The following is a 115343-nucleotide window of genomic DNA, read 5'->3' as shown; positions in this document are numbered from 1 at the left end:
GAGAATCTCGATGCGGCCACGATCGGCGATGGCGGTGCGGCGCTGGGCGCCTTCGTTGCCCCGCGCCCGGATTGCTTCGGCCTCGGCGAGACGCTCGGCCTTCATGCGGTCGAAGGTCTGCTGCGAAACTTCCTTGGTCAGGTCCGTGCGGCGGATGCGCACGTCGGTGAGCGTCAGGCCCAGCGACTCCGCATCCTTAGTCAGGTCGCTGCGCACTTCCTTCATCATCGAGCCGCGCTCCTTGGAGAGTGCTGCTTCGAAGCCACGCAGACCATAGACCCGGCGGAGTGCCGAATCGAGGCGGGTGCGAAGGCGCGATTCCGCCTGCGCCACATCGCCGGCCGCGACTTCGCGGAACAGGCGCGCATTGGAAATGCGATAAACCACGAAAGCATCGACCTCATAGAATTTGCCGCCGGAAACCTGGACACGCATATTGTCGAGATCGAGCCTGAGTTCCTGGTTCGAGATATATTGAACCCGGTCGGCGTCGAGGAAGGCGAAGGGCAGCTTGAAATAGATGCCCGGATCCTTCTTGACGTCGGTGATCTGGCCGAAGCGGATCACGATCGCCTGCTGCCGCTGGTTGACCACGAAGAAGGACGAGTAGATCAGAAGCAGGATGGCGAGCACCACTGCGCCTGTTATGGCGATACGGTTGCTGGTCATTTCTGCGCTCCCTTCGTGTCGACGGGCTTTGTAAGCTCATTCAGCGGCAGGAACGGAAGCACGCCGTTGGTCGACTTGTCCGAATCCAGGATGATCTTCCTCGACGAGGACAGCACCTTCTCCATCGTTTCGATATAGACGCGCTTGCGGGTGATCTCGGGCGCCTTCTTGTATTCCTGATAGACGCTCAGGAACCGCTGCGATTCACCGAGCGCTTCCTGCACGATCTGGTTCTTGTAGGCAGCCGCTTCTTCACGCAGCTTCGCTGCCTCACCATTGGCCTGGCCGCGCACCTTGTTGGCGTACTGGTTGGCCTGTTCGATCATCTTGTCCTCGTCCTGCTCGGCACGCTGGACTTCATCGAAGGCGCTCGACACTTCACGCGGCGGCGACACGTCCTCGATCGAGACGGTGTTGACCGAGATGCCGGCATTGTAGCGGTCGATCGTGATCTGCATCGCATCCTTGACCTCCGCCGCAATCGCCTGGCGGTTGTCGCGGAAAATGTCCTGCGCAGGACGCCGCCCGACAACTTCGCGCATCACGGAATCGGCGACCTGCGACAGCGTCTTGCCGGGTTCGGCGACGTTGTAGAGATAGGCGCGCGGATTGGTGACGGAGAACAGCACCGAGAATTCGACATTGACGATGTTCTGGTCGCCGGTCAGCATCAGGCCCTCGGCCTGCTGGCCGCCGGTCGATGTGCCGATCTTCTGCTGCTGTTCGTTGACGTTGACGATTTCGACGGTCTCGACCGGCCAAAGCATGAAATGCAGGCCCGGGCCGGAAATATCGTCCTTCGGCTTGCCGAAGACAGATTCCACGCCGCGTTCATCCGGCTGGACAGTGTACACGGCCTGCGTCGCCCAGAAAGCGGCGACAAGCAGAAGCACGATGACGACAACGCCGCCATTGAACCCGCCGGGCAGGATTGTCTTCAGTCGGTCCTGGCTGCGCCGGATGATTTCATCGAGGTCGGGCGGGCCGCCATTGTTTCGCGGACGGTTCGGTCCCTGGCCCCACGGACCCTGGTTTTTTCCACCGCCGCCGCCACCCCAAGGGCCGCCGCCGCCATTCTGATTACTCCAGGGCATCCATACCTCTTATTTGATAAACTTCGAGCGGAAGGGAACCTCCCGCAGTTTCCCGAGACCGTTATAAGTATCCCGTTAGACGGTTTCAACGTAAGCCGCCAGAGATCAGCGCTTTTTGATCAAAATATGTTGAAGCAATTCAAACCCCGGCGGTTTTACGCCTGTAAGTAACGAAACGGGTCGGAAAGTCGTCCTTTTCGCCGGCCGGCACATCCTCCGCCTCACCGGCCTGCCAGACCGCCGGATCGATCTCGGGAAAGAACGTATCGCCTTCGATCCATGCCTTGATATGCGTGACATGCAGGATCGTCGCACGATCCAGTGCCTCGCGATAAACCACTCCGCCGCCAATGACGCAGATTTCATCGACGCCGAGCCTTTCGGCCTCGATCACCGCCCTCGCCAGCCCATCCTCGAGCGAATGGACGACGATCACGCCCTCGGGCTTGAAATCGGGATTGCGGGTGATGACGATATTCGGGCGGCCCGGCAGCGGCTTGCCGATCGAATCGTAGCAAACCCGGCCCATGACCACGGGCTTGCCGAAGGTCAGCGCCTTGAACCGCTTGAGATCGGTCGACAGCCGCCATGGCAGGCCGCCATCCCGGCCGATCACATTGTTTTCGGTGATCGCGACAACGAAGGAGATTTCGATGGTCATACCGCCACGGGCGCCTTGATATTCTGGTCGGCCTCGTATCCCACGAGTTCGAAATCCTCGAACCTGAAGGCGAAGATGTCCTTCACATCGGGATTGATCCGCATGACAGGCAACTTCTTCGGCGTGCGGGACAATTGCAGCTTCGCCTGCTCGAAATGATTGGAATAGAGATGCGCGTCGCCGAGCGTATGGACGAAGTCGCCGGGCTTGAGGCCCACGACCTGCGCCACCATCATCGTAAGTAGCGCGTAGGCCGGAATGTTGAAGGGCACGCCCAAAAATATGTCGCCCGAGCGCTGGTAAAGCTGGCACGAAAGCCGGCCATCGGCGACATAGAACTGGAACAGGCAATGGCAGGGCGGCAGCGCCATCTCGTCGACCAGTGCGGGGTTCCAGGCTGAGACGATATGCCGGCGCGACATTGGATTGGTCTTCAAGCCCTCGATCAGGTTCTTGATCTGGTCGACCGGCGCGCCATCACCCGGCGCGGGCCATGACCGCCATTGCGCACCGTAGACCGGCCCGAGATCACCGTTCTCGTCGGCCCATTCGTCCCAGATCGAGACCCCGTGCTCCTTGAGATAACGGATATTGGTCTCGCCTTTCAGGAACCAGAGCAACTCATAGATGATCGACCGAAGATGCAGCTTCTTCGTCGTGGTGACGGGAAACCCTTCCCCGAGGTTGAAGCGCATCTGGTAGCCGAAGACCGAGCGCGTGCCCGTGCCCGTACGGTCGCCCCGGTCCGAACCGGTCTCCATCACATGCCTGAGTAGGTCGAGATACTGTTTCATGGTCTGCCGCCGCCGGATTCGCTTTGCCGCATTATGCACCGCATGCAAACGCAATTGAACGGGGTCGAAGAAATTTCCCGTGTTTTATCCGCAGCACCGGCCAACGCGTTCCGCTCAGCCATGTGCCGACTTGTCGTCTTTGCCGAATTCCTTCCGCAACGCTTTCTTGGCACGCTCGAGCGTGGCCTGCCGGCGCTTCGAGAGGTTTTTGCCAGCTCTGTTGATGTAGAAAGTGAGCATCGACATGGCGGATTGGAAGGGGCTCGACTTGCGCCGATGCGACTCCTCCGCCGAGTGCTTCAGGGATTTCGCGATTTCATCCGCATTTCCCGATTTGAAGACGCCGTTTTCGAGGTCGAGCGCGTCGCTTTTCTCGGTCACTTCATGAGACCATTTCCGTTTCGATGCCATCTGACTGTCTCCTTGTTCGGCCCGCCATTCCCTAGTGTCTCTTAACGATCGCCAATGCCTTCCGATCCATTTCAGCCGCGATTGAAAATGAAGGCGGACCAGGGGAACCTGAGGCTCTCCCGCCGGTTTAGTTGGATTGAACCTCGGACATAGGAGACGACAATGAAAGTGAGCGAAATCATGACGCGGGATGTTCGCCTTGCCAGCCCCCATCAGTCAATTCGGGAAGCGGCTGCGATCATGGCGGATATCGATGCCGGCGCAATTCCCGTCGGCGACCACGACCGGCTTGTCGGCATGATAACCGATCGTGACATTGCGGTCCGCGCGGTCGCAAAAGGCAAGGGTACCGAAACGCCCGTCGGCGATATCATGACGGCTGATGTCAGATACTGCTTCGATGATGAAGACACCGACTATGTGCTCGACAATCTCGGCGACCAGCAAATCCGCCGGCTGCCGGTGGTCAACCGCGACAAGCGCCTCGTCGGCATCCTGTCGCTCGGCGACCTCGCCAACCATGGCGGCAACAGCCACGCGGGTGCGGCCCTTGCCGAAATCTCGCGCCCCGGCGGCCAGCACAGCCAGACCCGCATGTAGGCCGCGAGCCCGTCAGAGCGAATGGAAACGTTCTGTCGGTTCCAGCAAACCGCCGCCAATGAGAAATGCATCTCGTTCGGCGGCGGAGCAGGAAGTCCGCTCGATCACTGCAGATCGAAACTCGCCGCCGTCAGTTCCGGTGGCGTGCCGATGAACGTCGCGATCAACCGCGAGCCGCCATTTGCAGATCCGTTTACATCGAGGAAGAGCTTTCCCGTCTCGGTATTGTAGATCAGCCGGTCTTCCGCGCTCTCGGCCAGGCCGGTCGTGTTGGCAACAAAGAGTGCCGCATCCAACTCTCCTCCCCATACAGCCGCTTTGTCATCGGCCCCGAAGCCGGGGCCGAAGAGGCGCGCTTCGATAACCAGGATATCGTCGGAAAAATCGCTTATGACGTCCCGGTCTGCCTTGTCAGGAGATAGGTAAAAACGATCCAGGTCGGCGCCGCCTGTCAGTTTGTCGATGCCCTTGCCGCCGATAAGACGATTGAAGCCATCTCCGCCGATCAGGATATCATTGCCTGCGCCACCATCCAGGTCGTTGTCGCCATCGTCGCCAGTGATGACATCGTCGAACCTGCTTCCAATGACGTTCTCGAAATCTGTGAACTGATCGCCCTTGGCGTCTCCACCGCCGGCAACACCGCTTTTGAGGTTGATGGTCACGCCCTTCAAGGAACTCGCATAGGAAAGCGTGTCGCTGCCAAGGCCACCCGCCAACGTGTCACCACCAATACCGCCCTCGAAGGTGTTCGAAACGTCGTCGCCCGTCAGGATGTCGGCAAAGCGCGAGCCGATCGCATTCTCGAACGACAGGATGACGTCGCCGGTTGCGTGACCGCCCTGGACCGCGCTGGCCGACAGGTCGATTACGACGGCGGCGTTCGACGCCGCATAGGAAAGCGTATCGCGTCCCTCGCCTCCGGCGAGCACATCGGCGCCCGCTCCACCGGCGACCGTATCATTGCCGGTGCCGCCATCGAGATCGTCCACACCGTTCCCACCGTCGATCACGTCATTTGCCTCAGCACCGGTGATCGTATCGCTACCGGCGCCGCCGCTCAGCGTGTCGCTGCCGGTTTCCCCCAAGAGAGTATCGTTGCCATCACCCCCTGCGATCCTGTCGTTGCCGTTTCCGCCCGAAAGCGTGTCGTTTCCGCTCGCTCCCGAAATCGTGTCGAAACCCAATCCGCCTTCGAACGTGTCCTTCTTCGAAGTCCCCTCGAACTTCTTGCGGGCGAGCGCGCCGTAATAATCGTCCGAAACGTCGAGCAAAGCCTCGGTGAAGCCTTGCTCCCCGGGTTGACCAAAAAACCGGCTTACAATCTCACCCGTCTTCTGGTCGATGATCAGGTAGGTGGGATAGCCTTTGAGATCGACACCACGGATCAGGTCCACGGCCGTTTGCGCATCCCCGTTTGGAGTAACGACCGGGTCGGTAAGATCATATTTCACGCGCCACTGGTTTGCGTTGGCCGTCGTCGTAATTCCACTGTTGGCGTTCTCGAGAATGATCTCGACGAAGGTAAACCCGTCCCCGACATTTGTCATGACCTCCGGGAGTTCCGTGGCGGCAAACTGGCACGGTCCACACCATTGGGCGCAGAAGGTTAGGACCATCAGGCCCTTGCCCTCGCCCCGCAATGAGAAGGCTTCGCCATCCGCGTCCGTAAACGTCAGTTCAGGAACCACTTCACCGACCTCGTTGAACGCGCCGACGGCGGTAAAATCACCGGCGACCGGAGTCACGAACTCAGTGAGGTCTATTGCCGCGCCCGTCCCGGCCAGCGCCGCTTCCAGCGGTGTCGCGAGCACCTTCTGCTGGTAGAAGCCGGCGCCGATATGTACCGTCTGTTCCGTCGAAGCAACGATGTCGATGTCGGTCGTACCGGGCAGCCGATGCAGAGCCTTGAACGGCATGGTGGAGGCGTCGAGGCCGGACACGAGGGCATACGCGACTCTCAGGTCGTACGCCGCCGCTTGAGCCTCCTCGGAATCATGATCCACCAGATGAAACAGACTCACGCCCTCTGACAGCCCCTCCAGCGGACCATCATATCCATCGAGGCAGACGATGCGTATGTCGAGGTCGTGCCCGCTCGTCTCCGCCGCGGCCAGCAGGGCATTGGCCTGGGCGATCGTCGCCTGGGTCTGCGGCGGCACGTTGTCGCCATAGCCGGCATGTTCGAGCACGAAGACGATGGTTTCATTATTGCCGTCGAAGAGATCGTTCGCGGCAACCGCATTCCCGTTCTGGTCCGCAAGCGACAGTGCCAGAAGCCCGGCATGGAGATCGTAGTCGATACCCTGCCGGAATTCGGCTGCCCCGATATCGACCGTGCCATTGTTGATCCTGTCATGGCCGCGCGCATCGTAAGGCAAGGGATCGATCGACGAAAGGTCGCCGTCGAGATCAAGAAAATCCTGGGGAATCGCCGCGTTGCTTCCGGCATCGATCAGCACGCTACCCGGGAGGATGCCAAGGGTCTGAACCGTTCCGCCATTGTCCGCGAGATTGGGGTCGAGCCCCGGATCCCCGATATTGAGCAGGTTCGATTGGCTGGTGGTGATGTTGGGACTCGTCGAGAATGCGCTGTTGATCGCCGAAAAGAGCGTGCCCTCCACGTCATCCGGGGTTGAGAAATCGGGTCCGCTAATATTAAGGGCAATTACCGAATTCGCGACCGTGATGGTCGAGCCCAGATCGCGAATACCGCCACCACCGCCGTCCAGGGCAGACCAGTTGTTGTAAATGGTGCTGTTGTAGATATCCAGGTTGGAGGTCCAGGTGCTTATTCCTCCGCCCCCGTTCGTCGCATCGTTGTAATAGAATGTCGAATTGACGATCGTCGTGTCGCTGTCCGACATGAACAGGCCGCCGCCCTCCTCGCCGGAGAAATTGTGATGGAGGAGCGAGTTGACGATCTCCACCTCCGCGCCATAGGCCCTGATCGCGCCGCCGTATGAATCGGATTTGCTATTCTGGATCGTGGTGTCGAGAATAGTCAGCTTGCCGATATCCCAGGCGCGCACCGCGCCACCATGATCGGCCGAATATCCGTTGGTCAGGGTCAGGCTCTTCAGCGCCACATCCGTCGTGGCACCGGTTATGTTGACGATGCGGCTGGCGTCGTTTCCCGAGATCGTGATGTCGGCCTCGTTGTCGCCATCGATATCACCGTCGATCGTCAGGTCGTCGGTGATCGCCAGTTCGGAAGACAGCACGATGGTCCCGCCGCTCACTCCCGCAGCAAACGTGATATTATCTGGAAGACTATCGGCATTGGCGAGCGCGACAGCCTCGCGCAGCGACAGTACGCCGTCATTCTCGTCGACCACGTCATCTGTCGTGGTTACAGTATGTGTCGCCATGATATTCTCCCGCTCAGGAATACCGGCGCTCAGTCCCCCAGCGCGGGTGCGTTAAATTTCATTGAATCCTTCTGCCGGCGAAAATCTGCCGGAAGATTATTTGTGTTAATGAAGTAATCGAGATTTTTTTGTTTGAGCGCACAATATACGAACCCGTTGTGGTTGCAAGCCGGCAAGATTGAGCGATCGGCATCGAAAAGCCCTGCGTCCCACTTTGCAAACCACTCGATAATCCCTATATAGGGAATGCCGGCTTGCCGGATATGGTGATAAACAAGCGGTGAAATAAACCCATTGGACCCGGGGGCGGTACCCGGCGCCTCCACCAGAAACCGTTGCAACGGAACGGCTTCTGATGGGGGCGAAATAGGATCGACAAGGGCGTAAAGATCGTCTTTTTACTCGGCATTGTACCACCGTTATCGGGCTAACATTATAGTTGCAAACGACAACTATGCTGAAGCACGTCTCGCTGCTTAATCGCAGTGTGACACTTCAAATCAAGTCCTTGCGGGTAGCACTGTAAGGCGGGGTTCGAAGGCACCTGGCAACAGAAGCCTTCACTTTCTCTCGCTCTTGTTTACGGTTTTTGACGCCTTCTGGCCCTGTGGCGGCGCATGAAAGGCTTTGCCAAGTCATCATAAAATGGCATAGTTAGCCCCAACTCACAGACGAAAATACGGGAATCATCATGGGGCAGGACCATATCCGCTACGACATCTTGGCACAGGACGCGCTGCGTGGCGTGATCCGCAAGGTCCTGTCGGAAGTGGCCGCCACCGGTTCCTTGCCTGCCGATCATCACTTCTTCATCACCTTCCTCACCGAGGCACCGGGCGTGCGCATCTCGCAGCACCTGAAGTCGAAATATCCCGAGCAGATGACGATCGTCGTCCAGCACCAGTTCTGGGATCTGAAGGTCTATGACGGTTATTTCGAGATCGGCCTGTCCTTCTCCGACAAGCCCGAAAAGCTCACTGTCCCGTTCAGCGCGGTGCGCGGCTTCTATGACCCGTCGGTGAATTTCGAACTCGAATTCGACGTCTCCCTCGCCGAAGAGACCGAAGGCGGCGCCGAGATCACCGCCTATCCTGAACAGCAGGCGACGGAAATCCAGATCGTCTCCGTCGAAAAGACCGAGGGCGAGGCCGAGGCAAAACCAGCCGGCGGTTCCGTCGTATCGCTCGATTCCTTCCGCAAGAAGAACTGAGGCACCTCAGTGGCGGCCGATGTCATCAACCTGAGACAGGCCCGCAAGCAGAAAGCCCGCGCGGAAAAAGAACAGTCCGCCGCGGAAAACCGCGCCCAGTTCGGCCGCGCCAAGCATGAAAAAGCCGTGACCCGCGCGCTCAAGGCCAAGGTCGAGAAAGCGCTCGACCAAGGCAAGCTGGAAAAGCCGGAATAGGCGTTGCACACGTCCGCGCGGCACATTCGCGTTAAATACAGAGGCCCCCGGAAGCTGCAGAAATTGACGAATGTCAATTACTTGGCACGATTACCTGAATCTGATTCAATACATGAAGCCGCCTGAATCTGTTTTGCAGCAGGGGCCGCAAACCCACCGACCCTCACCGCCGCTGAATGCCGATCACTCGGCCAATATGCTTGGTCCGCGGCAGCGTGCGGTGGTAGCGCAGCATGGTCTGGATGTCGCCGGTGACTTGCTCGGAAAAGCGCACCACCCTTGGCGTATCGCGCGCGGCCGTGAGGTCGACATGCAGCAGCAGGCTTTCCGATGTCGCCGAAAGCCAGCCGTCGGAATGAAAGAGTTCCTGGTAGATATGCAGGCTCTTCGCATCGGCATCGAGCAGCCGGAAGCTGGCCCGCACCTCTGCCCCTGCTTTCAGTTCCCTGAGATAGGTCACATGCGCCTCGGCTGTCACCAGCGTCCTGTCCTCGGCCCGCCTATAGGCCTCGCCGAGCTTCAGGATCTCGATCGCCGCTTCGGACGCGCGGTCGAACAGCACGTTGTAATAAGCCATGTTGAGATGGTCGTTATAGTCGATCCAGGCATCCTCCACCGTCATGAGTTGGCTGATGATGGGGGTATCGAAATGCACGGGTTCGGACATTGCGGGATCAATTCTCCGGCTGGACAAGGTAGCCTATCTGGCACATTACTTCGCACGAATCCAAATACAAAGCGTTGAAAATTCAAGGACAGGCACATGGGCATTTCGGGCATCCGTCTGGGCGAGCGCAATGAGGAAGGGCTGAAATCGGCCACCTCCGTCCTCAAGCAGATGTATGGCGAGCGTTTCCAGACCGGCGAGGCGATCCGCGCCCAGCACGCCCATACCACGACCTGGGTACCGCCCCAGCTTCCCGATGGCGTGCTTTTCATTGAATCGAAAGATGATGTCCTGAGCGCCGTCCGCATCGCCAGCGAGTATCGCGTGCCGCTTATTCCATTCGGCACCGGCTCCTCGCTCGAAGGCCAGGTCAACGCGCCCTCCGGCGGCTTCTCGCTGGATTTCTCCCGCATGAACCGGCTTTTGGAGGTCAATGTCGAGGATCTCGACTGCACCGTCGAGCCGGGCATCACACGCGAGGAACTCAATATCCAGCTTCGCGATACCGGCTTGTTCTTCCCAATCGACCCCGGCGCCAATGCCTCCATCGGCGGCATGACGGCGACCCGCGCCTCCGGCACCAATGCCGTCCGCTACGGCACGATGAAGGACAATGTGCTGGCCGTCACAGCCGTCACATCGGATGGCGAGGAAATCCGCACCGCGCGGCGCGCCCGTAAATCGTCGGCCGGCTACGATCTCACCCGGCTCTTCGTCGGTTCCGAAGGCTCGCTCGGCATCCTCACATCCATCACACTGAGGCTCCAGGGCATTCCCGAACAGATCGCCGGTGGCTACTGCAATTTCCCGACCGTCCGTGAAGCCTGCGAAGCGGTGATCATGACCATCCAGCTCGGCATTCCCGTGGCCCGTATCGAACTGATGAACGCGCTGCAGGTCCGCGCCTGCAATACCTATTCGGGCCTGTCCCTGCCCGAGGCGCCGTCCCTCTTCCTCGAATTCCACGGCTCGCCCGCCTCGGTGAAGCTTCAGTCCGAAGCCTTCGGCGAGGTCGCCCACGAAAATGGCGCGAGCGGCTTCGTCTGGTCAACCAATCCCGAAGAGCGGGCGAGGATCTGGAAAGCCCGCCACAATGTCTACTGGTCTGCAAAGGCGCTGAAGCCCGGTGCCAATGCCATCGCCACCGATGTCTGCGTGCCGATTTCGCGGCTCGCCGAATGCGTCTCCGCCACCGAGGCCGATATCGACGCACACGGCCTGATCGCCCCCATAGTGGGACACGCCGGCGACGGCAATTTCCACGTCTCGCTGGTCATCAACGACCAAGACCCTACGGAGGTCGCGGGCGCCGAAGCCTTCATCGCCCGCCTCAATGCCCGCGCGCTCGAAATGGACGGCACCTGCACCGGCGAACACGGTATCGGCCAGGGCAAGCAGGAATTCCTCGAGGGTGAACTCGGCGGCTCGGTCGAGATCATGCGCCGCATCAAGAAGAGCCTCGACCCGCTCAACATCTTCAACCCGGGAAAAATCTTCGCCCTCGACTGAGGCGCATTGGTGCTTGCACGACGGGGGAAATTCCCTAAACCTAGCGCGGACCAGTATGGGAGTTGAATCGTGCTCGGGCGCATTTTCGTAGTCATCGGCGGGCTCATCGCGATCGTTCTGTTCGCGGCCCTCCTTGCGCCCTTGTTCATCGACTGGACCGATTTCCGTCGCGATTTCGAACAGCAGGCGAGCCGCATCATCGGCAAGAAGGTCGTGGTCCACGGCACAGTCGATGCCCGCCTCCTGCCCTTCCCTTCGGTCACCATGAACGATGTCCGCGTCGGTGAGGATTCGAGCGGCGAGGCGCTCGTCACCGCCGAGCGCTTCTCGATGGAATCCGAGCTGGCGCCGTATCTCTCTGGCGAAGCGCTGATCTACAACATGCGCATCGAGAACCCCAAGATCCGCCTCAAGCTCACGGACGACGGTACCTTCGATTGGGTCAAGACCGGCACGCCGGAGATCCCCGCCTCTAATGTCGTGCTCGAACATGTCACGGTGGTGGACGGCGACGTCCTGTTCATCGACGAGCAGACCGGCCGCAACCGTCACCTGACCGGCCTCGACATGGAACTCTCGGCCAAGACCCTGGCCGGCCCCTGGAAGGTCGCCGGCAAAGGCGCGATCGACGGCCAGACCGGCAGTTTCGTGATCAACACGTCGACCCCCGACAAGGGCAGGATCCCGCTCAAAGTCCGGCTGTTGCCGGACAATCCCTCGCTGGTGGCCGAGATGGAAGGCGTGATCGGGCTCAGGGATTTCAGGCCGGAATACAAGGGCGTCTTCAACATCCGCGAGAAGTTCCGCACCGAGACCAATGCCGAGAACGCCAACAATCCGGATTTGAAATCGGCGGCACCCCGCATCGCGGGCGAATTCGAGCTGCTCAACGACCGCCTGCGCATACCCAAATACGAATTCAAGATGGGCGACCCCGTCGATCCCTATATCGTCAACGGCGAGGCGACGATCGATGCCGGCCGCAACCCCGAATTCCTGGTCAAGGCCGAGGGCCACCAGATCGACATGAGCCGCTTCGGCGGCAATAGTGAAGGCACGACCGATGCCACCGCGATCCCCCTCTCCGACCGCATCCGCGCCTTCCTGACGCTCGCCGCCGACATCCCGGTCCCCAACCTGCCCGGCAAGGCCAGCATCCGGCTGCCGGGCCTGGTGGCGGGCGACACGACCATCCGCGACATCAGGCTGGAAATGCAGCCGGCCGAAGATGGCTGGCAGATCGATGAGGCGGAGGCGCAGCTGCCCGGCCGCACCACGCTCTCGGCCAAGGGCAAGCTGACGCTGATCGGCGGCCAATCCTTCGAAGGCGACCTGCTGCTGGCCTCCAACCAGCCCTCCGGCTTTGCTGAATGGGTCACCGGCTCGGTGCCGGATGCCATCCGCAAGCTCAAATCGGCCGGGTTTTCGGCCGATGTCAGCCTGACGCCTGAACTCCAGCGTTTCGAAAAGCTTGAGATCGGCTTCGGTGCCGCCAGGCTCAAAGGCCGGCTCGAGCATGAATCGAAGGGTGACGAGACGCCGTCGCTGTCGCTCGACTTGGCGGGCAACGCCTTCGACCTCGACACGATGCTGGCGCTCGGCGGCCTGCTGACGGGCGAAGCCAATACCGGGTCGCTCTTCGATCACCGCATCGCGGCGCGGCTGAAGGTCGATGAGTTCCGCGCCTTCGCACTCGATGCGACGGGGCTCGACGCAACCTTCACCATCGCCAATGGCGCGCTCGGCGATGTCCGCGCCTCGGTCAAGGATTTCTACGGCACGGCGCTCGATATCCAGGGCGGCGTCGCCGACCTCACCGGCTCACCGAAGGGTGGGGCCAAAATATCGCTGAAGGCGACCGATCCCTCCACCTTCTTCCGCCTGCTCGCCGACCGGCTGCCCAGGCATCCCGCACTCGACCGCCTCGCGGCCAATGCACAATATTACGAAGGCAGCGATTTCCTGCTCGACCTCAAGCTCGGCCTCGGTGACTGGCCGGTCGAGGCTAAGCTCACCGGCATCGCGCATGGCAGCCGCCTCACTGCCAATCTCGCCAGCCAGACACTCAATCTCGCTGACCCCCAGGGCCTGACCTTCGACGCGTCGATCGAGAACCCCGACGCCTGGGTCATGCTCGGCCAGGCGGGATTTTCGACCATGCAGTTCGATGCCGACCAGGATGGCCTGCTCAGCCTGAAGGTCGAGCAATCCGCGGATGCCGATCCCCAGATCGGACTGAAATATTCCTCGGCCACCACCACGATCGAGGTCGATGGCTCCGCCCGCCTCGACGCTGCCAATTTCCTCGACGGCTCCTACGCACTGACCATCGACAGTGGCGACATCGCCCCCTACTTCATCATGACGGGCATATCGCTGCCGCAACTGGCCGACGGCCTCTCGCTCAATGCCAGCGCCAGCCTCTACTCCACGCCGGACGGCATCAGCATCGACGGCCTCAAGGGCAGCGCCGACAACAACACCTTCGCCGGCGTGCTCAGCCTCGACCGCAAGGCCGCCGAGACCCGCTTCGGCGGCGAGCTGACGCTGTCGATGATCGATTTCGGCTGGCTTGCCGAGGCGGTCTATGGGCCGATCACCGAACCGCTCACCAGCCAGCTTTCCCGCATCGACGTGCCCAGGGTTGCGGGCCTTCCGGTCAATGTCGATCTCTCGCTCGCCACAGGTGAATTCCATCTCGGCGCACTCGGCGACATCAAGAATTTCAACGGCAAGCTCAAGTCCGACCGCGGCAAGATCGAACTGAGCGACGCCACCGGCAAGCTCGCCGACGGCAATTTCTCCGGCCATGCCGAGCTCGGCAATCTCGACGGCAATGCCTATCTCCGCACCCAGATGAAATTGACCGGCGCGACGCTCGCAACCGCCTTCTGGCAATACGGCAACAAGCCTGCCGCCTCCGCGCGCTCGAACCTCACCTTCGCGCTCGACACGACAGGCACCAGCGCGGTCAAGATGCTGGAAAGCGCCACCGGCTCGGGCACGCTCGGCCTTACCGATCTCGCCATTCGTGGCCTCGACGGCAAGGTCTTCCCAGCATTCCTCAAGGCAGCGGACGCCGTGGATGGTGAACTCACCGAGGCGGCGGTGAAGCCCGCCATCGAGGCAAGCCTTCTCAATGGCAGCACCAGCATCGGCAAGCTGGACATCCCCTTCAACATCGCCGGCGGCAGGCTGCGCGCCGCCAATATCGCCGGCAGCAATGCCGAGCTTGGTTTCGAGGGCGAGGCCGATATCGGCCTTCTCGATGGCAATATCGCAGCCAGCATCGGGCTCGTCTTCAAGCCGGGCGAAGACGCGCTCGCCGGCGCCGATCCCTCGGTCCGGCTTGGCTGGGAAGGTCCGCTCGCGGCCCCGCACCGCGCGGTGGATATCACCGCGCTGACAAGCTTTCTGTCACTGCGCAAGTTCGAGCAGGAACGACGCCGGGTGGAGATCCTTCAGGCCAACATCGCCGAAAAGCAGCGCCTGCGCCGGGAAGCCTCGCTCTATCGCTATCTCGACGCCGAGCGCGAACGAATCGAGCAGAGGCGCATCGACGACGCGCGCCTTCTCGATCAGGCGCAGGAGGCGCTGAAGGCCAAGGCGCAAGCCGATGAAGAGGCCCGGCAGAAGGCCGAACTGGAGAAGCAGGAGAAGCTGGAAAAGCAGGAGAAACCTGCCGACGACAACACGAGCGACACCACGCCGAGGCTCGATCTGTCTCCTGATATCCTCAACCAGTGAAGCATAGTCCGCGTCTGCCGGCGCTGTCCCTGTTTTCCTCTTGCGCCGAATTGGTTATCATCACTGCTCTCACGGGGAGCGTCCCATGTCAGGTTACTTCGGCACCGAGTTGCAGCAACGACTACAGGCACAGGCGGAATCGAGCGCCGATTTCATCCGTGCGACACCCGGCGCGTGCCAGAATGGCCGGATGATGGGTTGCGATGATCTCGACAAAATCGGCTGGGAAAGGATCACGGCCTTCCTCGATCGCGATGGCGTGTGTGGCTTTCGCCTGTTCTCTCCGTCCAAAGCAGACGAAGCGAGAGCCCTTCTCGCGGAACGGGACTTTCGCCTCGATACCTGGGATGTCTTCGTCGCCGACCGCGCGACGGGGCTTGCCGCCTCGGAGGCGATCGTGGCGCGCGGCCTGCCGGACGGTCTGGTCGACCTCGAGGCGCCGACCGATCCCACCGGCGAACACACGGCCCGCATCCAGTCGCTGATCGGTGGAGCCGGCGTTGTGCCCTTTTCGGGCTCACTGCTCGTCGGTGAGTTCGACCCGGCGACGACCGTGGCGGTCGGTGATCAACAGGGAAACGTCGTAGCGGCGGCGCACGGCTACATGCCCCACAATGCCGACAGCGTCTTTCACAAGTATGCCTGGGGCGGATTGGTTGCCGTGGCGGAATCGGCTCGGGGCAAGGGTCTGGGCAACTACATCAATGCCCGCATGGTCACAAGCGTGTTTCGGGACCTCGGCGCGGCTTATGTCTACGAGCTGGTGTCTGCGTCCAATGCAACGTCGCGGCGCATGGTCGAGGCATGCGGTCTCCGTCATCGACCGGATCTCATTAGCGGCGCTGCCGCGAGGAACGACGCGGCGCGCCACACACGTTAGGACACCTCGGCCGTCATCGTCTTCAACACATACACCCTCAGCGCCGAGGACAGATTGTAACTGTCCGGCCGGCCGTCATCCACTTCGGCGATCAGCGCTGCCAGCGATCGCCCGCGTCGGGCGGCAATTTCCTTGAGGGCGGTGAAGAACTCCTCCTCCAGCGAGAAGCTCGTGCGGTGGCCGTGGAGAGAGACGGAGTATTTGCGTACCATCACTGCGCGGCGGTCGGGATGAGCTCTTCCTCGAGGCTCATCCGGTTGCTGTTGGCGGCTTCCATCTCGCGTGTCAGCCGCTCCTCCTCGTGGGCATGCGGCTTGGCGAGCCCGGCGAACATCTGATAGGCGACGGGCGTGATATAGAGCGTCACCAGCGTCGCGAGGCCAAGACCGCCGACGATAACCCAGCCGAGCGCCACGCGCGCTTCGGCGCCGGCGCCGGCGGCAAGCGTCAACGGCAGGCCGCCGAGGATGGTCGCAATCATCGTCATCATGACCGGCCTGAGGCGGATACGGCAGGCATTGCGGATCGCCTCGCGCACGCTCTGGCCGTCATCGCGCAACTGGTTGGCGAATTCGACGATCAGGATGCCGTTCTTGGCCATGATGCCGACCAGCATAACGAGTCCGATCTGGCTGTAGATATTGATCGTCTGCCCTGTCAGCATCAGCGCGAAGACCGCGCAAGCGAGCCCAAGCGGCACCGTCGTCATGATGATGACTGCCGAGACGAAGCTCTCGAACTGCGCCGCCAGCACCAGGAAGATGATGACGATGGCAAAGCCGAAGACGATCATCATGCCAGAGGAGTTCTGGTTGAGCGTGGCAGCCTCCGAAAGCGGCAGGACATTGACACCATCGGGCAGGATTTCGCGCGCCGTCTGCTGCGTGAAGGCCAGCGCGTCGCCCAATCCCGTCCCCTCCTTCAGCGACGCCGTGATACCGACGGACCGCTGCTGGTTCTCGCGCGACAGTTGCGGCGGGATCGACCGCTCCTTCAGCGTCGCCACCGCCGACATCGGCACGAACCGGCCGTCCCGCGTCTTGAGGAATATGCTCTCGAGATCTTTCGGATCGTTGATCGGATTGTCCGACGAGACGAGCGTGATATCGATGCGGCGGCCATCGACGAAGACATCGCCGATGCTGGTGCCGGCAAGCAGCGCCTGCATCGCCTGCGCGAGCCCCGTGATATCGACCCCGATATCAGCCGCCTTCTCGCGGTCGATATCGACGGAGATCTGGGCCTGCGTCGGGTCGTTGTCGAGGCGCACGAGATCGAAACGTCCACTCGCGTTCAGCGCATCGATCATCTTGTCCGCCTGCGCGTAGAGCTGGTCGTAGTCGTTGCCCGTCAGCGCGAAATTGAGGCCGGAGCCCGCACCGCGAATGCCGAGGCTGTTAGGCTGAATGATGTTGGCCTGCAGCGCAGGTGCTACGCGCAGTGCCTTGCGCACATCCTCGGTGATCGCGATCTGGTTGCGCTCGCGCCTTTCCCAGGGCGCCAGCGTCAGCACCATGAAGCCGGAATTGGACGAGCCACCCTGGCCGCTGATGGTGAAGACGTTGAGCACCTCGCCGGAATTCACCAGCGGCTGCAGCGCGTCCTCGACCTTGCGCAGTTGCGATTCGGTATAGGCGAGGCTCACGCCCTGCTGCGCACGGGCGCGCACGAGAATGGTCGAGCGGTCCTCCTTCGGCGTCAGCTCCTGGCCGAGCGAGAAATAGGCCGCCACCGAGGCAAACAGCATCAATACCGAAACGGCCACCACGATGCCGGGCACGGCAAGCACCGCGGCCAGCGTCTTCTCGTAAACCTTGGCGAAGATGTTGCCGAGGAAGCTCATGATGCCGTGATGTTCCTCGACATCGTGGGCGCCCAGCATACGCGACGCGAGCATCGGGCAGAGCGTCAGCGCCACCACGCCCGACAGCATAACCGCGATCGCCAGCGTGAAGCCGAATTCGCGGAACAGCCCACCGGCCTCGCCGGGCAGGAAGGCGAGCGGCACGAACACCGCGGCGAGCGTAATGGTCGTGGCGACGACGGCGAAGAACACCTGCGTCGTGCCGACCACGGCGGCCGCGCGCGCGCCCATGCCCTGGGCGCGATAGCGCACGATATTCTCGAGCACAACAATGGCGTCATCGACAACGAGGCCGGTCGCCAGAACGATGGCGAGCAGCGTCAGGATATTGACCGAGAAGCCGGCGAGATAGATCGCGGCCAGCGTGCCGACCAGCGCCACCGGCATGGTGACGGTCGGGATCAGCGTGGCGCGCAGATTGCGCAGGAAGAGATAGATGACGCCGACGACGATGACGACGGACAGCACCAGCGACAGCACCACTTCGTGGATCGCGCCGCGAATGAAGCTCGCATCGTCGCTGGTCACACGCATCTCCATGCCCTTGGGCAGGGTCTTGGAGAGCTCGTCCACGACCTTCCTTATGCCATCGGAAATGTCGAGCGTGTTCGACTGCGCCTGGCGGATGATGCCGAGGCCGACGCCTGATATGCCGTTCGAGCGCATGGTCGAGGTGCCGTCTTCGGCGCCGAGCGTCACGTTGGCCACGTCACCGAGGCGAACCTTGCCGTTGATGATGAGGGATTCGAACTCCTGCGGCGTCGTGATGTCGGAACTCGCACGCACCACGATATTGGTCGAACTGCTTTCGATCGTGCCCGCCGGCACATCGAAGGCGGCGGTCGATAGCGCGGTGCGGATGTCGGCTACCGTCATCCCGCGGCTGGCGAGCTTGGCCTGGTCGAGATCGATGCGGAAGCTCTTCTGCTTGTCGCCGAAATACTGCACGTCGGCGACGCCCTCGACGGAGGCGAGCCGGTTCTCGATCACGTCCTCGATATAGACGGTCAGGTCCTCCGCCTTCATGGTCGAGGAAGTCACCGCAATGCGCAGCACCGGCTGGGAATCGGCATCCGCCTTGATCACGCGCGGCGCGATCGTGCCGTCAGGCAGGTCGTCGGTCACGCGGGCCAGCGCGTCGCGCACGTCGGCGGCGGCCACTGCGAGATCGGTCGTGTCGGAGAATTCCAGCGTCACCCGGCTGTTGCCGAAGGCCGAGACCGAGGACACCGATTTCAGGCCGGTCACGCGCGCCACCGCACCCTCGATCGTATCGGTCACCTCGCGGTCCATCGTTTCGGGCGAGGCGCCGTCGAGGTCGGTCCGCACGGTGATCACTGGCCGGTCGACCGAGGGCAGTTCGCGCACTTCGATGCCGTTGAAGGCCGCCAGCCCCGCCACCACGATCAGCGTATTGAGAACCAGCGCCAGGATCGGCCGCCGCACGAAAAGCGAGGCCGAGAAGGCTTCCTTGATACGGCCGCCCGGGCTCAAGGTTTCACCGTCCCGGCGGCATCCGCCACCTTGTCGTTCTTCTTGTCCTCACCGAAAATCTTCACCGTCGCGCCGGCCTTCAATTGCTGCAGGCCCTCGATGATAATCTTATCGCCCGGCTTGACGTCGCCATCCACGAGCACGTCGTCCTGATTGCGCTGGATGATCGCCGCCGAAACGCGCTCGACCTTCTTGTCCGCATTCACCCGCCAGACATAGGAGCCGGTGCTGTCCCACTGGATGGCGAGCGGGCTCACCGACGGCCACATATCACCGGGAAGGTTGACGACCACCTCGAAGGATTGGCCTGCACGCAGTTCGTCGCCCTGGTTCTCGATCACGGCACGCACATGCAATGTGCGGCTCGCGGGGTCGATGCGGTTGTCGATCGCCTCGATCTTGCCCGGAAAGCTCTTGCCCGGCCGCGCGATCGGTCGCGCCGCGACCTCCTGGCCTTCCTTGATCAGGCCCGTGAAGCGCTCCGGCACCCAGAAATCGACCAGCAGCTTCGAGCGGTCGTCCAGCGTCACCAGCGGCGTGCTCACGGTCACATAGTCGCCGACTTCGACATTGACGATGCCGGCGATACCGTCGATCGGCGCGCGCACGATGCGCCGTTGCAGCGCAAGCTCGGCCGCCGAGGCGACCAGCCGTGCGGTCTCCACCGCCGTCTGCGTGTCCTGGTAATCGGCCTGCGAGATGATCTTCTTGAGGTCTTCGTTGCGTGTCATCTTGTTGGTGGCGGCCTGCAGTGCGACTTTCGCAGTTTGCGTCGCGATCTTCTCGACATCGTCGTCGAGCGTGGCGATGACATCGCCGGCTTTCACCCGCTGTCCGGATTTCACCATCAGTTCGGCGATCTGGCCGGATACGAGCGGCGTCACCGCAACAGAACGCACCGCATCACCATCGCCGATGGCGCGCAGGCTGTCGTTGATCTTGCCTTTTTCGGCCGCCTTCACCACCACGGTCTGGTCGCGGTTGCCTCCGCGGCGATTGCCTTCTTCAGGCGCCTTGGCCGTCGGCGTCTCGCGGGCCACGAGACGGATCATCGTTTCCGGCACGCCGACCTGGCGCGCAAGCGTCGCCGATCCCGGCATGAAATGCATCAGGATCAATGCACCCACGACGAGAAAAACAAGTCCTGTCAGCAGTTGGGTTACGATTCTCATACAATTCTCCGGCCCAAACCAGTGTATCTCGCTCCCCCATTTCTTATCTTTCATTACGTATCGGCGGGCAAGATTGATTTGCCAGATGGACGAAATGTAATGTAATCGTGAACCTGAAAAGCGAACAAATCGTGACCAGGCTTTGCCAAGACCAGCCGAATCATGCATGGGAAACCCGATGATATCTGGCTTTGACGACATTCCCTTCTTCGATGAAGAGCCGACACCCCGGCAGCAGAAGCAGGACCCGAAGCCGGCGGCCGAGCGCCCCGCCGGCCCGAGCGGTCTTGCCGCGCGCGCCATGGCCGCCCGCAACGGCGCCCGCCCTCGCCCGTCCTATCTCGAAGGATTGAACCCCGAACAGCTGCGCGCCGTCGAAACGTTGGATGGTCCTGTTCTCGTTCTCGCCGGCGCCGGCACCGGCAAGACGCGCGTTCTGACCACCCGCATCGCCCATATCCTGGAGATGGGCCGCGCCTTCCCAAGCCAGATCCTGGCCGTCACCTTCACCAACAAGGCGGCGCGCGAAATGCGCGAGCGCATCTCGCATCTTGCTGGCGAAGCCGTCGAAGGCATGCCCTGGCTTGGCACGTTCCATTCGATCGGCGTGAAATTCCTGCGCCGCCATGCCGAACTCGTGTCACTGAAATCCGATTTCACCATCCTCGACACCGACGACGTCATCCGCCTGCTCAAGCAGTTGATCGTGGCCGAGGGGCTGGACGACAAGCGCTGGCCGGCCAAGCAGTTCGCGCTGATGATCGACGGCTGGAAGAACAAGGGCCTCGATCCCGACCAGATCCCGGAAGGCGATTCCCGCGCCTTCGCCAACGGCAAGGGCCGCGCCCTCTACACCGCCTACCAGAACCGGCTGAGGACGCTCAACGCCTGCGATTTCGGCGACCTGCTGATGCACCCGATCCGCATCCTCAAGACCAACCCCGATATCCTTGCCGACTACCAGAACCGCTTCCGGTATATTCTGGTCGACGAGTACCAGGACACGAATACGGCGCAGTATATGTGGCTGAGGCTCTTGGCGCAGAAGCCAAGAAAGAAAGACCCCGCCCCAACCCCTCCCCACAAGGGGGAGGGGCTCGGAGCCCGTGGCGCCGGCTTCGCTGAGAATGCTGGCCCCGCATACGCGGACGCCGATGATTTCCCGGGTAGCGATCCGCAGGCTAGCCCCTCCCCCTTGTGGGGAGGGGTTGGGGCGGGGTCTTCGTCTTCTTCTTCCGTCAACATCTGCTGCGTCGGCGACGACGACCAGGCGATCTATGGCTGGCGCGGTGCCGATGTCGATAACATCCTCCGCTTCGAGAAGGATTTCCCCGGCGCCACCGTCATCCGCCTTGAGCGCAACTACCGCTCCACCGCCCATATCCTCGGCGCATCCGGACACCTGATCGCGCACAACGAAGGCCGGCTCGGCAAGACGCTGTTCACCGAACAGGACGATCCCGACCATGAGAAGGTCCAGGTCCACGCCTCCTGGGATTCGGAGGAGGAAGCCCGCGCCATCGGCGAGACGATCGAGCAGTTGCAGCGCCAGAAGCACAATCTCAACGACATGGCGATCCTCGTCCGCGCCTCGTTCCAGATGCGCGAATTCGAAGACCGCTTCGTGACACTCGGCCTCAACTACCGCGTCATCGGCGGCCCGCGCTTCTACGAGCGGCTCGAAATCCGCGATGCCATGGCCTATTTCCGCCTCGTCTGCCAGCCCGCCGACGACCTCGCCTTCGAGCGCATCGTCAATACGCCGAAGCGCGGCCTCGGCGACACGACGCTCCGCTTCCTGCACGATTACGCCCGTTCGCGCGACATCCCGATCCTCCAGGCATCCGCCGACATCGTCGAGACAGAGGAACTGAAGCCCAAGCCGCGCAAGGCGCTCTTTGACGTGGTGCAGAATTTCCAGCGCTGGCAGAAGGCACTGGAGACCATTCCGCACACCGAACTCGCCGAGCAGATCCTTGAGGAAAGCGGCTATACCGACATGTGGAAGGCCGACAAGACGGCCGAAGCGCCGGGCCGGCTGGAAAACCTCAAGGAACTCGTCCGCTCAATGGAAAGCTTCGAATCCATGCGCGGCTTCCTCGAACACGTCTCGCTGGTCATGGATGTCGAGCAGAACGCATCGCTCGATGCCGTCTCGATCATGACGCTGCATTCCGCCAAGGGCCTGGAATTCGACACCGTCTTCCTGCCCGGCTGGGAGGAAGGCCTGTTCCCGCACCAGCGCGCGCTCGACGAAGGCGGCCGCTCGGGCTTGGAGGAAGAACGCCGCCTCGCCTATGTCGGTATCACGCGTGCCAAGAAGCGGCTGCACATCTGGTTCGTCTCCAACCGCCGCATCCACGGCCTCTGGCAATCGACGATCCCGTCGCGCTTCCTCGATGAACTCCCGGCCGATCACGTCGAAGTCGCCGAGGTCGAGCAGAGCTACGGCGGCTACGGCCGGGCCAACCCCTACGGCCAATCCCGCTTCGACCGCCAGGAACCCTTCTCCTCCGGCTACACCTCACCCGGCTGGCAGCGCGCGCAAGCCAACAAGACCGACGCCACCCGCAACAACTGGGGCAACCGCTCCGGCCACCAGGTCGAGCGCATCGGCTACGGCGAAGCCGGCCCCACCGGCAAGGTCATCACGGGCGAACTGGTGGCCAAATCCAAGATCGACACCCCGAGCGATTTCTCGGTCGGCGACCGCGTGTTCCACATCAAGTTCGGCAACGGCAATGTGGCGGGGATCGAGGGCAACAAGCTGACGATCGATTTTGACCGCGCCGGGCAGAAAAGGGTACTGGACGGGTTTGTGGAGCGGGTGTGATTAAGATGTTTGACCCTTCAGGCTCAGCGACACGTTTCCCAGGCCACATTGTAGCCTTCAGAGGGTTCTTCGACTTCTAACAACAGCTATTTTGCTATAAAAGCAGCGTAACCATCTCGTGATTGTTTCTGCAATCAAGGACAAATCGTGAACTCTTCAATTAAGGGCGATAGGCTCGAAGATGCGTTCCACCAATATCTTCTCGACCAGCAAAATCGAGGAGACCTCGTCTTTGGAACTTATCCACCCAGCAACTGTAAAATCTTCAAAAAGAAGAAATATTATTGCAAAGAGCGCGAAGCTGACGTCGAATTTGATGTTGTCCTAGAGGTGTATCGCCAAGGTGGTCTTTCACCTCACCTCTATGTGATTTTCGAGTGTAAAAACCACAATGGAAGTATTCAAGAGATATATGTAAACGATTTTTCACAGAAAATTGGCCGGATATTCGAGCACAGCTCCAAAGGCGTCATTGTCGTATCTTCACGACTACAATCTGGAGCCGAGAAAGTCGCCAGAAATAGCGGAATGGGGATCGTAAAGTACGACAAACACGGGCTTGACATTGTTGCTGATCGTAGAGGTCGTTCTTACGCAGAAAATAGCTTTGTCGAGTCACAAATATTCCGAAGTGAATCGTCAGCTAAGTCCCTGAAATTCTCTGCTTATTACGACGGAAGCTTCTTCGGAACGATGGATGAATTTTTGAGAAGCCTTGATCCACACCTCCATGCCGAAATCAAAAATGAAAAAGCCCCGACGTCTATTCCTTACGTTCCGGCCGAAACGATTAAGAACTCGGTTCGAGAGATTCTAAATCAAATCGATTACGTGGGTGGCCCCGTCAATCTCGAAAAAATTTGCTCGACCTTGTCGATAGATTTGCAATTTTCTGCCCAGAAAATACGAGACGTAGACGGCACCCCTATATTGGGATCCGCAAACTTTAATCACAATTTAATTCGCATAAATGCCAACGAAAACAGGAATCGAGAACGGTTTACTATCGGCCATGAGATCGGCCATTTCTGCTTGAAGCATCAATTGTATCTAAGCTCGGAGACCATTATTGAAAGAGACCTCCTGATAAACAATGAGACGGAAAAGAGCTTCAATTATGAGCGCCTTGAAATTCAAGCGAATGCATTTTCCTCTAATCTAATTCTTCCCGATGACTTCTTTAAGGATAAAACCGCCGAATGCCGGCGGCTTCTCGATATTAGAGACAGGGGGCATGGCTACATATTTGTTGACGACCAACCATGCAATTATACTGTATATGACCAGCTATTATTGAATTTATCATCGCACTTTGAGGTATCGAAACAAGCAATTCAAATAAAACTCAAGAGTTTGAGAATGCTTACCGATCAAAGAAAGCGTCACGAAGTTTCGCCTATTTCGCAAATGTTAGAAAATCTAACTTCATCGCGAAGATGATCAAATTCGTTGACACGCATGCCGAATATGCCCGCGTGGATGCGAGGACCGTCTGATGCAGAACATTCGAGTTTCTGAAAACCGAAGCCGATTACGGCTGGTCGAGACATGCAGAAACACTGGTAAAGCCATACATCACGCACAAGCCGGCTACGGAATAATAGCCCCGCCCCCTCGCCCGTCTAGACGATCAGGAAGTCCGCTTCAGTGAGCGACAGGCCGCGATCCAGTTTCGCAAAACGCACTGCATCATTGCCGCCGACGCCGTCGCTGTCGAAGAACAACCCGCCACTCGACTCATTGTAGATGATCCGGTGCGCGGCATCGGTGGCGGCACTGCCAATGTGGAAAGCGCCGGCGGCAAGCGCGCCCGGTGCGCCGATGCCAACGAAAACGCTGTCTTCCAGAAGGATCAGATCGTGTGCTGCGGAAAAGCGGCGGATGATATCGACATTTGCATTTGCATCGAGCGTTGTGGAGAAAAGGAACTGATCGTCCGCTGATCCGGCCTTCAGCACATCATTGCCGAGCCCGCCGTCGATGCGGATTCCAGGGCCGGCGCCCAGGCCCTCGAGGTCGATGGTGTCATCGCCGGCTCCCGCTGAAAACAGCACAGCGTCACCCGTCTCCCTGGCTGCGATTTTCACCTCCCAGGGCATGCCCTTGATCGCGACGGTCGAACCGCTGCCCGACACCGAAACCTTGTCGTCGATAGCGCGACCCAGGATCGAGATCGTGTCGGCCTGTCCATCGCCTGTCCCCGTCCCGGCCACGCCGGCAAGATCGAGACTGATAAGCTGCGCGCTGCTTGCCGAGAGATCGCCGATGGCAATGGTGTCGCTGCCGCCGCCCGCATGGAATTGAAACCGCTCCACCATGTTCGTGGTGATCTGCACGGCGGCGACATTGCGCAACAGGTTGAGTTGCTGTCCATTCGAAAATATGTCCACGCTCTCGCTCACGGCGCTTCCGGAGAAGTCCAGAAGGTCCTTGCCGGCGCGGCCATTGATCGTATCGTTGTCGTCTCCCGGGTTCCAGACAAAGCGATCACGGCCGCCCGAGCCGAGCAGAAGATCGTTGCCGTCACTGCCGCGAAACTCGAGCTGCATCTTCACTGCCGGCAAGCTGCTGGCATCGATCAAGTCTGCTCCGATGTTGCCATTGACCACCAGCCGATCTCGGGCATCGGCGTTACGGATGGCCGTGGTGGCTGGCAGTCCCCCCACCGAAATGACGCCATTGGCGACCGACAGCACAACGACGTCGGCGGCGGCCGTGCCCGCTACGGTGACGGTATCGGCCGATCCTGCACCGCGCTTCTCGACCAGATCGACGTCTACGCTCTCGACGTCCGTGCCCGTCAGGTCGCCAATGCTCAAATTGTCGATGCCGGCGCCAGCGCGAAGGGACAGGCTTTCGACATCGTCTATGTCGAGCACGGTCGCGTCGATGCTGCCGGAGATGATGACCCGCCCGCCATTGGCGGCAACGCCGAAGCTTTCGCCCGCGCTCGCGCCGCTGAGTTCCAGCCTGTCCGCACCGTCCTGACCTTCAATGACATCGTTGCCGTCGCCGCTCTTCCAGGCATAAAGGTCGGCATCGCTGCCGAGTAGCGCGACATCGTTCCCCCTGCCGCCCCGGACGCGATCTCGCCCGTCGCCGCCAAGGAGCACATCCCCGTTGACGCTGCCGGTTATCCTGTCATTGCCATCTCCTCCGTCGAGCAGGAGCTGATGGGCGCCGGCTATTACGCCACTGGCATTAATCAGGTCCCCGCCACCGTCGCCGAAGATCCGAAGCGTATCCGTTGCCTCCAGGACGTTGACCCTGACGAACCACGGCAAGCCGGTGACTCTAGCCATGGTGCCCACGCCGTTGATGGATATGCGATCGGCCGACCCGGTGCCGTGTACCTCGACGGCGTCGGCCTGGGCGTCGCCAACCCCGCTGCCGAGGACACCTTCAAGATTGATGAAGATGCTCTCGGCGTCCGTGCCGGCCAGCGTATTCACGACGACGTTATCAGCGCCACCCAGAGCATGGTAGAGCAGGGTCTCCATCCCGTGCAGGTCCATGGTGACATTGGCAATATTCCGGAAGAAGCTGATCCGGGAGCCGTTCGCGGATATGGTGATGTTTTCCGCGACGTTGGCGCCCGAGAAGTCGAGCGTGTCGATGCCGCCTTGCCCTTCAACAATATCGTTGTCATCGCCCGGAGACCAGGCGAAGAGGTCGTTTCCGCTTCCCAGCCGCGCAAGATCATTGCCATCACCGCCGCGGATGACGTCGTTCCCGCCGCCGCCTGCGAGCGTATCGTCGCCGAGCCCGCCTGTGATCGTGTCGCGGCCGCCGCCGGGAAAACTTGCACCGTCGGTCACGACAGAGGGAGAGACTTCACCAGGTGTGATGATGTCGGGTGAAGATGAACCAGTGAATGTCGCCATGAGCGGAATTCCATGTGCAGACTGATCTGGCAAGGACGCTAACCTGAAAGCTTAGGGGTGTCACTTCAAATGTCGCGATGACATAACCACTCGATCGCCGCTCCCCGCCCGTGCGCCTATGGCGAAAGGTCCCCGGAACCAACCCGACCCACAGCGCATTTAAACCGCTCTACGTCACTGTGGTCACCACCCGCGGGGAGAAGGCTATGGCATCCGTCCGATATATCGTCACCGACATCGACAAATCCGTTGCATTCTATCGAGACAATCTCGATTTCAAGGTGGACATGCACAATCCCGGCAAGTTCGCAGCACTTCTTCGCGACGACCTGACGCTCTATCTCAGTGCCCCGGGTGCGGGAAGTGGCGGCCAGGCGGGCGGCGACCCGGAGCCCGGAGGGTGGAACCGGTTCATGGTTGTCACCAAGGAGCTCGATGCGCTGATCGACCGGTTGCGCCGAGCCGATGCCAGCTTCCGCGGCGGCATCAGCGATGGCGGCGCCGGCCGGGCCATCCTGCTTGTAGACCCATCAGGCAACGTCATCGAACTGTTCGAGTTCAAGAAGGACTGAGCTTTCGGCTCGTCCGTACGCATCTACCTTTCGTCGTGACCAGATTACCCTCGTATTCATTAGTCCCCACCCAAAGCCCGTGCTATACTCCTCCCACTAGCCGGGCTGCGAGAATTGTCGAAAGCGCACAATAGGACTGTGGATTCTGGCGCACCGCACAGCTTTGTAGCATAAGCTCTTCATTACCTTCGATCCTTGTCGGCCTCGGGTATGAGATCGGGCTCCTTCCCCGGAGGGAGCATACCGTGCCCGAATCCGTCACCAGAAACCGATTGCTCAGCGCGCTGCCCGAATCCGTGCTGGCGCGCTTTCAGCCGCATCTTGAGCGTGTAGAGCTCCCCATTCGCCACCCACTGGTCGAGGCCAACAAGCGGCCGGAGCATGTCCATTTCATCACCAGCGGCCTTGCCTCGGTCGTGACGTCGAACCATGACCACGAGAGCATTGAGGTGGGCCATATCGGGTTTGAAGGCATGACCGGCGCGCATCTGCTGCTACATACGGACACGACGCCGGCCAGCACCTTCATCCAGATCGAAGGCACGGCGCTGAGGATGCCGTCGGATGTCTTCCTCGACCTCGCCGAAAGCGACGGCCCGACCCGCGAGCTCTTTTTGCGATACGTGCACTGCAACGAGTTGCAGCTGGCCTATTCCGCCCTCGCAAATGCCCGTTACAGCGTCAACGAGCGCCTGGCGCGCTGGCTGCTGATGTGCCACGACCGGATGCGAGGCAACGATGTCGTGCTGACCCATGAATTTCTTGCCCTGATGCTGGGCGTCCGGCGATCCGGGGTCACGGTCGCCATACACATCCTGGAAGGCGTCAAGGCGATCCGGGCACGGCGCGGCATTATCAAGATCACCGACCGGCCGCTGCTGGTCAATCTCGCCGGCGGCAGCTATGGCGTGCCGGAAGCAGAGTATGACCGCCTGATCGGACCGCTTAGTCCCGTTGCCTGACCGCCTCGCGGAACGCAAGGTTGAGAACGAGGGCGCCCTCCTCCGTGCGAATGGCGATCGAGCGTCCCGAGATATCCCAGCCGTCGAGCATGGCCGCGCTCATCAGCGCCCGCGCGTCCTTCAACGCCTCCTCCTTTGCAGCTTCGATATCGGGGAGATTCGTCCCTTCCAGATCCGCTATGACTTTGCTGCCCGCGATGACATTGAAGAAGTATCTCGGCATCAAAGTGCGTCCCGGAGGCTCAAGCGTTTTCGACGAGCATCGAGACAGCGCTCAGCATGTCCTCGACGGCAAAGGGCTTTGCCAGCATCTGGCTGTTGGGAACCGCGCGATCCGGCCAATCCGCAGCACTATCCGCACTCATGTAGAGAACCGGCAGCCGGGGCTGCAATTCCCTGGCCCATTCACTGACCTGCCAACCGCTCGGGCCATCGCCCAGCCTGATGTCGGTGATGACCCCGGCCAGTTGCGGTGCCTTCGCGTCCAGCGCCGCAATCGCATCGATGCCGTCGATCGCAACAATCACGTCGAACCCTTCTTCCCTCAGCGCGTCTTCAAGCACCATGGAGATGAGGGGTTCGTCTTCAACCAGGAGAATGGTCTTTGTCACGGGACGCTCCTTCGGCGGGAGCGGTTAGTCAAACGCGACTATTCTCTCGGACGCTGGAAGCCAACAAATGCCAGCGTTCCTAGGAAAATATCAGCAAATTCAGTGTGAAGGAAGAGTTTTGTGCGTTTTAGACATTTGATCCTTCCAGAGGCCGCCTCAGTCTAGGCATTCGCCCCCAGCGCCTGGTCCAGATCCGCAATCAAATCCGCCGGCGTCTCCAGCCCCACCGACAGCCTGAGCAGATCACTCGGGCACGGCGTCCCCGGTCCCTCGATCGACGCCCGGTGCTCGATCAGCGACTCCACCCCGCCGAGCGATGTCGCCCGCTTCCAGAGCTTCACATTCGCAGCCGTCCGGATCGCCGCCTCCTCGCCGGCCCGCACCCGCACCGACAGCATGCCGCCAAAACCGCCCTGCATCTGCCGCGCTGCCACCGCGTGCCCGGCATGCGTGGGCAATCCGGGGTAAAGCACCTCCAGCACGCGCGGATCGGCTTCGAAATGCTGGGCAACCGTAAGCGCCGAGGCACTCATCGCCCGCACCCGCAGATCCAGCGTCCGCATGCCGCGCATCAGCAGGAAGGCCTCGAACGGCCCGAGGATCTGGCCGAGCATCGACCGCACCCGCCTGATCCGCGCCCAGAATTCATCCTCGCGTGCGGTGCACAACGCACCGGCGATCGCATCTGAATGGCCGTTGAGATATTTGGTCGCCGAATGCATGACGATGTCGGCGCCGAGCGCTAAGGGCTGGGTCAGGATCGGCGTTGCGACAGTCGAATCCACGGCCAGCCGCGCGCCCGCCGCATGCGCGATCCCGGCCACAGCGGCGATATCCGTCACCGTCCACATCGGGTTGGCCGGCGTCTCGATCCACACGAGCTTCGTCTCGCCTGATTTCACCGCCCCACGCACCGCGTCGAGGTCGCTTGTATCGACAAAATCGACCTTCAGCCCCCAGGCCGTGGCATCGTTCTTCAGCCAGTTGCGCAGCGCCCAGTACATCACCGTGGGCGCCACGACATGGTCGCCGGGTTGAAGCGCCAGGAACACCGCCGTCGCCGCCGACATGCCGGAACCCAGCACCATCGAGGCCGCGGCACCTTCCAGCATGGTCAGCACGCTCTCGACCTCGCGCACGGTCTCATTGTCGGCCCGGCCATAGATATTGCCGGACCGGTATTGATTGTCGGGATCGCGGATGAAGGTCGAGGTGATGTGGATCGGCGGCGTCACCGCGCGCGTCGCCTCGTCGATCTTGCCCAGTGCCTGCGCCAGCAGGCTCGCCTTCGACCATTCCATCCCGTCGCTCCTTGTTTGACGGGATGTCCTTAGCCAACCGGCAAGCCATAGTCAAAACGGGTCAAGCGGCCTTCCGGTCTGCCATCCGGGCGGCCAGCACACCCCCGTGCCTATCGACGAATGCCAGCAGCCGCTCGGCATAATCAGGCACCACGGCCTCCTTCACGCTTCTGTGCGCCGCGAGCGCCTTGCGCCACGCTCCCAGCTTCGGCTTGCCGGCGAACACGCCGAGATCGATCCGCCGCTCGAACCCGTCGAAATAGCGGAGCACCGGCGCGAACACCGCATCGACGACGCTGAACGTCTCGCCCGAGAAGAACGGCCCCGCGCCGAGCACGCCTTCCAGCCGCGCGAATTTCTCGCTCACCTGGGCCACACCCTGCTCGAACGCCGCCTCGTCGCCTGATGTCTCGATCGTCCAGATATGGCCAAGGATCGACGAGCCGAACTCCATCCAAGCCCGATGCTGCGCCTTGGTCAGCGGATCGGCGGGATGCAGCCTCGGCTCCACCGTCTCATCGAGATATTCGACGATCACCGAACTCTCGAACAGCACCTCGTCGCCGACCATCAACAGCGGCACCTTGCCGAGCGGCGAGATTTTCCTGAACCAGTCCGGCTTGTTGGCGAGATCGATATTGATCCGCTCAAACGGCACGTTCTTTTCAGCCAGCGCGATCGCGGCGCGCTGCACATAGGGGCAGAGATCGAAGGATACGAGTTTCAATGTCATGGCGTTTTTCCATATGAATGCAGATGCATCTTTTGTCAAGCTTGATGCATCTGCATGAATCTGGATAAATGAAAGGATGACAGCGAAAATGCCCTCCGACCCCACGACCGACGCCTGGATCGCCCTCGTCCGTGCGCAGCAGAAAGTGCTCGGCGCCGTCGAGACCGACCTCAAGGCATCGGGCTTCCCGCCGCTGTCGTGGTACGACATCCTGCTCGAACTCCGCCGCGCCCGGCCCGATGGCCTGCGGCCGATGGATTTCGAACCGCGCCTGCTGCTCGCCCAGCACAATGTCTCCCGCCTGCTCGACCGCCTGGAAAAAGCCGGCCTGATCCGCCGCGAGGCCCACGAACGCGATGGCCGCGGCCAGCAGATCCACATCACCGATGCAGGGCTCGACCTGCAGCAACGCATGTGGCCGGTCTATGGCGCGGCGATCGAGCGGCATGTCGGTTCGAAGCTCGCCGGGGATGGGGAAGCGGGAGATTTGGCGGGATTGCTGGGGAAGTTATTGGTTTGAAGATGAACCCCTCACCAACTACGGCCAAGCATTCGACCTTTGGTCTCATGCGGCCTTCGTATCCTCTCCCGCAGGGGGAGAGGTAGGGTTAGTGCCTCACGCTCGGCCCCGAGTTTGGGTAAGGCGGTGCCGCGGGTTTTACCTCTCCCCTTGCGGGAGAGGATAGTAAGTCCGCGTGAGCTTCAGCGAACGCATGGACGCACTTGGTGAGGGGTGTTTTCAACAGAAAACGCATTTTCTTCCCAACCAAATCAATCTCTTATCAAAAACATAAGAAAAAATTCCTCACCCCTCATCCCCGCTCTCCAAACCTGTGAGAGAATCATCTCCGTTCTGCCCTCGGCTACCCCGCATGGCGATGCGGGCGAGACAGGACCGGTGCCTGTTGCGGGAAGACGACGTAAAGTCCCGCATCAGGCGTCCGCGAGAAGGGGTCTCCCCCGGGTACCGCCTGCAAAGGCCAAGTACGCGTGGCGTGCGTTGTACCGCACACAAGCCCGTCCCCCTGGAAATTTCAGGTCCGGGATCAGGATTGGTGCAGACGACCGAGTTCGCGGATGAAAAGACACCGAACGGGGCACGGATACGTGTCTTACCGGCTGTCGCAAGGCAGCCACTAAACCTCGGCACGGAAACGTGCCCCGGCCGATCTCTCATGCGAAGTGCAAGGGGATCGGGAGCCAGAATGCCTCAAACCACGGACGGAACCCGCCGCGTGAACAAGAACCCGCGCCTACTCCACCACGGCCGTCGACCGCCGAATCCTTCGATCAACCGCCGCTCGGCACGCGGCCCCTTGGCGCGCGCACCGAACCGCATTACATCTCCCGTCGTGATTTGATCCGGAGTAGACCACTTGCCATTTTCCAAATTCCTGCCGACCCCTCCCCTCGCCCCCAAGAAGCCCGTCACCGATACCCGCCACGGCATGACCCGCACGGACGATTACGCCTGGCTGAGGGCCGATAACTGGCAGGCGATGTTCAAGGATCCTTCGATCCTCGATCCCGAGATCCGCAAGCATCTGGAGGCCGAGAACGCCTATCAGGAAGCGGCGATGGCTGACACCGAGGACCTGCGCAAGACGCTGTTTACGGAGATGAAGGGCCGCATCAAGGAAGACGATTCCTCGGTGCCGATGAAGGACGGCCCCTACGCCTATGGCACGCTCTACGTCACCGGCGGCGAGCAGGCACATTATTTCCGCACCCGCCGCGAGGGCGATGGCCTCAAGGAAGTGCTGCTCAATGGCGACCGCGAAGCCGAAGGCAAGGATTACTGCCGCATCTCGGGCATCGATCACGCGCCCCGGCATGACAAGGGCCTCTGGGGCTATGACGACAAGGGCTCGGAATATTTCACCCTGAAGATCCGCGACTTTACATCAGGCAAGGACCTCGACGATGTGGTCGAGAATACCGGTGGCGGCGGCGTCTGGACGCCCGGCGGCCAGAGCTTCTTCTATTCGATGCTCGACGAGAACCACCGCCCCTCGAAGATCTACCATCACATACTCGGCACGCCGCAATCGGCGGATCGGCTGGTTTTCGAGGAAGAGGACCCCGGCTTCTTCATGGGCGTCGGCGGTTCGCTGCTCGACGACTATATCTTCATCGATATCCACGACCACGAGACATCGGAGAACTGGATCATCCCGGCCAGGACGCCTGATGCCGAGCCGAAGCTTGTCGCGGAGCGCGAGACCGGCATCGAATACGAACTGGTGTCCGGCGGCAACGTTTTCTACATCCTGACCAATGACGGCGGCGCCAAGGATTTCAAGATCATGCAAGCGCCGGTTGAATCGCCTGGTAAAGAGAACTGGACCGAAGTCGTGCCGCACCGGCCGGGCACGCTTATCCTGTCGCACGGCGCCTTTGCCAGCCATCTCGTCTGGATGGAGCGCCATGAGGGCCTGCCGCGCATCCAGATCCGCGACCGCGAGACGGGCGAGGATCACGCCATCGATTTCGACGAGGAAGCCTATTCGCTCGGCCTCGGCGGCGCGCTGGAATATGACACGGACTGGATCCGCTTTTCCTATTCCTCGATGACCACGCCGACCCAGCTCTACGACTACAATATGCGGACCCGCGAACGCGTGCTGCTCAAGACGCAGGAAGTCCCCTCGGGCCATACGATTTCGGACTATGAGACGCGCCGCGTCTTCGCGACCGCTCCCGATGGCGAGAAAGTGCCGGTGTCGCTGCTCTACCGTAAGAATACGCGGCTCGACGGCTCCGCACCCTGCCTGCTCTACGGCTATGGCGCCTACGGCATTTCTATCCCCGCATCCTTCTCGACCAACGCGCTGTCGCTGGTCGATCGCGGCTTCGTCTATGCAATCGCCCATGTCAGGGGCGGCAAGGACAAGGGCTTTGCCTGGTATGAGAACGGCAAGATGGTCCACAAGACCAACACGTTCACCGACTTCATCGCTGCCGCCGATCATCTGGTGGCGGAGAAGTTCACCGCGTATGACCGCATCGTCGCCGAAGGCGGCTCGGCGGGCGGCATGCTGATGGGCGCGATCGCCAACATGGCGCCCGAAAAATTCGGCGGCATCATCGCCGCGGTGCCCTTCGTCGATGTGCTCAACACCATGCTCGACGACACCCTGCCGCTGACACCGCCGGAATGGCCGGAATGGGGCAATCCGATCGAATCCGAAGCCGACTATCGCAACATCGTGTCCTATTCGCCTTACGACAACGTCGGCGCCAAGGCCTATCCGCCGATCCTCGTTTTGTCAGGCCTGACCGATCCGCGCGTCACCTATTGGGAACCGACCAAGTGGGTGGCAAGGCTGCGCGAACATTCCACAAGCACCAGCCCGATCCTCCTCAAGACCAATATGGGTGCCGGCCATGGCGGCGCATCGGGCCGCTTCCAGCGGCTCGAGGAAATCGCTTACGAATATGCCTTCGCGCTGAAGGTTGCCGAAAACTAACATAGCGAAGTCCCGTGCCAAAATGGCACGGGACTTCGGCGGGCCATGTAATTTTTCGGCAAAAGCTTGATATGCATTAGTAATATAAATGCCCTGTTAACGGTGTTCTATTGTCATACCAACGTAAATGCCCAATTTTTGGTCAAGTCGTTGGCATGAATGCTGTTGTTTTACAGATCGTTAGCCTTTTTGGCTCCTAATCGCCGCCATCGGGATTCAAGGAGCCAGCAATGTTCGCTCGTGCTGCAGACGCATTCAAAAATGGAATAAAAACCATCGGCCGCCGGTTCGTCACGGATCGCGCCGGAAATCTCGCCATGTCCTTCGCCATCGTCAGCATCCCGCTGCTCGGTGCGATGGGGGCCAGCTTCGATTATGTGCGGGCGCTCAACCTGCATCGTGAGATCGAGTCCAACCTTGATGCCGCGCTGGTCGCGGCAGTCACGGATATCGATGCCAAGGACGACACGGCAATCAAGGCACAGCTCGCCAATTGGCTTGCTGCTGAAGCCCAGATTACGGACTCCTACGAACTGGATACGGCCAGCATCGTGATCGACAGGACCAGCCAGGGCATCACCGCCAAGGTGAATGGCAACGTTGCAACCACCTTCCTTCGTGTGCTCGGCTGGGACAACGTCCCGGTCTCGGTGCAGGCATCGGTTATCGGCGGCGGCGTCAGCTCAGAAGAGGAGAACAAGGCGCAGAGCTCATTCTCTATGTACTTCGTTCTAGACCGGTCAGGCTCGATGGATGAATATACCACCACGAGTTACACAACCACGTGCTACAGGACCAATAAGGCTAAGACACCTTATACCTGCACGAAACTGTACAAGAAGATGGAGGCACTTAAACTCGCCAGCGCCTCGCTTCTCTCTCAGATCCTTTTGGCTGATCCCGAGTCGCAATATTCACGCACCGGCGGTGTATCCTACAACAACGTGATGCAGTCGCCGACCCCGCTCGCCTGGGGCACAAGCGCCGTTTCAAGCTACATCACCAATCTCACTTCCACAGGCACGACCAACTCGGGTGAAGCGTTCCAGAAGGCTTATGAGAGCCTGATGGTGGAGGGTACAGACAGCGAAGAGAAGGCCCACGAGATGAAAAACGGCAACAAAACGCCGACCAAATTCATCTTGTTCATGACCGATGGCGAAAACAATGTGAGCGGCGCCGATGCCAAGACGAAGAAATACTGCGACAACGCCCGAACTGACGGCATCAGGGTCTTTTCAATCGCTTTCATGGCTCCCGTCGCCGGGCAAAATCTGTTGAGATACTGCGCCACTAACCCTGCTGACTACTTCAACGCAGATAGCACGGCGGAACTGGTTGCCGCGTTCACATCCATCGGCAAGTCGGCATCGAAGACGTTGATCCGGCTCACCAACTGATCATTTCGGATTGGAATGCCCGGGGATCGCCTTGAGATAGACCGCGATCGCTTCGCGGTCTGTGTCCGGCAGCTTGGCGATGTTCTTCTGCACCTCGGCCATCGCGCCGCCGACGAAATCGAAATCCGGCGTATTGCCGTCCTTAAGATAGGTCACGATATCGGCCTCGCTCCATGAGGCGATCGAACCCTCCGGCGTGATATTGGGAATGCGCCCCTTGCCCTCGGGATTGGGCGCGCCCGCCAGCCACATATCAGCCTGAAACCCACCCAGTCGGTCGCGCGGCGAATGACATTCGCCGCAATGGCCGGGACCTTCGACGATATATTGCCCGCGCTTGACCTTGCCGTCGGCGTTGGCAAGCGCCACGCGCGGCGCCTCATCGAGATAGAGGAATTTCCAGCCACCGAGCGCCAGCCTTATGTTGAAGGGAAAGCCGAGTTCGTGCGGCGGCGTGGCATTATCGCTCTTCGGCAGCGTCTTGATATAGGCGAAGAGATCGCCCACATCCTTCGCCGTCATCCTCGAATAGGAGCCATAGGGCAGCGACGGATAGAGATGCTCGCCATCGGGGCCGACGCCGCGTGTCAGCGCATTGCCGAACTGGGCCAGCGTCCAGGCGCCGATACCGGCCTTCTCATCCGGCGAGATGTTGGGAACGTGGAATATGCCGAAGGGGCTGTTGAGCGCAAGTCCACCCGCCAGCACCAGTTGCTGAGCGCCTTCGGCCTTCGGCGCCTTGTGACAGCTGACACAGCCGCCCATGGAGAAGACCAGTTCGCCGTTCTTGACATCCGGCGTGCCCGCAGAGGCCCAGAAATCGTCGGGATGCGGCTGCGGCCGGGTGATCCAGAGAAAGGCACCGGCACCGACTGCACCGAGAACCACCAAAGCCGCGAGAGTCTTGACGATCTTTCCAGCCATGCAGCGCCCTCCGGTTCTATCAATAAGCATTCTGGCAGGACTTGGCCGGCCCGAATAGCCCGTCCATGGAACGGCCGCCATATTCCTTTCCAAGGGAACTACAGCGGCCGGATATGTGGATGGATCAGAACGCGTCGTCAGCTCTTCTTGATGCGGTAAGCTTCATGGCAGCCACCGCAATTCTTGCCGAGCGTGCCCATCGCGGCACCGACGGCAGCCTTGTCGGCCGGAAGCTGGGCGAGAAGCGCATCCGCATCAGCCGCAAGCTTGGCTGCCTTGGCCTCGAAGTCGGCCTTGTTCTCCCAGATCTTCGGGCTGGCTTCGTCGCTGTCCTTCTCGGAGCCATCAGGGAAATAGGTCGGGAAGACCGTGATCACTTCCTTGATCGACGTCAGCGAAGTCTTGACCACCTCGGCGTCGTAGTCCTTTTCGCCCTTGGCGATGGCGGCCAGCGCGCCCATGGCGCCGCCATTCTTCTTCATGGCGGCTTCCCGGTTATCAGCTTGGTTTTCGGCGGAGACGACCGCGGTCGCCCCGATAAGACAGAGTGCGGCCACCGCCAGAATGCGTTTGATCATCGTACTTGTTCTCCCATTCGCAAGACGCCGCCACAAGCCGGCGTCTGGTTTTCCTGAACGTCGGCACCATCCCACAGAGAACGGCAAATCAAAATAACAATTCGGTGATCGGCACTTAGACGGAAAACCGGAATCATTCTCGGAATTTCAGCAGAAGCCGCAAATGCCGCCAGCATCCGCAGCCTCTCGCCATCGTTCACAATTCTCGAACGGATCGTTCACTGTTCAGGCATAGGAGGACTGCACCCAGCCCTGCCAGCCGGTGAAGAGTGCCGCCAGAATAATCAGAAGCCCCGCGACCCTGCCGGTCCAGATCGTCGCACTCGCATTGCCGGTGAGAAAGGCACGGGCGCGGCCGGCGCCGAGTGCGGCGGCGCCATAGATCAGGAACTGCATGATGATGGTCAGCAGCCCCATGATCATCGCCTGCTGCGTGATGGAACCATATTGCGGCTTCATGAACTGCGGATAGACGGCGAGGATGAACAGCCAGGCCTTGGGGTTGAGCATGCAGGTGAGAAACCCCCGCCAGAAAGTGGTGAACAGCGACGGCGCAGTCGCGCCCTCCACCCTATCGACGGTGATCGAACTGCGGATCAGCCCGATGCCGACCCAGACCATATAGGCCGCACCCAGCAGAAGCATCGGCAGGAAAAGCTGCGGGATCAGCACCGCCAGAACCGTGACGCCCAGCGTGCCGGTGATCGTGTGGACGATCCCTCCACCCATGATGCCCAGAATGGCGGCCAGTCCGGCGCGTGTTCCGCCGGCCAGCGCATTGGCGAGCACGAAGACCATATCCATGCCGGGCACGATGATGATGCCGAACAGAAGGGTTGCGAAGATCCAGAGATTGTCGGAATATTCCATGTCAATTGCTCGTTCCAATCAGGGATGAAAAATTGCTTGCATCCCTTGTTTTCAATGTGTTGGAGAGACTTATAGAGAAACGCAATTGACACCATTGTGTCAGTAGTGATGGAAACCCTGCCAGAAAACGGCAGCATGGGAGACGTTTTTGCGCAAGGCCTCACGCCTGTTCGAGATCATCCAGATACTGCGCCTGGCGACGCGGCCGGTCACCGCCGCGCAGATCGCCGGGCGGCTGGAGGTCACGCCGCGTTCGATCTACCGCGATATCGTGGCGCTGCAGGCGATGCGGGTGCCGATCGAGGGCGGGCGCGGCATCGGCTATATCCTGAGGCCGGGTTTCGACCTGCCGCCGCTGATGTTCTCGATCGAGGAGACCGAGGCGATCGTGCTGGCACTGGCGCTCCTGCAGCGAACCGGCGACAGCGCGCTGAGGAAGGCGGCCGAGACCGTCAGCGACAAGATCGCCGGCGCCATGCCCGCGCCACTGCGGCAGGTACTTTCCACCGACGCGATCTATGCCTGGGGCTCGGTGATGCCGGAACCCGACGGCATCGACCTCGCCATGGTCCGCGCCGCAATCCGTGACGAGCAGAAACTCCACATCACCTATACCGACGAGCAGAACCGCGCGACCGAGAGAACGGTGCGCCCGATCGCGCTGATCTACTATTCCGCCCATTCGGTGATGGTAGCGTGGTGCGAACTGCGCCATGGCCTGCGCAATTTCCGCGCCGACCGTGTCACGCGCGGAACGGCGACGGGCGAGCACTTCACCGGCGAAGGCGACGGCTTGCGAAAGCTCTGGGTGGATGGCTGGGAGATCAATAAGAATAAATTCATGCAATAAAATCAATAAAGATTTTCAAGTTAATGAAACCATGCGCTGAGGTGCAGGTAGTTTTGAGCCCGGTCGCAAAAACCATTCGACTGCTATTGGCCCAAACCGGTCATGGACAATCCAGATGTGGAGCATCCCTTTGGGGCATTCCGCCGAGGCCAGTGTGTCGCGAGATTTTGTTCCCGCGACACACAACTCCAGGTCTGTCTCACGGCATTCCCTGAATGCCGTGTTCCTTTTAGTTCAATGACCTACCCGGTATACGCGACCGCTTTGCACGCCTTCGATGCTGCGTCGATAGGCCATGGCTACACGGGTTCCCGGCACGCTCTCATAGCCTGGAAAGAACGGACCGAAGCGGTCTATCGATTCCGTCAATACCGTCGGGCTTACTGCGTTGATGCGGATGCCCCGCGAGAAGTCGCAGGCAGCAGCACGCACAAACCCTTCAATCCCGGCATTGGACGTTGCGGCGTTGGAGCCCTGCGCAATCGGATCATCAACAGCGATGCCGGATGTCAGCGTTATCGACCCTCGGTCATTCAGGTAATGCTGTCCAATCAATGCAACGCGCACCTGACTTAGCAACTTGTCCTGCAAGCCTTTGTGAAAGTCGGCCGTTGTCATCTTTTCGATTGGAGCCAGGATGACATTGCCTGCAGCAACAATGATGGCGTCAATCAGTCCAGTTTTCTTGAACAGCGCATCGACACTTTCATCACTGGCGATGTCAGCCTGATAATCACCCTGGGTGCGAGCGACGTGAATTACCTCGTGCCGGCTATCACGCGCAAGTTCTTCCGCCACTGGGCGGCCTACGTCCCCACTGGCGCCAATTAGAACGATCTTCATAGACTACTCCTAGCAAAACTGGTTCTGAACGGCGCTACTGTTAAACGAACTTTTGAGGTGATAAATATGATATCAATTCGTAGTTTACGAACTCAGGGTTAGTAATATGGATAAGTTGCGTGCCATGGAAACCTTCGTTGCCGTTGTGGAAGGGGGCAACTTCACCGAGGCCGCACAGCGGCTTGAAATGTCGGCGGTCATGGTTGGAAAGTACGTGCGCCAGCTCGAAGATCGCCTGGGCGCGCGCTTACTTGAGCGCACGACGCGGCGCCAAGGGCTGACCGATGCTGGCCGCGTTTATTACGAAGACGCAAAACGTGCACTTGAATATGTGCGGTTGGCCGAGACGTCGCTTGAACGGTTGCGCGCATCTCCATCCGGCACGTTGCGGATCAGTGCTCCAATGACGTTTGGCTCGTGTGTCATCGCTCCTCTGGTCGCGACGTTCCAGCAGGAGTATCCGCTCGTGCATATTGAACTGGAATTGAGCAATCGAAATGTCGATCTAATCGACGAGGGATTTGATATGGCTATTCGCATTGGCGAACTGGGCGATGTCGATCTGATAGCAAAACCTCTGACAATGTATCGGATGGTGATCTGCGCGTCGCCGGACTACCTAGTCAGGAACGGTCGTCCAGAGACGCCGCATGATTTGAACGCGCATCATTGCCTTTCTCACACAGTCTGGAGCAGTCGTGACGCCTGGAAAATGAAAGGTGCGGATGAGGCACAGATAGCAATCAAACCATCTTTTACATGCAACGACGGTAACGGACTGCGCAGGGCCGCAATTGCAGGCGCGGGGTTGTTGCTGCAGCCCGAAGTCCTGGTGGCCAACGATCTGGCGACCGGCACGCTGGTGCCAGTCCTTCAAAATTACGTGCCCGACCCGCGTACAGTCTATATAGTACGTCGACAGGATCGACGACCGCTGCCAAAGCTCACTCGTTTCATTGGGCATCTGCTCGCGCATGTGAAGACGCAGGAAGCTTCCTGATTATTTACGTCGAGTGGATATGAAGTCCGCTTCTGATGCTGTGGACGGCTCCTCCGCCGGCGTCGCGATGTGCGATATTTGCGGTGTTGTTAGGAACCGCATGGGAGGAGCCATCCATGGAAGAGATTACCACGATTGGACTCGACATTGCTAAGTCGGTGTTCCAGGTGCACGCCGTTTCCGCAACCGGTGCGATCGTCGTTCGCCGACAACTGAAGCGCCGGTACGTTGTTCAGTTCTTTGCAGGACTTAAACCGTGTCTGATTGGCATCGAAGCCTGTGCGACTGCCCATCATTGGGGGCGGGAGCTGGTAAAACTCGGACACGAAGTCCGGCTGATGCCGCCACGTTATGTGAAGCCTTACGTGAAGCGCAACAAGAACGATGCGGCTGATGCCGAAGCCATATGCGAAGCCGTGACGCGACCCAACATGCGCTTTGTCCCGATCAAGACAGTGGATCAGCAGTCGATCCTGATGCTTCATCGTACTCGTATGTTGTTCATTCGCCAGCGCACAATGACGATCAATGCTGTCCGCGCCCATCTTGCCGAATTTGGCATTGTCGCGGGCATCGGGCGCAACGGGTTGCAGGCGCTTCTCAATCTCATCCGGAAGGGTGAAAGAGATGATATTCCGGCAGAGGCATGCCTATGTCTCGCAGCATTGGCTGATCAAATCGATTTGTTGAAGCAACGCATTCTGGAAATGGATCGTCGAATTTTGAAATGGCACCGTGTCAATGATCTCAGCCGCAGGCTTGAAGGAATTCCAGGCGTTGGTCCGCTGGTGGCAACAGCGTTGGCAGCCAGCATACCCGATCCGACGGCCTTTCGCTCGGGCCGCGATCTCAGTGCCTGGATCGGGTTGGTACCCAAGCAAAACTCGAGCGGTGGCAAAGAAAAGCTCGGAGGCATCAGCAAGGCCGGAAACCGATATCTTCGGCAATTATTGGTCGTCGGCGCGTTGGCGGTTATCAAGCAGGCCAAGCTATCAGGTCAAACCCGCCATCCCTGGCTTGTCGGCCTCATGGAGCGTCGCTCGGTGAAAGTCGCAGCGGTCGCGCTCGCCAACAAGATGGCGCGGGTTGCATGGGCGATGATGAGCCGTAACGAACCCTACCGAGTAATGCCGGTCGCAGCCGGAACCTGATACACGACGCATGTGTCGTGAACGTCGTTGGTAAAGAGCAGGAGACTTATAACGCACCTACGCCAGTCGGCCCAAGGAGACGGACAACCCACTATGCGCCAGGCGCTTCGAGCGCGGGCTTTTGACCGGGACCCGATCCGCGGAGAGCATTATGGCCAGCGGCCTCTCTGTGCCGCGTCGAAAGGCCGGACACATGGCAGCTCCGACCAGCAGTGTGCAAAAAGTCAAAAAACCTCTTGCCAACCCGGAGCCGTCCACACATGGCGCAAAGCACACCACCCCAGACGCAAAAGCCCGCAAGCCAAAGCTCTGCGAGGGTCAATGGAGATCAATTCATCCAAAAAATGAGGAACAAACAAAAACTCCGCAAGACCAGGGCCTTGCGGAGTTGACAGGAATCAATTTCTGAAGCGCTTACTTGGTCGCGGCTTCGTACATTTCGAGCACGTAATCCCAGTTGATGAGATTGTCGACGAAGGCTTCGAGGTATTTCGGGCGCAGGTTGCGGTAGTCGATATAGTAGGAGTGTTCCCACACATCGACGCCGAGAATCGGTTTGGCGCCATGGACCAGGGGGTTCTCGCCGTTCGGGGTCTTGGAGATGGCGAGCTTGCCATCCTTGACCGAAAGCCAGGCCCAGCCGGAGCCGAACTGCGTGGTGCCGGCAGCGACGAAATCGGCCTTGAACTTGTCATAGCCGCCGAGATCGGAATCGATTGCCTTGGAAAGCGCGCCCGGCAGGCTGGTGCCGCCGCCGCCCTTCTTCATCCACTTCCAGAAATGGATGTGGTTGTAATGCTGGCCGGCATTGTTGAAGAGACCCGCATTCTTGCCGAACGACTGAACGACGACCTCTTCGAGCGAGAGGCCACCCATGCCGGCTTCCTCGGCCAGCTTGTTGCCGTTGGTCACATAGGCCTGATGATGCTTGTCGTGGTGATATTCGAGCGTTTCGCGCGACATGTAGGGCGCAAGAGCATCATAGTCATAGGGAAGTGGTGGCAGTTCGAAAGCCATGGCGGTGTCTCCTTCTAGTGATTATCATCAGATTTGGATTGACTGGAACATAGGTTTGCGCGGGCTTCAAGGCAACGGGTTTAGGTGAATAAATTCCGCCACATCGCGTCTATAGACAGGATCAAGGCCATATGCGATTGGCCATACCGACCGAATTCCGATGAACTGGAGGATCGACCATGAGATCAGGCCTTGTTTTGTTTGCGGCAACGCTCGCCGGCATTTCCGTTCCCACTTTCGCCCAGGCATCCAGCCCCGACGCCTGGAAGGAATTCAACGCCCAGGTCGAGCAGAAATGCGCGGAGGCAGCAGCCGACATGTTCCGCAAGCCGCAGGTCGCCGTCGATCCGGTCGGCAGCGAGAATTTCGGCCTGGCGATCGTCTTCGGCCGCTCGAAGGACGTGAAGGGCCGCGCGGCCGTGATCTGCGTTGTCAACAAGAAGACCGGTGTGCTCGAGCTCGGCACCGAGATGAGCAACGACATCGTCCGCGTCCGCAAGCCGAAGGACGACGACAAGGATGACAAGGACGACGGCGGCCAGAGCGGGGCCGACTGAGCCAGCCTTCGGCCACGAGAACTTGCAGATCACTGTCAACCATTGAAGACCGCAGCGGACACAAAGTGAAGGGTGTTCGCGCGGTCGCAACCGTGTCATGACGCCTTATATAAGGCCCATGAAACATCGCATTGGATGACTATGAAAAAGATCGGTTTCCTCTCGTTCGGGCACTGGACGCCCTCGCCGCAATCCGGAACGCGCTCGGCGGGCGATGCACTGCTGCAATCCATCGACCTCGCGGTTGCCGCCGAGGAACTGGGCGCCGATGGCGCCTATGTCCGGGTCCACCATTTCGCGCGCCAGCTGTCTTCTCCATTCCCGCTTCTGGCGGCGATCGGCGCTAGGACAAGCAAGATCGAGATCGGCACCGCCGTCATCGACATGCGCTACGAGAACCCGCTCTACATGGCCGAGGACGCCGGTGCCGCCGATCTCATCGCCGGCGGTCGCCTGCAGCTCGGCATCAGCCGTGGCTCGCCCGAGCAGGTGATCGACGGCTGGAGCTATTTCGGCTACCAGCCGCCGGAAGGCCAGACCGATGCCGACATGGGCCGGCGTCATGCCGAAGTCCTGCTCGACGTGCTGCGCGGCGAAGGTTTCGGCCAGCCCAATCCGCGACCGATGTTCCCCAACCCTCCCGGCCTGCTGCGCCTCGAGCCCTATTCCGAGGGCCTGCGCGAGCGCATCTGGTGGGGCGCCAGTTCCAATGCAACGGCCGTCTGGGCCGCTAAACTCGGCATGAATCTGCAAAGCTCGACGCTGAAGAACGACGAGACCGGCGAGCCCTTCCACATCCAGCAGGCCGCCCAGATCCGCGCCTATCGTGAAGCCTGGAAGGAAGCGGGACACACCCGCGAGCCGCGTGTCTCCGTAAGCCGCAGCATCTTCGCACTGGTCGACCAGCGCGACCGCGCCTATTTCGGCCATGGCAACAAGGAAGAAGACCAGATCGGCTTCATCGACCCGCAAACCCGCGCCATCTTCGGCCGCAGCTACGCCGCCGAGCCCGACGCCCTGATCGAGGAGCTGAAGAAGGACGAGGCGATTGCGGAGGCCGACACGTTGCTCCTCACTGTGCCGAACCAGTTGGGCGTGGATTACAATGCCCATGTGATCGAGGCGATATTGAAGCATGTGGCGCCGGGGATGGGGTGGCGGTGACGGCTGGCTTGCGGCCAAGGCAACAATCGGCCAATCTGCGAACGATCCCCCGCTTGCGATAGCGCGCGGGGCGTCGTGTTTTCGCCACCGTCCGATTAACTCAATCGTTGGACCCGAGCCTTTGTCCAGGATTCAGACCAGTCGCAGGCTTGCCGCAATTCTGGCCGCGGATGTCGTCGGCTATTCGCGCATGATGGCCAGCGACGAGGTCGGCACGTTGACGGCATTGAAACGTCACCGGGAATTGGTTTTCAATCCGGCGGTGGCGCAACACAATGGCCGGGTGATCAAGCTGATCGGCGATGGCACGCTGGTCGAATTCGGCAGCGTGGTAGATGCTGTCAATTGCGCGATTGCGGTGCAAACAGCAGTGCCATCGGACGCTACCTCTGTTGGAAAGATCGTGCTTCGCGTCGGTGTTAATCTCGGCGACGTCATCATTGACGGCGATGACATCTATGGTGTTGGCGTCAATGTCGCCGCACGTCTGGAAGCGCTGGCTGCGCCGGGCGGAATCTGCATTTCCGGCATCGTCAACGAGAATGTCGAGAACCGGATCGACGTCGTCTTCGAGGATGGCGGCGACGTCACGGTCAAGAACATCGATCGTCCGATCCGTGTCTGGAAATGGCCCTCGACCGCACTGGTCAAACCTTTGTCTGCCACTCCGGACAATGCACCGAGAACGGTTTTACGCGACATGCTACCCTCGCTCGCCGTGCTGCCGTTTCAGAACATGAGTGGCGACCCCGAGCAGAACTATTTCGCCGATGGCATTGTCCAGGACCTGATTACCGCATTGAGCCGTTTTCGCTCCTTTGCCGTGACCGCGCGGAATTCCTCCTTCGTTTACAAGGGCCGTGCCACGGATATACGCCAGGTCGCCCGCGAACTGGGCGTCCGCTATGTGCTCGAAGGAAGTGTACGTTTTTCCGGCAGCCGGCTTCGTGTCACCGTGGAACTCGTCGAAGGCACGACCGGAACGCACCTTTGGGCAACGAAGTTCGACGCCGACATCGTTGGTATATTTGACATACAGGACCGTATTACCGAAAGCGTCGTGGCAATCGTTCAGCCTCGGATTCAGCGCGCCGAACTCGATTATTCCAGGAGTACGCGGCCCGAAAGTGTCGACGCCTACGATCTCTACCTTCAAGCCCTGCAAAAATTGAACACGGAGTCCGGCGACGAAAACGAGGTCGGCATTGCACTGCTCGAACGCGCAATTGAACTGGAACCGGACTATGCCACGGCGCTTGCATTGGCTGCGGCGAGCTATCAGCATCCGGTCGCCATGGGATTGCCCACGTTGAGCGCCGACGATGCGGAGAGGAGCCTGGAACTGGCGAGGCGGGCCCTGGCCAGCGCGCCCGACGATCCGATAGTGCTCGCCGAATGCGGAATGGTCAGACATTCGACTGGTCGCGATTACGATCAGGGGCTATTGATGCTGCTGCGCGCCCTGGAGACCAATCCCCACGACGCAACAATCGTGTGGCGTGCGGGCATAGCGCATCTGAAGGGTGGCAGTCTTGATGAGGCGCAGGCACTTTTCGAGCGCGCCGTTCGGCTGAGTCCTGGTGACGCTTTCATAGGGCTGACGGGTATCGCGCATATTCACATGGCGCGCGGTAACTTCGAGGAGGCGCTGGATTTCGCCCGGCGCTCACTTGCACACAATTCGCGCTTCCCTGCGACCCACTGGATGCTGATCGCAGGCAACGCACATCTCGGTCGGCTCGATGATGCCAGGCGCGCGCTGGAAGCGCTGCAGAAGCTATCGCCTGACGTAAGCCTCGCAGGGATACGCCGCGGCCAGCACTCCAAGGACCCTCACCGGACCCAGGTGCTGATCGACGGCATGCGGCTGGCCGGCATGCCGGAAGTATGATTCGTGATGTTTGGGACGTAGCGTGGGCCTGACTGCCCCGGACGGCGCTTCGGCGTGGGATGTCAAATTAACTGCCCGAGCCCGGAATGCTCGCCACGACCTGATCGACCGTCTCCTCCCCGGCACATTGGGAGGCGTTGTCAGCGACCCCACACGGCAGATGTTTCCCGCACTACGATTTCATCTCGACGCGGATACCGTGCAGGGTCTTGCCGGAGGCGTTCAGGACGCGACCTGCCGGCTGCGGCGCCATGTGGACGACTAGGCAGCCCTTGCCATCCCAGGCTTGGATCGCTTGAATGACATCTCGATTGGGCGGCGCAATTGACCCGTCGGGTGCCATATCGTGAATGGGTCCCTCGACCTGGTCGAACACGAACACGGACGGCCAGCGATGGTGGTGCGTCGGCTCTTCTTCGTCTGGTTCGAGGATCACTTCGAGAACGCGTAGCCGCTCGTTCTCGAAGACGATCTTGTGGTTGGCGGGAGCCGCAAGCACCGCGTCAAGATTGGGATCCCACTGTGCAGGGTCATTGTGATCCATAATGTTGGCTGCCATGATGATCTGCCTCCTCCATTGGGTTGCCGCCGACCGCGCAAGTCGATGCCCCGGTCGCGTTACTTCAAAGTAATGACGTCTAAATCAATGCCACCGGTTCAATCACACCCTGTGCGCAGAACAATTGTCCATCGGCCAGCCGCGCATAGTTATGAACGAGACCGTTTTGGTGGTCCTGAACCTGGACGATGAAATTGCCGCTTTGCTCGGTCCAACTCATTATGACGACGCCCGGACGAACGTCCTTGACGTCACCCCTAACGATTTCATCGACATCGGTGACACCGATTGTTGCCTGTACGCGCAGTTCCGTCGGCGAGAGAACCGTGAGCCGGGGTACAAAATTGCCGAATGCGCAGTCGAAGCTCTTCCCGACGAGCGAAGTCGAGGTTTCAATGATCGTGGTCATTCTATCCTCCTTGGTGATCTATGAAATTGCCCTGCGCTCTAACACACAACAGCCCAGAAACTGCAATTATTACCAACTTGGAGCGCTCCAAGTGTAAAATTCACTTTTCCCGATAAAGAGTCAAGAAAAAACTTGGAGCGCTCCAAAAAATGGCTTAACTGGAAGAATGAATCGTCCCAAGATGCCAACCCTCGCCGACGTTGGACGAGTCGCCGGTGTCTCCCGCGGCACGGTCTCCAACGTTTTCAATCATCCCGACCTCGTGCGGTCCGATTTGCGGGAGCGCGTCCAAGCTGCCGCGCGGCAGCTTGGATATGATGGACCCGACCCGCGAGGAAGGGTATTGCGTGATGGCAAATTCAACGCCATCGGCTTCATGCCGCCGGGTGCCTTCGCGATTGCAGAGGTCATCAGGAGCCCATACGGGCGAGAATTGGTGCTTGGCGCGTCGCTTGCATGCGACGAAGCCGGAGCCACATTGAGCTTGGTCAACGGAACCGACGAAACTCGCGCCTCCACCATCAGGGAAGCGCTGGTCGATGGCTTCATCTTGGGCCACAGCATAGACATCGACCTGATCAGATCAGCCCAGCGTCGACGCCTGCCTTTTGTAATTCTCGAAAGCGACGCCGGGCCGGACATCAATTCGATCCGGATCGACGGCAGACACGGCGCCCTGATGGCGGTCCGGCATCTTGCTGCGCTTGGGCATCGGCAATTTGCGATCCTCTCCATCCGTCGCACCCCGGGGCCACCGATCGTCCACCTGCCCGGTAAGGGCGCGCGCGGGATCACTGCGGGCTTCCAGCTCGACCATGAAAGACTTGAAGGCTTTGCCCACGGTCTTCAGGAAATCGGGCAGTCGGTCGACAATGTCCCGATCATCGAGACCACCCCTGGTGATCCTTCCGCGGGGGCCATAGTTTTCGATCGGGTTCCGGAAGCGACGGCGATCATGACGATGTCGGACTGGCAGGCCATTACCGTGCTGGACGAAGCGATCCGGCGCGGGATAAACATCCCCGAGCACGTGTCGGTTGTGGGCTTCGACGGCACTCAGGAATCGGCACGCACCATCCCCCCTCTCACGACCGTGGCACATGACATCGTCGGAAAAGCGCGACTTGCCGCAGCGCTGATATTCGCCAACGATCCCCCAAAGCAAATCGTAATGCCGGTCGAATTGGTGGTTCGGGGCTCGACCGCCCGGCCGCACAACTGAACATTCAGCGACAGCTGGCGCTCTTGCGAATGATGAACTGGCTCAGCATCTCGAGATGGAGGGCGGCGAAGCGCTCGCTCAAATAAACTGCCCGAGCCCCGGAATGCTCGCCACAACCTGATCGACGGTCTCCTCGCCCGCATATTGCTTGGCGACCGCGATCGTCTGCCTTGCGAGCGCGGTGATTTCGCCCATGCCGAGGCCGGCGCCCATCAGTTGCTGGCCGAGGCCCATGATGCCGCCGCCGGCGAGGGCCCCGAGGAAACCGCCGCCGCCATCGCCGGCATGTTCGGAGATCAGTTCGGCGGCACCCGGGATCGCGGCGATCATCTTCTGGACGGCCGCGTCATCGCCTTCCTTTTCGAGAAAGCCGAGCATCATGCCGAGCGCCTTTTCGGCGAGTTCCGGGTCGATGCCGGTGGCGTCAGCGATCTGATTGACGATTTCACTCATATGGGTCTCCATCCGTTGTTCTCTTTTGGGTAGAGAATGCGCGTGACGTTGGCAACCCGAAGCTTCCAAGCCCCGGAAAAAATTGCGGCACACGCGGAGGTAACCACGGTTGTCGGGCGGATATCCTCGCCCTATAAGTCAAGGGTCGCATTCAATGAGGCCTGAGCCGACGAGGCTGAGGTACGGGAGACATGAGCATGCTGGAACAGGGCAAGATCTATATCGGCACCAGCCGCAAGCCGGACGACTCGATCAACAAGCCGGAATATCTGGAGCTGAAATACGGCAACCGCCATGGCCTGATCACCGGCGCCACCGGCACCGGCAAGACGGTGACGCTGCAGATCCTGGCCGAAAGCTTCTCAAATGCCGGCGTGCCCGTCTTCGCCGCCGACGTGAAGGGGGACCTCTCCGGCATCGGCGCCATGGGCGAATTCAAGGACTTTCTCGACAAACGCGCCAAGGAGATCGGGTTCAGCGATTATGAGTTCCAGGAATTCCCGGTGATCTTCTGGGACCTGTTCGGCGAGAAGGGCCATCGGGTCCGTACCACGCTGACCGAAATGGGTCCCCTGCTGCTGTCGCGGCTGATCAATGCCTCGGACGCGCAGGAGGGCGTGATCAACATCGCCTTCAAGATCGCCGACGAAGGTGGGCTGCCGCTGCTCGACCTCAAGGATTTCCAGGCGCTGCTCAACTATATGGGCGAAAATGCCACCGAATTCTCCAACAAGTTCGGCTTCATCTCCAAGGCCTCGGTCGGCTCGATCCAGCGCGAATTGCTGATCCTCGAGCAGCAGGGCGCGACGAAGTTCTTCTCCGAGCCGGCGCTGAAAATCACCGACATCATGCGCACCACCAATGACGGCCGCGGCGCGATCTCGGTGCTTGCCGCCGACAAACTGATGATGAATCCCAGGCTCTATGCGACCTTCCTGCTGTGGCTGCTGTCGGAACTCTTCGAGGAGCTTCCCGAGGTGGGTGATCCGGAAAAGCCGAAGCTGGTCTTCTTCTTCGACGAAGCGCATCTCCTGTTCAACGATGCGCCGCGCGTGCTGGTCGAGCGCGTTGAGCAGGTCGTGAGGCTCATCCGTTCCAAGGGCGTCGGCGTCTATTTCGTCACCCAGAACCCGATGGACGTGCCGCCCACCGTGCTTGCCCAGCTCGGCAACCGCGTGCAGCATGCACTGCGCGCCTATACGCCGAACGAACAGAAGGCGGTGAAGACCGCCGCCGATACGTTCCGGCCCAATCCGGATTTCGATTGCGCTGACGTCATCACCAATCTTGGCACCGGCGAGGCACTGGTCTCGACCATCGAGGCCAAGGGCGCACCGTCGATCGTCCAGCGCACGCTCGTCCGCCCGCCCTCCTCGCGGCTCGGGCCGATCACCGATGCCGAGCGCCAGCAGGTGATGTCGGTGAGCCCGGTCAAGGGCCTCTACGACGAGGATTTCGACCGCGAATCCGCCTTCGAGATTCTGACCAGGAAGGCAGAACAGGCCGCCCAGCAAAGCCAGGCGCCGGCACCGGAGGAGCAGAAGACCACCGGCACGATCGGCGGCTGGACACTGCCGGGCTTCGGCACCGAGGATGCGCCGCAGCCCGAGGTCAAGCAGCAGAAACGCTCGGGCTACCAGCGCGAGACAGTGGTGGAAGCGGCGATGAAATCGGCCGCCCGCTCCGTGGCGACGGCCGTGGGGGCCGCGATCGTGCGCGGCATTCTCGGCAGCCTGACCGGCCGCCGACGCTGAACGGCGGGCGTTGCGCCAAGGCGCGCGCAATGATAGAAACCACGCAGGAAAGGAGCGCTGCGCATGTTGACATTCTCAAGGCACCATCGCCAGCGTGGCCCCGTCCAGGCCCTGCAAATGCGTTTGCAGGGCTGATCAGACATCTCTGGTCTGCCCCTTGTGGCTGCGGCTCGATGTGAGCCGTGATCTTTTCTCCGAGCTTTGCCTTGTGTGCCAGATACGCGGCGGCAGGCTCGACAGTCCAGAGACCTCACATGACACTGATCAACATCCGCAATCTCGGCATCACGCTTGGCATGCCGCTCTTTTCCAGCCTCAATCTCACAATCAATGCCGGCGACCGGATCGGCGTCGTCGCAGCCAATGGCCGTGGCAAGTCCACATTGCTGCGCGCCATCGCCGGCCTGACCGAGTCGACATCCGGCGACATCACCCGCGCTCGTGGCCTGACGCTCGGTTTCGTCGAGCAGAACATGCCTGAGAAACTGGTCAGCGAGCCGTTCTACCGGGCCGTCCAGCTCGCTCTGCCGCATGACCAGGCCGAGCATGAAAGCTGGCGCGTCGATATCGTGCTCGATCAGCTCGGCGTGGCCGAGGAACTGCGCCAAAGGCCGTTGTCTCAACTGAGCGGCGGCTGGCAACGCCTGGCATTGCTGGCGCGGGTCGTCGTCACCGAGCCGGATGTGCTGCTGCTTGACGAGCCCACCAACCATCTCGACCTCGCCAAGATCGCCCAGGTCGAGAATTGGCTCGCCTCGCTGCCGCGCGACATGCCCGTGATGATCGCGAGCCACGACCGCGCCTTTCTTGACGCGGTCACCAACCGAACGCTGTTCCTCCGCGCGGACAGGTCGCCGGTCTTCGCCCTGCCCTACAGCCGCGCGCGCGCCGCGCTCGACGAGGCCGATGCCGCCGACGAGAAGCGCTTCGAGAAGGAAATGAAAACGGCCCAGCAATTGCGCCAGCAGGCCGCCAAGCTCAACAATATCGGCATCAATTCCGGCAGTGATCTGCTGGTGGTTAAAACCAAGCAGCTCAAGGAACGCGCCGAGAAGCTGGAGGCGCAGGCAAAACCTGCCCACAAGGAGCGGTCGGCCGGCGCGATCCGGCTCGCCAATCGCGGCACCCATGCCAAGGTGCTGGTGTCGTTCGAAGATACTGAAGTCACCACGCCGGACGGTACCATGCTTTTCCGCACCGGCAAGCAGGCGATCTGCCAGGGCGACCGCATCGTGCTTCTTGCGCCGAACGGTGCCGGCAAGACGCGGCTCGTCGCCATGCTGAAGGCAGCGATCGAAGCGCCGGACCGGGCCGCGCAGGCGATCAAGGTGACGCCGTCGGTCGTGCTCGGCTACGGCGACCAGGCGCTGGCGGATCTCGATGACGGGGCGACACCCTTTGCGGTGCTGGGCCACCGTTTCGAGCTTGGCGACCAGCGGGCACGCACGCTGCTTGCCGGGGCCGGCATCAATCTCGACATGCAAAGCAAGGCGATCCGCAGCCTCTCAGGCGGTCAGAAGGCGCGGCTCGGCATGCTGGTGCTGAGGCTGACCAACCCGAATTTCTACCTGCTCGACGAGCCGACCAACCATCTCGACATCGAGGGCCAAGAGGCGTTGGAGGACGAGTTGCTGGAGAACGAGGCGAGCTGCGTGCTCGTCTCGCACGACCGCAGCTTCATCCGCACCGTCGGCAACCGCTTCTGGCAGATCGAGCGGAAGAAGCTGGTCGAGGTCGACGACGCGGAGGCCTTCTTCGCGGCGCAGGCAGCGGAAGGCTAGGCTGAAACGATCCGGCGGCGCGTTGCAAACGGCCGCCGGCGTAGGGTTTCACACCGGTATGATACCCATGGTGCCGGCGATCTGGTAGGTATCCGCGAATTGCAGATATTCGACAATCAGGCCATTTTTGAAGGTAATTTTATCCATCATTTCGGCCGGCATCGTCTCACCGGTCTCTTTGTAGGTGACGGTGCCTACCCTGTGCACAAAGGCCGTATCGCCATCGACGTGAATGCTGACATTGCGCAAACCGCTGAGGTCCCAAGCATCGATGAGTATCTTTGCCGCTGCCTTCACCTTTTCCGGCGTATCATTGACCTTCGTCAAATCGCCGAGCCTGTCCGTTCCAACAACACGAAACGTGCACGACTGATCTGTACAAGCCAAGGTCTGATCGACACTCTGCGTGTCGCGGGCTGCAAAAAGTCTCGATACCAGGCCTTCGATTTCTTCTCTGCTGCTCATAGTCGCTCCCCCTCTGACTGGGCAAATCTGCGCGCAAAGCTTGGGTGTTGCAACCGGAATCTTGCGATGGCCGTCTCGCCTGTCGCGGGCTGGAAACTAATCCGGCGGCACGTCTTGGACGGCCGCCGGAGGTCCCCGCTCGCATTCAACGAATCAGATCATAGAGTCGGCAATCGAATTCCGCTTCCCCCAAATGGGTTAGGCCGCTTCTGCCGTTGTCTGGGCGAGCGTCACCTGCACCTCGGTCGAGGTGCGCATGGCGTGGCTGTAGGGGCAGACGATGTGGGCCTTGGCGACCAGGTCTTCAGCCACGGCACGCTCTACACCGGGGATATCAGCGGTCAGCGAGACTTCGATGCCGAAGCCGCCACCGTCTTCGCGCGGCCCGAGACCGACATTGGCGGTGACCGTGGTCTCAGGGGAAAGCTTCACCTTGGCCTGGCCGGCGACGAATTTCAGTGCGCCGAGGAAGCAGGCCGAATAGCCGGCTGCGAAAAGCTGTTCGGGATTGGTGCCGGGGGCGCCATCACCGCCGAGTTCCTTCGGCGAGGTCAGCGTGACACTGAGATTTCCGTCATTCGATTTGGACGAGCCGACGCGGCCGCCGGTGGAGGTTGCGTTGGTGCGATAGAGGATAGGCATGGGAGGGTCTCCTTTCGTGTTGACAGCATTTGTATTTCACACAATTATATTTGACACAATATTATTTTACAAATTTTTTCTCCGAGCTATAATGCGCTTCAGGATTTCAGGGACAAGACGATGACCACGAACGCCCTTGCGCTCGACAACCAGCTTTGCTTCGCGATCTATTCGGCCTCGCATGCCTTCACCAAGGTCTACAAGCCGCTGCTCGCGGAGATGGACGTGACCTATCCGCAATATCTCGTGCTGCTCTTCCTGTGGGAGAAGCGGGAGGCGCGGGTGACCGACATCTGCGCGGCACTCGGGCTGGATACCGGCACGCTCTCGCCGCTGCTCAAGCGGCTGGAAAAGACCGGTTACATCAAGCGGGAACGCAGCATGGAAGACGAACGGCAGGTGGTCGTGGTGCTGACGCCGCTTGGGCAATCCAGGCGAAAGGTCGCCGAAGGCATTCTGCAGGAGATCGGCAAGGCGATCGGCTGTTCGTTCGAGGAAGCCGCGGTCCTGACCAACAGCATCAAGGATCTGAAGCGGAAGCTGTCGGCCGCGTGATCAACGCACGATGATCTCGGCGCCGTTTTCGACCCTGTTATAGAGATCGATCACATCCTGATTGAACATCCGGATGCAGCCGGATGACACCTGCTTGCCGACCGACTTCCAGTCCGGCGTGCCATGGACGCGATAGAGCGTGTCCTGGCCGTCCTGGAAGATATAGAGAGCGCGGGCGCCCAGCGGATTGTTGGTGCCGCCGACCAGCCCGCCATAGGAGGCCGAGAACATCTTCATGTCGGGGCGATCGGCGACGTAGTTCTCGGATGGTGTCCAGCGCGGCCAGGTCTTCTTGAACTTGATCGTGCCCCTGCCCTTCCAGGCATAACCCATCCGGCCGATACCGACGCCGTAGCGGATGGCGCGGTGGCCTTCCAGCACGAGATAGAGATGACGCGACTTCGTATCGACCACGACAGTGCCGGGAACTTCGATGCCGTTATAGGACACTTCACGCCTGAGATATTGCCCCGGCACGTCGCTGACCGGGATGGCCGGTAGCCAGTGCCCGGCATCGTCGAGCTTGCCATAGACATTTGCCGGCCGCGGCACGGTATTGGTGGTGAACGGATCGGGCTTCATCCGGGTGTCGGTGGGCACCTCGGCCAGCGGAAATTCGGCTTGCACATCCCCGGTCAACGCCGTCGTGGATGTCTCCTCGACATCGCCTTCGTACCATACGATACGGCGTTTTTTGCTCGGCGGCGGACGGTCCCAGACCGGTCGTGTCTGTTGCACGAAGCGGTCTGGATTGACGGTGCTCGAGTCGTAGATATCGAGGTCGTTGACGCTGTTGATCACGCATCCCGAGAGCAGCATGGGCGCTGCGAGCAAGGATATCAGGCTGAGGGCAGTGCGCGTCTTCATGGCGGAAGTCCCGTTTTCCTAGTCTTCGTCATGGCATAAAGGTCTGGCGCGGGGCTTGCGGACGTTAACGAATGGCAAACGACAATCTGTGCCAATCTGATACAAAATTCGTGGCACGGCGCTTGCAACGCGCGTTTCATGACAAGCACCGCACTCACCAGACGCTCCCTGCTCGCAGGCCTCTTGGCCGCTCCTTCGCTCGGCTACGCGGCACCGAAGGCGTTGCTTTCCAACGCTGATTTCCGTGGCGGGCTTGACGCGTCGCAATTCGGCGTCCGGCCGGGCGATCTCGACCGGGGCGCCAAGGCGTTCAACCGGATGCTCAAGGAGGCCGCGAGCCGCAACCTTCCCGTCTTCCTGCCGCCCGGCCGCTATCAGGTCAGCAACATCGAACTGCCTGAAAATATTCAGATAATGGGCGTTCCCGGCGCGACCCGGCTGATCTATTCCGGCGACGGTTCATTCATCCGTTCAATTGGTGCCAAGCGGGTCACGCTCTCCAATCTGGTGATCGACGGCGCCAATCGCTGGCTGGCGGATGACCAGCCGGGCCTGATGACATTCCAGCAGACCGGCAAGCTTTCGATCGAAAACTGCGAGATCCTCGGCGCCCAGAAGTTCGCCATATGGGCAGAGCGCTGCAAGGGCCACATCAATGACAACGCGATTTCCGGCGCCGCTGAAAGCGCTGTCTTCGCCGTCGAGTGCAATGATTTTTCGATTCGGGACAACGAGGTCAGTGATTGCGGCAATGGCGGCATCCTTGTCCATCGCTGGGCGAAGGGTTTTGACGGCACAATTGTCACCGGCAATCGCGTCTCGCGCATCCGCGCCAATGCCGGCGGCACCGGCGAATGCGGCAATGGCATCAACGTTTACCGCGCCGATGGCGTGCAGATCGCCAACAACTATGTGACCGACTGCGCCTTCACCGCGATCCGCTCGAATGCGGGTTCGAACGTGCAGATCACATCCAACCAGTGCCTGAGGTCGGGCGAGACGGCGATCTATTCGGAATTCGGCTTCGATGGCGCAATGATATCCAGCAATCTCATCGATGGCGCGGCGAACGGCATTCTTTCGGTCAACTTCAACGAAGGCGGCAGGCTGGCGGTCATCAACGGCAACATCATCCGTAACCTCAAGCTCGCCGCGCCCTATGAACAGGACGGCGCCTTCTTCGGCATCGGCATCGAGGCGGAATCGGATGCGGTCGTCTCGGCGAACCTGATCGAGGACGCACCGCGCTGGGGCATGCTGATCGGCTGGGGTCCCTATCTCCGCGACGTCAGCGTGACAGGCAACGTCATCCGCAAGGCGCCGGTCGGCATTGCCGCGACGGTTGTCGAAGGCGCGGGACACGCCGTGATCCGCCAGAACCTGTTCTCTGATATCTCGGAAGCGGCCGTCGCCGGCTATCGCTGGAGCGACAAGGTGACGGACGACCTTACCAAGGCGGGCGCCGAAAGCTTCAGCCACCTCGACGTTGGCGAAAACCGGATTTCTTGACGCGACCGATTGAAACTAGGGGCCGAACTCTCCAATTTCCTCACATCGAAATAGGAGACCGTTTCATGAAGAAGGTCGCTCTTTCCGCGCTTGCGGGCATCGTCTTGTCGCTTGGAGCCGTGTCCGGTCTTGCCGCCGACCGGGTCGGCGAGGTCGGCGTCGACTGGACCGGCAACGATATCGTCATCGACGCCGTGCCCGACCCGAAGGTGCAGGGCGTGACCTGCCATGTCACCTATTTCGACCGCGGCGTCATCGACCGGCTGCGGAAGGGCAACTGGTTCGAGGATCCATCGAATTCCTCCATCGCCTGCCGCCAGACCGGGCCGATCACCATCGGCGACATCGATCTCGACCAGAGCGGCGAGGAAGTGTTCAAGGCCGGCCTGTCGCTGATCTGGAAGAGCCTTCTGGTCCAGCGCATTTACGACAAGAAGAACGATACGCTGATCTACCTCATCCATTCCAGAGAAGTGGTGGATGGCTCGGCCAAGATGGCGATTTCCACCGTGCCGCTCTACAATCAGCAGGTCACCTGGACCGAAGGCAAGCCGGCCGCCGAATAGACGCGCAAAACCCGGCCGCGAGATTGTCGCAGCCAGGCGCTCCGGGAAGAGGATTTACTTGGCTTAAGCGGCCTGCTTGAGCTCGTCGGCGATGACAGTGTCGAGGTTGAGGAAACAGACCATCGAACGCTCGAGCGCCACGATACCGCGGCAGAAGGCGCGCTGGGTTTCCGGAATGATTTCCGGTGCCGGCTGCAGGTCCTCGTTCTTGATCGTCATCATGTCGGACACCTGCTCGACTAGCAGGCCGACCAGCTTGCCGCCGATATCGGTGACGATGATCGCCGAACGCTCCGACGGTTCGGTCATCTTCATGCCGAGACGGCAGGCCATGTCGATGACCGGGATCACCGCGCCGCGCAGGTTGATCAGACCCAGCACGTAGGGCGGCGTGTGCGGCATCGGAGTCACCGGCGCCCAGCCGCGGATTTCGCGGATCGCCATGATGTCGATACAGAACTCCTGGTCACCGAGGTGGAAGGAGACGATTTCGAGCTGCGATGCAGACTGCTTGATATTCATGCTCATTGGAATTCTTCCCAGATGCTGTCGTTGGTGCCGCGATCGCCCGCAGGTGTCCTGATCCTGAAGATTGTCAAATACGCGTTAAGGATTCGCTAAACTTAAGTGCAAACTCTTGGAACACAGGTCGTGTAATCCGCAAATTGTCCGGTCCGAGTTCCCGGGCAACGAGGCCAAAACCAAAGCGCTTTGAAAACCTCGCGGGGATGGAGTATTATCAGCACTATGCAAACGTTATCGCAATCCAGGCTTCCCCTTCTTGCTGCACTTGCCTTTCTGGTGGTGCTGGCCGCAGCTCTCGCGGGCTGGAGCATGTTCGGGACGTCAATCCTCTTCACCTATGCCGAAAACGGTCTCGCCTGGTGCTTCTGACGCGCGCTTCTTTCGGCGGATTGTCGCAGCCGGCCCAGCACAGGCCATTTTGATCTCGCCGGCATTTGCCTGATATGCGGGCCGCATGTAAGAGGTCGGTCCGACCGGTGAACCGAGACCCTTGAAATGAGAACTTTCCGCATCGTCATATCGATACTGGCCGTCATCATGGCGGCTTTGTTTTTCTGGCTCTGGAATACCGTCGGCAATCAATCGACGCTGATCGCCGAAAAGCCGTGGGGCGTGCCCTTCACGCTGACCAGCCAGGACGGCCAGCCGATCACGGAAAAGGCCTTCCGGAACGGCAAGCCGACGGCGCTGTTCTTCGGTTTCACCAACTGCCCCGAGATTTGCCCGACCACGGTCTATGAACTCACCGGCTGGATGAAGGAAGTGGATCCCGACAAATCGAAGATGCAGGCTTACTTCATCTCGATCGATCCCCGGCGCGACACGCCTGAAGTGCTCAACAAATACCTTTCCAACGCGACCGACCGGATCACTGGAATTTCCGGCGATCCCGCGAAGGTCGAGGCCATGGCCCGCGGCTTCAAGGTCTCGTTCCAGAAAGTGCCCACCGATGCCAAGAATCCGGATGGACCGGAATACACGATGAACCATTCCGCGTCCGTGTTTCTGCTTGACGGAGAGGGCCGCTTCATCGGCACGATCGATTACAAGGAGAGCCCCGATGTCGCCGTCCAGAAGCTCAAGAACCTGATAGCGAGATCCTCGTGAGTGAAATCCGCCTCTTTGTCTCGACCACCGAAGCCATGGCCGAACAAGTGATGCACGCGTTGTCGGACCTCTTCGGCGAAGAGGACTACGCGATCGCCACGCAGGAGATGGACGAATCCAAGGGTATCTGGGAGGCCTCGATCTACGGCCCGGCGGAACAGGAACCGGAAATCGCCGGCCGCTTCGGCGGCCTGGTCGAGAAAAGCTTCCCCGCGCTCAAGGTCGAGCGGGAGGTCCTGCCCGATATCGACTGGATCGCCAAATCGCTGGAAGGGCTGAAGCCCGTCCGCGCCGGCCGGTTCCTCGTCCATGGCAGCCATGACCGCGACAAAGTCCGCGCCAACGATATCGGCATATTGATCGAGGCCGGCCAGGCCTTCGGCACCGGCCATCACGGTACGACAGCCGGCTGCCTCAACATGATCGGCGATGTGCTGAAGTCACGCAGAGTCAGCAACGCGCTTGACCTTGGGACAGGTTCCGGCGTGCTGGCGATCGCCACCCGGCTGATGTCGAGAATCCCTGTCGTCGCCACCGATATCGATCCGGTCGCCACGCGGGTCGCCACTCAGAATGCCCGCCTCAACGGCGTGAACGATGGCATCCATCTCGCCACCGCGCCGGGCTTTCATCACGCGATCTTCCGCGAGCATGGTCCTTTCGATCTCATTATCGCCAACATCCTGGCGCGCCCGCTGATGAAACTCGCGCCCGATCTGGTGCGCCACCTCTCGGATGACGGCACGGTGATCCTCTCCGGCATTCTCGCCGGGCAGCGCTGGAAGGTCATATCGGCCTACAACGGCGCCGGCCTCAAGCACCGCCGCACGACCTGGATGAATGGCTGGGTGACGATCGAACTGGTGCGGTAGTCAACCCTGCTTCGACCTGTAAAGAGATCTGAGAAGCCGTTCATAGTCACGACCGCCGTAGAATATGTGGCCGATGCGCACGATGTCACCGCTAACCTCAAAGACAATCAAAACCCTGCGTTCGAAGCCGACTACTCGAAGCCCGTGCCGAATATCATCGCGTTGCGTACCCCGCTCCGGAAATTGCGAAAAGCCCTCGCAATAGACCTTGATGCGTGTGACGTAGTTCAGCGCCAGCAACGGGCTCTTCTCGCGGTCACGAATATATTCGTAGAGACCTTCGAGATCGGCGATCGCCTTCTTGCGGAAGACAACCTTGTAAATCATCCGGGCTTCTTGCCGGTGTCGCGCGCATAGAGTTCGTGCACGCCGCGAAGTGCGGCCTCGATGGGAATATCGTCCGAACCGTCGTCAAAAGACTCGTTGATGTTGGTCTTCAAGGCCCCGAATTCGTCGGTTCCGATCTCTTCGAACCCGGCAAGCAGCGTCAATCCCGCCTCGATCACATCGGCAGCGCTCTCATAACGGCCGGAATCCATCTGCTGCTTGATGATCGCTTCGAAATGCTCGCTTAGCTTTATCTCGCCCATGATCGGATCTCCATCGACTTAGAAATAACAACGGATGGAAAAATCGCAAATAAAAAAGGCGGCGCCGGGAGGAGGATGGCGCCGCCTTTGATCAGCAAGGCTGACCGGTCCTCGAAGAGCTGGGAGGAGGAGTGCTCTTCAAGGACGATATCATGTTTCAAATCCCGACGGCTGGGAGGAGGAGTGCCGATCGCGACCTATGCGAAACATGAAACTTTCATTCTCTGGCGATCCGATCTCTCGTTCGCCGTTGGTATTCTAAATAGGTCAACCGACCTGACTTAACCAGTGGAATGTCAGCATGGGAGCTATGCGCCAGATGCATGATTTTACCAGTTGGTCAATTTCTCGCCATTTGAGATAATAATTGGGCAGAGATCATTCAAGGCGGCCTGCCTCGGGGCGCCCGGATATTGTTATTTTGCATTGCAATATGTAAGAGTCGTGTCGATTGCTGTCCGGGAGGAGCGAGGAGGACGAATGCAAATCATTTCAACGGTTTCGGGCCTGCGCGCAGCGCTCGCTCCGGCGAAGCGCGCCGGCCGGAAAGTCGGGCTCGTGCCGACGATGGGCTATCTGCATGAGGGCCATATGACGCTGGTGGCCCGCGCACGCGCCGAGAACGATATCGTCGTCACCTCCATCTTCGTCAATCCACTGCAATTCGGTGCCAACGAGGATCTCGCCAAGTATCCTCGCGATCTCGCCCGCGACAGCGCGATGCTGGAACAAGGCGGCGTAGATTTCATCTTCGCCCCCTCGGTCGAGGACATGTATCCGCACAAGATCGAAACCGTTGTCGATGTTCCCTCGCTCGGGCGGCAACTCGAGGGGGAGGTCCGGCCCGGCCATTTCGCGGGCGTCTGCACCGTGGTGACCAAGCTGTTCAACATCGTCGGCGCCGAGCGCGCCTATTTCGGCGAGAAAGACTACCAGCAGCTCCAGATTATCCGCCAGATGGCGGAAGACCTCAACCAGCCGGTCGAGGTGGTCGGCGTGCCGACGGTACGCGATCACGACGGTCTCGCCCTCTCCTCCCGCAATGTTTACCTGACGCCCGACGAACGCCGAGCCGCGGCTATCGTGCCCAAAGCGCTGGACGAAGCTCAACGCCTGATCGACGCCGGCCTGCGTGATCCCACGCAACTGGAGGCGCAGATTACTGATTTCATCGCGGCAGAGCCCCTCGCCCAGCCCGAGGTCGTGGCGTTGCGAGATCCGCAAACGCTGGAAAAGCTCGAGACGATCGAGACCGGCGCATTGCTGCTGCTTTTTGTGCGTTTCGGAACAACCAAGCTTCTTGATAACCGCATACTGACTGTCCACATGCGCCAGACGGCTTGAAAGCGCGTCAGACGTCGAGAATCGGAGAATGCCATGAGTGCCCAAACCAATATCAAGCGCCGGACTGCGGCCTCGATCCAGGCGCTGAAGGGCGAACGCCCGGTCGTCTGTCTCACAGCCTATACCGCGCCGATCGCCAAACTGCTCGACCCGCATTGCGACCTGCTTCTCGTCGGCGACAGCATGGGCGTGGTCATCTACGGCTTCGAATCGAGCGTCTATGTGACGATGGAAATGATGATCGCTCATGGCCAGGCGGTGATGCGCGGCACCAGGGAAGCCTGCGTCGTTGTCGACATGCCCTTCGGCTCGTATCAGGAATCCAAGGAGCAGGCGTTCCGCGGTGCCGCGCGCATCATGAAGGAATCCGGCTGCTCCGCGATCAAGCTCGAGGGCGGCGAGGAAATGGCTGAAACCGTGCATTTCCTCAGCCAGCGCGGCATCCCGGTCATGGGTCATGTCGGGCTGATGCCGCAGCAGGTCAATGCGACCGGCGGCTACCGCTCGCTCGGCCGCTCGGACGAGGAAGCTGCAAAAATCCGCCGCGACGCCAAGGCGATCGACGATGCCGGCGCCTTCTCGATCGTCATCGAAGGCACGATCGAGCCTCTGGCACGTGAAATCTCCGCCGGCATCAGGGCCGTCACCATCGGCATCGGCGCATCCGCCGCCTGCGATGGGCAGGTGCTGGTGACCGACGACATGCTCGGCATCTTCACCGATTTCAAGCCGCGCTTCGTCAAGCACTTCGCCAATCTGGCACCGCAGATTTCCAGGGCGGCCGAGGATTATGCTGCCGAGGTCAATGCCCGGACCTTCCCGGCGGACGAGCACACCTACCAGATGAAACGGCAGAAGCTCTGAGCGACCGCCGCATCGTTTCTGAAATCAGACGAACAGGAAGTCCTTCGCATCGAGCTCGGCAAGCGCGCTGCCTTGGATGACCAACCGGTCGTGATGACCGGTTTCGATGATGACATTTCCACCGGTTTCGCGCATCAGAGGCTTGAGGTCGTCGAAATCATCGATGCCATTGATGTCGATCTGGATCAGATCCTCGCCGTCGGTGAAATCCGTGATCCGATCGACACCGGAACCGGTGAAGCCGAAGGTATCGATGCCGGCGCCGCCGGTCAGCCAATCGTTGCCGCCGAGACCTAGCAGCAGATCATTGCCGCCGAGGCCTGAAAGGCGGTTGCGCCCGGAATTGCCGTAGATCGCATTGTCGCCGTCGTTGCCCGTCCCGTTGATCCATGCGCCGCCATCGAGGATGAGCTGTTCGAAATTCGTGTCCAGCACAAAGCTGACGGTGGCATGCACGTAGTCGGTGCCTTCGCCGACATTCTCATGCAGATCGAGGCTGCTTCTATCGACGATATAGGTGTCATCGCCGCGCCCGCCATTGATGGCGCCCTTGACCCAGCCGCCGTCATTGACGAACACATCCGTACCATCGCCAAGCCGGACCTCGCCGATGATATCGCCCTTGTTGGTCACGACATCGTCGCCGAAATTGGCGAATATGGCGATGTCGCCCTGGATGACGCCCTTGTTGGTCAGCCACTGGACGTCGCCGGCGGATGAATTGAGGAAGACCGCGGCCCAGTTGCCATCGGCCTGGAAAACTTCGCCCTTGTTGAGCATGCCGCTATCATCGCCCTTGAGCTCGACACTCCAGCCGTGCTCTCCCTGGATGAAGCCGTCGCGCCCATTGATCACGGTCGCGTCTTCCCCGGTCACGAAGATGCCGGAATGCGCGCCTGCAATGATCCCAGTATTCTCGATGAACGCGTTATCGCCCGTGCCCGCTACGCCGAATTCGCCGGCGATCTTGCCGTGATTGACCAGAGTGAACCGATCCGCGTTGAACGCGACGCCGGCCTCCAAGCCGAAAATGTTGCCGGTGCGGCCCACGACCATCACATTGTCCAGCGAGAGCGCTTCCTGCCCTGCCCGGCCGATCAGCACGCCATCCCCATGGAGGCCGTTGACAAGTCCGTCGATGATGAATGTCCGGTCGAGCGCCGGGGTGGAAGCGTCAATCGCCGTTACATCGACAGTGATGTCGGCGCGCTTCTTGACGATCCAGGTATCTCCGGCGGTCGAGGCGACGATCACCTGATCCCGGTATCCACTGAAAGAAAATGTATCGTTCATATCAGGTTCTCCCGTACGAGATTTTGCGCATCGCATTATGCAATCTGCGGATGATTTATCATCGATCGGAGGTGCCTGCTTCTTAATCAAAAATTTACCTTAATATCTCCAAGTTGAACTATCAGCGTAATTGATCACTCATTCAAAAAAACGCGGTTGTGTGATGAGCGGTTTTTGCTAGATTCCCGGAAAATCCAGGAACTCCCGATGAACCGCGAAGAAATCTGGGCCGGCATGCGCGCGGCCGTACCGACACTATTGTCTTCCCTGCCCTTCGGCGTTCTGCTTGGCGCTGTCTCGGCCAATATGGGCCTGTCGCTGGCCGAGATCGTGATGATGAACATGACGATCTATGCCGGCGCAAGCCAGCTTGTCGGGCTCGAACTGTTCAAGCACAATGTCGCGCCGTGGCTGGTCGTGGCCTCGATCTTTGCCGTCAATTTCCGCCATATCCTTTATTCGGCGGCTATTACCAAACACATCGATCATTTCTCCTTTGGACAGAAGGCCCTTGCATTCTTCCTGCTCGTCGATCCGCAATTTGCCGAAAGCGTCAAGCGCTCGGAGAGCTGCAAGAAGCTGACCATGACCTGGTACCTGGCCTTCGGCCTGACCTTCTACGCCGTCTGGCAGATAACCTGTGTTCTGGGCGCGGTCTTCGGCAAGCTGGTCGGCGACCCGCGCGCCCTTGGCCTCGACGTGCTGCTCACCGTCTATTTCCTCGGCCTGGTGCTCGGCTTCCGCGCCAAGGACAAGTGGCTGCCGACGGTGATCGCAAGTGCCGTCGCATCGACCACAGCCTGGCATTTCGTCGGCTCGCCCTGGCATGTCTCGATCGGCGCGCTCGCCGGCATCGTGGTCGCCGCCGGCCTGCCGCTTGGCCCGGCGCCCGAACGACTGCCCAGCCCGGAAGCCGCATGATGGATATCACCTTCACGCTCACCATTCTCGCGGCAGCGCTCGCCACCTATGCTACGCGCACGGCGGGCTATGTGCTGATCAAATCGATGGACACGATACCGCCACGCATGGAGGCCGCGCTTAACGCCGTACCCGCAGCAGTGCTGGCGGCACTCGTAGCACCGTCATTCGTCTATGGCGGCATCGACGTCACGATCACCATGATCGTGGCACTGCTGATCGGCCTCCGCGCGCCCTCGCTCGTCATGCTCGGCTGCGCCTGGGCCTTCCTGGTGGCATTCCGGCATTTCGTGATGTGATCATGCCAGCGGCGCTGTCGCCCGCTTGAGCCAGGTCCTAACCTCGGCATCGTCGATCAGCGGCAGCAATTTGTCGCGCGTTTCGGCGTGGTAGTCGTTGAGCCAGCGGAGTTCCTCATCATTGAGCAAGGCGGTGAGGATCAGTCGCCGGTCGATCGGGCAATATGTCAGCGTCTCGAAACCGAGCATCGGCCGGTCGCCGCCTTCGATCATCTCGGCTTCCTCGACATAGACGAGGTTCTCGATGCGGATGCCGAAGCTGCCGGGGCGGTAGTAGCCCGGTTCGTTGGAGAGGATCATGCCCGGCAGCAATTCCTGCATGGCGGCGCGGGATATGCGCTGCGGCCCCTCATGCACCGAGAGATAGGAGCCAACGCCATGCCCGGTTCCGTGGCCGTAATCGGCGCCGGATTTCCACAGCGCGATACGGGCGAGCGGATCGAGATCGACGCCGCGCGTCCCCTTGGGAAAGCGCGCGAGCGAAATCGCGATCATGCCCTTGAGCACCAGGGTGAAGAAGCGCTTCTGCTCGTCGGGCACCTCGCCGATCGCCACCGTCCGGGTGATGTCTGTCGTGCCGTTGATATATTGGCCGCCTGAATCGACCAGGAACATCTCGCCCGGCCTGAAACGGCGGTTGGTCGCGGTTGTCACGCGGTAATGGATAATGGCGGCATTCTCGCCTGCGCCCGAGATCGTGTCGAATGACACATCCTTGAGCGGGTTCTGCATGCGCTCGCCGACGCGGATGCGGGCGGCCTCCAGAGCCTTGACCGCCTCGACCTCGGCGATTGTCGCGGGGTCCTGACTGTCGAGCCAATGGAGATATTCGACCATCGCCGCGCCATCCTGCAGATGCGCCTTGGCGGAACCTTCCAGTTCGGTCCGGTTCTTGGTGGCGCGCGGGATCTTGACCGGATCGTCGCCGGAGATCACCTTGCCGCCAGCTTCCTCGATCAGCCCGGAGAGCACGTAAGGCGCCAGATCCGGATCGAGCAGGATCGCGCCGTCATCCGATGCCGCGATCTTCAGCCGGCCGATAAAGTCCGACGGCGGCACCTGTTCGGCCATCTGCCCGAGATAGGCGCGTTGCTCGATGCCGGTCTTCTTCTCGTCGAGGAAAATCTCGGCGCGCCCATCGGCATGGATGATCGCGCGGGCCAGCGGATGCGGCGTATGCGGCACGTCGGCGCCGCGGATATTGAACGCCCAGGCGACCGACGAGGGGTCGGTGAGCACCACGGACGTGGCACCGGCAGCGGGCAGGCCCTCGGCAATGGTCTTGATCTTGTCGGTCGCTAAGACACCCGCCTGGGCATCATACTGGATTGTAACCTTGCCCATTGGTTCAGCCGGCCGATCGGCCCAGATCTCATCGAGCGGATTGGATGCGAGGAAGACGACGCTGCCGTTCTTCGGGGCCAGCGCCTTCTGCAGCTTCGCAACCTCCGCGCTGGTATGCAGCCACGGATCGATGCCGAGCCGGAAACCATCGGGCGCATGTGCCGCAAGCCACTTGGGCGGTGGCTCGCCGATCAGATCGCCACCAATAAAGACATTACCATCGACCTGCTCCTTGAGCTGGGTCGTGTAGCGCCCATCGACGAAAACCACCGCCTGGTCGGCCATGACAAGCACGACGCCAGCCGATCCCGTGAAGCCGGTGAGCCAGGACATGCGTTCGGCCGATGCCGGCACATATTCGCCCTGATATTCATCGGCGCGCGGCACGAGGAAGCCGTCGATCCCGAGATCAGTCATTTTCTCGCGCAGTTTCGCGACACGTTCGCCGCCGAATTGCGGCTCGGCGGTGGTTTCGAAGGACTGGAACATGAGGCACTCCGGGGAATGGAAACTGATTCCTATGTCTACCCCTCGTCTTCGGGAAATAGAAGCCGGAGGCCGACATCATATTGGGCAGCGCAAACGCTATTGATCGTCGTCCTCATCAAACTCTGGAACACCGTCTGCAAACCACATCTCTTCATATATGTGGGCTTTCAGAACATCCTCATTCCACCGATAGAGGTAGCCGTCTCGCTCCATGAAGCCTGCATCATGAAACAGTTCGGCAATATTGACCTGATCCCCTCTAGGTCTGAAATACAGAGGCGCTAGCATGTTCCGATTATAAATAAATTTCGAAATACGCGCCGACTAGATCTTCGAGCGACAGCTCTGACCATGCCTGCTTGCTGACAACAAAATCGGCTATGTCTTCATAACTAATCAGAAACTTCGACACATGCGAAGGACGCCCCTTAAAGGGACCGCTGCCGTTAGTGGGACGCTCGGTCAACCCAATCCGCGGAAGAAGATTGCTTATGTGTTCGCTAGGAGACGAATAGCAATGGCTAAAGAGATCGCCCACAGCCGGTAAAATCGTTTGCCTCAGCTCTTTCAATTCTATGATGATTGTTCCCTCTTCTATAAAATCCGGCAAGGGTGTTTTGGGCAACATTAGCTCAAAGCCAACGCGATATGCATGAAGAACGATGGCCTTGACCAGCCCGACATAGAGGCGCTGAAACTCGGGGGCAGTGTCCATACCTATCCTATCCCCCAATCAACGCCAGCCACTCGTCCTCGGTCATCACCGTGACCCCCAACTCCGTGGCCTTGTCGAGCTTCGACCCCGCCCCCGGTCCCGCGACCACATAGTCCGTTTTCTTCGACACCGATCCGGCCACCTTGGCGCCGAGGCTTTCGGCGCGCGCCTTGGCTTCGTCGCGGGTGAATTTTTCGAGCGAGCCGGTGAAGACGACGGTTTTGCCGGCGACCGGGCTGCCTGACGTGGAGGGCCCCTCGACTGCCTGGGGCGTTACCTGTCTGAGTAATTGGGCGATCACGCCGAGGTTGCGCGGCTCCTTGAAGAACTCGACCAGCGCGCGGGCGACGATCTCGCCGATGCCTTCGATGGCGTTCAGTTCGTTCCACGCTTCGCTGCCGGGTTCGGCGGCGTCCTTCACGCCGGTCTCGAAGGCTTCATACGTGCCATAGGCCCGCGCCAGCAGCTTTGCATTGGTCTCGCCGATATGGCGGATACCGAGAGCATAGATGAAGCGGTTGAGCGAGACTTCGCGGCGATCGTTGATCGCTGCGAAGAGCTTGCCGACGCTCGTCTTGCCGAAGCCATCGATATTCTCGAGCTTGTTGAGGGACTCACGCTGCCGCTCCTCGAGCGTGAATATCTCCGGCGCGGTGCGGGCCATCAGCGCAGGGTCTTCACTGGCAAAGAAGAACTCGATCTGCTTCGAGCCAAGTCCCTCGATATCGAAGGCGTCGCGGCTGACGAAATGCTTGAGATGCTCGATCGCCTGCGCCTGGCAGACAAAGCCGCCCGTGCAGCGCGTGACCGAATCGAGCTTGCCAGTCTTTTCGTTGCGCTCCCGCACCGCATGGCTGCCGCAGACCGGACAAATCCTGGGGAACTCGTAAGGCACTGCGTCCGCCGGCCGCTGGTCGAGCACGACATCGACGATCTGCGGAATGACGTCGCCCGCCCGCTGGACGATAACCGTGTCGCCGATTCGGATGTCGCGGCCTTCGCGCAGCGGCTCACCGGAATTGCCGATGCCCTTGATGTAGTCCTCGTTGTGCAGCGTGGCATTGGTCACCACCACGCCGCCGACGGTGAGCGGCACGAGGCGCGCGACGGGCGTCAGCGCGCCGGTGCGGCCGACCTGGATGTCGATTGCAGTCAGCGTCGTCGTCGCCTGTTCGGCCGGGAATTTGTGCGCGGTTGCCCAGCGCGGGGACCGCGAGCGGAAGCCGAGACGGCCCTGAAGATCGAGCCGGTCGACCTTGTAGACCACGCCGTCGATATCATAATCAAGCGAGGCACGCTTCAGCCCGATCTCGTTGTAATGCGCGATGATCTCCTCGACCGACGACAGCCGCTTCGTCAGCGGGTTGACCGGAAAGCCCCATTCGCGAAACTTTTCCACCATGCCCGACTGGGTATCGGCCGGCATTTCGGAAATCTCGCCCCAGGCATAAGCGAAGAAGCGCAGCTTACGCGCCGCCGTCTGTTTTGGATCGAGCTGACGGAGCGAACCCGCCGCCGTGTTGCGCGGGTTCACATAGGTCTGCTTGCCCTCGGCCTCCATCTGGGCATTCAGCGCCTGGAAGTCACTTTTGGCCATGTAGACCTCGCCGCGCACCTCGACCACCTCAGGTACACCAGCCGGAAGCTCCTGCGGGATTTCCTTGATCGTGCGGATATTGGGCGTGACATTCTCACCGACAGTGCCGTCGCCGCGCGTGGCGGCCGTCACCAGCTTGCCTCCCTCGTAGCGCAGCGACATGGACAGGCCGTCGATCTTCGGTTCGGCGGTGAAGGCGATGGAATTGTCGGGAAGCACACCGAGGAAACGGTAGACCGAGCTGACGAAATCGCGGACGTCGGCATCCGAAAAAGCGTTGTCGAGCGATAGCATCGGCCGGGCATGGGTGACCAGCTTGAAGCCCGCAGCCGGCGCAGCACCCACCCGTTTCGAGATGCTGTCAGCGCGCACAAGATCGGGGAACGCCTGTTCCAGCGCTTCGTTGCGGCGCTTCAACGCATCGTAATCGGCGTCGGAAATCTCGGGCGCGTCCTTGCCGTGATAGAGCACATCATGCCGGGCAAGTTCCTTGGCAAGGGAATCGAGTTCGACCCCCGCTTCCTCGACGCTGAGTTCGGTGACTGGCTTTTCGGACGTCGTCATGGCTCTCCCCGGAATGCTTGGCCCGGCTTTTCTAGACCGCCAAAACACGGATGGAAAGAGGAACCTATCCCTCACCCTTGAGCAGTTTTCCGGCAGCAGCGCGTGCTTCGGCGGTGATCGAGGCGCCAGCCAGCATGCGGGCGATTTCTTCCTGGCGGGCGTCGTCGTCCATGGTGGCGACGCGGGTCGAGACACGACCGCTTTCCTCGCCGGTGACGCCCTTGGAGATCAGGAGATGGGTATCGGCGCGGGCCGCGACTTGGGGCGCATGGGTGACCGACAGGACCTGGACCCGCGAGGACAGCCGCTTCAGCCGCTGGCCGATCGCATCCGCCACGGCGCCGCCGACACCGGTATCGATTTCATCGAAAACAAGCGTCGGCGCCGAACCCCGATCGGCGAGCGCGACCTTGAGCGCCAGCAGGAAGCGGGACAGTTCACCGCCCGAGGCGACTTTGGTGATCGGGCCGGGACGCGTGCCCGGATTGGTCTGGACGTGGAATTCGACGCGGTCGATGCCGGATGCACTGGCGGCTTCCTCGTCGGTTTCGATCTCCGCCATGAAGCGCGCGCGATCGAGCTTCAACGCGGGAAGTTCCGCCATCACAGCCTCGGAAAGCGCCTTGCCGGCATTTTGGCGTTTGGCAGAGAGATTACGAGCGGCGGCGAAATAGATCGCTTCTGCTTCCTTCTCGCGTGCATCGAGCTGCTTGAGCCGCTCCTCGCCATGGTCGAGATCGGCGAGATCGGCGACCATTTTTGCCGCGAGCGCCGGCAGGCCCGTGACGGGCACGGCATATTTGCGGGAGGCGGCGCGGAGCGCAAACAGCCGCTCCTCGACGCGTTCCAGTTCCCTAGGATCGAACTCGGTGCGGCGGAGTGCGGCCTCGACCTGATTCTGTGCCTCGGAGAGATGATTGAGCGCTTCGTCCAGCGCCTGCACCGTCTCCTCGAGCAGGCCGGGCGCTTCGGCCGCCTTGCGCTCGAGCCGGCGCACCAGCGAGGCGAGATGCGGCACCGGCGACGCATTGCCGTTGAGATATTCGGATGCTTCGGAGATGTCTCCGGCGATCCGTTCGGATTTCATCATCCGCGAGCGCTGTTCGGCGAGTTCTTCCTCCTCGCCATCGACGGGCGAGAGCTTTTCCAGTTCATCGACCGACGAGCGGATGTAATCGGCCTCGCGCTGCGCCGCCTCGACCTTGGCGCGATGTGTCCGCGCCTCGCGGCCGGCATCCTTCCAGGTGCGGAAGTGGGCGCCAACTGCGTTGGCCTCATCGGTCAGGCCGGCGAATGCATCGAGCAGCGTCCGATGCGCTTCGGTATCGACCAGGGCCCGATCGTCATGCTGGCCATGGATCTCGACCAACAGCGAGCCTGCCTGACGCAGAAGCTGGGCGCTGACGGGCTGGTCGTTGACATAGGCACGCGTGCGACCGTCGGCCGATTGCACGCGGCGGAAGATGATGTTCTCGCCATCCTCGTCGATGGCGTTTTCCTGGAGAAGTCCACGCAACGGGTGCGCAAGCGCGACATCGAAGACCGCAGTCACCTGGCCCTTGTCCTCGCCGTGGCGCACGAGTCCGCCATCGCCTCTGCCCCCGAGGGCGAGCGACAGCGAATCTAGCAGGATCGATTTACCGGCACCGGTCTCGCCGGTCAGGACGGACAGGCCCGGCTCGAAGGCAAGATCAAGCCGATCGATCAGGACGATATCGCGGATCGATAGCTGTATCAGCATTGAGAGTGAGCGCCCCGATCAGGACTCGCCGAGAATGAGCTTCTTGCCGGCGCGGGAAATCCACGAGCCCTGGTTTTCCTGCGGCGCAAGCCCCTTGGATTGCAGAAGCGCGAAGCTGTCCTTGTACCAGACGCTGTCCGGATAGTTGTGACCCAGCACGGCAGCTGCCGTCTGTGCCTCGTCCACCAGGCCAAGCGAATAATAGGTCTCGACGAGACGGGCCAGCGCTTCTTCCACCTGGTTGGTGTTGCCGAACTGCTCGACAACGGTCCGGTAGCGCGAGATCGCGGCAAGGTATTCCTTGCGCTCCTGATAGTACCGGCCGATCTGCATTTCCTTGCCGGCGAGATTATCGCGCGCCATGCGGATCTTGGTCTGCGCGTCATCGACATATTCCGATGTCGGATACTCGTTGACCACCTTCATCATGGCTTCGATCGTGCGGGCCGATGCGCGCTGGTCCTGCGTCACGACGGGGATCTGCTTGGCGTAGCTGAGACCGATGAGATACTGCACGTAGGCCGCATCCTTGGTCTGCGGATAGAGCTTCATGTAGCGGTCGCCGGACTGGATCGCGCCTTCATTGTCGCCCTGGCGGTACTTGATGAAAGTGCTCATCACCAACGCGCGGCGCGAATATTCCGAGAAGGGATGCTGGCGGTCGACGGCGTCGAACTTCCGCTGCGCTTCGGAAATCTTGCCCGCATTGAGGTTGGCAAGACCCTCGTCATAGAGCTTGTCGGCCGGCTCGGCCTGGGCGGACAGCTTGGTGATGTCGAGGTCCGGATCGTTCGAGCAGCCCGCGACCATCACGGCGCTCGTGCCAAGCACGAGCGACAGAAGCACGGTGCGTGCGGAAAGTTTCATCATCGATATGTCCTGCATTTCCCCAACCGGGTCACTCAATCGGTGGCCACAAAGCAAATCCCGACCGTCAGATTAAGCGGCTAATAGCCATAAAACGCTCGGAACCGCAACGTCATGGCCTTCAAATCATGCAAATTTGTGGCAGAACCGATGCACCGGGGACACGGCCAACAAGAAAATGCCGGCCGTGAACAGTTAAGTGCTGGACTCGCAGCGGATCACGCCGTCCAGGGCGCATATTCCGGTTGCGAGATCGCGATCAGTTCCGGCACCGCGACCCGATGGCGCGCGCCAGCCGACTCGACGATCTCATAGGCCGAACGGTCGGAAAGCAGCGCCTTCAGCGCCATGGCATTGACCTTGTGGCCGCCGCGATAGGAGCGATAAAGGCCCAGGAACGGCGCACCGGCAAGGGCCAGGTCGCCCACGGCGTCCAGCGTCTTGTGGCGGACGAATTCGTCGGACCAGCGCAGGCCCTCCATATTGATGACGCGGTTGTCGTCGCCGATCACCACTGAGTTTTCGAGCGACGAACCGAGCGCCAGGCCCATGGCCCAGAGACGCTCGACATCGCGCATGAAGCCGAAGGTGCGGGCGCGGGCCAGCTCGTTCTTGAAGGATACGGAGTTGAGATCACCCTTCCAGACCTGGCGGCCGATGAGCGGGCTCTCGAAATCGATTTCGACTTCGAATCGCGTGCCGTCATAGGGCTGGAATTCCGCCCAGGATGCGCCATGGTCGATACGGACAGGCTTCTTGACGCGGATATAGCGGCGTTTGACGCCAAGCGGGCGGATGCCGGCCTGTTCCATCGCCTCGATGAATGTGGCGGAGCTGCCATCCATGACAGGCATTTCGGCGCCGTCGATCTCGACGATCGCATTGTCGATCCCGAGCGCGTAGAACGCGGCCATGACATGCTCGACCGTGGCGACCGAGCGCGCCGGGGAAAAGCCGAGAACCGTGCAGAGATCGGTCGAACCGACGGAAGCGGAAACGGCCTTGAGTTCCGTCACTTCGTCATGCTGGCCAATGCGCTGGAAAATAATGCCTGTGCCGGCTTCCGCCGGATTGAAAATTGCGGTGACCTCGGCTCCTGAATGGACGCCGATACCGCGAATCGTGAACGGGTTTTCAAATGTTGTTTCAAAACCCAAAAGACCTAAAGACATATTACCCCGCTTTTGATGTGGCCCGTTCAAACCACCCGCCCGGATCCATCCGGACAATCATGTGACATGCTGCAGAAACTGCGATTTTCAGACGGGTTTCCAATCCCCCAAATGGACCCATCGTGAAAATATCGTCACGGCACCGGCAAACCAAATCAATGTTTCTTTCCAATTGTAACGTTCCGCAGGCGGCCATCACCGAATGCATGAAGGGCCCGGATTTCAAGTCCGGGCCCCTCCTCTGATTTTGACTGTTCCAGCCTTTAGTTCGACTGGCGGCGCAGGAAGGCCGGGATGTCGAATTCCTCGGTTTCCTGGGCGCGCGGCTGGGCCGGAACCTGGCGGCCTTGGTCGTCGAGATTGCCGCGACGCGGTGCGTAGAGGCTCGCCTCCGGCGACAGCGCCCGGCGCTGCTGGGAAGCGGCGTTGGGTGCGGCGGCCGTCATGTCGGATGGAGCCGGTGCTTCTTCTTCCCTGCGGCCGAGCGACGAGGTCAGGCGCTTGAGCAGGCCCATCGGACCACGCTCTTCGGCATGTGCGGTGGATGCCACACCTGCGCGGTGCTCGATCTCGGCCTTCAAGACCGGCGGGAAGTCCTCGACCTTGGGCATGCGCATCTGATCGGCTTCCATGCGAACCGACGCCATCAGCGAAGGCTCGGAATGGACGTCCTGGTGATACTGCATGCCAGCCGGTTGATGCGCGACCGACGGCTCGCGATACTGCATCTGCGGTTCCGGCTGAGCAACGACACGGTTGACGACCGGTGCTTGTTTCGCGACTTCCTCGGCCGGCATCGCGAAGAGCTTGCTCGCCGGACGGAAGTCGTCCTGCGGGGCAGCGGCCAGTTCGTTCATCAGCGGATTGGCGATCGCGATCTCAAGTTCCATGTCCATCTCGGCGGCACGGATCGTTTCGGCCACCGGATCGGCTGCGAAGGTCATCGGCTGCGGCGCGGGGACCGGCTGAGCCTGGGCCTGCATGACGGGAGCCGAAATCGGAGCCTGGCTGACCTGTGGGCGGACAACCGGCCGCGAGATCGGCTTTACTTCAAAAGGGCGCTGATCACCCGCTCCCATTGTGCGATCGATACCGGTCGCGACAACAGAAACGCGGATGATGCCTTCCAATGCTTCGTCGAACGTGGCGCCGAGGATGATGTTGGCGTCGGGATCGACTTCTTCGCGGATACGGGTCGCAGCCTCGTCGACTTCGAAGAGGGTCATGTCACGGCCGCCGGTGATCGAGATCAGGAGGCCCTGGGCACCCTTCATCGAGGTCTCGTCGAGCAGCGGGTTGGCGATCGCAGCTTCCGCTGCGGCCAGTGCGCGGCCTTCGCCGGAGGACTCGCCGGTGCCCATCATCGCGCGGCCCATTTCCCGCATGATCGAGCGGACGTCGGCGAAGTCGAGGTTGATAAGACCTTCCTTCACCATGAGATCCGTGATGCAGGCAACGCCCGAATAGAGCACCTGGTCGGCCATGGCAAAGGCATCGGCGAAGGTGGTCTTGTCGTTGGCGATACGGAAGAGGTTCTGGTTCGGGATCACGATCAGCGTATCGACCGACTTCTGCAGGTCGGTGATGCCCTGGTCGGCGAGCCGCATGCGGCGCTGGCCTTCGAACTGGAACGGCTTGGTGACGACGCCAACCGTGAGGATGCCTTTGGATCGGGCAGCCTGCGCGACGATCGGAGCAGCGCCCGTACCCGTGCCGCCGCCCATGCCGGCGGTGACGAAGCACATATGGGTGCCGTTGAGATGATCGATGATCTCATCGAGGCACTCCTCGGCCGCCGCACGTCCAACCTCCGGCTGTGAACCGGCACCGAGGCCTTCGGTGACCTGCACACCCATCTGGATGACGCGGTCGGCCTTGGTCATGGCGAGCGCCTGGGCGTCCGTATTGGCAACGACGAAGTCCACGCCCTGCAAACCGGCCGTGATCATGTTGTTGACGGCGTTCCCGCCGCCGCCGCCGACGCCGAACACCGTGATGCGCGGCTTAAGCTCGGTGATGTCCGGCTTGTTCAATTTGATGGTCATGTTGTCCGTCCTTCTTTTAGTCGAGCCGGTTGCCATACCGGCCGTCATTCCTGAATTTGTTAGAAACTGCTCTTGAGCCACTGGCTGACGCGGGCGATCCTGCCATTGCCCCCGCCGAGATTGGACAGAACGCCCTTCTCCTCGGCGTGGATTTCGAGATCTGCAAACTGCGGATAGATCAGCAGACCGACCGCGGTCGAGAATGCTGGACCCTTCGCCGCAGGCGGAAGGCCCTTGACGCCCATCGGCCGGCCGATGCGGACGTTGCGGGCGAGAATCTGGCGCGCGAGATCCGGCAGGCCGGTCAACTGGCTGGCGCCGCCCGTGAGAACGACGCGTTTGCCGACGATCGGCGAGAAGCCCGAGCCGCGAATACGGTCGCGGATCATTTCCAGCGTCTCCTCGACGCGGGCGCGCACGATCTTGCCGATCAGTCCGCGCGGAACCTGCGTCGGCTGCTCGTGATCGTCCTCGCTGATCGGCGGGACCGAGACCAGTTCGCGATCGTCTCCGCCATTGGAGAGTGCCGAGGCATGCATGACCTTGATCCGCTCGGCCTCTTCGATCCGGGTCGAGAGGCCGCGTGCGAGGTCGGTCGTAACGTGATGACCGCCGAGGCCGATCGCATCGGCGTGAACCAGCTTTCCCTCGGCAAAGACCGAAATCGTCGTCGTGCCGCCGCCCATGTCGATGGCAGCGCAGCCGAGTTCCAGTTCATCATCCACAAGGGCTGCGAGACCCGAGGCGTATGGCGTCGCCACCATGCCCTCGACAGAAAGGTGGGCGCGGTTGACGCAGAGCTCGATATTCTTGATCGCCATGCGTTCGGCGGTCAGCACATGCATGTCGACGCCCAGCGTATCGCCGAACATCGAGACCGGATCGCCGATGCCGCGCTCACCATCGAGCGAGAAGCCGGTCGGCAGCGAATGCAGTACGGCGCGGTCGTTGCGCAGCGATTGCTGGCAGGCGGCGACCAGCACCTTGTTGACATCGTCCTGGTCGACTTCCTGGCCGCCGAGATCGATCGAGGCGGTGTAGATGTCGCTGTGCAGGCGGCCGGCCGAGACGTTGACGATCAGGCTGTCCACGGTGAGGTTGGCCTGGCGTTCGGCGGTATCGACAGCGTGGCGGATCACGCCTTCGAGCGCGTCGAGGTCGGAAATGACGCCTGATTTGATGCCGCGCGACTTCTGGTGGCCGATGCCGATGATCTCGACTTTGTGGGTACGACCCGGAAGAACCTCCGATGCCTCGCGCGGCGTCAGCCGGGCGATCATGCAGACAACCTTGGTCGAGCCGATATCGAGCACGGAAACGACATGCGACCGCTTCGAGGGAAGCGGCTTCAGGCGTGGCGTGGACCCATTGGAGGAGCCGAAGATATTCATATCGCCTCCTTCATCTTCTTGAATTCCTTGGCGCGCGCCTCGACCGCCTTCTTGCGGCGGGCGCTCGCATCCTCCGTCAGTTGCACCGTGGTGCGATCCTCGAGCCGGAAGTCGATGGCGAGAATGTCCCGTTCCAGCACTTGCTGATCCCTGTTGAATTCGGCGAGCTCGGCCATGGCGCGCTCCATGCCGTGCTCAGGCAATTTGATGATGACGCCATTGTCGAGCTTGAGATCCCAACGACGTCCGGCAACCCGCATGAAGGCCTTGACCCGCGTCTTGACGGCGGGCCACTGGTCGAAATCCTTCATGATCTCTTCGGCGCCGGCGCCGGCATCCCGACCGACGAAGAGCGGCAGGTGAGCGAACTTGTTGTCGCGCAGCGATGCGATGACCTTGCCGCTCTGTTCGATCAGCGAAAGGTCCTGGCCGTGCTGCCAGATGCCGAAGGCGACCTTTTCCTTGAGCTTGATCTCGATCGTATCGGGATAGACCTTGCGGACCTCGGCGTCGAAAATCCATGGCAGCGTCTTGAGCGCGTCGCGCGTGGCGGCCACATCGAGCGCCATCAGCGAGGTCGTGCCGTCGAGGCCGATCTTTTCGAGGATATCGATTTCCGAGGTCTCGGCATTGCCGGAGACCTTGACATTGTTGATCGCAAAGCCCGCAGCCGAAGTGACCGCCTGGGTCACATCACGGGTCTCGCCGGTCAGCGCGAAGATATAGCCGGCGGTGGCGGCATAGAAGGCAAGCACCGCAACGGAGCCGGCATGGCGGGGAATGTCGATCCGGCCCGACGCTAAGCTCCCGAGGAAGCGCACCGCGCGACGCATCGGCTTGGGCAGGACCATGCGCTCGCCGCCCTGGGCGACCACATCGGCCTCGGCATGACTGCCCGGAGATTTACGGGACCTCAACGCAAACACGACGCGTCCTCCACCATCCAACGAAGAAACTCACCAAAGGAATGGCCAGCATGCTGGGCCATTTCGGGCACCAGGGAGGTTGGAGTCATGCCGGGCTGAGTATTGATTTCCAGCCAGATCAGTTCGCCTTCTTCCGAGAAGCGGTCGTCGTAGCGGAAGTCGGATCGTGTGACCCCGCGGCAACCCATCGCCTTGTGCGCCTTCAAAGCCAGTGTTTGTACTTTTTGGTAAATTTTCGGTGAAATTTGCGCGGGAATGACATGTTTTGAGCCGCCATCCACATACTTCGAATCATAATCGTAGAAGGCGTGTCCTTGCGGCACTATTTCGGTCACCCCGAGAGCCACGTCGCCCATCACGCCGCAGGTCAGTTCGCGGCCATGGATATAGCGTTCGACCATGACGATATCGCCGTAACGCCATTCTGAGGAGGTGATCATCTGCGGCGGATGCGTCTGGTCTTCCTTGACGATGACGACGCCGAAGCTCGAGCCTTCGCGCACCGGCTTGACCACATAGGGCGGCTTCATCGGATGGACCGAGGTGAAATCGTGGCGGTTCATGACCTTGGCTTCAGCCACCGGCATGCCATGGGACTTGGCAACCCGCTTGGCCTGCTCCTTGTCCATCGACAGCGCCGAGGAGAGCACGCCGGAATGCGTATAGGGAATTTCGAGATATTCGAGGATGCCCTGGATCGTGCCATCCTCACCGAATGGGCCATGCAGCGCATTGAAGGCGACGTCCGGCTTGAGTTCGGCAAGCACCGTCGCCACGTCACGGCCGACATCGATACGCGTCACCTGGTAGCCCTCGCCTTCGAGCGCTTCGGCGCAGGCGGCACCCGAGGACAGGCTCACCGGCCTCTCGGAGGAAATTCCACCCATCAATACCGCAACGTGCTTTGCGCTCATCACAAAAGAACCCCAGACTCAAACACGGATATTAGCAACCGGCCCTTGCTTGGAACTTTCGCTGGTCGCGCGCCCAAACATCGGCCGTCGCAAATCACTAAAACCGATTAAGGTTAATGAAGCGTTTACCTGTGTTAATTTTTGGGTCGGGAAATGCGCCCGGGTGTTAACAGACGCTAGCTGGCCGGACGGGCCAGGCTGTGGACTCATAAACGCGGAGCCATAGACATACTGAAGCAAGTTGGACCATGATGATCACCTTGAATCACCGATACTTGCCATCTAAAAGTGACTTCCTGCATAACCCAATAGTCAAGGTTCCCACCAATGCTCTACCTATCAACAGTAGAAGACACGTTCGAACTCTCTGGCCGAAGCTCCATCATCATCGCGCCTGGCATCCCGAAACATGGCGAGCACGAATGGAAGGTCAGGGTCGGCGAGCCTGTCATGCTTGAAGCACCTGACGGGACTACCCTTCACACCATTATCGGCGGTATCGAGATGCTTTCACCGCCACATCCGGACTTCATTCCACTCATGCTGGGGCCGGGTGTGTCCAAACAGATGGTTCCAATCGGCACCAAAATCTGGGTGAACGAAACCGCCGCTTGCTGAATCATTCATGGGTTCACGACCTAATCGCGCACCTGGATACCCGCCTCAGCGGCTGCAAAGAGGAAAGCGCGGCGCGCCTCTTCGGCGGACTTCTTGCCTTCCGCCACGGCGGCACAGACCAGCAGCGCACGATCGAGCGCGACGCCATCTTCGAGCGGCCAGTCCTCGATCAGCGCCCAACTCGCCTCGGTGGCGTTGGAGATGGTCGTGAACTTGCCTGGCCCTTCAAGGGCGATAACGACCGGCTTGCTCCAGCGATTTTCCATCTTGGCCTTCCTGGTTCAATGTCCGGAACGCGCGTAGCATATGCAGAGACAGAAGTCTGCCCGCCTTCGCCTCAGGCCAGCAGCACCGCAGCACTATCCTTGATCACCGTGCCCAGCGCTTCGAAATCCCGTCGCTTGCCCGAGGCGCTCGTCCGCCAGACAAGGCCGATCCTGCGCGATGGCTGGGGATCCGCAAAGGGCACCACCCGCACCCTGTTACGCGACGATTCGTCCCTCAGCGCGATTTCTGGAATGAGCGTGATGCCCATGCCATGGCTGACCATCTGCAGCAGCGTCGTCATCGAAGTCGCGCCGTAATTGGCGACGCGGCGGCCCGCCGAGGTGCCGCATACGGCCAGCGCCTGGTCGCGCAGGCAATGGCCCTCTTCCAGCAGAAGCAGCCGTTCGACGTCGACATTGTCCTCGGTCATCGGCGACATCAGGATGGTGTTTTCATCCTCGGCGCTGGCGATGAAGAACCGGTCCTCGAACAGGAAGGCGCTTTCGATCGACTCGTTGCCGGCCGGCAGTGCCACGATGGCGCAATCAAGCTTGCCTTGCCGAAGCTCTTCCAGGCAGCCTGAGGTCAGCAGTTCCTTGAGTTCGACGCCGAGTTCCGGATAGAGGCCGCGCAGCCGGGGGATCAGCTCCGGCACCAGATAGGGCGCCACCGTGGGGATGATACCCAGCTTGAGCCTGCCCTTGAGCGGCCCCTGCCCCGCTTTGGCGCGCGCTTCGAGTCGCCCGGTCCGATCGAGAATGTCACGGATCTCCGGCAGCAGGTCCTCGCCCTCACGGGTGAGGATGGCGCCCGAACGATTGCGCTCGACGAGCTTGACGTCGAGCAGCCGCTCCATTTCGGCGATCTGCGCCGAAAGAGCCGGCTGGCTGACCGACACCATTTCCGCCGCCTTTCCGAAATGGCGGGCATTGGCAAGCGCATCGAAATAGCGCATTTGTCTCAGTGTGATCATGATAGTTTTTTCTTATCGAAAATTGCAGCAAATGCAATTGGAAACTATCGCCATGGAAGCGATAGAGTAGGTTAGAAGAATTCCAATTAGGGAGAATCAAGATGGACGCCAAAGTCGAAAACGGGGGCAAATGTCCCGTCGCTCATACAGCCGGCAGCATCCGGAAAAACCGGGACTGGTGGCCGAGCCATCTCGATGTCAACAGTCTGCACGGGCACTTTTCGAAGTCCGACCCGATGGGCGAGGCATTCGATTACGCCAAGGAATTCGCCAAGCTCGATCTCGCGGCCGTCAAGCAGGACCTCACTGCCTTGATGACCGATTCGCAGGATTGGTGGCCGGCCGACTTCGGTCACTATGGCGGCCTGTTCATCCGCATGGCCTGGCATAGCGCCGGCACCTATCGCATCACCGATGGCCGCGGCGGTGCGGGCGCCGGACAGCAGCGCTTCGCGCCGCTCAACAGCTGGCCGGACAACGTCAACCTCGACAAGGCCCGCCGCCTGCTCTGGCCGATCAAGCAGAAATACGGCAACCAGATTTCCTGGGCCGACCTCTATATCCTCACCGGCAATGTCGCGCTCGAATCCATGGGCTTCAGGACCTTCGGTTTCGCGGGCGGCCGCGCCGATGTGTGGGAACCGGAAGAGCTCTATTGGGGTCCGGAAGGCACCTGGCTGGGTGACGAGCGCTACAGCGGCGAGCGTGAACTGGCAGAACCGCTCGGCGCCGTGCAGATGGGCCTGATCTACGTCAATCCGGAAGGCCCGAACGGCACTCCCGACCCGCTTGCCTCGGCGCGCGATATCCGCGAAACCTTCGCGCGCATGGCGATGAACGACGAAGAAACCGTGGCACTGATCGCCGGCGGTCACACCTTCGGCAAGACCCATGGCGCGGGCGACCCGTCGTTCGTTGGTGTCGATCCGGAAGGTGGCGAGCTCGAACAGCAGGGCCTCGGCTGGAACAGCAAGTTCAACACCGGTGTCGGTCGCGATGCCATCGGCAGCGGTCTGGAAGTGACATGGACCCAGACGCCGACCCAATGGAGCAACTACTTCTTCGAAAACCTGTTCGGCTTCGAATGGGAGCTGACCAAGAGCCCGGGTGGTGCGAATCAGTGGGTCGCGAAGAACGCCGATGCTTCCATCCCGGACGCCTATGACCCGTCGAAGAAACAGCTTCCGACGATGCTGACCTCCGACCTGGCGCTGCGCATCGATCCGGCCTACGAGAAAATCTCGCGCCGGTTCCTCGAAAATCCCGACCAGTTCGCCGATGCCTTCGCCCGCGCGTGGTTCAAGCTGACCCATCGCGACATGGGGCCGAAGGTGCGTTATCTGGGCCCGGAAGTGCCGGCTGAGGACCTGATCTGGCAGGATGTGATCCCAGCCGTCGATCACAAGCTGGTCGATGACCGGGACATCGCCGAACTGAAGGCCAAGGTGCTCGCATCGGGCCTGTCGGTGCAGGAACTGGTCTCGACCGCCTGGGCGTCCGCCTCGACGTTCCGCGGTTCCGACAAGCGCGGCGGCGCCAATGGCGCCCGCATCCGCCTTGCCCCGCAGAAGGACTGGGAAGCCAACCAGCCGGCGCAGCTTTCCAAGGTGCTGGGCGTTCTCGAAGCCATCCAGAAGGACTTCAACGCGGCGCACAGCGACGGCAAGAAAATCTCGTTGGCCGACCTGATCGTGCTCGCTGGCGCCGCCGGCGTCGAAAAGGCGGCACAGGCTGGTGGACACAATGTCACCGTGCCGTTCACACCGGGCCGCATGGATGCCTCGCAGGAACAGACAGACGCGGCGTCTTTCGCGCCTCTCGAACCTCGTGCCGATGCCTTCCGCAACTATATCAACAGCCGCAAGCAGCAGTTCATGAAGGCCGAGGAAGCGCTCGTCGATGGCGCCCAGTTGCTGCAGCTCACTGCGCCTGAAATGACCGTGCTCGTCGGCGGCCTGCGTACACTCAACGCCGGCAATCCGGAACATGGCGTGTTCACTTCCCGTCCCGGCACGCTGAGCAACGACTTCTTCGTCAACCTGCTCGACATGGGTACGGTGTGGGCACCCCTCGCCGGCAAGGAGGGCGTCTATGAAGGCCGCGACCGCAAGACAAATGCCGTCAAGTGGACCGGCACCCGCGTCGATCTGATCTTCGGCTCGCATTCGCAGCTTCGCGCGCTGGCCGAAGTCTATGGGCAATCGGATGCCGGCGAGAAGTTTGTCAAGGACTTCGTGGCGGCCTGGAACAAGGTGATGAACGCGGATCGTTTCGATCTGGCTTAATCACAAGAAGTCTCTCCCAGGACTGCAAAAGCCCGCGGCGAGCAATCGCCGCGGGCTTTTCGTTGGACCGGATAAGGCCGTTCAATGCTTCGCCAACCAGTCCTTCATGAACGCGATCTCGCTCTCCTGCGCCTTTACGACGCCCTCGGAAAGCTTCCGCAGTTCGGGATCCTTGCCGTATTCAAGCTGGACCTTCGCCATGTCGATCGCACCCTGGTGATGCGGGATCATCATCGTCACGAAATCGCGATCCGGATCGCCGGTCATGGCGGCGTTCATGTCCTTGTTCATCTTTGCCATGCCATCCATGTAGGCCTTGCCGGCGGGATCGTCATGGCCGGCATGAGACGCGGCGGGCTTTGCGTTCTTCGCCAGCCAACCGTTCATGAAGGCGATCTCGCTCTCCTGCGCCTTGATGATGTCGCCTGAAAGCGTCTTGAGGTCGGCGTCCTTGCCGTATTGCAGCTGCACCCTGGCCATGTCGATGGCGCCCTGGTGATGGGGCACCATCATCTGGGCGAAATCTGTATCGGCATCGCCGGTCATCGGCGCGGCCATAGCCTTGTTCATCTTCGACATGCCGTCCATGTACGCCTTGCCGCCGGCATCAGCCGGAGCGCTCATTTCCGTGCCAGACATGTCGTGGCCGGGCATATCCATTTCCTGGGCAACGGTAATGGTGCCCGTCGTCATCAGGATCATCCAGATCGCCATCAGAACCATCATCACATTCTCCGTTAGTGATACAAAACCGAGGGGCACATTGCTGCCGCCGCCGACACAGGCGCATTTCAGTTCGCGCCGGTCGATATAGACGGCCTTGAACACCGAGACCGCACCGATCGTTCCGATGAACAGCGCGACGGGAACCGAAAGCCAGACCAGTGCGCCCGCCACCATCAATATGCCGGCGAAAGCCTCAGCGAAGGGGTAAACATAGCCATAGGGCACCCAACGCTTGGCGAGCAGATCGTAGTTCAGGAACATGGTCGAGAAGGTCTCGATGTTCTGCAGCTTGAGGATCGCGAGCACGCACATCGAAAATGCGATGAACCATTCCGCCGCACGGATCGTCAGTGCATCGCCATAGGCGGCATAGCTCGCGGCCAGCGCCATCAGCGCCGTCATCGCGAAGACGGCGATCACCGGCTTGTAGGTCGTCGCGTTGGGATCAGCGACCGGCTTGCCGAAATGACGGCGGAGATCGTCGTAACCGCCGATCCGCTTGCCATCGATGAAGGTCTGCGGTGTGGTCTTAACGTCATGTTCGGCCTTGAACGCGTCGGTCTCCTCGCGTGTCTTCAGCCAATGGTCATCGACTTCGTAGCCCTGGCTCTCGAGCAAATACTTGGATTTGAGCCCCCATGGGCATGTATGCGTCTCCATGACCATGCGATAGAGCGTAGCCTGTTTGGCCATTTCATTGATTCCCTATTGTGTCCTTACCGGATACGCCTCATATAGGTTCCGTACCATAGTACGGAGTCAAGGGATGAAATCGACGACAATCGCAGGGCTTGCGCGCGAGGGCGGCGTGGGTGTGGAAACGATCAGATATTACCAGCGCCGGGGGTTGCTCGACACGCCTGAGCGCGCCAATACATATGGCCTACGCGGCGGCGTGCGCCGCTACGGCGACGAAGATGTGCGAAAACTCCGCTTCATCCGTTCGGCGCAGGCGGCAGGCTTCACACTGGAAGAGATTTCCGAACTGATCACGCTCGACGCGACCGACGACCGCGCCCGGGCACTGGAGATCGCCAACGAACGGATCACCGCGCTCGACATGAAGATCGCCGAACTGGAAGCCGCGCGGACGTCGTTGAAACGGCTCGCCCATCATTGCAGCCATACACATGAAGGCCCCTGCCCGATCCTGACGGCATTCGAGCATTGAAACAACGAATTGGCGGCCGGACGAATTAGACAGCAATTTTCCCGGCATCACTATCCGCGCTGGAAACGAAAGCCAGAATATCGTCGCTGTGAACGACACGGTTCCTGCCCGATGCCTTGGCAAGGTAAAGCGCCTTGTCCGCATGGGTAAGCAGGATCGAATATCCGGTTTTGCCGTCTCCCCGAGATACACCGGCAGAGAAGGTCACCGATATTTCGGAGCCATCCACATCGAATGTGCGGGTGGCGAGCGCAGCGCGGACCAGATCCATGACGGCGATGGTTTCGTCCTTTGCGCGGTCGCGAAGAATGACGCCGAATTCCTCTCCGCCGAGCCGCGCGACGGCGGCGTCGCGGCCAAGCACACGCCGCAACTCCCTGGCGACTTCGACCAGCACGGCATCGCCTGCTGCATGGCCATAGGTATCGTTGATCACCTTGAACCGGTCGATATCGAGGATCGCCACGACGTAGGGGGCGTTCAGCGCCGAGATGACGTCGACGAAGGCACGCCGGTTCATCAATCCCGTGAGCGGATCGGTCCTTGAAAGCCGTTCGAACGCGTCGCGTGATACGGAGAGATCGCGGATCGCCTTGCCGATGAGATAATAGGCGAGAAAACAGATCGGCCCTGCCACGAAGGCTGTGACAACCGTGTCGGCCCAAGGATCCGGCGGAAGAGTGACGTTGAGAAATCCGAGACGCCCGAACAGCTGGTAGACGCCGAAGTTCAGGCCGACTGCGGCAATCGTCGTCCAGAATGAGCGCGTCAGCGCAAAGCGCAGCACATCACGACGCTTTGAGAATGCGCCGACCGCAATTCTCCTGATGATCCAGTTCTTGATTTGGGCAACCATGGTTAGCGCTTTCGAGTCCGCGCATATAATGGCCCACTAAATCTTAAGAACGTATTTCAGCGAAAACAGACAATCCGAGCGATCGGCCGAAAATCTCGTATCAGGAAGCAAAACGTGCTACTTCCGCACCCTGGATGAACTGGCCGATGCGCTTGATTTCCCATTCAAGCAAAATGCCGGAATGCTCGAACACGCGGCGCCGCACCGTTTCGCCGAGGCTTTCGAGATCGTAGCCGGTGGCGTGGCCAATATTGATCATGAAATTGCAATGGAGCGGCGACATCTGGGCGCCACCGATCTGCAGGCCACGGCAGCCGGCCTCGTCGATGAGCTTCCAGGCGGAGTGGTCGGGCGGGTTCTTGAAGGTCGAGCCGCCGGTCTTTTCCTTCACCGGCTGCACGGTTTCGCGGTGATGTCGCACGGCGTCCATCTCGGTACGAATCTTGGCCTTGTCGTCGGCATAGCCTTGGAAGATGCCATGAGTGAAGATCAGGCCCTCAGGCACCACTGATTTGCGGTAGCTGTATTTCATCTGGGCATTCGAAAGCGTGACGCGATTGCCCTTGCGATCGACCGCCTCGACTGAAACGACGCGCTCCCTCGTCTCGGTACCATTGGCACCGGCATTCATCTTCAGTGCGCCACCGATCGAGCCGGGGATGCCGTAATAGAAGGCAAAGCCGCCGATGCCGTGATCGAGCGCCATGGCAGCAATGTTCTTGTCCGGGCAGATGGCGCCGGCGCGGATGCGGTTCTCGCCCGCAAGTTCGACATCGCCGAACCCCTTGGCGGAAAGACGTAAGACCACACCCCTGATGCCGCCATCTCGGACCAGGAGGTTCGAGCCGACGCCGATTACCGTCAGCGGCACGTCTTCCGGCAACACTTTGAGGAAGGCCGCGAGATCGTCGACGTCATGCGGCTGGAACATCAGCTCTGCAAGTCCACCGGCGCGGAACCATGTCACACGATCCATCGGCGCATCCGGCGTCAACCTGCCTCTGATATCCTTCATGCTGTCGCCGAGCTCGGCGAGCAGCGCTGCTCCATCGACCTGTTTCATTGTTTTTTTCCTGACAGCGCAGCCAGATCCTTCGGCAGCGCCGCAGCCCAATTCGTGATGTTTCCTGCGCCCAAGAGAACCACATAATCGCCCGGTTGCGCAATGGCGGCGACAAAGGGCGGCAGCGCATCGGGGGTGGCCAGGAACCGCACGTCGCGATGGCCGCCGGACTTGATGCGCGAGACCAGTTCCTCGGATGTGACGCCCTCGATCGGATCTTCGCCGGCCGAATAGATCGGCGCGATGAATACCGTGTCGGCATCGTTGAAGCAGGAGGCAAATTCCTCGAACAGGCTGGCGACGCGGGTGTAGCGATGCGGCTGGTGGATGGCGACGATGCGGCCATCGCCGCAGCTATCGCGCGCGGCCTTGAGGACAGCCTTGATCTCGACAGGATGATGGCCGTAATCGTCGAATATCTGCACGCCGTTCCATTCGCCGGTGTTGGTGAAGCGGCGCTTGACGCCGGCAAAACCTGCGAGACCCTTCTTGATGTCCTCCGGCGAAATACCGAGCCGCTGCGCCACCGCGATAGCCGCCGTAGCGTTGGCGACGTTGTGGCGTCCCGGCATCGGCATGCGGAGTTCGTCCAGATGAATGACCTCGCCCGTGCGGCGGCGACGGATTTCCACGTCGAAGATCGAGACCGGGCCTTCGAAGCGGACGTTCTTGAAGCGGACGTCGGCCTGCGGGTTCTCGCCATAGGTGATGACCTTGCGATCCTCGATCTTGGAGACCATGGCCTGCACTTCGGGATGGTCGAGGCACATCACGCCGAAGCCGTAGAAGGGGACGTTCTCGACGAACTGCCGGAAGGCGGCGCGGGCATTGTCGAACGTGCCGTAGTGATCGAGATGCTCGGGATCGATATTGGTGATCACCGCGATTTCGGCCGGCAGCTTGAGGAAGGTGCCGTCGGATTCGTCGGCCTCGACCACCATCCACTCGCCCTCGCCCATGCGGGCATTGGTGCCATAGGCGTTGATGATGCCGCCATTGATCACGGTCGGGTCGAGCCCGCCGGCCTCGAGCAGCGTGCCGACCAGAGAGGTCGTCGTCGTCTTGCCATGCGTACCGCCGATGGCGATGGCATTGCGGAAGCGCATCAGTTCGGCAAGCATTTCGGCGCGGCGCACCACCGGCAGCAGCTTTTCGCGCGCGGCGATAAGTTCCGGATTGGTCTTCTTGATCGCAGTGGATACGACGACGACTTCGGCCTCGCCGAGATTTTCGGCCTTGTGACCAACATGGACCTCGATGCCCTTGGCGCGCAGGCGCTGCACATTGGCGCTGTCAGCCTGGTCGGAGCCCTGCACCTTGTGGCCGAGATTATGCAGCACTTCGGCGATGCCGCTCATGCCGATACCGCCGATGCCGATGAAATGGACGAGCCCGATGCTCCTGGGCATTTTCATGCTGCTACCTCTTTGAATTCGGACACCGGCTTGCCAGCCGCAATCGCCTCGACCAGATCGGCGAGGCGGCGGGCGGCATCCGGCTTGCCCGTCGCCTTTGCGGCCCGAGCGGTGTCTGCGAGCTTAGCCGGCTCGTCCATGGAATGACGAAGGATATTGGCCAGCTTTTCCGGTGAGAGATGCGATTGCGCGATGACCTTGGCACCGCCTTCGGCCTGCAATGCGGCAGCATTGGCAGCCTGATCGTGATCGAGCGCATAGGGATAGGGAACGAGAATCGACGGGCGGCCGATCACGGCAAGTTCGGAAACGGTCGATGCGCCCGAGCGGCTGATCACCAGATTGGCGTCGGCGATGCGCCGCGGCATGTCGCCGAAGAAAGGCGAGACATCGGCGGCCAGACCCAGCTTGTCATAGCTCGCATTGACCGCGTCCTGGTCCTCGGTCCGCGCCTGCTGCGTGACCCGGAGCCGCTTGCGGTATTGGTCCTCAAGCAGGCAGATGGCCGACGGAATGGCGCTGGAGAAGAACTGCGCGCCCTGGCTGCCGCCGAAGACAACGAGGTTGAACGGATCGTTCTCGCCCGATGCCGTGTAGGATTTCTCGGCAGCGGCGACGACATCCGGTCGAACCGGATTGCCCGTTACCACCGTCTTGCCAGAATGCGTTCCCGATCCTTCGGGCAGGAAGCCGCCGGCGATGGCTTGCACGCGCGAGGCCATGAGCTTGTTGGCGCGGCCCATGACTGCGTTCTGTTCGTGGATCAGCGATGGTATCTTCATGCCCGTCGCGGCGAGAAGCGGCGGTACGGTCGGGTAACCGCCAAAGCCGATCACGGCCTTCGGCTTCAGCCGGCTGAAAAGCTTGCGCGCCATGCGCATGCCGCGCCACAGCGTCAGCAGCGATTTCGCCAGCGCAATCGGGTTCTTCGATCCGATGGTGGCTGAGGGAATGACGTGAATCTCGTCGGCGGGAAATTTGCCCGCAAAGCGCTCGGCGCGGCTGTCGGTCACCAGATGGACCGCGTAGCCCCGGGCTTTCAGTTCATGTCCCAGCGCTTCGGCCGGAAACAGATGGCCGCCGGTTCCACCGGCGGCGAGGACAATCAAGCCCTTTTCCATTCAATCACTCCGCGGCCGGAGCACCGTAGCCGGTGCGGAAGAAGCTGCGCTCCTGGGCGCGCTTTTCCGGCCTGTGCCGTGTCAATGCCAGTATGAATCCGGCCGTGACACATATGGCAATCTGCGACGAACCGCCATAGGAAATCAGCGGCAAAGTCATGCCTTTTGCCGGCAAAAGCTGCAAATTCACACCAATATTGATGATCGACTGGAAGCCGATCTGCAATACGAGGCCCGCAACGGCAAAGCGGGTGAAGTGGCTGCGGTCGCGAAAAGCGTGCGACAGGCCGCGCATGACGACGAAAATGTATAGGCCGAGCAGCGCCATGCAGAAGATCACGCCGAACTCCTCGGCCGCGACCGAGAAGACGAAGTCCGTGTGGCTGTCGGGCAGGATACGCTTGACGATGCCCTCTCCCGGGCCGGAACCGAACCAGCTTCCGCGCACGATCGCCTCATGGGCGGTATCGACCTGGTAGGTATTGCCCTCGCCGGTCAGGAATTGATTGATGCGCAATGCGACATGCGGGAAAAAGCCATAGGCAAAGAACAGACCGCCTGCCGCACCACCCGCCATCAGCACGATCCAGATCCACGGCATGCCGGCCATGAAGAACATCGAGCCCCAGACGGCAGTCGTCAGGATCGTCTGGCCAAGGTCCGGCTCGGCGACCAGCAGGGCCGCGACGATGACGAACAGAATCATGGCAAAGAGATTGCCGGGAATATCCGGCTGGCGTTGATGTTCGGCAAACAGCCAGGCGCAGACCACGACGAACGCTGGCTTCATGAATTCCGAAGGCTGGATCGAGAGGAACGAAATGGTGATCCAGCGCCGCGAACCCTTCACTTCCATGCCGATGAAGAGAACCAGAACCATCATCGCCAGTGAAACCACGAGCATGATCATCGCCGCACGGCGCACCTGGCGCGGAGAGAGAAAGGAGAGGCCGACCATCACGATGATCGACGGCAGCAGGAACAGCGCATGCCGCTCGACGAAGTGGAAGCTATCGAGGCCGATTCGCTCGGCGACAGCAGGCGAAGCCGCGAAGGACAGCATGAAGCCGGTGCCGATAAGAAGAACGAAAACCGCCAGGAAATACCGGTCGATCGTCCAGAACCACTCCGCCAGTGGCCCCCTTTCCGCTCTGCTTACCATACGCAAATCCTCTTTTTTGCCATGATGCAGGCAACCTCTTAATTTGCTGTTAACCACGTCCGCCGCGACGCGATTTTCCAGCCGGAATCAAGACACTACCGGGCCAAGCATGAGGCAGGCTTGCCGCCGTCACACCAGCATTGTGACGCCGTCGAGCTTGGCGACGAGTGCAACGAAATGATCGCCGCGTACTTCGAAATTCTTGAACTGGTCAAAGCTCGCGCAGGCTGGCGACAGCATCACCACCGCCCCTGCGCGATCGTCCTTCTCTGCATCCCTGGACGCGTGCAGGACGGCATTTTCCAGCATGCCGGAAATTTCGTATTCGACATCGGTGCCGAGGGTGGCAGCGAATTGCGGAGCCGCCTCGCCGATCAGATAGGCCTTGGCGATGCGGTTGTAGAGCGGCTTGAGCGACGCGATGCCGCCCTCCTTGGGCAGTCCACCGGCGATCCAGTAGATGCGATCGTAGGAGGAGAGCGCCGGTGCCGCGGCTTCCGCGTTCGTCGCCTTGGAGTCGTTGACGAAGGTCACCGAGCCGCGCTTGCCAACGGGCTGCATGCGGTGCTTGAGACCGGGAAAGGATTTGAGCCCTGCGCGGATTTCCTCTGCGGTGACGCCAACGGCGAGGCAGGCCGCGATGGCCGCGGACGCATTCTGGGCGTTGTGCGAGCCGCGCAGGGTCTGGATTCCGTCAAGGTCAGCGACCAGTTCACCCTTGCCGGCAACTGCCTGGAATATCTTCTGGCCGTCGGCAAAGAGCCCGTTCGCCAGCACATGCCGGCGCGAGATGCGGGTCACGTTGACGCCTGCATGTTCCAACCGGTCGGCGATCAGGCTGCAATAGCTGTCGCCGTCGCCGACAATGGCCGTGTCAGAGCCGGCAACCAGCCGCTCCTTGACATCGGCATAGTGCTGCATCGTGCCGTGGCGATCGAGATGGTCGGGCGTGAGATTGAGCAGGATGCCGGCGGTGGGGTTGATCGTCGGCGCGAGATCGATCTGGTAGGACGAACATTCGACGACGTAGAAGCGATCCTTGGCCGGCGGATCGAGCGTCAGCACCGCCGTGCCGATATTGCCGCCGAGCTGCGTATCGCGACCAGCGGATTTCAGGATATGGGCGATCAGCGCCGTTGTCGTCGATTTGCCGTTGGTGCCGGTGATCGCAATGAATGGGCAATCGGGCGCCAGCGCCCGGCGCTCGCGGCAGAACAGTTCGACATCGCCGATGATCTCGACGCCCGCGGCATGGGCCAGATCAACCGTCCAATGCGGCTTCGGATGGGTCAGCGGCACGCCGGGCGAGAGAACGAAGGCCTGGAATGCCGACCAGTCGGCATGATGGAGATCGGCCGTGCCGATGCCCTTGTCTGCGGCTTTCTGCACCGAATCCGGATTGTCGTCCCAGGCGGTGACGTCGGCGTCGCCTGCAGCAAGAGCCTCAGCTGTCGCGAGTCCTGAACCACCCAGGCCGAACAACGCGACCTTTTTCCCCTTGAAGGACGTAACAATCATGGCAGCCTCACCGGATCTTGAGCGTGGCGAGGCCAATCAGGGCGAGGATGACGGAAATGATCCAGAAGCGGATCACGACCTGGCTTTCGGTCCAGCCCTTCTTTTCGAAATGGTGGTGGATCGGCGCCATCAGGAAGACGCGTTTTCCCGTGAGCTTGAAGCTGCCGACCTGGATGATGACCGAAAGTGTCTCCATCACGAAGACGCCGCCGATGATCGCCATGACGATCTCATGCTTGGTGGCAACCGCGACCGAACCGATCAGGCCGCCGAGCGAGAGCGAACCCGTATCGCCCATGAAGATGGCGGCGGGTGGCGCGTTGAACCACAGGAAGCCGAGGCCTGCCCCGATCACCGTCGCGACGATCACCGTCAACTCGCCTGTACCGGGCACGAAATTGATCTGCAGGTAATTCGAAAACACGGCGTTGCCGGCGAGATAGGCGATCACGCCAAACGACGCGGATGCGATCATTACGGGCACGATGGCGAGGCCATCCAGTCCATCGGTGAAGTTCACGGCATTGCCAGCCGCCACGATGACGAAAGCGCCGAAAATCACGAAGAAATAGCCGAGATTGAGCAACAGGTCCTTGAAGAACGGAAAGGCGACGGAAGTGCCGATTGTCGAGCCCGGCTGGCCGGCAGCCATTGCCGTTCTCATCATGAAATAGACCGCAACGGCTGCGATCACGGCTTCCACGAGCAGTCGCCATTTACCCCCAAACCCGGCCGTGGTCTGCTTGGTCACCTTGAGATAATCGTCATAAAAGCCGATCAGGCCGAAGCCGAGCATCACCAGAAGGCAGGAGACGACGTAGACATTGCCGAGATCGGCCCAGAGCAGCGACGAAATCACCACCGCGACGAGGATCATCAGCCCGCCCATCGTCGGCGTGCCCGCTTTCTTGAGATGCGTCTGGGGGCCATCGGCACGGATCGGCTGGCCCTTGCCCTGCCGGACCCTGAGCGAGTCGATCATACGCGGGCCGAAGAAGAAGACGATGAGGGCGGAGGTGAAAAGGGCGGCACCGGCCCGGAAGGTGATGTACCGGAACAGATTGAAGATCTGCAGATGATCCGAGAATTCCACCAGCCACAAAAACATCAATCGTCCCCTAAAGTCCCGTTAGGCCGCGCCAGCAGCCGGAAAATTCGTCGTCAGCGCCGAGACGATCCGGCCGAAGCCCGTTCCCTTCGAAGACTTGACCATCAGCACGTCGCCCGGCCTGATATTCTCGAGTATGTAGGCCGCAAGCTCGTCCGTGTTCTGGCGATACACTGTCTGAGGGGCCTCGCCAAGCGCATCGCGCAAATAGGCCATATCGGTGCCCGCGAGCCAGATGTCGGTGATCCCTGCTGCCTGCAGGGGTGCCGCGAGCCCGGCATGGACTTCGGCGGAATGCTCGCCCATCTCCAGCATGTCGCCGAGGACGGCGATCCTGCGCCCGCCCTCGCCCGGCCGCGCCGCCTCCAGAAGCGCGATTGCCGCACGCATGGAGGCCGGATTGGCGTTATAGCTTTCGTCGATCAGCGTGAAGGTCCCGCCCGGCGCTCTGAGATGAATGCGCTGGCCGCGCCCCTTGGCGGCAGCAACATCGCTGAAGGCCGCAACGACCGTGTCGAGATCAGCGCCGGCGAGATAGCTCGCGGCCAGCACCGCCACCGCATTCTCCGCGATGTGCTTGCCCGGTGCCTTGAGGCTAACCTCGACGGTGCGACCGCCGATCACGGCCCAGAATGTCGCGCTGTCGCCCTCGGATTGATAATCGACCAGCCGGAAATCGGCCTTGGCGCTGACGCCGAAGGAATGGATATTGGCGATGCGGCAGGCCGCTGCGACGGTTTCGAGATAATCGAACTGGCTGTTGTCGCGGTTGAGCAGCACATGGCCATCCGCCACGACGCCCTCGAATATCTCGGCCTTCGCAGCGGCGATTTCCTCGATATTGCGGAAATTGCCGAGATGGGCGGCGGCGATCGTGGTGACGATGGCGATATGCGGCTCGACCATCCTGACCAGCGGCCGGATCTCGTCGGGATGGTTCATGCCGATCTCGAAGACGCCGAAATCGGCATTCTCCGGCAGCCGCGACAATGTCAGCGGCACGCCCCAATGATTGTTGAAGGACGCGGGGGAGTAATGCACGCCGCCGCATGCCGACAGAACCTGGCGCAGCATCTCCTTGGTCGTGGTCTTGCCGACCGAGCCCGTAACCGCGATGATCTTGGCGCTCGTCCGCTGCCGCGCGGCATGGCCGAGCTTCTCCATCGCATCGAGCACATCGGCGACGACGATCAACGGCGTGGTGATCCGGCCGAGCGCCGGCAGCTTGGCCTCGGAAACCACCAATAGCGCTGCACCATTGGCGGCCGCCACATTGGCGAAGTCGTGCCCGTCGACACGGTCGCCCTTGATCGCGAAGAACGCTTCACCGCCCTTGAGGTCGCGGCTGTCTATGGAAATGCCCGTGATACCTTGCGGCATCGAGCCGATGGGGCGGCCGGCCATGGCCGCGATCATATCGACCGTTTTCCAGAGATACTCCGTCATGCCGCAAGCGCCTTCCTGATTTCCTCATGGTCGGAGAATGGCAGGACCTTGTCGCCGATGATCTGGCCCTCTTCATGGCCCTTGCCCGCGACGATCAACGTGTCTCCCGCACCAAGCATATGTACAGCCTGGCGGATGGCATCGGCGCGGTCACCGATCTCGATCGCACCCTTGGCTGCGGCGATGATCTCGGAACGGATCTGCGTTGGGACCTCGCTCCTCGGATTGTCGTCCGTGACAATCGTCACATCGGCAAGCCGCGTCGCGACCTCGCCCATAATGGGGCGCTTGCCCTTGTCGCGATCGCCGCCACAGCCGAACACCACGACCACACGGCCCGTGGTGAAGGGGCGGACGGAAGTCAGCACCTTTTCCAGCGCATCCGGCTTGTGGGCATAATCGACATAGCAGAGCGCGCCATCTTTCGTATGGCCCACCAGTTCCAGCCGGCCCGGCGCGCCGTGTATATGATGCAAGGCCTGCAGTGCCTTCGCCGCTGGCACGCCGGTGACGATGGCGAGGCCTGCCGAGACGATGGCATTGGCAATCTGGAAATCACCGGCCAGCGGCAGATGGACCTCGAAAATCTCGCCGCCATGATGGATCTCGGCGACCTGCTTGTCGCGGAAATGCTCGACGCGCTTGAGCGACAGGAAATCACCCTTGCGGCCCACGCTGCAGACGTCGAGGCTCGCGGATTTCGCCGCCGTGATCGCCTTGCCTGACCATTCGTCGTCCGAATAGATGATCGCCGGCGCACCGTTCGGCAGCAGCGTATCGAACAGCCGCATCTTGCTCTGGAAATAATGTTCGACCGTCGGATGGTAATCCATGTGGTCGCGGCCGAGATTGGTGAAGGCGCCGGCGGCGAGCTTGACGCCATCGAGGCGGCGCTGGTCGAGGCCGTGGCTGGACGCTTCCATCGCGGCATGGCTGACGCCTTCATTGGCGAGGTCGGCCAGCAGTCGGTGCAGCGTCACCGGATCAGGCGTCGTCAGCGAACCGTAATCGTTGCGGTCGGGCGCGATAACGCCTGTCGTGCCGATCTGCGCTGCCGCGAGCCCGGCCTGCGCCCATATCTGCCGGACGAAAGATGCTACGGACGTCTTGCCGGCCGTGCCGGTCACCGCGACCATCGTCCTGGGCTGTGCTTTGAAAAGATTCGCAGCGGATATCGCAAGCAGCCGACGCGGATCGTCGACTTTCAGGACGGGAACAGCCGCATCAGACATAGCTGTGGATAGACCTGTCACGACGGCGGCTGCACCTCGCGCCATCGCATCCTGCGCATAGGCCGCGCCATCCGCCTTGATACCGGCGAGCGCAAAGAAAAGATCGCCCGGCTTCACCGAACGGCTGTCCGAGGAAATACCTGAAATCTCGACGCCTTCAGCCTGCGTTGCGACCCCGGCATAAGCGCCGCCCATCACGTCCCCGAGCTTCATACGCGCCTTGCCCCTCGTCCTGTTCGAATCAGGATTTCGTTTTTACCTGTCAATAAGACTCAAGCAAGGCAGTTCCGTCCGCTCCGAAGCGTGGCTTGATGCCGAGCAGGGCCGCCGAGCGGCGAATGATCTCGCCGGCCATGAGGCCGGCATTGCAGCCTGCCGTCACACCGCAACCAGGATGCGCGACCTTTGGCTCGTCGATGACCACCATCACGACGTATTTCGGATCGTTGATCGGAAAAGCGGCCAGGAAAGCGTTGAAACGCACGGAGTTCGAGTAGCGGCCATGCACCACCTTTTCGGCGGTGCCGGTCTTGCCGCCAACCAGCAGGCCGGGCGTGTCGGCGCGGCGGCCCGAACCATCGACGACATTGGCGCGGAACAGCGTGCGCATGTTCTCGACGGTCTGGGGCTTGAGCACCATGACGGCGTTTTCGTCGGCCTCTTCCACGGTGCGCGGCAGGAAGGACGGCTGGATAAGCTTGCCGCCATTCATCAATGCCGCGGCCGCCATCGCTGTCTGCAATGGCGTTGTCGATACGCCGTGGCCGAAGGCGACGGTCATCGAGGTGATCTTCTTCCACACCTTGGGCTGTGAGGGCGAGGCGACTTCAGGCAACTCGGTGTCGAGCCGGGTCAGCAGGCCGAGCCGGGTCAGGAATTCCTTGTGTCCCTCGATGCCGACGACATCGGCCATCTTCGCCGAGCCGATATTGGAGGAATGGACGAACACGTCGGTGACCGAGAGAACACGCCGCGTGGCGTGGAAATCGTGGATGGTGAAGCCGCCGATATAGAGCGGCCGGCGGGCATCGAATGTATCGTTCATCGACACCTTGCCGGAATCGAGCGCCATGGCGCTGGTGAAGGCCTTGAAGGTCGAGCCCATTTCGAACAGGCCGCCCGATACCCGGTTCATGTCGCTCTTGGTCGCGCGGTCGATCGTGTCGGCGGGATTGTTGGGGTCGAAATCCGGCATCGAGCCAAGCGCCAGCACTTCGCCGGTATTGGCATCGAGCACCACAGCACCGGCGCCGATCGCCTTGTAGCTGGTCATGCCGGTCACCAGCACGTCGTGCACGATGTTCTGGACCCGCAGATCGACGGAGAGCTTCACCGGCTCGAGCTTGGCGTTCGCCGTCGTCATGCCGAGTTCGGCCAGATCGGCGAGCCCCTGCATGTCGAGATAGCGCTCCATGCCGGCGACGCCGCGATTGTCGATATTGACATAGCCGACGAGATGCGCGGCGACAGGGCCGCTGGGATAGAAGCGACGCTTGGCCGGGCGGAAGCCGATGCCGGGAATGCCGAGCGCCAGGATTTCGCTCTGCTGCTTCGGCGTCAGCTGACGGCGCAGCCACTGGAAATGCGATTTATGCGTCAGCTTGCGGTAGATATCCTTGGTGTCGATATCCGGCAGCACGGTCGAGAGCAGTTCGACGGCTTCGTCCGGATCGACGATCTTGTGCGGTTCGGCAAACAGCGAGACAGTCCTGACATCGGTCGCCAGGATCTCGCCGTTGCGGTCGAGAATATCCGGCCGCGAGGCGACGGTGTTATCCGCCCGCATGATGGAGGCGACGGTCTGCGGCGCCGTCATGCCATATTGCACCAGCCGACCGCCAATGATGCAGTAAACGACCGTAAACGCGCCGATCATGATGGCGATGCGATTGCGCGCCTGGCCGCCCGTGGCCTTGCGTGTGCCCTCGAAGATCATCGGATCGGGCGCGCCCGGAAGCCGCCCGCCGGCGCCGGTGTTGAAATGGGCCTTGCTCTTCAAGACCATGATGCGAGAGAGAAAGCTCATTCTGGTTTCACCGATCCAGTCTTGATCTTGTCGGCAACATCATCAGTGTCGGCAACGATCTTCTTGGCATAGGCCTTGGCCTCCTTCTCGGACACCTTGCCGTCCTTGTCCTTGTCGGCTGGATCGAAGACCGGCAGATCGGCCTTCAGCATCGGCAACTCCGACGCCTGGGTGAGTTGGGTCGATTCGGTCGGCACCAGTTGCAACTCGCCCTGATAGGAGGTGATCAGCTTCTGCAGCCGCGACGGCTGGGTGAGCAGCGCCCAGTCGGCCCTAAGCAGGTCGATCGTGTCGCGCTCCAGCTTGATCTCAGCCTCGAGCTTCCTGACCTCTTCGAGCTTCAGCTCCGCCTGATGCTTGATCGTGTAGGTGACCGCAGCGACCGCGGTCATGATGACGATCAGGATGATGTCGAGCGTACGCAGCATTCAGCCACCCATTCTTTCAATATCAGCCAGTTGAGGCAGGTCGAATATCGTCTGGTCCGCCTTGCCGGGTTTGGCTGTCGTGCGGATGCCCGCGCGCAGCTTGGCGGAACGGGCGCGCGGATTGAGCTCCGCTTCCGCCTCTGTCGCGGAGACCGCCTGGCGGGTGACAAGCTCGAATATCTGGGGAGCCTGGCTCACTTCAGGCAGATACCGAGAGCCAGAGGCGCGGCCGGAGCGGTCGGCGAAGAAGCGCTTGACGATCCGGTCTTCCAGCGAATGAAAGGCGACGACGACAAGCCGCCCGCCCGGCTTGAGCGAGCGCTCGGCGGCAAACAGCGCATCGACCAGTTCGCCGAGTTCGTTGTTCACATAGACGCGCAGCGCCTGGAAGACGCGTGTCGCCGGATGGATCTTGTCGGTGGCGCGGCGCGGGTTGACCTTCTCGATCACGCTGACCAGATCGCGCGTGGTGACGAACTTCCTGTCGGCACGGCGCTTTTCGATCGCACGCGCGATGCGGCCGGCGTGACGCTCTTCGCCAAGCAGGCCGAAAATCCGGATCAGGTCGTTGACACGGGCGCGGTTGACGACATCGGCGGCACTCACGCCCTCCGACGACATCCGCATGTCGAGCGGCCCGTTGCGCTGGAAGGAGAAGCCGCGTTCGGCCTCGTCGATCTGCATCGAGGAGACGCCGATATCGAGCACGACGCCATCCAGCCCGCCCTCGGGTGCGAAGCTGTCGAGCCTGCCGAAATTCGTGTGATGAAGAGAAAGCCTGGGCGAGAATTCCGCGACCATGGCCTGGCCGCCTGATATCGCGTTCGGATCACGGTCGAGCGCAATGACGTCGGCGCCCTGTTCGAGGATACCCCGCGTGTACCCGCCTGCCCCAAAAGTGCCGTCGAGGATGATCTTTCCGGGTGCAGGCGCGAGGTGCTCGAGCACCTCGGCCAGCATTACCGGAATATGCCGGATCGATCCGCCGATGGCATCGCTTTCGCTGCCATGATCCGTCATACCGCCGCTACCCCGCACTATGAAGGGTTGAGGCCTCGTTTCCTCAACACTTCTCTTGCCGCCATTTGAGCCGCCGAGAAATCTTCCGGCCGCCACAACTGAAAATAATCCGACCGTCCCGCGAAGGTCACTTCTCCGGCTATCCCCGTATGGCTCCGGATGAAATCCGTCACCGATAACCGCCCCTCCTGGTCGAGCCGCATGAAGACCCCGCCGCCGTGAACGACCAGCGAGATCCTGTTTGCCTCCAGCGAGAACGGGTCCAGATTTTCGAGCTGACGCTCGAAACGCATGAGCAAATCCGGGCCGCCGATATTGATCGCCGGAAAATGAAAGTCCTGGAAGCAGTACAGCTCCTCGACACCCAGCGAGACCAGAACGGCGCGAAAGGAAGCAGGCACCGAGACCCGGCCCTTCGCATCGATCTTGTTCGTTGCGCTCGACAGGAACCGGGACATAACGCGAGACTTCCGCTTCCGTGACGACGACCCCGACACACGGGATCGCTACGCACTCGAAAAAACCCAAATACCTATCGCTTCCCCATGCGATTGCGTGGGGTCCGGCCAGTCGATCTGACTGGCTTTCACCTGATGGGAAGCGGGCTTCACATTGCCCTTGAACAGTACGTATTTGGGATAACATGGGCAATTTTGGGCGTCAATGGGAGAAAGCTCAATTCACAGGTCGGACCTGTGGAATATTCATAAGCTGTTAAGTTTAACGAAAGGTTCACGGACATGCGCCACCCTACTTGGCCACACGCCTGAAATATTGCTGATATCAAGGGAAGAAAATCGCCAGTTGGCCTGTAAGCCGGGTTCTGTATGGCTCCGGTTGCCCGGAACGTGGCAGCCATTCATCTGGGACGACGCTCGCACGCCGCCTCACGCAACCCACCCGGATGACGAGGCCGGAAACGGCCCTGGCGCTTGCGCGCACGTGTCATCCCTATTCGGTCTTGCTCCCGGCGGGGTTTGCCATGCCGTTTCCGTTGCCGGATCCGCGGTGGGCTCTTACCCCACCTTTTCACCCTTACCCGGAAAACCGGGTGGAATATTTTCTGTGGCACTTTCCCTGGGGTCGCCCCCGCCGGATGTTATCCGGCGCCGTATTTCCGTGGAGCCCGGACTTTCCTCACCTCACAGCCTTTCGGCATTTGCAAAGCGCGGCTGCCCAGCCAACTGGCAGGGCTCATGTAATGCAGCCTGACCTGGAAGGGAAGCCGAGGCGGCCAAAATAAACAATCAGAGGAACTGCGGCGTGAAATCCGCGCGATAGGCCTGGTCGATGATGCGGCCATGGAGCAGCAATTCCGCGCCCAGCCTGCCGATCTCGTCTGAACTCTTGGCCGCAGCACCGCAGCCGCCCGCCATGACGGCAATCGATGGCGCCGACGTCCAGCCGATCGCCGGATATCCAGTCGGGGTATAGGAGGTGACGCAGGAGCTCGTATGGATCGATGCGACCTTCAGGTCAGGCACCAGCGCGTTCATGTTGGCGATGAGATGCCCACGCGTATCGGCATCGCCCTCGGTCCGGAACCAGGCACGGACGTCGCTCTCCTCGAGCAAGGGAATATCGACCGGATCGCCACCGATCTTGAGATAGAACCTGCCATCGGGATAGCGGATCGGCGGCAGCATATAGATGCCTAGCATCACGTCCTCGCGCTTGGAAATCAGCGCCGGCATGGCAGCGAGGCGCGCGGCCTCCTCCGCATCGACCTCGAAGAACGCGACGGTCCGGCCATAGACGGTCAGGTCGAGCCGTTCCGGCAGCAATCCCGGCCGGTTGGTGAAGCCGCCGGTGGCGACCAGCACCTTTGCCGCCGTCATCGTGGCGCCGCCCACCGTGACGATCTCGACATGACCGTCGCGCTGATGGATCGCCGCGACCTCCTCGCGGATCACGGCACCACCGGCAAGTTCCGTCAACTTGGTTTGCGCGGCAACGAGGTTCCTGGCGCTGATATGGCCCGCATGCGTGGCCTCGAACACCGCATCCGAACCAGCGGGGAAATTGAAATAGGGAAATGTCGCCCTCAACCCCTCGTCATCGAAATCGACAGTCGCGACGCCTAGCTTGGCCGCACTCTGCCTGACATCGGCCATATGTTCCTGGGCACGACCGGTCGTTAGGCCGGCCACCAGGCAGCCTTTCTCACCGAAGAAGGTCACGCCACTCCGCGCCTCGATGTCGCGATAGCGCGCGATCGAGCGATTGGCGAGCCGCGCCCAGTTCTCGTCGGGATCGATGGTCCGGGTAATGCGGCCCTCGTCGTAATGGCTGCCGAAGACGCCGGGATGCGGCGCCTTGACCTCCGGCTCATCAGGCCCGATCAGCGCCATGCCCGGCACCTGCTCAGCCAGATGGCGGGCGGCAGCCGATCCGGTCATGCCCCGTCCGACGATGGCGAATTGGAATTGGGGGGTCATTGAGGCTCCAGCGGAAATGATTCAAAGATTTGCCCGAAGAACATGACGGATACAAACAATATGACAACCACCAATGGAGGCGTCAGCCAATTCCAGTTAGGTCGACCCCATGCTGCGATATTGGTTTGCAACCACGCCGAACTGCGCCCTTGGTGGCGTGCGTTTTCCGCCAGGTTGCGTAGCTGGAGCAGTCGAAGCCTTCGCCACGTGAAAACCAGACCGATGGCGACCATGCCATACAAGTAGATGAACAGCAGCGGGCTGAGGTGATGTATCACACCATTGACGCTCAAGGCGCGCGCGACGACGAACCCTATCATCGACCCCCCGGCTACATAGGCGAAAATGTTCAACCGGTGATGGATCGCGAAGATAACCGGCGCCACGAGCGCCAAGAGCGAGAAATTCATCTGATAGTGCCCCTCACGACGACATTCGTCGTAGTAGGACAACATCCTCTTGTCGTGACCAAATGCCATATGTACCAGCACTTCGGATGGAAAATCCGGATCGTCTGGCCACTTCTGTGTAGCGAAAGCCGAATCTCGGCCGCTCGCAAGCGTCAGTGCGTTCACGATATCCCTAAGGTCATCGTGACCGAGATATTCGAGCAACACCCTGTCGTTCTCAAGAAAATTAAACCGGCGCTCGAATTCGCCCAGAATTGAATGATATCGGCCGAGCGGACTGCCAACTTTTGATGCCGGATTTATCTGCCACGTAGCAAGGTCGGGAATCGACGCGCCGCTGCGCCTGAGGTCGGACAGAAGGCGTTTCAGCGTTTCGCGCATCAGGTGCCGATATTGTTCGAAGCTGGATCCTTCGATGGCATCGAAAACGGTGAACCAGTTACTGCTAAGGCCGTCGTCGGTGGAGGCGTGATCGACATTTCGGAAGAGCGCTTCGATCGAGACCGCCCTCTCCTCGCCGTCGATCCCCAACTCGGGCACTGGTGTCAAGAGCACTACGGAATCCGACGTCACTTGCTTGCCGCCTGCACGCAATCCGACCGCCCCATCCTTCTCGGCGCTCTTAACGTCGAGGGAGCCGGATGAGGTCGATGTCGCGTTGGGTTTCGGACGCTTGCTTGAACTACGAACACGACCTTGTTTGCCCAAGCGCAGCGCCAGATCACGCGCTTCGAGCAGTTCCTGGAACGCCGCAGCATCCTCATCCGGCCGCGTAATCTTGAGCCTTGCCGCATAGGCCTGTCGAATTGCCCGCTCATCATCCGAGGGCTCCATCCCAAGCACTGTCCACGGATACCCGCTCACCGGAAATACGCCCTCGCCGCAGCCATCAAGATCATCACGGCCACACCGGCCGCGATACCGGCGCGACTCGGCTGCCCCCAGATACGCAACTTCTCCACGATCTCGCTCGAACCGAAGCCCTTCGCCGTCAGCTTCCTTGCCTGCTGCCCCAGCGCATGCAGCCTGATCCGCCGCCAGTTGAATGCGAACGCAAAGGCAACGATCAGGTAGACCGGCAGCGCCAGCTTCCCGACCGCGACCTCGCCGCCTCGTTTCCAGATGACGTGAACAAGGTCATTCGCGGCCGACAGGATGACGACAAGCGCGGCCCCCCCGTAGAGACGGTAATAGAGAGCGAAAGGCAGTGGGAAGAGCAATCCCAGCCAGGAGAACGCCCTCGGAAAGCTGTCCTTCTCACGCGCGGCCTGATAATAGGCGCGCATCTTCTCGTCCCACGCCCAGGCGGCCTGCACATAAGCGGAATTGACGGTCTCGACGTTGATCTCACGCAAATTCAACGGCTTCTCGATGCGGGCACGCCCGACCGCCAAGGTCAACGCCTTGATGAATTCGTGCGCATCCGCGTCATCGAGATAGTCGAACAGCACGGTGTCGTGACGCAGAAAATCGAAGCGGGACTCGAAATCCGCGAGAATGTCGCGATAGGAGCCGAGAAATCGCTTGCCGTCGATGCTGGGATCGACCTCCCAGTTAGAGATGTCGGGCAGTTCGCCGACCGCACGGGCAAGATCCGCGGAGAACTTGTTGACAACCCGCCACATCGCCTCGGGATAATCGGCAAGCCTGGCACGTTCGAGAGCGTCGAAGACATCCACCCACTGCGCCTTGAGGTCACGCCAGGGATGAGACTTGCCGACCGCATCGAGGAGATCCTCGATATCAGGCTCGGGCTCCTCCTCCGCAATTCCACTCGGCAGAGGCAATTCGGATGCATCCACATAGCCGATGTCCTCATCCGATCCGCCGGAGCGCGTTTCGCGAAGCTCCGGGTTCCCCGCGTGCGCCTCGACCAGCACAGGTGGCGTGTCGGGAGCCAAGCGCTCGGGCACTGCAGGGGCCGTGACCGCCTCAGTCGTTTGCTCGTGAAGCTGCTGCTCCACGTCGGCACGCTGCGGCATGAAACGGCTGCGATCCAGCGCAAGATCGCGTGCCTCCACCAGTGCCTGGAAGCCGGTGGCATCCTCGTCCGGCCGTGTGACCTTCAGCCTCGCCGCATAGGCGCGGCGGATCGCCTTGCCGTCGCCGGTCGGGGCGATGCCGAGGATGGACCAGGGATAATCGAGGTCCATCGTGCTCAACTCTGCGTGAAGACGAATCTGTCGAATCGGTCGAGAAACTCGCGGAACTCCCGGCGCGCGCGGTCGAGATTGGCCTCGCGTTGATCGTCGATGACCGCATTGAATTGCAAGAGACCATCGGCGATCGTCTCACGCTCCTCATCGAGCGCTTCCGCATAGAGCCGTTCGGCGCGTGCGATCAACGCCTTGTTCTCGGCCTGGTCGCGTGGGGCGAGCTTGATCGCGGCGAGTTCGGCGAACCGCTTCGAAAGCTCGACTTCGCTCATGCCGGAACTGTTGGCAAAAACCGCCTTGAAGACCTGCATGGTGGAGGTCACGGTTGCCTCGACCTCAAGCGCGCCGTTGAGGTCGTAGGTAAAGCGCACATCGACCGATTGCTTGCCGGCCGGCCCCGGCGGCACCTTCACCATCAGGCTGCCGATCATCACATTGTGTTCGGGCTTCAGGTTTTCGCCCTGAAACACGCGCAGATCGATCATCGACTGATTGTTCTCGACGGTGGTGTAGCTCTCGACACGGCTGATCGGCACCGTGGCGTTACGCTGGATGATCGGCGACACGACATCCTCGCGCCGACCATCCGGACGCTCGCGGCTGATGCCGATACCGAGCGTGAACGGGCAGACATCGGTCAGCAGCACATCCTCGACCGCTGCGGAGCGCGCCTTGAGCGCGGCCCGGATCACCGCGCCCTGGGCGACCACCTCGTCGGGGTTGATGTTGACGAAGGGCAACTTGCCGAAGAGGCGCGCCACCATCTGGCGGATCGCGGGCATCCGCGTGGCGCCGCCGACGAGCACCACGGCATCGAGTTCATCCGGCGCGATCGTCGAATCCCTCAGCGCCCGTTCAAGCGGCTGACGTAGGCGGCGGAAGAGATCGACGCATTCGGTCTCGAACTCCTCGCGCGTGACGTTGCCCTCAAGCGTGCTGCTCGAAAGCGCAATACGATAATCGACGCCCGGCCGCGCCGAAAGTTCGGCCTTCACTGCCTCGGCGGCACGGATCAGCCGCGCGAGATCGATGTTCGACAGCGTAGCGGTATCGACCTTGCTCTTGCGGCAGAGAAGCCGCGCGAGCGTGTCGGTGAAATCGTCACCGCCGAGGAAATTGTCACCGGCCGAAGCGCGGATCTCGAAGACGCCGTCATATTTGTGCATGACCGAAACGTCGAACGTGCCGCCGCCGAGGTCGAAGACGAGGAACTGTCCCTCCTCCTGTGCCTCCAGTCCATAGGCAAGGACGGCGGCCGTGGGCTCGTTGACGAGACGTTCGACCTTCAATCCGGCGAGTTGCGCGGCGTGGATCGTGGCCTTGCGCTGCATGTCGTTGAAATAGGCGGGGCACGAGATGACGACCTCCTCCACCGTGCCGCCGTGCCGGGCCTGGAAATCATCCACCAGCGAGCGCAGGACGAAGGACGAAAGGTCTTCGGCGCGATAACTCTTTGTGCCAAGTTTGACGACGCGATCGCTGCCCATCCAGCGCTTGAAGGACATTACGGCATTGTCGGGATCGACGAGTGCCATTTCGCGCGCGCCGGCGCCGACGACGATCTCGCCCGCCTTGTTCACGGCGACCGCCGACGGTGTCAGGAAACTGTCATGGGCATTCCTGACAAGGCGCGCCTTGCCATCTTCGAATACGCCGATAAGGGAATTTGTAGTGCCAAGATCTATGCCGAGAATTGCCATTCTAAATCCGGAAACGCCTGCCAATCTGCAAAGGATACGGCAGATCACTACCGGCATTCGCAGTCGGCGACAATAACAACTTGGACTATCAGGACGAAGGCAAAGCCTTCAGCAATCGGTGCAGCGTATCGATCGTCGAAAAGTCGGCGATCCCGTCGACCCGTTCGGGGCGGAAATGGCGTTGGAAGGCGTCGACGTCGCCGTGTGTCCGGTCGCAGAATTCGCCGCTGACCGGCGTGTTGTAGCCGTAGAGTGCCAGCATGGCCTGCAGCGCCTCGACGGGTGGGCCGCTGTCACCGCGCTGGAAGAACCTGCCGCCGGTGACCGCGGCGGGCTCCACCCAGTGGCCGACGCCAGCCTCAGCCAGTCTGTTCCATGGGAACTTCTCGCCCGGGTCGACCTTGCGTATCGGCGCAACGTCGGAATGACCGAGCACACGTTCCGGCGGGATGCTCCAGCGCTGAATGATGCCGCGACAGAGCCTTATCACCGCTGCGATCTGCACATCGGGGAAATCCGGCAACCCGCCGGGATGGCCGGCATTGGCGATCTCGATGCCGATCGAGGCGGAGTTGATGTCGCTCTCGCCTTTCCAGAAGCTCCTGCCGGCGTGCCACGCGCGGCCGGTCTCCGGCACAAGCTGCACGATACGGCCATCCTCGAAGACGAAGTAATGCGAGGAGACCTGGCTCTCTTCCCGCGTCAGCCAGTCGAGCGCGCCTTGCGCGCTTTCCATCCCGGTATAGTGGAGCAGCAGGATATCAGGACTGCGCCCGTCTCTGCGCTCGCTATGGTTCGGCGAGATGATGACTTCGGCGCCTGGATGATCCGGCTCAAATGCGCTCATGCGGCGCGGAGCTCTCTTTCGATCGCGGCATAGGCATCGTTGAAGCGTGCCATCCGGTCGTTGGCGATCACGTGGAAGCCCGCAGGGAGGCCACGCGCCGTCAGCCGGTCGGGATGATGCTCGCGCACCAGGCTGATATAATGCTGGCGGATGGTCGGGAAGTCGTCGTGCCTGGAAACGCCGAGCACCTTATAGGGGTCGCGGCCGCCGACATGGACATGGCGCGCCGTGATGCGCTCGAAATGTTCCTCGGAAACGCGGAAGATCGATGCGATCGCGGCGAGGAAGACCATCTCGTTCTCATGCACCGCGCCATCGGCCTTGGCGATATGGAACAGGCCGTCGAGCACGTTTTCCAGCATCGGGCAATTCTCGCCGCCCATGCTGCAAAGCCCTGACAGCTTCTCCGCGTAGGCCTGGTAGCCCGCAACATCCTGCTTTGCGAGATTATAAAGCCGCGCAACATTGCGCGCCTCGGACTCGGGAAAGCGGAAGATTTCCCGGAAGGCGTCGATCTCGTGTTCGGTGACGATGCCGTCGGCCTTCGCCATCTTGGCGGAGAGCGCGATGATGGCAACCGAAAACGCCACCTTGCGGCGGGTTTCAGGATCACCTTCGAATATAGTTCGGATAGCCTCGACCAGACCAGAGAGGACATTCGTGGCGGTCTCGGTCACGGCATTGAGCAGTTTTTCCCAGAAGGACATATGGACCGGCTTTCGTATCATTCCGGTTTCAAGGACCGGAACGGTATGAGGTTGAACAATTATGCCGGTAAATGCAAGGCAAGGCGAGCATGAAATTTTCGTAATGCGGCATCGCCGGAGGATTGGTTTCCGCCGACACGCCGTTAGCCGGAATAGGAATGGGCCCGGGAGCGTCGGCTTCCGGGCCCTTCACAAAATTCAGCCACTCACCGGATCAGGGGCAGATGCGCTTCTTGGTGATCACGGTCTTGTTGGCCTTGTAGACCTTGACGGTCTTGTAATAGCACGGCTGGCGGATCACGACCTTCTTCACCACGGGAACCCGCGGCTTCACGACGATCTTGAGGGTATCCGCAGATGCCGGGCCGAAAGAGAATGCTGCTGCACAGACGACGGCGACAGCGATAATCGTCTTCTTCATTTGTATCTCCTGGTTCAGGCGCTCGGCCTAATGGGGGTATCTGAACGCAAAACAGATTTGTCGGTCGAGAAGTTCCCTCAAAAACGAATCTCCCGCCTTTGCTCTTAGAAAAACGCCGACCGAGGTGCAAGCGTTGCGACTGCCTAGCGCCGATCGGTTAACAGTCGGTTAACCATAACCTCGCCGTGCCCTGGTTAAGCTTTTCTCGGTCCGAATCCGCAACCCGATGATGGAGAGTTTCATGATTTCTTCACTTTACTAATGCGATCGGCTATTTCATCCATTCGCCCGCGAATGGGTTCACAGCGCCTGGAGGATTTTCGATCATGGCAAAACAAAAAGCCGCCCTGCTGACCGCCGGGGGTCTCGCCCCGTGTCTCTCTTCCGCCGTCGGCGGTCTGATCGGACGATACAGCGACGTCGCGCCGGATGTGGAGATCATCGCCTACCGATCGGGCTATCAGGGCGTGCTGCTCGGCGACTCGATTTCGATCACCAGGGACATGCGCGAAAAGTCCCACCTCCTCCACAGGCATGGCGGCTCGCCGATCGGCAACAGCCGCGTTAAGCTGACCAATGTCGCCGATTGCATCAAGCGCGGACTGGTCAAGGAAGGCCAGAACCCGCTGCGCGTCGCTGCCGAGCAGTTGACCAAGGATGGCGTCACCATTCTCCATACGATCGGCGGTGACGACACCAATACGACGGCGGCGGATCTCGCGGCCTATCTCGGCGCCAATGGCTACAGCCTCACGGTCGTCGGCCTGCCGAAGACAGTGGACAACGACATCGTGCCGATCAAGCAATCGCTCGGCGCCTGGACTGCGGCGGAGGTCGGCGCAAACTTCTTCGACAATGTGTCGAACGAACAGAGCGCCGCGCCGAAGACGCTTGTCGTGCATGAAGTCATGGGCCGACATTGCGGTTGGCTGACGGCGGCAACCGCCAAGGCCTATATGGAGAAGACCCGCGGCAACCAGTATGTCGACGGCTTGATGATGAATGCGGACCTCAAGAGCATCGACGGCATCTACCTTCCCGAGATCGACTTCAATTTCGAGGAAGAAGGCGAGCGCCTGAAGAAGGTCATGAAGGACCACAGCTTCGTCACCGTCTTCGTGTCGGAAGGTGCCGGTCTCGATGCGATCGTCGCCGAGCGCGAGGCTTCGGGCGAACAGGTCAAGCGCGATGCCTTCGGCCATGTGAAGATCGACACGATCAATGTCGGCAACTGGTTCTCGAAGAATCTCGGCGGACTGATCGGCGCCGAACGCGCCATGGTGCAGAAGTCGGGCTACTATGCCCGCTCGGCGCCCGCCAATTCCGACGACCTCAGACTCATCCAGGGCATGGTCGATCTGGCGGTCGATAGCGCGCTCAATCGGGTTTCCGGCGTCACCGGCCATGACGAGGACAAGGGCGGCAAACTCAGGACGATAGAATTCGAACGCATCGCCGGCGGCAAGCATTTCGACACCTCGGCCGCCTGGTTCGGCGAGGTCATGGCCAATGTGGGACAGAGCTGGAAGCCCCTCTGAAGGCCACTCGATCGCCGTGCAATGCCGCATTTCCAACGGATTCTTACCGGAAGTACAGCTTCCGGTAAGCTTTCATTAACCAACTGTATTCATAAAGTTTAAACTATTGGCGGCCGCCATGCCGCCAATACCCTGCCTCGCAATGCCACATTTTGCGCCCACCACGGGTTGTAAAATGACTTTTTCTGGGTTGCCGCATAAAAGTTAATGAGGTATCAGGGCGTAACGATTTGTGAAGACATACCTGCGCGGTTGGCGGACTGCAGGCAAACACGGACGGAAAAATGCGGCAAAAACTGAAGCTGGCTACGCGGGTAGGTCTGGTCACCGGAGCCATGGTTCTGGTTGCCTCCTGTAGCACGGCTCCCGTTTATTCCGTTGTGCCCCAGTCCAAGCCTTCGCAAGAAGAGATCGCCATGCTGACGCAGTTGCAGGCAACCGATACCACCGCACTCGCCAGCGCGGACAGTGCTCCCCTTCAGGTTCAGCCAGCCGATATGGCAACCGACCGCTCGGTGGCGATGGCCTATGCGATCCCGCAGCAGAAGCCGCTGGTCGCCAATGATGCCGCCGCTGCGATCGAGAATAACGTCGTGGCGCTTGACCAGACCAAGAAGCCGAAAACCCGCAACATCGAGCTTGCTTCCGCCGATCCGGCGCTGCTGCAGATGCAGCCGGTCGCCCAGGAACCGGCAGTCCTCAATTCCACCACCACGGCCATGGTCGAAGTGCAGCCCAAGACGCGCAGCCTCGATCCCTTCGTGACCTCGACCAAGAATGCCAATCTCAATCAGCTGATCACGAAATACGCCGCACTTTATGAAGTGCCCGAATACCTCGTGCATCACGTCGTCCGCCGCGAGAGCAACTACAATCCGGCAGCCGTCCATAGCGGCAACTGGGGCCTGATGCAGATCCGCTACAACACGGCCAAGGGCATGGGCTACGTAGGCACACCGAACGGCCTGCTGGACGCGGAAACCAACTTGAAATACGCCGTGAAATATCTGCGCGGCGCGTGGATCGTTGCCGGCAAGGACGGGAAGAAGGCCGACTGGCTCTATCGCACCGGCTACTACTACCAGGCCAAGGCCAAGGGCCTGCTCGACGAAGCCGGGCTGTAGTAAGTCTCCCCTTTCCCTATTGAGGAATGACGCCCGGATCTGGCTCCGGGTCCGGCACCGGGATTCTCGCTGCCTCCACGATCTTTTCCAAGAGCGCCTGCGGCCGGTATTTCAGCTTGGACGGTGTCAGGCCCAGCCGTACCACCACCAGATTTTCCGACGGCACGATTGCGAGCGATTGACCGTCATGACCGACCGCCCAATAGGTGTCAGCCGGGATGTTGAACGTCTCGCCCTGGCGATCGCCGGATGCGAGTTTCCAGGCCAACGCGCCGGTATAGACGCCGCCCGAGACATTCGTGGCCGTGCCGACGCGATCGGCAAAATCGGCGGGCAACACCTGCTGGCCGTTCCAGTCACCCTTGTTGGCGAGTAGCAATCCGAACCGTGCCCAGTCGCGCGCGGTCGCATACATCAGCGAGCCGCCTGAGAACGTGCCGGCTTCGTCGGCCTCCATGATTGCACTCGTCATGCCGATCGGCCCGAACAGCGCCTTGCGCGGATAGGCGAGCGCTTCCCTTTGATCTGTAAAGGTGCTCATCCAGAGCCGCGTGAGGAGCACCGCCGACCCGGTCGTGTATTCGAATTTGGTGCCCGGCTGCATTTCCAGCGGCTTGGATTCGACGAACTTTGCCTGGTCTGGCTCGAGGAAAAGCATCCGCGTGACGTCGTTGACGTCGCCATAGGTCTCTTCCAGATCGAGCCCGCTCTGCATGGCCAGGAGATCGCTCACCTTGATCTTCGCCCGATCGTCGGTCCATCCGGCAAAGAGCTTGTCCTGATCGTAGGCAAGCTTGCCCTCGGCGATTCGGGACGCGACCAGAGCCGCCGTTACGGTCTTGGTCATAGACCAGCCCATCAGCGGCGTATCGGCATCGAAACCCTCGCCATAGCGCTCGGCGATGATCCGGCCATCCTTGACCACGACGATCGCCCGCATGTCAGGCCCGGCCAGTGTCTCATCAGCGATGATGGCTTTGACCCCATCGCTCGTCGGACGGCTGACCTGGTCGCCGAGCGGCCATTCGAGATCGGAGAGATCCGTCGACGGCACTTCGGCAAGCGCTACCTTTCGCGCGGCGTCGATGTTACCATCGGCCACCACGGCGCATCCGAGACCCGGTCGGCTGAGCGCGGTCTGTTCAGCGACGAAGCCGAAGACCTTGGCCGTGACGTGATCGTCCTCGCGCGCCACCGACACATATTTGAGCAGCGGATGACCGGGCGCCTGCACATCGTCAGCGAGAACTTCTTGCGGGTCACGGCTGGCGATGAAGACGTTGGAACAGACGATCTTGGCGGCATAGGCCGTGCCGACGCGAAGCAGTTCCGGCGGCAGGAAATAGAGCCAGCCCAGGGCAACGACCACCGCGGCGGCGACAAGAAGCCCGAGCCATTTCAAGATCCTGCCGATAATGCGCATGCCGCCGCTCCTTCTTGTTTTTGTTTTTATTAGCTGACGGGACGTAGAAATGCGACGAGGAGGAAGTGCAAAAAGCACTTCCTCCCCTGATCTTTGGGGATATTAGGGATCAGGCACTGATGCGTAGGGGCCCGCTCAGGTCGTCGTTACCTGGCCTTGCGACCATGGCAATCACAGTATTGGCCGGAACCGGCCGGGAGATCAGATAGCCCTGGACATCGCCCGCGCCGAGCGCGCGGACGAGTTCGAGCTGGTCTTCGTTTTCGATGCCCTCTATCGTCGTCCGGACGTTGAAGATCCGGCCAAGCTTGAGGATGATATCCACCAGTTCGGTCTCGCGCCCGCCGCTAAGCACGTCCTTGGTGAAAGACCGGTCGACCTTGAGACGATCGACGGGGAATTCCTTGAGATGATTGATCGAGGAGAAGCCGACACCGAAATCGTCGATTGCCACCAGCACGCCGATATCGCGCAGTTCGGCAAGGCCCTTGCGGACAATGGCGATATCGACGGTGAAAATCGACTCGGTGATCTCGATCGTCAGCCGGGACGGCTCAAAGGCATGGATTTCCAGTGCCGTGCGGATATGGTCCGTGAAATGCGGATCCCGGAATTCGTCGCCGGTAACATTGACCGCGACGCCGATGGTCTGCGGCCAGCGGCTCGCATCCTCGATGGCGCGACCGACGACGAACTTGCCGAGCGCCATGATATGACCCGACCGTTCGGCGATCGACAGGAAATCCTCAGGCGTCAGCACGCCGCGAACAGGGTGCTTCCAGCGCACAAGCGCTTCGAAGGCCCTCAGCTCACGCGACGAGGCGCTGACGATGGGCTGGTATTCCAGGAAGAATTCGCCACGGACCAGGCCGCCAGCGATCTCCTGCTCCACCCGCATGCGCTCCAGCATGTCCTCGGCGAGCGGTGCGCTGTGGAAGATGTGGGAAGAACCGGAGATTTCCTTGGCGGCGTAGAGTGCCAGATCGGCACGCTTCATGACGTCGGCCATGGCAAGATCACTGTCTTCCATGAACGAGATGCCGACGGAGACGCCGATGATGGCCTTGCCTGACTTCAGCTCGAATGGAGCGCTGACCTCGGTGTGGATCGACCGGCACAACCTCTCGACGTCGGCTTCGTCAGGCGAACCGGCAATACTGATGACGAATTCGTCGCCACCAAGGCGGAAGAGCCGCGCCAGGGGGCCGAGGGAACTGACAATCCGTTGCGAGAATATGCAGAGCAGCTCGTCGCCCGCGTCGTGCCCGAGCGTATCGTTGACATGCTTGAACTTGTCGAGGTCGAGCAGCATCACGGCGGGCCGCAAACGGCCCTTGGCGCGGGCAGAGACGTAGTCGAGTATCTCTTTCTCGAGTGCCATCCGGTTGGGCAGGCCGGTCAGCCTGTCATGCAGCGACAGATGCAGCAGGCGCCGCTCAACCTTCTCACGTACCCTGAGCTTCTCGAGGAGATCCGCCTTGACGAAACCGAACCAGTAAAACGCAATGCTCGCGAAAAGGGGCGTCACGAACAAAAGCGCATGAAACGGATCGTCAAGGCGGAATTGGACCTGTAGACTCCGGTCCGCGAGTACGGTTTCGGACAGCAGTCCGAAAATGGGTAAAAGAGTTCCCAGTGCCAGGCCAACGATTGCATATCGTTGGGCGATTCCTGGCAGAAAAGCTCGTAACATCATGTTAGCCGCTCCTGCGATATGACTTCACGCTAATCGGCAATCCTTAATTTTTCCTTGTTCGATTCTGGATCAGTTGCGGAACTTCCGGTTTACTCCACAGGAACTGTCATCAAAGCTTCGTTGAATCATAATATTGCCCGCTCGAACGCAATTTTCGGGAGACTGGCATGGCTGAGACGGTGCGCAGGAAGAGATTCGGTCTGGACGAGCGGCTCAAGGGCGCGCTTCTGCAGCACAAGCCACTCAGCTTCGACGGCGTTTCGGAACGGCTTTTCGGCCTGATGTTCTCGGGCCTCGTCTACCCCCAGATCTGGGAAGATCCGGAGGTCGATCTCACGGCCATGCAGTTGGAGGCTCATCATCGGGTTGCGACGATCGCATCGGGCGGCTGCAACATGCTGACCTACCTCGCCGAGGGGCCCGCATCGATCGACGTGGCCGATCTCAATGCCAGCCACATCGCGCTCAACCGGCTGAAGATCGCGGCCTTCGCGCATCTGCCGAGCCATCCTGACGTGATGCGCTTCTTCGGCATCGCCAACGAGCCGGCCAACAGCAAGGCCTATTTCAAGTTCATCGCGCCGCATCTCGATTTTGCCAGCCGCCGCTATTGGGAAAAACGCCGCCTGAACGGCAAGAAGCGCATCGATGTGTTCAACGGCAATTTCTACCGCACGGGGTTGCTGGGCCGCTTCATCGGCGCGAGCCACATGGCCGCCCGCTTCTACGGCATCGATCTGGCCGAATTGATGGAAGCGCGGACGCTGGAAGAGCAGCGGGAATTCTTCGACCGCAAGATCGCACCGGTCTTCGATCGCAAGGTCGTCCGTTGGATCACGGCGCGCAAAAGCTCGCTCTTCGGCCTCGGCATTCCGCCGCGCCAGTTCGATGAACTCGCGAGCCTGACCGAAGAGAAGACGCTGGCCGGCGTGCTGCGCGAGCGGGTGGAAAAGCTCGCCTGCCACTTCCCGCTCAACGACAACTACTTTGCCTGGCAGGCATTCGCCCGCCGCTATCCGACGCCGGAGGAAGGCAAGCTTCCGCCCTATCTCGCGCTCGCCAATTACCAGCCGATCAGGCAGAATGTCGATCGCGTCACGATGCATCACGCCGATTTCGGTGCCATGCTCGGCGCCA

The 115343-nt window shown here is 60.8% G+C and carries 103 protein-coding genes, 2 other RNA genes and 3 pseudogenes (2 of these 108 running past the window's edge); 41 read left to right on the top strand and 67 right to left on the bottom strand.

Annotated features, from left to right (window positions below):
- The 5 genes from hflC to ACSQ26_RS06075 all read right to left on the bottom strand — a co-directional run.
- Window positions 1-669 carry the 5' portion of a protease modulator HflC gene (gene hflC / locus ACSQ26_RS06095; protein ID WP_258157424.1) on the bottom strand. The gene continues 249 nt to the left of window position 1, outside the view, so 669 of the gene's 918 nt are visible here — the first part of the coding sequence; it begins with the start codon at window positions 667-669; its stop codon lies off the left edge, out of view.
- Window positions 666-1763, bottom strand: a complete 1098-nt coding sequence (gene hflK / locus ACSQ26_RS06090; protein WP_436007260.1) for an FtsH protease activity modulator HflK — start codon at window positions 1761-1763, stop codon at window positions 666-668. Before hflK ends, hflC begins: the two co-directional genes overlap by 4 nt.
- A gap of 139 nt (window positions 1764-1902) precedes the next feature.
- Window positions 1903-2424 carry a dihydrofolate reductase gene (locus ACSQ26_RS06085; protein ID WP_436007258.1) on the bottom strand — a complete coding sequence of 174 codons (522 nt, stop codon included), beginning with the start codon at window positions 2422-2424 and terminating at the stop codon, window positions 1903-1905.
- Window positions 2421-3218, bottom strand: coding sequence for a thymidylate synthase (locus tag ACSQ26_RS06080; protein WP_436007256.1), 798 nt, complete (start codon window positions 3216-3218; stop codon window positions 2421-2423). The genes ACSQ26_RS06085 and ACSQ26_RS06080 overlap by 4 nt, the downstream gene beginning before the upstream one ends.
- Window positions 3219-3332: 114 nt before the next feature.
- On the bottom strand, window positions 3333-3629 hold the full coding sequence (locus ACSQ26_RS06075; protein WP_436007254.1) for a DUF3175 domain-containing protein: 297 nt from the start codon (window positions 3627-3629) through the stop codon (window positions 3333-3335).
- A gap of 162 nt (window positions 3630-3791) precedes the next feature.
- On the opposite strand from ACSQ26_RS06075, the gene ACSQ26_RS06070 reads away from it, so the two are divergent.
- Complete coding sequence (locus ACSQ26_RS06070; RefSeq protein WP_436007252.1) at window positions 3792-4229, top strand: CBS domain-containing protein; 438 nt, start codon at window positions 3792-3794, stop codon at window positions 4227-4229.
- Window positions 4230-4333: 104 nt separating this feature from the next.
- Here ACSQ26_RS06070 and ACSQ26_RS06065 read toward each other — a convergent pair whose 3' ends face one another.
- Complete coding sequence (locus tag ACSQ26_RS06065) at window positions 4334-7600, bottom strand: choice-of-anchor Q domain-containing protein (RefSeq protein ID WP_436007250.1); 3267 nt, start codon at window positions 7598-7600, stop codon at window positions 4334-4336.
- Window positions 7601-7809: 209 nt separating this feature from the next.
- Here ACSQ26_RS06065 and ssrA point away from each other — a divergent pair.
- From ssrA to ACSQ26_RS06050, 3 genes are all read left to right on the top strand, one after another.
- Window positions 7810-8165, top strand: a transfer-messenger RNA (tmRNA) gene (gene ssrA / locus ACSQ26_RS06060).
- 126 nt (window positions 8166-8291) lie between these two features.
- Complete coding sequence (locus ACSQ26_RS06055) at window positions 8292-8810, top strand: SspB family protein (protein ID WP_436007248.1); 519 nt, start codon at window positions 8292-8294, stop codon at window positions 8808-8810.
- Window positions 8811-8819: 9 nt separating this feature from the next.
- Window positions 8820-9005, top strand: coding sequence for a DUF4169 family protein (locus ACSQ26_RS06050; RefSeq protein WP_436007246.1), 186 nt, complete (start codon window positions 8820-8822; stop codon window positions 9003-9005).
- A 163-nt stretch (window positions 9006-9168) separates the two neighbouring features.
- Here the strand turns inward: ACSQ26_RS06050 and ACSQ26_RS06045 are convergent, their stop codons facing one another.
- Window positions 9169-9672: a thioesterase family protein gene (locus tag ACSQ26_RS06045; RefSeq protein ID WP_436007244.1), complete on the bottom strand. Its 504-nt coding sequence runs from the start codon at window positions 9670-9672 to the stop codon at window positions 9169-9171.
- Between the two features lie 96 nt (window positions 9673-9768).
- Here ACSQ26_RS06045 and ACSQ26_RS06040 point away from each other — a divergent pair, with 96 nt between their 5' ends.
- The 3 genes from ACSQ26_RS06040 to ACSQ26_RS06030 all read left to right on the top strand — a co-directional run bounded on the left by ACSQ26_RS06040 (window position 9769) and on the right by ACSQ26_RS06030 (window position 15808).
- Window positions 9769-11181 (top strand): FAD-binding oxidoreductase, encoded by a 1413-nt coding sequence (locus tag ACSQ26_RS06040; RefSeq protein ID WP_436007242.1) that lies wholly within the window; start codon window positions 9769-9771, stop codon window positions 11179-11181.
- A 69-nt stretch (window positions 11182-11250) separates the two neighbouring features.
- Complete coding sequence (locus ACSQ26_RS06035) at window positions 11251-14928, top strand: AsmA family protein (protein WP_436007240.1); 3678 nt, start codon at window positions 11251-11253, stop codon at window positions 14926-14928.
- 85 nt (window positions 14929-15013) lie between these two features.
- On the top strand, window positions 15014-15808 hold the full coding sequence (locus ACSQ26_RS06030; RefSeq protein WP_436007238.1) for a GNAT family N-acetyltransferase: 795 nt from the start codon (window positions 15014-15016) through the stop codon (window positions 15806-15808).
- On the opposite strand, the gene ACSQ26_RS06025 is transcribed toward ACSQ26_RS06030, so the two are convergent.
- The 3 genes from ACSQ26_RS06025 to ACSQ26_RS06015 are packed head-to-tail and all read right to left on the bottom strand — an operon-like array spanning window position 15805 to window position 20338.
- Window positions 15805-16020: a ribbon-helix-helix domain-containing protein gene (locus ACSQ26_RS06025; protein WP_436007236.1), complete on the bottom strand. Its 216-nt coding sequence runs from the start codon at window positions 16018-16020 to the stop codon at window positions 15805-15807. The two genes, ACSQ26_RS06030 and ACSQ26_RS06025, sit on opposite strands and share 4 nt — an antisense overlap.
- Entirely contained in the window at window positions 16020-19166 is a 3147-nt protein-coding gene (locus ACSQ26_RS06020; protein WP_436007234.1) for an efflux RND transporter permease subunit, read from the bottom strand. The genes ACSQ26_RS06025 and ACSQ26_RS06020 overlap by 1 nt, the downstream gene beginning before the upstream one ends.
- Window positions 19163-20338 (bottom strand): efflux RND transporter periplasmic adaptor subunit, encoded by a 1176-nt coding sequence (locus tag ACSQ26_RS06015; RefSeq protein ID WP_436007232.1) that lies wholly within the window; start codon window positions 20336-20338, stop codon window positions 19163-19165. Before ACSQ26_RS06015 ends, ACSQ26_RS06020 begins: the two co-directional genes overlap by 4 nt.
- 178 nt (window positions 20339-20516) lie before the next feature.
- Between ACSQ26_RS06015 and ACSQ26_RS06010 the strand changes: the two genes are divergently transcribed.
- Both ACSQ26_RS06010 and ACSQ26_RS06005 read left to right on the top strand, forming a co-directional pair.
- The gene (locus tag ACSQ26_RS06010; RefSeq protein ID WP_436007231.1) at window positions 20517-23171 is read left to right on the top strand and encodes an ATP-dependent helicase; all 2655 of its coding nucleotides are present in this window, start codon (window positions 20517-20519) and stop codon (window positions 23169-23171) included.
- A gap of 147 nt (window positions 23172-23318) precedes the next feature.
- Window positions 23319-24611, top strand: a complete 1293-nt coding sequence (locus ACSQ26_RS06005) for an ImmA/IrrE family metallo-endopeptidase (RefSeq protein ID WP_436007229.1) — start codon at window positions 23319-23321, stop codon at window positions 24609-24611.
- 182 nt (window positions 24612-24793) lie between these two features.
- Here ACSQ26_RS06005 and ACSQ26_RS06000 read toward each other — a convergent pair whose 3' ends face one another.
- Window positions 24794-27055 (bottom strand): hypothetical protein, encoded by a 2262-nt coding sequence (locus ACSQ26_RS06000; RefSeq protein WP_436007227.1) that lies wholly within the window; start codon window positions 27053-27055, stop codon window positions 24794-24796.
- A gap of 206 nt (window positions 27056-27261) precedes the next feature.
- Between ACSQ26_RS06000 and ACSQ26_RS05995 the strand changes: the two genes are divergently transcribed.
- Together ACSQ26_RS05995 and ACSQ26_RS05990 are read left to right on the top strand one after the other, a co-directional pair.
- A complete protein-coding gene (locus tag ACSQ26_RS05995) occupies window positions 27262-27627 on the top strand; it encodes a VOC family protein (RefSeq protein WP_436007225.1) in 366 nt (121 codons plus the stop codon).
- Between the two features lie 245 nt (window positions 27628-27872).
- Window positions 27873-28589, top strand: coding sequence for a Crp/Fnr family transcriptional regulator (locus tag ACSQ26_RS05990; protein ID WP_436007223.1), 717 nt, complete (start codon window positions 27873-27875; stop codon window positions 28587-28589).
- On the opposite strand, the gene ACSQ26_RS05985 is transcribed toward ACSQ26_RS05990, so the two are convergent.
- From ACSQ26_RS05985 to ACSQ26_RS05970, 4 genes are all read right to left on the bottom strand, one after another.
- The gene (locus ACSQ26_RS05985; protein ID WP_436007221.1) at window positions 28573-28812 is read right to left on the bottom strand and encodes a DUF6894 family protein; all 240 of its coding nucleotides are present in this window, start codon (window positions 28810-28812) and stop codon (window positions 28573-28575) included. The two genes, ACSQ26_RS05990 and ACSQ26_RS05985, sit on opposite strands and share 17 nt — an antisense overlap.
- Window positions 28813-28831: 19 nt before the next feature.
- Entirely contained in the window at window positions 28832-29200 is a 369-nt protein-coding gene (locus tag ACSQ26_RS05980; protein ID WP_436007219.1) for a response regulator, read from the bottom strand.
- A gap of 161 nt (window positions 29201-29361) precedes the next feature.
- Window positions 29362-30501 (bottom strand): trans-sulfuration enzyme family protein, encoded by a 1140-nt coding sequence (locus ACSQ26_RS05975; protein ID WP_436007217.1) that lies wholly within the window; start codon window positions 30499-30501, stop codon window positions 29362-29364.
- Window positions 30502-30562: 61 nt separating this feature from the next.
- Window positions 30563-31234, bottom strand: a complete 672-nt coding sequence (locus ACSQ26_RS05970; protein WP_436007215.1) for a glutathione S-transferase family protein — start codon at window positions 31232-31234, stop codon at window positions 30563-30565.
- An 88-nt stretch (window positions 31235-31322) separates the two neighbouring features.
- Here ACSQ26_RS05970 and ACSQ26_RS05965 point away from each other — a divergent pair, with 88 nt between their 5' ends.
- From ACSQ26_RS05965 to ACSQ26_RS05955, 3 genes are all read left to right on the top strand, one after another.
- Complete coding sequence (locus tag ACSQ26_RS05965) at window positions 31323-31754, top strand: MarR family winged helix-turn-helix transcriptional regulator (protein ID WP_436007213.1); 432 nt, start codon at window positions 31323-31325, stop codon at window positions 31752-31754.
- 856 nt (window positions 31755-32610) lie between these two features.
- Window positions 32611-34704, top strand: a complete 2094-nt coding sequence (locus tag ACSQ26_RS05960; protein ID WP_436007211.1) for a S9 family peptidase — start codon at window positions 32611-32613, stop codon at window positions 34702-34704.
- A 230-nt stretch (window positions 34705-34934) separates the two neighbouring features.
- Entirely contained in the window at window positions 34935-36104 is a 1170-nt protein-coding gene (locus tag ACSQ26_RS05955) for a vWA domain-containing protein (RefSeq protein ID WP_436007209.1), read from the top strand.
- Here the strand turns inward: ACSQ26_RS05955 and ACSQ26_RS05950 are convergent, their stop codons facing one another.
- From ACSQ26_RS05950 to ACSQ26_RS05940, 3 genes are all read right to left on the bottom strand, one after another.
- Window positions 36105-37028, bottom strand: a complete 924-nt coding sequence (locus ACSQ26_RS05950) for a c-type cytochrome (protein WP_436007207.1) — start codon at window positions 37026-37028, stop codon at window positions 36105-36107.
- A gap of 137 nt (window positions 37029-37165) precedes the next feature.
- Window positions 37166-37606 carry a c-type cytochrome gene (locus tag ACSQ26_RS05945; RefSeq protein ID WP_436007205.1) on the bottom strand — a complete coding sequence of 147 codons (441 nt, stop codon included), beginning with the start codon at window positions 37604-37606 and terminating at the stop codon, window positions 37166-37168.
- A 225-nt stretch (window positions 37607-37831) separates the two neighbouring features.
- Complete coding sequence (locus ACSQ26_RS05940) at window positions 37832-38476, bottom strand: LysE family translocator (protein WP_436007203.1); 645 nt, start codon at window positions 38474-38476, stop codon at window positions 37832-37834.
- A 148-nt stretch (window positions 38477-38624) separates the two neighbouring features.
- Between ACSQ26_RS05940 and ACSQ26_RS05935 the strand changes: the two genes are divergently transcribed.
- Entirely contained in the window at window positions 38625-39326 is a 702-nt protein-coding gene (locus ACSQ26_RS05935) for a helix-turn-helix transcriptional regulator (protein ID WP_436007201.1), read from the top strand.
- Window positions 39327-39560: 234 nt separating this feature from the next.
- Here ACSQ26_RS05935 and ACSQ26_RS05930 read toward each other — a convergent pair whose 3' ends face one another.
- Window positions 39561-40169, bottom strand: a complete 609-nt coding sequence (locus tag ACSQ26_RS05930) for a short chain dehydrogenase (protein WP_436007199.1) — start codon at window positions 40167-40169, stop codon at window positions 39561-39563.
- A gap of 106 nt (window positions 40170-40275) precedes the next feature.
- Between ACSQ26_RS05930 and ACSQ26_RS05925 the strand changes: the two genes are divergently transcribed.
- From ACSQ26_RS05925 to ACSQ26_RS05915, 3 genes are all read left to right on the top strand, one after another.
- The gene (locus ACSQ26_RS05925) at window positions 40276-41169 is read left to right on the top strand and encodes a LysR family transcriptional regulator (RefSeq protein WP_436007197.1); all 894 of its coding nucleotides are present in this window, start codon (window positions 40276-40278) and stop codon (window positions 41167-41169) included.
- Window positions 41170-41285: 116 nt separating this feature from the next.
- On the top strand, window positions 41286-42320 hold the full coding sequence (locus ACSQ26_RS05920) for an IS110 family transposase (RefSeq protein ID WP_436006771.1): 1035 nt from the start codon (window positions 41286-41288) through the stop codon (window positions 42318-42320).
- A gap of 151 nt (window positions 42321-42471) precedes the next feature.
- A complete protein-coding gene (locus ACSQ26_RS05915; protein ID WP_436007195.1) occupies window positions 42472-42729 on the top strand; it encodes a hypothetical protein in 258 nt (85 codons plus the stop codon).
- A 5-nt stretch (window positions 42730-42734) separates the two neighbouring features.
- Here ACSQ26_RS05915 and ACSQ26_RS05910 read toward each other — a convergent pair whose 3' ends face one another.
- Window positions 42735-43337, bottom strand: coding sequence for a superoxide dismutase (locus ACSQ26_RS05910; RefSeq protein ID WP_436007193.1), 603 nt, complete (start codon window positions 43335-43337; stop codon window positions 42735-42737).
- Window positions 43338-43516: 179 nt separating this feature from the next.
- Between ACSQ26_RS05910 and ACSQ26_RS05905 the strand changes: the two genes are divergently transcribed.
- The 3 genes from ACSQ26_RS05905 (at window position 43517) to ACSQ26_RS05895 (ending at window position 46949) form a co-directional block, all read left to right on the top strand.
- The gene (locus ACSQ26_RS05905; protein WP_436007191.1) at window positions 43517-43894 is read left to right on the top strand and encodes a hypothetical protein; all 378 of its coding nucleotides are present in this window, start codon (window positions 43517-43519) and stop codon (window positions 43892-43894) included.
- Between the two features lie 141 nt (window positions 43895-44035).
- The gene (locus tag ACSQ26_RS05900) at window positions 44036-45058 is read left to right on the top strand and encodes an LLM class flavin-dependent oxidoreductase (RefSeq protein WP_436007189.1); all 1023 of its coding nucleotides are present in this window, start codon (window positions 44036-44038) and stop codon (window positions 45056-45058) included.
- A 121-nt stretch (window positions 45059-45179) separates the two neighbouring features.
- Window positions 45180-46949: an adenylate/guanylate cyclase domain-containing protein gene (locus tag ACSQ26_RS05895; RefSeq protein WP_436015123.1), complete on the top strand. Its 1770-nt coding sequence runs from the start codon at window positions 45180-45182 to the stop codon at window positions 46947-46949.
- A gap of 172 nt (window positions 46950-47121) precedes the next feature.
- Here ACSQ26_RS05895 and ACSQ26_RS05890 read toward each other — a convergent pair whose 3' ends face one another.
- Window positions 47122-47508, bottom strand: a complete 387-nt coding sequence (locus tag ACSQ26_RS05890) for a hypothetical protein (RefSeq protein WP_436007187.1) — start codon at window positions 47506-47508, stop codon at window positions 47122-47124.
- 79 nt (window positions 47509-47587) lie between these two features.
- The gene (locus tag ACSQ26_RS05885) at window positions 47588-47917 is read right to left on the bottom strand and encodes a MoaF-related domain-containing protein (RefSeq protein ID WP_436007186.1); all 330 of its coding nucleotides are present in this window, start codon (window positions 47915-47917) and stop codon (window positions 47588-47590) included.
- A gap of 166 nt (window positions 47918-48083) precedes the next feature.
- On the opposite strand from ACSQ26_RS05885, the pseudogene ACSQ26_RS05880 reads away from it, so the two are divergent.
- Window positions 48084-48221 (top strand): annotated as a pseudogene (locus ACSQ26_RS05880) (LacI family DNA-binding transcriptional regulator); the annotation flags it as partial.
- A gap of 39 nt (window positions 48222-48260) precedes the next feature.
- Window positions 48261-49139, top strand: a complete 879-nt coding sequence (locus ACSQ26_RS05875; protein ID WP_436015121.1) for a substrate-binding domain-containing protein — start codon at window positions 48261-48263, stop codon at window positions 49137-49139.
- Between the two features lie 78 nt (window positions 49140-49217).
- Here the strand turns inward: ACSQ26_RS05875 and ACSQ26_RS05870 are convergent, their stop codons facing one another.
- A complete protein-coding gene (locus tag ACSQ26_RS05870) occupies window positions 49218-49592 on the bottom strand; it encodes a hypothetical protein (protein WP_436007184.1) in 375 nt (124 codons plus the stop codon).
- Window positions 49593-49789: 197 nt separating this feature from the next.
- Here ACSQ26_RS05870 and ACSQ26_RS05865 point away from each other — a divergent pair, with 197 nt between their 5' ends.
- Together ACSQ26_RS05865 and ACSQ26_RS05860 are read left to right on the top strand one after the other, a co-directional pair.
- Complete coding sequence (locus ACSQ26_RS05865) at window positions 49790-51346, top strand: helicase HerA-like C-terminal domain-containing protein (protein WP_436015119.1); 1557 nt, start codon at window positions 49790-49792, stop codon at window positions 51344-51346.
- 254 nt (window positions 51347-51600) lie between these two features.
- Complete coding sequence (locus ACSQ26_RS05860; protein ID WP_436007182.1) at window positions 51601-53127, top strand: ABC-F family ATP-binding cassette domain-containing protein; 1527 nt, start codon at window positions 51601-51603, stop codon at window positions 53125-53127.
- 48 nt (window positions 53128-53175) lie between these two features.
- On the opposite strand, the gene ACSQ26_RS05855 is transcribed toward ACSQ26_RS05860, so the two are convergent.
- On the bottom strand, window positions 53176-53592 hold the full coding sequence (locus ACSQ26_RS05855; RefSeq protein ID WP_436007180.1) for a nuclear transport factor 2 family protein: 417 nt from the start codon (window positions 53590-53592) through the stop codon (window positions 53176-53178).
- A gap of 198 nt (window positions 53593-53790) precedes the next feature.
- Window positions 53791-54234, bottom strand: coding sequence for an organic hydroperoxide resistance protein (locus tag ACSQ26_RS05850; protein ID WP_436007178.1), 444 nt, complete (start codon window positions 54232-54234; stop codon window positions 53791-53793).
- 120 nt (window positions 54235-54354) lie between these two features.
- Here ACSQ26_RS05850 and ACSQ26_RS05845 point away from each other — a divergent pair, with 120 nt between their 5' ends.
- On the top strand, window positions 54355-54789 hold the full coding sequence (locus tag ACSQ26_RS05845) for a MarR family winged helix-turn-helix transcriptional regulator (protein WP_436007176.1): 435 nt from the start codon (window positions 54355-54357) through the stop codon (window positions 54787-54789).
- Here ACSQ26_RS05845 and ACSQ26_RS05840 read toward each other — a convergent pair whose 3' ends face one another.
- Entirely contained in the window at window positions 54790-55656 is an 867-nt protein-coding gene (locus ACSQ26_RS05840; protein ID WP_436007174.1) for a L,D-transpeptidase, read from the bottom strand.
- Window positions 55657-55794: 138 nt separating this feature from the next.
- Between ACSQ26_RS05840 and ACSQ26_RS05835 the strand changes: the two genes are divergently transcribed.
- Complete coding sequence (locus ACSQ26_RS05835) at window positions 55795-57165, top strand: TIGR03808 family TAT-translocated repetitive protein (protein WP_436007172.1); 1371 nt, start codon at window positions 55795-55797, stop codon at window positions 57163-57165.
- A gap of 65 nt (window positions 57166-57230) precedes the next feature.
- On the top strand, window positions 57231-57731 hold the full coding sequence (locus tag ACSQ26_RS05830; RefSeq protein ID WP_436007170.1) for a CreA family protein: 501 nt from the start codon (window positions 57231-57233) through the stop codon (window positions 57729-57731).
- 63 nt (window positions 57732-57794) lie between these two features.
- On the opposite strand, the gene ACSQ26_RS05825 is transcribed toward ACSQ26_RS05830, so the two are convergent.
- Complete coding sequence (locus ACSQ26_RS05825) at window positions 57795-58259, bottom strand: chemotaxis protein CheW (RefSeq protein WP_258157470.1); 465 nt, start codon at window positions 58257-58259, stop codon at window positions 57795-57797.
- A gap of 219 nt (window positions 58260-58478) precedes the next feature.
- Between ACSQ26_RS05825 and ACSQ26_RS05820 the strand changes: the two genes are divergently transcribed.
- The 3 genes from ACSQ26_RS05820 (at window position 58479) to ACSQ26_RS05810 (ending at window position 60235) form a co-directional block, all read left to right on the top strand.
- Entirely contained in the window at window positions 58479-58625 is a 147-nt protein-coding gene (locus ACSQ26_RS05820) for a hypothetical protein (RefSeq protein WP_436007168.1), read from the top strand.
- Window positions 58626-58793: 168 nt separating this feature from the next.
- On the top strand, window positions 58794-59363 hold the full coding sequence (locus tag ACSQ26_RS05815; RefSeq protein WP_436015117.1) for an SCO family protein: 570 nt from the start codon (window positions 58794-58796) through the stop codon (window positions 59361-59363).
- Window positions 59360-60235 (top strand): 50S ribosomal protein L11 methyltransferase, encoded by an 876-nt coding sequence (locus ACSQ26_RS05810; RefSeq protein ID WP_436007166.1) that lies wholly within the window; start codon window positions 59360-59362, stop codon window positions 60233-60235. The genes ACSQ26_RS05815 and ACSQ26_RS05810 overlap by 4 nt, the downstream gene beginning before the upstream one ends.
- Here the strand turns inward: ACSQ26_RS05810 and ACSQ26_RS05805 are convergent, their stop codons facing one another.
- Both ACSQ26_RS05805 and ACSQ26_RS05800 read right to left on the bottom strand, forming a co-directional pair.
- A complete protein-coding gene (locus ACSQ26_RS05805; protein ID WP_436007164.1) occupies window positions 60236-60562 on the bottom strand; it encodes a type II toxin-antitoxin system RelE/ParE family toxin in 327 nt (108 codons plus the stop codon).
- Entirely contained in the window at window positions 60559-60825 is a 267-nt protein-coding gene (locus tag ACSQ26_RS05800; protein ID WP_436007162.1) for a type II toxin-antitoxin system ParD family antitoxin, read from the bottom strand. The genes ACSQ26_RS05805 and ACSQ26_RS05800 overlap by 4 nt, the downstream gene beginning before the upstream one ends.
- A 480-nt stretch (window positions 60826-61305) precedes the next feature.
- Between ACSQ26_RS05800 and panC the strand changes: the two genes are divergently transcribed.
- Window positions 61306-62169 carry a pantoate--beta-alanine ligase gene (gene panC / locus ACSQ26_RS05795; protein ID WP_436007160.1) on the top strand — a complete coding sequence of 288 codons (864 nt, stop codon included), beginning with the start codon at window positions 61306-61308 and terminating at the stop codon, window positions 62167-62169.
- Window positions 62170-62202: 33 nt separating this feature from the next.
- Complete coding sequence (gene panB, locus ACSQ26_RS05790; RefSeq protein WP_436007158.1) at window positions 62203-63033, top strand: 3-methyl-2-oxobutanoate hydroxymethyltransferase; 831 nt, start codon at window positions 62203-62205, stop codon at window positions 63031-63033.
- A gap of 24 nt (window positions 63034-63057) precedes the next feature.
- Here panB and ACSQ26_RS05785 read toward each other — a convergent pair whose 3' ends face one another.
- Window positions 63058-64326, bottom strand: a complete 1269-nt coding sequence (locus tag ACSQ26_RS05785) for a hypothetical protein (RefSeq protein ID WP_436007156.1) — start codon at window positions 64324-64326, stop codon at window positions 63058-63060.
- 207 nt (window positions 64327-64533) lie between these two features.
- On the opposite strand from ACSQ26_RS05785, the gene ACSQ26_RS05780 reads away from it, so the two are divergent.
- Window positions 64534-65247 carry an AzlC family ABC transporter permease gene (locus tag ACSQ26_RS05780; protein WP_436007154.1) on the top strand — a complete coding sequence of 238 codons (714 nt, stop codon included), beginning with the start codon at window positions 64534-64536 and terminating at the stop codon, window positions 65245-65247.
- Complete coding sequence (locus ACSQ26_RS05775) at window positions 65244-65546, top strand: AzlD domain-containing protein (protein ID WP_436007152.1); 303 nt, start codon at window positions 65244-65246, stop codon at window positions 65544-65546. The genes ACSQ26_RS05780 and ACSQ26_RS05775 overlap by 4 nt, the downstream gene beginning before the upstream one ends.
- Here the strand turns inward: ACSQ26_RS05775 and ACSQ26_RS05770 are convergent, their stop codons facing one another.
- The 10 genes from ACSQ26_RS05770 to ACSQ26_RS05725 all read right to left on the bottom strand — a co-directional run bounded on the left by ACSQ26_RS05770 (window position 65547) and on the right by ACSQ26_RS05725 (window position 79311).
- On the bottom strand, window positions 65547-67379 hold the full coding sequence (locus ACSQ26_RS05770; RefSeq protein WP_436007150.1) for an aminopeptidase P family protein: 1833 nt from the start codon (window positions 67377-67379) through the stop codon (window positions 65547-65549).
- Window positions 67380-67674: 295 nt separating this feature from the next.
- Window positions 67675-68094 carry a hypothetical protein gene (locus tag ACSQ26_RS05765; RefSeq protein ID WP_436007148.1) on the bottom strand — a complete coding sequence of 140 codons (420 nt, stop codon included), beginning with the start codon at window positions 68092-68094 and terminating at the stop codon, window positions 67675-67677.
- Between the two features lie 7 nt (window positions 68095-68101).
- Window positions 68102-70255, bottom strand: coding sequence for an NAD-dependent DNA ligase LigA (gene ligA, locus ACSQ26_RS05760; protein WP_436007146.1), 2154 nt, complete (start codon window positions 70253-70255; stop codon window positions 68102-68104).
- Between the two features lie 64 nt (window positions 70256-70319).
- Window positions 70320-71996: a DNA repair protein RecN gene (gene recN / locus ACSQ26_RS05755; protein WP_436007144.1), complete on the bottom strand. Its 1677-nt coding sequence runs from the start codon at window positions 71994-71996 to the stop codon at window positions 70320-70322.
- 18 nt (window positions 71997-72014) lie between these two features.
- Window positions 72015-72863, bottom strand: coding sequence for an outer membrane protein assembly factor BamD (locus tag ACSQ26_RS05750; protein ID WP_436015115.1), 849 nt, complete (start codon window positions 72861-72863; stop codon window positions 72015-72017).
- 218 nt (window positions 72864-73081) lie between these two features.
- The gene (gene lpxC / locus ACSQ26_RS05745; RefSeq protein WP_436007142.1) at window positions 73082-74035 is read right to left on the bottom strand and encodes a UDP-3-O-acyl-N-acetylglucosamine deacetylase; all 954 of its coding nucleotides are present in this window, start codon (window positions 74033-74035) and stop codon (window positions 73082-73084) included.
- Between the two features lie 263 nt (window positions 74036-74298).
- Window positions 74299-76080, bottom strand: a complete 1782-nt coding sequence (ftsZ, locus tag ACSQ26_RS05740; protein WP_436007140.1) for a cell division protein FtsZ — start codon at window positions 76078-76080, stop codon at window positions 74299-74301.
- Between the two features lie 59 nt (window positions 76081-76139).
- Window positions 76140-77471, bottom strand: a complete 1332-nt coding sequence (ftsA, locus tag ACSQ26_RS05735; protein WP_258157489.1) for a cell division protein FtsA — start codon at window positions 77469-77471, stop codon at window positions 76140-76142.
- Window positions 77468-78397: a cell division protein FtsQ/DivIB gene (locus ACSQ26_RS05730; protein WP_436007137.1), complete on the bottom strand. Its 930-nt coding sequence runs from the start codon at window positions 78395-78397 to the stop codon at window positions 77468-77470. Before ACSQ26_RS05730 ends, ftsA begins: the two co-directional genes overlap by 4 nt.
- The gene (locus tag ACSQ26_RS05725; RefSeq protein WP_436007135.1) at window positions 78385-79311 is read right to left on the bottom strand and encodes a D-alanine--D-alanine ligase; all 927 of its coding nucleotides are present in this window, start codon (window positions 79309-79311) and stop codon (window positions 78385-78387) included. Before ACSQ26_RS05725 ends, ACSQ26_RS05730 begins: the two co-directional genes overlap by 13 nt.
- 327 nt (window positions 79312-79638) lie before the next feature.
- Between ACSQ26_RS05725 and ACSQ26_RS05720 the strand changes: the two genes are divergently transcribed.
- Entirely contained in the window at window positions 79639-79929 is a 291-nt protein-coding gene (locus ACSQ26_RS05720) for a hypothetical protein (protein WP_436007133.1), read from the top strand.
- Window positions 79930-79949: 20 nt separating this feature from the next.
- On the opposite strand, the gene ACSQ26_RS05715 is transcribed toward ACSQ26_RS05720, so the two are convergent.
- Window positions 79950-80195: a DUF982 domain-containing protein gene (locus ACSQ26_RS05715; protein WP_436007131.1), complete on the bottom strand. Its 246-nt coding sequence runs from the start codon at window positions 80193-80195 to the stop codon at window positions 79950-79952.
- 71 nt (window positions 80196-80266) lie between these two features.
- Complete coding sequence (locus ACSQ26_RS05710) at window positions 80267-81169, bottom strand: LysR substrate-binding domain-containing protein (protein WP_436007129.1); 903 nt, start codon at window positions 81167-81169, stop codon at window positions 80267-80269.
- 101 nt (window positions 81170-81270) lie between these two features.
- Between ACSQ26_RS05710 and katG the strand changes: the two genes are divergently transcribed.
- The gene (katG, locus tag ACSQ26_RS05705) at window positions 81271-83454 is read left to right on the top strand and encodes a catalase/peroxidase HPI (protein ID WP_436007127.1); all 2184 of its coding nucleotides are present in this window, start codon (window positions 81271-81273) and stop codon (window positions 83452-83454) included.
- A gap of 81 nt (window positions 83455-83535) precedes the next feature.
- On the opposite strand, the gene copM is transcribed toward katG, so the two are convergent.
- Window positions 83536-84033, bottom strand: a complete 498-nt coding sequence (gene copM / locus ACSQ26_RS05700; protein ID WP_436015113.1) for a CopM family metallochaperone — start codon at window positions 84031-84033, stop codon at window positions 83536-83538.
- 96 nt (window positions 84034-84129) lie between these two features.
- A pseudogene (locus ACSQ26_RS05695) lies at window positions 84130-84873 on the bottom strand (MauE/DoxX family redox-associated membrane protein); the annotation flags it as partial.
- Between the two features lie 73 nt (window positions 84874-84946).
- Between ACSQ26_RS05695 and ACSQ26_RS05690 the strand changes: the two are divergent.
- On the top strand, window positions 84947-85351 hold the full coding sequence (locus tag ACSQ26_RS05690; protein ID WP_436007125.1) for a MerR family transcriptional regulator: 405 nt from the start codon (window positions 84947-84949) through the stop codon (window positions 85349-85351).
- Window positions 85352-85376: 25 nt separating this feature from the next.
- Here the strand turns inward: ACSQ26_RS05690 and ACSQ26_RS05685 are convergent, their stop codons facing one another.
- From ACSQ26_RS05685 to ACSQ26_RS05585, 21 genes are all read right to left on the bottom strand, one after another.
- Entirely contained in the window at window positions 85377-86207 is an 831-nt protein-coding gene (locus tag ACSQ26_RS05685; RefSeq protein WP_436007123.1) for a GGDEF domain-containing protein, read from the bottom strand.
- Between the two features lie 100 nt (window positions 86208-86307).
- The gene (gene murB / locus ACSQ26_RS05680) at window positions 86308-87270 is read right to left on the bottom strand and encodes a UDP-N-acetylmuramate dehydrogenase (RefSeq protein WP_436007121.1); all 963 of its coding nucleotides are present in this window, start codon (window positions 87268-87270) and stop codon (window positions 86308-86310) included.
- Entirely contained in the window at window positions 87267-88685 is a 1419-nt protein-coding gene (gene murC, locus ACSQ26_RS05675; protein WP_436007119.1) for a UDP-N-acetylmuramate--L-alanine ligase, read from the bottom strand. Before murC ends, murB begins: the two co-directional genes overlap by 4 nt.
- Complete coding sequence (gene murG / locus ACSQ26_RS05670) at window positions 88682-89806, bottom strand: undecaprenyldiphospho-muramoylpentapeptide beta-N-acetylglucosaminyltransferase (RefSeq protein ID WP_436007117.1); 1125 nt, start codon at window positions 89804-89806, stop codon at window positions 88682-88684. Before murG ends, murC begins: the two co-directional genes overlap by 4 nt.
- Before the next feature lie 4 nt (window positions 89807-89810).
- On the bottom strand, window positions 89811-90968 hold the full coding sequence (gene ftsW / locus ACSQ26_RS05665) for a putative lipid II flippase FtsW (RefSeq protein ID WP_436007115.1): 1158 nt from the start codon (window positions 90966-90968) through the stop codon (window positions 89811-89813).
- A gap of 129 nt (window positions 90969-91097) precedes the next feature.
- Window positions 91098-92486 carry a UDP-N-acetylmuramoyl-L-alanine--D-glutamate ligase gene (murD, locus tag ACSQ26_RS05660; protein WP_436007113.1) on the bottom strand — a complete coding sequence of 463 codons (1389 nt, stop codon included), beginning with the start codon at window positions 92484-92486 and terminating at the stop codon, window positions 91098-91100.
- A 7-nt stretch (window positions 92487-92493) separates the two neighbouring features.
- A complete protein-coding gene (gene mraY / locus ACSQ26_RS05655) occupies window positions 92494-93594 on the bottom strand; it encodes a phospho-N-acetylmuramoyl-pentapeptide-transferase (protein WP_436007111.1) in 1101 nt (366 codons plus the stop codon).
- A gap of 21 nt (window positions 93595-93615) precedes the next feature.
- Window positions 93616-95040, bottom strand: coding sequence for a UDP-N-acetylmuramoylalanyl-D-glutamyl-2,6-diaminopimelate--D-alanyl-D-alanine ligase (locus ACSQ26_RS05650; protein WP_436007109.1), 1425 nt, complete (start codon window positions 95038-95040; stop codon window positions 93616-93618).
- Window positions 95037-96485: a UDP-N-acetylmuramoyl-L-alanyl-D-glutamate--2,6-diaminopimelate ligase gene (locus ACSQ26_RS05645; RefSeq protein WP_436007107.1), complete on the bottom strand. Its 1449-nt coding sequence runs from the start codon at window positions 96483-96485 to the stop codon at window positions 95037-95039. The genes ACSQ26_RS05650 and ACSQ26_RS05645 overlap by 4 nt, the downstream gene beginning before the upstream one ends.
- 49 nt (window positions 96486-96534) lie before the next feature.
- Window positions 96535-98298 carry a peptidoglycan D,D-transpeptidase FtsI family protein gene (locus ACSQ26_RS05640; protein WP_436007105.1) on the bottom strand — a complete coding sequence of 588 codons (1764 nt, stop codon included), beginning with the start codon at window positions 98296-98298 and terminating at the stop codon, window positions 96535-96537.
- The gene (ftsL, locus tag ACSQ26_RS05635; RefSeq protein ID WP_436007103.1) at window positions 98295-98726 is read right to left on the bottom strand and encodes a cell division protein FtsL; all 432 of its coding nucleotides are present in this window, start codon (window positions 98724-98726) and stop codon (window positions 98295-98297) included. The genes ACSQ26_RS05640 and ftsL overlap by 4 nt, the downstream gene beginning before the upstream one ends.
- Complete coding sequence (gene rsmH, locus ACSQ26_RS05630) at window positions 98727-99746, bottom strand: 16S rRNA (cytosine(1402)-N(4))-methyltransferase RsmH (protein ID WP_436007101.1); 1020 nt, start codon at window positions 99744-99746, stop codon at window positions 98727-98729.
- A 17-nt stretch (window positions 99747-99763) separates the two neighbouring features.
- On the bottom strand, window positions 99764-100204 hold the full coding sequence (mraZ, locus tag ACSQ26_RS05625) for a division/cell wall cluster transcriptional repressor MraZ (RefSeq protein WP_436007099.1): 441 nt from the start codon (window positions 100202-100204) through the stop codon (window positions 99764-99766).
- 338 nt (window positions 100205-100542) lie between these two features.
- Window positions 100543-100934: RNase P RNA component class A (rnpB, locus tag ACSQ26_RS05620), an RNA gene on the bottom strand.
- A 59-nt stretch (window positions 100935-100993) separates the two neighbouring features.
- On the bottom strand, window positions 100994-102184 hold the full coding sequence (locus ACSQ26_RS05615) for an NAD(P)/FAD-dependent oxidoreductase (protein ID WP_436007097.1): 1191 nt from the start codon (window positions 102182-102184) through the stop codon (window positions 100994-100996).
- Window positions 102181-103428, bottom strand: coding sequence for a hypothetical protein (locus ACSQ26_RS05610; RefSeq protein WP_436007095.1), 1248 nt, complete (start codon window positions 103426-103428; stop codon window positions 102181-102183). The genes ACSQ26_RS05615 and ACSQ26_RS05610 overlap by 4 nt, the downstream gene beginning before the upstream one ends.
- Before the next feature lie 26 nt (window positions 103429-103454).
- The gene (locus tag ACSQ26_RS05605; protein ID WP_436007093.1) at window positions 103455-104747 is read right to left on the bottom strand and encodes a hypothetical protein; all 1293 of its coding nucleotides are present in this window, start codon (window positions 104745-104747) and stop codon (window positions 103455-103457) included.
- Window positions 104748-104752: 5 nt separating this feature from the next.
- Complete coding sequence (locus ACSQ26_RS05600) at window positions 104753-106450, bottom strand: Hsp70 family protein (protein ID WP_436007091.1); 1698 nt, start codon at window positions 106448-106450, stop codon at window positions 104753-104755.
- An 88-nt stretch (window positions 106451-106538) separates the two neighbouring features.
- Window positions 106539-107297 (bottom strand): N-acetylmuramoyl-L-alanine amidase, encoded by a 759-nt coding sequence (locus ACSQ26_RS05595; RefSeq protein ID WP_436007089.1) that lies wholly within the window; start codon window positions 107295-107297, stop codon window positions 106539-106541.
- Window positions 107294-108004 (bottom strand): TerB family tellurite resistance protein, encoded by a 711-nt coding sequence (locus ACSQ26_RS05590; protein WP_436015111.1) that lies wholly within the window; start codon window positions 108002-108004, stop codon window positions 107294-107296. Before ACSQ26_RS05590 ends, ACSQ26_RS05595 begins: the two co-directional genes overlap by 4 nt.
- Window positions 108005-108218: 214 nt before the next feature.
- The gene (locus ACSQ26_RS05585) at window positions 108219-108425 is read right to left on the bottom strand and encodes a hypothetical protein (RefSeq protein WP_436007087.1); all 207 of its coding nucleotides are present in this window, start codon (window positions 108423-108425) and stop codon (window positions 108219-108221) included.
- 326 nt (window positions 108426-108751) lie between these two features.
- Between ACSQ26_RS05585 and ACSQ26_RS05580 the strand changes: the two genes are divergently transcribed.
- Window positions 108752-109963 (top strand): pyrophosphate--fructose-6-phosphate 1-phosphotransferase, encoded by a 1212-nt coding sequence (locus ACSQ26_RS05580; protein ID WP_436007085.1) that lies wholly within the window; start codon window positions 108752-108754, stop codon window positions 109961-109963.
- Window positions 109964-110748: 785 nt separating this feature from the next.
- A pseudogene (locus ACSQ26_RS05575) lies at window positions 110749-111087 on the top strand (transglycosylase SLT domain-containing protein); the annotation flags it as partial.
- 16 nt (window positions 111088-111103) lie between these two features.
- Here the strand turns inward: ACSQ26_RS05575 and ACSQ26_RS05570 are convergent.
- Together ACSQ26_RS05570 and ACSQ26_RS05565 are read right to left on the bottom strand one after the other, a co-directional pair.
- A complete protein-coding gene (locus ACSQ26_RS05570; RefSeq protein ID WP_436007083.1) occupies window positions 111104-112510 on the bottom strand; it encodes a serine hydrolase domain-containing protein in 1407 nt (468 codons plus the stop codon).
- Window positions 112511-112619: 109 nt separating this feature from the next.
- Complete coding sequence (locus tag ACSQ26_RS05565; protein ID WP_436007081.1) at window positions 112620-114038, bottom strand: putative bifunctional diguanylate cyclase/phosphodiesterase; 1419 nt, start codon at window positions 114036-114038, stop codon at window positions 112620-112622.
- A 335-nt stretch (window positions 114039-114373) separates the two neighbouring features.
- Between ACSQ26_RS05565 and ACSQ26_RS05560 the strand changes: the two genes are divergently transcribed.
- A protein-coding gene (locus tag ACSQ26_RS05560) for a DUF3419 family protein (RefSeq protein ID WP_436007079.1) crosses the window boundary here: on the top strand, window positions 114374-115343 show its 5' portion. Its footprint extends 278 nt past the window's final position; 970 of the gene's 1248 nt are visible here — the first part of the coding sequence; it begins with the start codon at window positions 114374-114376; its stop codon lies beyond the right edge, outside the window.

Origin of the sequence: Rhizobium sp. LjRoot254 (genome assembly GCF_964254105.1) — a bacterium.
Taxonomy (GTDB): domain Bacteria; phylum Pseudomonadota; class Alphaproteobacteria; order Rhizobiales; family Rhizobiaceae; genus Rhizobium_E.
The sequence above is the reverse complement of the archived record's forward strand: the minus strand, read 5'-3'. Positions and strand labels throughout refer to the sequence as shown.

Excerpts from the sequence above, each read along its gene's own strand:
- ACSQ26_RS06080 (WP_436007256.1), bottom strand. The coding sequence starts at position 3,218 with ATGAAACAGTATCTCGACCTACTCAGGCATGTGATGGAGACCGGTTCG.
- ACSQ26_RS05910 (WP_436007193.1), bottom strand. The coding sequence starts at position 43,337 with ATGGCTTTCGAACTGCCACCACTTCCCTATGACTATGATGCTCTTGCG.
- mraZ (WP_436007099.1), bottom strand. The coding sequence starts at position 100,204 with ATGTCCCGGTTCCTGTCGAGCGCAACGAACAAGATCGATGCGAAGGGC.
- ACSQ26_RS05970 (WP_436007215.1), bottom strand. The coding sequence starts at position 31,234 with ATGACATTGAAACTCGTATCCTTCGATCTCTGCCCCTATGTGCAGCGC.
- murD (WP_436007113.1), bottom strand. The coding sequence starts at position 92,486 with ATGATTGTTACGTCCTTCAAGGGGAAAAAGGTCGCGTTGTTCGGCCTG.
- ACSQ26_RS05885 (WP_436007186.1), bottom strand. The coding sequence starts at position 47,917 with ATGACCACGATCATTGAAACCTCGACTTCGCTCGTCGGGAAGAGCTTC.
- ACSQ26_RS05595 (WP_436007089.1), bottom strand. The coding sequence starts at position 107,297 with ATGAGCGCATTTGAGCCGGATCATCCAGGCGCCGAAGTCATCATCTCG.
- katG (WP_436007127.1), top strand. The coding sequence starts at position 81,271 with ATGGACGCCAAAGTCGAAAACGGGGGCAAATGTCCCGTCGCTCATACA.
- ACSQ26_RS05975 (WP_436007217.1), bottom strand. The coding sequence starts at position 30,501 with ATGGAATGGTCGAAGGCGAGCCTGCTGGCGCAGGCACTGGGCAAGATC.
- ACSQ26_RS06025 (WP_436007236.1), bottom strand. The coding sequence starts at position 16,020 with ATGGTACGCAAATACTCCGTCTCTCTCCACGGCCACCGCACGAGCTTC.
- ACSQ26_RS05945 (WP_436007205.1), bottom strand. The coding sequence starts at position 37,606 with ATGATCAAACGCATTCTGGCGGTGGCCGCACTCTGTCTTATCGGGGCG.
- ACSQ26_RS05820 (WP_436007168.1), top strand. The coding sequence starts at position 58,479 with ATGCAAACGTTATCGCAATCCAGGCTTCCCCTTCTTGCTGCACTTGCC.
- ligA (WP_436007146.1), bottom strand. The coding sequence starts at position 70,255 with ATGACGACGTCCGAAAAGCCAGTCACCGAACTCAGCGTCGAGGAAGCG.
- ACSQ26_RS06065 (WP_436007250.1), bottom strand. The coding sequence starts at position 7,600 with ATGGCGACACATACTGTAACCACGACAGATGACGTGGTCGACGAGAAT.
- ACSQ26_RS05900 (WP_436007189.1), top strand. The coding sequence starts at position 44,036 with ATGAAAAAGATCGGTTTCCTCTCGTTCGGGCACTGGACGCCCTCGCCG.
- ACSQ26_RS05775 (WP_436007152.1), top strand. The coding sequence starts at position 65,244 with ATGATGGATATCACCTTCACGCTCACCATTCTCGCGGCAGCGCTCGCC.
- ACSQ26_RS05860 (WP_436007182.1), top strand. The coding sequence starts at position 51,601 with ATGACACTGATCAACATCCGCAATCTCGGCATCACGCTTGGCATGCCG.
- ACSQ26_RS05825 (WP_258157470.1), bottom strand. The coding sequence starts at position 58,259 with ATGAGCATGAATATCAAGCAGTCTGCATCGCAGCTCGAAATCGTCTCC.
- ACSQ26_RS05965 (WP_436007213.1), top strand. The coding sequence starts at position 31,323 with ATGCCCTCCGACCCCACGACCGACGCCTGGATCGCCCTCGTCCGTGCG.
- rsmH (WP_436007101.1), bottom strand. The coding sequence starts at position 99,746 with ATGACGGATCATGGCAGCGAAAGCGATGCCATCGGCGGATCGATCCGG.
- ACSQ26_RS05610 (WP_436007095.1), bottom strand. The coding sequence starts at position 103,428 with ATGGAGCCCTCGGATGATGAGCGGGCAATTCGACAGGCCTATGCGGCA.
- ACSQ26_RS05870 (WP_436007184.1), bottom strand. The coding sequence starts at position 49,592 with ATGAGTGAAATCGTCAATCAGATCGCTGACGCCACCGGCATCGACCCG.
- hflK (WP_436007260.1), bottom strand. The coding sequence starts at position 1,763 with ATGCCCTGGAGTAATCAGAATGGCGGCGGCGGCCCTTGGGGTGGCGGC.
- ACSQ26_RS05915 (WP_436007195.1), top strand. The coding sequence starts at position 42,472 with ATGGCCAGCGGCCTCTCTGTGCCGCGTCGAAAGGCCGGACACATGGCA.
- ACSQ26_RS05715 (WP_436007131.1), bottom strand. The coding sequence starts at position 80,195 with ATGGAAAATCGCTGGAGCAAGCCGGTCGTTATCGCCCTTGAAGGGCCA.
- copM (WP_436015113.1), bottom strand. The coding sequence starts at position 84,033 with ATGTCGAAGATGAACAAGGCTATGGCCGCGCCGATGACCGGCGATGCC.
- ACSQ26_RS06010 (WP_436007231.1), top strand. The coding sequence starts at position 20,517 with ATGATATCTGGCTTTGACGACATTCCCTTCTTCGATGAAGAGCCGACA.
- ACSQ26_RS05845 (WP_436007176.1), top strand. The coding sequence starts at position 54,355 with ATGACCACGAACGCCCTTGCGCTCGACAACCAGCTTTGCTTCGCGATC.
- murG (WP_436007117.1), bottom strand. The coding sequence starts at position 89,806 with ATGGAAAAGGGCTTGATTGTCCTCGCCGCCGGTGGAACCGGCGGCCAT.
- ACSQ26_RS05720 (WP_436007133.1), top strand. The coding sequence starts at position 79,639 with ATGCTCTACCTATCAACAGTAGAAGACACGTTCGAACTCTCTGGCCGA.
- ACSQ26_RS05855 (WP_436007180.1), bottom strand. The coding sequence starts at position 53,592 with ATGAGCAGCAGAGAAGAAATCGAAGGCCTGGTATCGAGACTTTTTGCA.
- ACSQ26_RS05840 (WP_436007174.1), bottom strand. The coding sequence starts at position 55,656 with ATGAAGACGCGCACTGCCCTCAGCCTGATATCCTTGCTCGCAGCGCCC.
- ACSQ26_RS05815 (WP_436015117.1), top strand. The coding sequence starts at position 58,794 with ATGGCGGCTTTGTTTTTCTGGCTCTGGAATACCGTCGGCAATCAATCG.
- ACSQ26_RS05940 (WP_436007203.1), bottom strand. The coding sequence starts at position 38,476 with ATGGAATATTCCGACAATCTCTGGATCTTCGCAACCCTTCTGTTCGGC.
- ACSQ26_RS05605 (WP_436007093.1), bottom strand. The coding sequence starts at position 104,747 with ATGGACCTCGATTATCCCTGGTCCATCCTCGGCATCGCCCCGACCGGC.
- ACSQ26_RS05920 (WP_436006771.1), top strand. The coding sequence starts at position 41,286 with ATGGAAGAGATTACCACGATTGGACTCGACATTGCTAAGTCGGTGTTC.
- ACSQ26_RS05950 (WP_436007207.1), bottom strand. The coding sequence starts at position 37,028 with ATGGCTGGAAAGATCGTCAAGACTCTCGCGGCTTTGGTGGTTCTCGGT.
- ACSQ26_RS05750 (WP_436015115.1), bottom strand. The coding sequence starts at position 72,863 with ATGAAACTTTCCGCACGCACCGTGCTTCTGTCGCTCGTGCTTGGCACG.
- ACSQ26_RS05710 (WP_436007129.1), bottom strand. The coding sequence starts at position 81,169 with ATGATCACACTGAGACAAATGCGCTATTTCGATGCGCTTGCCAATGCC.
- ACSQ26_RS05955 (WP_436007209.1), top strand. The coding sequence starts at position 34,935 with ATGTTCGCTCGTGCTGCAGACGCATTCAAAAATGGAATAAAAACCATC.
- panC (WP_436007160.1), top strand. The coding sequence starts at position 61,306 with ATGCAAATCATTTCAACGGTTTCGGGCCTGCGCGCAGCGCTCGCTCCG.
- ACSQ26_RS05835 (WP_436007172.1), top strand. The coding sequence starts at position 55,795 with ATGACAAGCACCGCACTCACCAGACGCTCCCTGCTCGCAGGCCTCTTG.
- ACSQ26_RS06045 (WP_436007244.1), bottom strand. The coding sequence starts at position 9,672 with ATGTCCGAACCCGTGCATTTCGATACCCCCATCATCAGCCAACTCATG.
- ACSQ26_RS05930 (WP_436007199.1), bottom strand. The coding sequence starts at position 40,169 with ATGAAGATCGTTCTAATTGGCGCCAGTGGGGACGTAGGCCGCCCAGTG.
- ACSQ26_RS05690 (WP_436007125.1), top strand. The coding sequence starts at position 84,947 with ATGAAATCGACGACAATCGCAGGGCTTGCGCGCGAGGGCGGCGTGGGT.
- ACSQ26_RS05865 (WP_436015119.1), top strand. The coding sequence starts at position 49,790 with ATGCTGGAACAGGGCAAGATCTATATCGGCACCAGCCGCAAGCCGGAC.
- ACSQ26_RS05650 (WP_436007109.1), bottom strand. The coding sequence starts at position 95,040 with ATGACGGAGTATCTCTGGAAAACGGTCGATATGATCGCGGCCATGGCC.
- ACSQ26_RS06070 (WP_436007252.1), top strand. The coding sequence starts at position 3,792 with ATGAAAGTGAGCGAAATCATGACGCGGGATGTTCGCCTTGCCAGCCCC.
- ACSQ26_RS05805 (WP_436007164.1), bottom strand. The coding sequence starts at position 60,562 with ATGATTTACAAGGTTGTCTTCCGCAAGAAGGCGATCGCCGATCTCGAA.
- ACSQ26_RS05850 (WP_436007178.1), bottom strand. The coding sequence starts at position 54,234 with ATGCCTATCCTCTATCGCACCAACGCAACCTCCACCGGCGGCCGCGTC.
- lpxC (WP_436007142.1), bottom strand. The coding sequence starts at position 74,035 with ATGTCTTTAGGTCTTTTGGGTTTTGAAACAACATTTGAAAACCCGTTC.
- ACSQ26_RS05800 (WP_436007162.1), bottom strand. The coding sequence starts at position 60,825 with ATGGGCGAGATAAAGCTAAGCGAGCATTTCGAAGCGATCATCAAGCAG.
- ACSQ26_RS05645 (WP_436007107.1), bottom strand. The coding sequence starts at position 96,485 with ATGAAGCTCGGGGACGTGATGGGCGGCGCTTATGCCGGGGTCGCAACG.
- ACSQ26_RS06085 (WP_436007258.1), bottom strand. The coding sequence starts at position 2,424 with ATGACCATCGAAATCTCCTTCGTTGTCGCGATCACCGAAAACAATGTG.
- mraY (WP_436007111.1), bottom strand. The coding sequence starts at position 93,594 with ATGTTTTTGTGGCTGGTGGAATTCTCGGATCATCTGCAGATCTTCAAT.
- ACSQ26_RS06040 (WP_436007242.1), top strand. The coding sequence starts at position 9,769 with ATGGGCATTTCGGGCATCCGTCTGGGCGAGCGCAATGAGGAAGGGCTG.
- ftsW (WP_436007115.1), bottom strand. The coding sequence starts at position 90,968 with ATGGTAAGCAGAGCGGAAAGGGGGCCACTGGCGGAGTGGTTCTGGACG.
- murC (WP_436007119.1), bottom strand. The coding sequence starts at position 88,685 with ATGAAAATGCCCAGGAGCATCGGGCTCGTCCATTTCATCGGCATCGGC.
- recN (WP_436007144.1), bottom strand. The coding sequence starts at position 71,996 with ATGCTGATACAGCTATCGATCCGCGATATCGTCCTGATCGATCGGCTT.
- ftsA (WP_258157489.1), bottom strand. The coding sequence starts at position 77,471 with ATGAATATCTTCGGCTCCTCCAATGGGTCCACGCCACGCCTGAAGCCG.
- ACSQ26_RS05995 (WP_436007225.1), top strand. The coding sequence starts at position 27,262 with ATGGCATCCGTCCGATATATCGTCACCGACATCGACAAATCCGTTGCA.
- ACSQ26_RS06030 (WP_436007238.1), top strand. The coding sequence starts at position 15,014 with ATGTCAGGTTACTTCGGCACCGAGTTGCAGCAACGACTACAGGCACAG.
- ACSQ26_RS05600 (WP_436007091.1), bottom strand. The coding sequence starts at position 106,450 with ATGGCAATTCTCGGCATAGATCTTGGCACTACAAATTCCCTTATCGGC.
- ACSQ26_RS05780 (WP_436007154.1), top strand. The coding sequence starts at position 64,534 with ATGAACCGCGAAGAAATCTGGGCCGGCATGCGCGCGGCCGTACCGACA.
- ACSQ26_RS05570 (WP_436007083.1), bottom strand. The coding sequence starts at position 112,510 with ATGCGCATTATCGGCAGGATCTTGAAATGGCTCGGGCTTCTTGTCGCC.
- ACSQ26_RS06015 (WP_436007232.1), bottom strand. The coding sequence starts at position 20,338 with ATGAGAATCGTAACCCAACTGCTGACAGGACTTGTTTTTCTCGTCGTG.
- panB (WP_436007158.1), top strand. The coding sequence starts at position 62,203 with ATGAGTGCCCAAACCAATATCAAGCGCCGGACTGCGGCCTCGATCCAG.
- ftsZ (WP_436007140.1), bottom strand. The coding sequence starts at position 76,080 with ATGACCATCAAATTGAACAAGCCGGACATCACCGAGCTTAAGCCGCGC.
- ACSQ26_RS05770 (WP_436007150.1), bottom strand. The coding sequence starts at position 67,379 with ATGTTCCAGTCCTTCGAAACCACCGCCGAGCCGCAATTCGGCGGCGAA.
- ACSQ26_RS05585 (WP_436007087.1), bottom strand. The coding sequence starts at position 108,425 with ATGAAGAAGACGATTATCGCTGTCGCCGTCGTCTGTGCAGCAGCATTC.
- ACSQ26_RS05685 (WP_436007123.1), bottom strand. The coding sequence starts at position 86,207 with ATGGTTGCCCAAATCAAGAACTGGATCATCAGGAGAATTGCGGTCGGC.
- ACSQ26_RS05830 (WP_436007170.1), top strand. The coding sequence starts at position 57,231 with ATGAAGAAGGTCGCTCTTTCCGCGCTTGCGGGCATCGTCTTGTCGCTT.
- ACSQ26_RS05580 (WP_436007085.1), top strand. The coding sequence starts at position 108,752 with ATGGCAAAACAAAAAGCCGCCCTGCTGACCGCCGGGGGTCTCGCCCCG.
- ACSQ26_RS05890 (WP_436007187.1), bottom strand. The coding sequence starts at position 47,508 with ATGGCAGCCAACATTATGGATCACAATGACCCTGCACAGTGGGATCCC.
- ACSQ26_RS06055 (WP_436007248.1), top strand. The coding sequence starts at position 8,292 with ATGGGGCAGGACCATATCCGCTACGACATCTTGGCACAGGACGCGCTG.
- ACSQ26_RS05590 (WP_436015111.1), bottom strand. The coding sequence starts at position 108,004 with ATGTCCTTCTGGGAAAAACTGCTCAATGCCGTGACCGAGACCGCCACG.
- ACSQ26_RS05615 (WP_436007097.1), bottom strand. The coding sequence starts at position 102,184 with ATGACCCCCCAATTCCAATTCGCCATCGTCGGACGGGGCATGACCGGA.
- ACSQ26_RS05925 (WP_436007197.1), top strand. The coding sequence starts at position 40,276 with ATGGATAAGTTGCGTGCCATGGAAACCTTCGTTGCCGTTGTGGAAGGG.
- ACSQ26_RS05640 (WP_436007105.1), bottom strand. The coding sequence starts at position 98,298 with ATGAGCTTTCTCTCTCGCATCATGGTCTTGAAGAGCAAGGCCCATTTC.
- ftsL (WP_436007103.1), bottom strand. The coding sequence starts at position 98,726 with ATGCTGCGTACGCTCGACATCATCCTGATCGTCATCATGACCGCGGTC.
- ACSQ26_RS05905 (WP_436007191.1), top strand. The coding sequence starts at position 43,517 with ATGAGATCAGGCCTTGTTTTGTTTGCGGCAACGCTCGCCGGCATTTCC.
- murB (WP_436007121.1), bottom strand. The coding sequence starts at position 87,270 with ATGAAACAGGTCGATGGAGCAGCGCTGCTCGCCGAGCTCGGCGACAGC.
- ACSQ26_RS05765 (WP_436007148.1), bottom strand. The coding sequence starts at position 68,094 with ATGGACACTGCCCCCGAGTTTCAGCGCCTCTATGTCGGGCTGGTCAAG.
- ACSQ26_RS05985 (WP_436007221.1), bottom strand. The coding sequence starts at position 28,812 with ATGCCGAGATACTTCTTCAATGTCATCGCGGGCAGCAAAGTCATAGCG.
- ACSQ26_RS05725 (WP_436007135.1), bottom strand. The coding sequence starts at position 79,311 with ATGAGCGCAAAGCACGTTGCGGTATTGATGGGTGGAATTTCCTCCGAG.
- ACSQ26_RS06000 (WP_436007227.1), bottom strand. The coding sequence starts at position 27,055 with ATGGCGACATTCACTGGTTCATCTTCACCCGACATCATCACACCTGGT.
- ACSQ26_RS06075 (WP_436007254.1), bottom strand. The coding sequence starts at position 3,629 with ATGGCATCGAAACGGAAATGGTCTCATGAAGTGACCGAGAAAAGCGAC.
- ACSQ26_RS05785 (WP_436007156.1), bottom strand. The coding sequence starts at position 64,326 with ATGAACGATACATTTTCTTTCAGTGGATACCGGGATCAGGTGATCGTC.